Below are 111779 nucleotides of genomic sequence, written 5' to 3' on the forward strand. Positions count from 1 at the left end.
CAGGTCGCGCGTGGAAGCGAGGGCACTGCCGGTGTTGTTGAGCAGTTCGAGCACCTTCGATTCGTCGCGCAGGGCTTGCTCGACACGCTTGACCTGGTCGACGTCGGTGTTGGTGCCGAACCAGCGCACGACCTTGCCGTGGCGGTCGCGCACGGCATTCACGCGGGTCAGGAACCAGCGGTACTGGCCATCGGCGCCGCGGATCGGGTATTCCATCTCGAAAGGCGCGCCGCTCTCGATCGAGGCGCGCCAGTGTTCGCGCATGGCGGGCAGGGCATCGGGCTCGACCGTGTCTTGCCAGCCCCAGCCGGTAGCAAGCTCGGGCGTGGTGCCGGTGTACTCGTACCAGCGCTCGTTGAACCAGACGATGGCACCGTCGGCCTGGGCCATCCAGGCCAGCTGCGGGATGGTATTGGCCAGGGCGCGCAGGGTTTCCTCGCTCTGGCGCAGGCTGTCCTCGACGTTCTTGCGGCTGGAAATGTCCTGCACGACGCCGGTCATGCCGATGATGCTGTCGCGCTGCTGCGGGTCGGCATGGTTGGCGCGGCCCACCAGCGCGATCCAGCGCGCCTGGCCGCCGTCGGGCAGCAGGCGGCATTCGATGTTCAGGTCGGTATGGGCGGCAAAGGCATGCAGCACTTCGCGGCGCACCGATTCGCGGTCCTGTTCGTCCAGGCGCGCGCGCAGGGCCGGCCAGGAATGGGGAACTTCCGGCTCCAGCCCGAGGATGGCGGCGGCGCGCTCGCCCAGGATCAGGCGGTCGCTGGCCGCATCCCAGCGCCAGTCGCCGAGGCGGCCCGCGGCCAGGGCCACCTGCAGCCGGTTGTTGCTCTCGATGAGGGCCTGCTGGTCGGCGCGGCGGCGCGTGATGTCGTGGAAATACAGGGTCAGGCCATCGGGCGAGGGATACATGCGCGCCTCGATCCAGCAGGCCAGGCGCGGGTAGAAGAACTCGCGGCTGCCGGTCTGGCGCGAGGCCATCGCCCGTTCCAGTTCGGTGGCGAGATTGCTGCCGCGCAGCTCCTCGAACTCTTCCCACAGGTTATTGCCGAGGAGGCCAGCGCGGGTCTTGCCCAGCGGCGCCAGCAGTTCCAGCGCGCGGCCGTTGATGTAGGTGATGCGCCAGTCGAAGTCGACCGCGCAGAAGGCATCGGTCAGGCTCTCGAGCATGTTTTCCATGCGCTCGTTGGCCTGGCGCAGGGCTTCCTTGGCGGCCATGAGCTCGGCCTCGGCATTGCGGCGTGCCGCCGGGGCGTGGCTCGCGTTGCGCACTGCGGCCGCGCATCAGTTCGAGTTCGTCGGGCTTGTCACTCATGCCAGGCCCTCCACGGTCGCGGCGCACGCAGCGCAAGCCGGTCCGGCGTGGACCGGCACGGTGGCGGAAGGCGCAGCGGATGCGGTTGGGCGAAGGTCATGATGGTCAAGCTGTCGGCAACGCGCAAGGACGCCGCGTGCCCTGGCTCCCGGCCATTCTAGCCCAGCGGCCGGGCGCTGTCGCACACGCTGGTGCAGCACTCAGGCGCCCGTCCGCAATTGGTCGGCCACCTTGTGCAGGGCGTCCTGCAACTGGTCGAGCTCGTATGGTTTCTGCAGTGACTGGTAAGGGAAGTCCAGGTGGCGCAGCAACATGTCGCCGTAGCCGGAGGCGAAGATGACCTTCAGGTGCGGATGGCGCACCAGGGCTTCGCGCGCCAGGTCGACACCGGACATGCCGGGCAGGCTGACGTCGGTGAAGAGCACGTGGTAGCGGCGCGCGCCCATGCGCTGCAGGGCGTCTTCCGGGTGCGCCGTGCCTTCGACCTCGTAGCCGAAAGCCTTGAGCATTTCGCACACCGGTATTGCGAGTCGAGGTTGTCCTCGACCACCGGGATCGACAGGGTGCCGGAATCGGCGGCCGGTTCCGCGGAGGCCGCACGCGTTGCCGGGGCCAGCGCGCAGGCGATGCCGCCCACGGTGGCGCCCTCGGTAAACAGCGGCGTGAAATACAGGTCGTAGCGCTCGGACGCGCCGCCGAAGCCGACGGCCGCTCCCGCTACCAGTGCCGCCTCGCCGCGCCAGGCGCGCGCGGCGCCTTCCTGCGCGGCGGCGAGCGGCGGCGGCAGCACCGGCGGCACCGAGCCGCCCGGCACGTGGCCAAACGCGGGCCCGGCCACGGCTCCGTAGGCCTCGTTGCACAGGACCGCCGACTGCGGCCCCCATTGCAGCAGCATCGGCAGCGGCGTATTGAACATCAGGTCGGCCGCTACCCGCAGCGGCTGCGGCCAGCCGGCCGGATCGCCGAGCGAGGTGGCGCTCCAGTCATAGGCGGAAACACTGCGGGCAGACATACCGGAAGAAAGCATGGGAAACGGCCTGTTAAATATTCGAAAACATGGTCGAATCGTACACTAAATGCGCAGCGGTTGGCGACGCGTCCGTGCGTCGCGGCCGGCGCGCGGCATCAGGGCAGGCCATGGCCGGCGCCGGCACAGGCAATTGCCTCCTCCAGCCTGTCGTTCCCCCAGAACATCTCGTCGCCGGTGAAGAAGGTCGGCGCGCCGAAGATGCCGCGTGCGGCGGCGGCCTCGGTGCGCTCGCGCAGACGCAGTTTCGCCTCCGGGGCCTGGGCAGCGTCGAGGAGCGCCTGCGCATCGGGCACCAGGCCGTCCGGGGCATCCAGCACGGCCTGCGCGTCGTCGATCTCGCGGTCCTCCACCCAGTTCTGCAACATGACACGGCGGCAGAAGGCACCCATCCGGGGCTCGTGCACCGCCGGGGACGCCACCCTCATCGGCAGCAAGGCGCGGCGGGGAAAGGCCGAGGGCTTGCACCATGGCAGGCCGAGGCGCGCACACTGGCGTTCCATGTCGCGCCACATATAGCGGCCTTTCGCTTCCTGCAGCACGAAAGGCGAGGTGTTCCAGCCGAGTTCGCGGAAGATCGGGCCGAGCAGGAAGGGGCGCCATGCGACGGCGACCCCGGCGGCGCGCGCCAGGTCCTCGATGCGCATGACGGACAGGTAGCTGTAGGTGCTGCCGAACTCGAACCAGCATTCGATGGCCACGGGGCCGGTCGCGGTGTCGCGGGATGGCAAGGCCGTCTCCTGTGGCGCCCGGGCGTGGGCATCGAGCAATGATAGCAGCAGCCCGAGGCGGCACGGCGGCAGGGCGCCAGGGCCAGGGGCAAAAAAAAGCCCGCTGCGGGAGCGGGCTGAATCTATTTCCGAGGAGGAATATAGAGGAGACAGGAAGGATTATGCTGCTGCGCAATAATTATTTCCAATTTATATTCGCAATGACTGTCATTGACGATTCATATGGCTCGTGAGAGGGCCGCACGGGAGCGCATTTGCTTGGTGCATCGCAGAAAATGTTTTACCATGGCAAATATGTCACGACAGTGTAGTTCGCCTGCCGCAGCCCGGCTGCCCCTATCGCCACATTCGTCAAGGGTAGGCGGGCCTGGCCGCGACCCGGCGCGCGCGCGCGGCGCCGGGCCGCGGCCAACGGAGCTGCTGCAAGCGGCCATGGCGCGATATCATGAGCTCGATGTGCAAGCCGCCGCGCCATGGCCGGGACGGCCCGCGACGATGCACACGTTCCAGCAACCGAACCTCGGCCGATGATTCGACACCGTCTCTCTTCTTTCTTGCCCGGGCGCCGTGCCCCGGGCATGCGCCTGGCCGGCTGGCTGCTCGCGTGCGCCGCGGCCGCGTGCGCGGCGGCCGCCGTGGTGCCGATACCGGTGCTGGCCCAGAGCGCCGGCAGCCTGGCGCTGGAACGCCGCGTCAAGGCCGCCTTCCTCTACAAATTCCGGGCTATGCCGAGTTTCCGGCGGGTGCCTTTGCCGACCGGGGGCGCGCCGGTGACGATCGGTGTCGTCGGCTCCGACGAGATGGCGGCCGAACTGACCCGCGTCGTCGCCGGGCGCCAGGTCGGCGGACGCGCCCTCGTGGTGCGCTCGCTGCGCGAAGGCGAGCTGGCCGCGCCGGTGCACCTGCTCTTCGTGGCCGGCAACGACAGCGCGCGCACCGGCCGCATCCTGCGCGCCGCCCCCGGCGCACTGCTTCCCGTCACCGAGTGCGATCTCGGCCTGCAGCAGGGCAGCGTGATCAATTTCAGGATAGTCGACGAGCGCGTACGTTTTGACGTGTCGCTCGATTCGGCGGAAAAGAACAATGTCAAACTCAGTTCGCGGCTGCTGACCGTGGCCAACCGCGTGGTAAAAGGAAATAGTTGATGAATGCACGCGATAGCGGCACCGTCCGTAGCAAGCTGATCAAGATGGCGGTGTTCACGACCCTGGCCGCACTGCTGTCGGCCTCGATCGCCATGCTGTTGCTCGATTTGCGCACCTTCCAGCGCTATTGGGTCGACGACCTGGGCACCCAGGCCGACATCATGGCCAGCGTTACCGCGCCGGCGCTCGCCTTCAACGATGCGGCCGCCGCTACCCAGCAGCTGGCCGTGCTGCGCGCGCGTCCGCAAATCCTGGCCGGCGCCGTTTACACGAATACCGGCGTGCGCTTCGCCACCTATGCCAAGGCCGGTACCGAGCAGACCCTTCCCGCGCGGCCGCAGACGAACAGCTACCGCATCGACCACGGCGAACTGGAAGTCTGGCGCGCCATCGTCGAGAACGGCGAAGCGGTCGGCACCCTCTACCTGCGCTCGCGCTATGGGCTGGTCGACCGCCTGCTCAACTACGGTGCCATCCTCGGCGGCGTGATGCTGGGCGCGCTGGTGGTGGCGGCGCTGGTGGCTTCGCGCCTGCAGGCGGCGATCACGCGCCCGCTCGAAGCCGTGACGAACGTCGCACGCCGGGTAATGCAGCGGCGCGATTTCACCCTGCGCGTACCGGGCAACAACAGCGGCGAGATCGGCGTGCTGGTCGATGCCTTCAATGACATGCTGGCCGAGATCGGCCGCCGCGCCGAGGCCCTGCAGACGGCCAACCGCACGCTCGAACGCGAGATGGACGTGCGCCAGAAGGCCGAGCAGGCGCTGATCGTGGCCGACCGGCGCAAGGACGAATTCCTCGCCACCCCGGCGCACGAGCTGCGCAATCCGCTGGCGCCGATTCGCACGGGCCTGGACATCCTGCGCATCCGCAGCGGCGACGCCCAGGCCACCCAGCGCGCCACCGACATCATGGAACGCCAGCTGCGCCAGATGGTGCGCCTGGTGGACGACCTGCTCGACGTCTCGCGCATCAATACCGGCAAGTTCGCCATCAAGATGGGCCGCGTGGAACTCAAGGCGGTCGTGAACGACGCGCTGGAAGTGGTGCGTTCCTACATCGAACTGCACGGCCACGAGCTGGCCATCGACCTGCCGGACCGGCCTGTGTTCCTGCACGGCGACGCCACGCGTCTGGCCCAGATCCTGTCGAACCTGCTCAACAACGCGGCCAAGTACACCAACCGCGGCGGACGCGTCAGCTTGTCCGCCCACGTCGAGGACAGGACCCTGGTACTGGACGTGGCGGACACCGGCATCGGCATCGCGCCGGACATGCTCGACTCGGTGTTCGAGATGTTCGTCCAGGTCGATTCGACCCTGGAGCGCACGAATGCCGGCCTGGGCGTGGGCCTGTCTCTGGCGCGCAAGCTCGTCGAGCTGCACGGCGGCAGCATCGCCGCCCACAGCGAGGGGCCTGGGCCGCGGCAGCCGCTTCACGGTGCGCCTGCCGATCGTGGTCGAGCCGGAACTGCCGGCCAAGCCGACCCCGGCGGCCTTCATCAGCACCGAGACCTACCGCATCCTGCTGGCCGACGACAACGTCGACTTCGTCAACAGCATCGGCGCACTGCTGACCGCCATGGGCCACAGCGTGGTGATCACCCATAACGGGCCCGACGCGCTGGCCGCCGCGGCGCGCTTCTGTCCGGACTATGCGTTCCTCGACATCGGCCTGCCGCAGATGTCGGGCTACGACCTGGCGCGCGGCATCCGCAAGCTGTCCTGCGGGGCCATGACCACCATGATCGCCGTCACTGGCTGGGGCCAGGAAAAGGACCGCCAGCTGGCCTTCGAGGCCGGTTTCGACCACCACATGGTCAAGCCGGTGCGCTTCGAGCAGATCGAGGAAATTCTCGGCAACCGCAGCATCATCAAGAAGCTGCGTACCTGAGCCTGCCCCGGCAGGCGCCGGGCGGCAGGGAAGGAATGAACGACGGGGATGCAGGGCACCCCCGTCGTTCCGCCAGCGGTCAACCCGGAGGGTCAGCCGCGCCTGGCTTTGCGGCGCCGTGCCAGCAGACCCAGCACGCCCAGGCCACCCAGCATCATGCCGTAGGCTTCGGGTTCGGGAACCGGTGCGAGCATCATGGCGCCGCCAAAGGAAGCGCCATCGTCCGACACCATATTTCCGTTCACCCGGATGGTGTAGTCGCCGGCAGCCAGGTTGCCCCCGGCCACGGTCCAGACATCGGTCGCCCCGGTACTCATCGAGGTACCCTGGCTGATCAGCGTGTCGTTGCCGTCGTACAGCCACAGGCCGGTGATGTCGAGCCCGACGTCGGCGGAGCGGCTGACCGAAGCGACGATCGCATCGAGGTTCATGCCGACGGTACCGTCGACGGTGAACGTGAAGCGGTCGGCGAAGGTGCTGCCGCTGTTGCCTTCCTCAAAGCTGTCGCCGAAATAAGCGCTCATGTCGACCAGGTCGAGCGCCTGGGGCGAGTTGCCGATGACTTGCGCGAGCACCGGCGCCGAGCCGAAGGACGCGCTCGCCAACACGATTGCAGCAATCAAAGATTTTTTCATATCAACCTCACGAAAGAATCCAGTCGCGTCATGCGGCTGGGTTGTAGCAATCGGGGGACTTCATGCTAGCAAACGCAGGGAGGCGCGCGCGACGATTGCAAGAGGTGTGACTGTGCGGCGACAGTTGCTGCGTAAAAGAAATATTCAACGGTGATGCCCATGTACCCGTCGGTTTCATAGGAGAGCAGTGCCGGATCAATTGTTGAGTAGAAAATGCGATCGCATTGCTGTGATGCTGTCAGCCTATGCCTACATAAAGAGAGGGGGGAATCCTTGGCAGAGCTAAGCCAGATTTAAGACTGGCGTATGTTTGCTCAGCAAAAGACGGGTGTGCCGGGTAGAAGCTGGGGAGTGACAGAAGAAACAGACGGGAGAAAAGAAAAATGGCCCAGAATCGCTTCTGAGCCATTTTCTTGAAACTGATGGTGCGGCTGGCAGGAATCGAACCCACGACCCCTTGGTTCGTAGCCAAGTACTCTATCCAGCTGAGCTACAGCCGCCCGAGGCACGCATTATAGCGGCACCTGGCGGAAATGGGAAGAGGCCTGGGGCAGGCGGCTTTGCCCTGGCAGGAACATCGGGTTGGCATCGATGCCGCCTGCGCGTCCAGCCACCCTGCGATTCAGCGTGCCCTCTGCAGTCGAAAGAACAGGAGGTCCGTCGAAACTGCCCCGGCCGCCGCGACGCGACAACGAAAAAAGGCCAGATCTTGCGATCTGGCCTTCGTATTCGTGGTGCGGCTGGCAGGAATCGAACCCACGACCCCTTGGTTCGTAGCCAAGTACTCTATCCAGCTGAGCTACAGCCGCCCGAGGCACGCATTATAGCGAAGTGTGCCGCGCTTGGGAAGCGCTTATTGCATGTCGGAAAATCGCATGGGAAGCGCCGTAAGTCGCGACATGGAAAGGGGCGCGACAAACGAAAAAGGCCAGATCTTGCGATCTGGCCTTCGTATTCGTGGTGCGGCTGGCAGGAATCGAACCCACGACCCCTTGGTTCGTAGCCAAGTACTCTATCCAGCTGAGCTACAGCCGCCCGAAGCACGCATTATAGCGGGGCAGTGCGCAATTGCCAAGCTTTCCATCAGGGCGTGTCCGAAAGGGGCCGGGAAGGCGGCAGGCGGGCACCCCGGATGCGATGAAAAGCGGGCAGGTTCCCGTGCAGACGGGCCGGAAATGAAAAAGGCCAGATCCTGAGATCTGGCCTTTGTATTGGTTGGTGCGGCTGGCAGGAATCGAACCCACGACCCCTTGGTTCGTAGCCAAGTACTCTATCCAGCTGAGCTACAGCCGCCCCGTGAGACGCATTATAGCAGTGGCATGTTATTTGAGGAAGTCTTAATTTATTACAACTCGCAGGCCGGCTCTGGTAGATTGAAGCACTCTGTATTCGATCCAAGAAGACTATGTTGGGGTTCATGAAGCGCGTCCTGTCCCTGCGGGCGCGCCTGTTGCCGGCGGCGGGCCTGGCCGTCCTGTTCGCGGTGTTTGCCAACGACGCGCTTGCCGTGGCGCGCAACCTGCGTTTCGAACGGGTGTCGATCGAAGACGGCCTGTCGCAGGAATCGGTCATGAACATCCTGCAGGACCGCCAGGGCTTCATGTGGTTCGGCACCCAGGCGGGGCTGAACCGCTACGACGGTTACCGCATGACCGTCTACCGCAGCGACCCGCGCGATCCGTCCTCCCTGCCCGACGGCTATGTCAACGCGTCCTTCGAGGACGCCGAGGGCCGCCTCTGGTTCGGCACCAAGGGCGGCCTGGCGCGCTTCGACCCCGCGAGCGGCAAGTTCGTGCGCTACGCGCTGCGCGACGCGCTCGCGCCCCAGGACGGCAACCGCAGCGTCAACGCCATTGCCGCCGACCGCCGGGGCGCACTCTGGCTCGGCACCAGCGAGGGCCTGAAACGTTTCGACCCTGCCACTGGTGCCTTCAGCACACTGCACCGGCTCGATGGCGGCAGCGACGATGTCGTCAGGGCACTCGCCTTCGATGCCCGGGGCACCCTGTGGATCGGCGGCGCCGGCGGGATCGGGCGCCTGGCGCCGGGCGCCACCCGCATCGCATACCTGCCGGCGCCAAGCGACCCGCGCCGCTCCCGCATCCTGGCCCTGTCGATGGGGCCGCGCGATACGCTCTGGGTCGGCAGCGAAGCCGGGCTCGAAGCATGGAACGTCGCCACGCCCCAGCCGGAGCGCCGCGCCGTCACCGCCGCCGAGGGCCTGGGCGAGGTGCGCGTGCTGGCGCTCTACCACGATCCTGGGGGCACGCTCTGGGTTGGCACCGATTTCGACGGCCTCAAGTGGCGCGACCCTGCCAGCGGCCATTTCGTTTCCTACCGCAGCCAGCCGCTCGACCGCACCACGCTGTCGGACAACCAGATCGTGGCGGTGCGCATTGACCGTACCGGCACGCTCTGGGCCGGTACCCGCTTCGGCGGCGTGAACCGCACCGACCTGGCCAGCGGCGGCTTCTCCCACTACAGCTTCCGGCCGGAGAGCGGTTTTCGCAGCGGCTACGAGAAGGCGCGCGACGTCGCCGTGCGCGCCGACGGCAAGCTCTGGCTGGCCACCACCGGCGGCGGCCTGGTGCTGGTCGACCCGGCCAGCGAACGCACCGAACAGCTGCGCCACGTCCCCGGACGCGCCGACAGCCTTCCGGACGACGTCATCCACAGCCTGAGCGTCGCCGAGGGCCGGCTCTGGGTCGGCAGCGCCGGCGCCCTGGCCTGGTCCGGGCTGGCCGGGGGCGCTTCCGCCGGGTCGAGCTGCCCGGGCTGGGCACGGCCACGGTGCAGGGCGTGGTGCGCACGCGCGACGGCGCGCACTGGGTGCTCACGCGGGCCGGGCTGTACCTGCTGGGGCCCGACCTGCGCGTGCGCCGGCACTGGCAGCACGACCCGCGCGACCCGCGCAGCCTGGGCGACAACACCGTGTTCGCGCTGGCCGAAGACCGCGCCGGCATCCTCTGGCTCGGCACCGACAATGGGCTCGACCGTTTCGACCGCGGCGAAGGCGTGTTCACCCATTTCCGCCACGATGAAGCGGACCCGGACAGCATGCGCAACAGCCGCGTCTACGACCTGCTGTACTCCAGCCGCGGCGAACTCTGGCTCGGCACGGCAAGCGGCCTGCACCGCATGGAGGGCGGCGCCAGGCCGGCCTTCCGCTTCATGCCGGTATCGAACGCGCGCGTGGCCACGCCGATCGGCGCGATCCCGGAAGACCTGCAGGGACGCGTATGGGTCAGCACCACCGACGGCATCAGCCGGCTGGAGCCGGGCAGTGGCGTCTTCAAGCACTACACCGCCAAGGACGGGCTGCCGGGCGGCAGCTATTTCGTCGGCTCGGCCGCACGCGGGCCCGATGGCCAGCTGCACTTCGGCGGCGTCAACGGCTTGAGTTCCTTCCTGCCGGATGGCATCCGCGACAACCCTTATCCGCCGCTGGTGCGCATCACCGATTTCCTGGTGGCGAACAAGCCCCACCCGCTGCCCGGCCCGGTCGGCAGCATCGGCCAGATCACGCTGTCGCACCGCGAATCGGCGTTCTCGCTGGAGTTCGCCGGCCTGCATTACGCCGCCCCGGCCAGCAACCGGTATTCCTACCGGCTCGAGGGCTTCGACGAAGCCTGGGTCGACACCGATGCCACCAAGCGCTTCGCCAGCTATACCAACCTCGACCCCGGCAACTACGTGTTCCGTGTCCGTGCCAGCAACAAGGACGGGGTCTGGAGCGAGGCCCCGGCGGCGCTGACGATCACAGTGACGCCGCCCTGGTGGAAGACCTGGTGGTTCCGCCTGCTGGCCACGGCGCTGCTGGCCAGCCTCGGCGTGGCCGCCTACCGGCTGCGCGTGCGCGCGCTGGTGCAGCAGAAGGGCATGCTCGAGCGCCAGGTCGGCGCCCGCACCGCCGAGCTGGTACTGCAGAAGGACGCGGCCGAACGGCGCAAGCGCGAAGCCGAGCAGCTGGGCGAGGCGGCCGACCGGGGACGGCGCAACATCGCCCTGCTGTCCGATATCGGCCGGCGCCTGACCGCCAACCTCGATACCGAGGCCATCATGACCACGCTCTACGAGCACGTCCGGTGCTGATGGACGCTCCGGTATTCGCGGTGGCGGTGGCGCGGCCCGACGGCGAACAGTTCGATTTTCCCTATGCCGTCATCGAGGGCCGCCGCTGCAGCGGTGGCGCGCGCGAACGGCGCGACCCGCGCCAGCTCGCTGGCTGGTGCCTCGACCAGGCACGCGAAGTCTTCATCAACGACCTGGCGCGCGAGTCGGCACGCTACCTGCCGGCGGCCGAGCCGGATGCGGTGGCGGCGGCGACGCTGCCCTGCGACGGCGAACCGTCCCGGCCGGACGCGCTGCCGCGTGCGCTGATGTACGTGCCGGTGACGGTTGGCCAGCGGGTGCTGGGCGTGCTCTGCGTGCAGAGCTTCCGGCCCGCCGCCTACCAGCGCATGCACCTCGACATGCTGCGCACGCTGGCCGCCTATGTCGGCGTGGCGCTGGACAACGCCCAGGCCTATCGCCAGCTGAAGGATGCCCAGGCCCAGCTGGCGGCCCAGGAAAAACTCGCTTCGCTCGGCTCGCTGGTGGCCGGCGTGGCGCACGAACTGAATACCCCGATCGGCAACAGCCTGCTCATGGCCAGCACCCTGCAGGAAAAGACCTGCCACGTGAAGGCAGCTTTCGAGGCCGCCACGCTGCGCCGTTCGGAACTGGCCGGCTACATTGGCGCGGCCGAGGAGGCGTCGGCGCTGATCGTGCGCAGCCTGCATGGCGCCGCCGAGCTGGTGGGAAGCTTCCGCCGGTGTCGGTCGACCAGGCCAGCGCCGCGCGGCGCCGCTTCGACCTGGCCCAGGCCAGCGGCGAAATCACGGCCACCGTCATGAACAAGGTGCGCCTGGGCGGCCACAGCCTGGTGCTCGCGGTGCCCGAGGGGATCGTGATGGACAGCTATCCCGGCCCCCTCGGCCAGGTCATCATCAACTTCGTCAACAACGCGCTGCTGCACGCTTTCGACGAGCCGGGCGGCAGCATGCGCCTTTCGGCCGATCCGATCGACGAGGCCTGGGTGCGCATCGTCTTCGAGGACGACGGCCGCGGCATCGCGCCCGCGCACCTGGCCCGGGTCTTCGATCCCTTCTTCACGACGCGCATGGGGCAGGGCGGGACGGGCCTGGGCCTGAACATCGCCCATACGATTGCCACCACGCTGCTGGGCGGCAGCATCCGTGTCGAAAGCACGCTCGGCGAGGGCACGCGCTTCATCCTGACGCTGCCGCTGGTGGCGGCCGAGGCGCGGCCGGTGGAAGAAGAAGGGCGCCTGCCGGCCCAGCCCGGCTCTTCCTGCCGGCGCCGCGAAACGGCGGCGCCGGTGTTGCACCGATGCCGCGCCGGCCGCCGTCGCGATCGGGTCGGCGCTAAATATTATTGTTAGGAAATTATGGATGTGTCAGCATCCCGTTTTGTTCTTTTGAGAAACGGTGGAACAGGGCATGTCTGAACAGCTTTTGGAAACGAACCCGGGATCCGGGATGCATCCCTTCGGTGAGGCGATCGAGAACACCTCCGGCATGGGCAAGTTCCATGCGTTGCCCGACGGTGTCGCACGGTGGTCGTGGGGCGGTTTCGTCTTCAGCTGGATCTGGGCCGTCTGCAACGGCAACTGGATCGGCCTGCTTGCCTTGTTCCCGGGCATCGGCTTCGTCATGCGCATCGTGCTGGGCGTGAACGGGCGCAAATGGGCATGGCAGAACCGCCGCTGGGACAGCGTCGCGCATTTCAACCGCGTCCAGCGGCGCTGGAGCATCGCGGCCCTCGTCTTCGGCCTTGCCATCCCGGGGATCGGCATCGTGGCGGCGGTTGCCATTCCGATGTACCAGGACAGCCAGTACCGGGCGCCGCTGGCGGCGGCCCATGGCTATGCGAACGAGGCTGCGCAGGCCGTGGGGCGCCATATCGCCGCACACCGCGCCCTGCCGCGCGACCTGGACGAAGCCGGCTTCCGGGCGCCGCTGCCGGCCAGCGTCGACCACCTGGCGATCGACCCGCGCAGTGGGCAGCTGCTGGTGACGGTCAACGTCGGCCGCCTGCGCGGCAAGACCTTTTCCCTGGCCCCGACGCTGGAAGCCGATGGCAGCATCAGCTGGCGCTGCCTGTACGGCGAGATCCCGCGCCGGCAACTGCCGAAGGCGTGCAGTTACAACGTGGCCGATCCGTTCGCCCTGTAAAAAAAACTACCCGACCAGGTTGATCGCCCGCCCGGCCTCCCAGGCCTCGATGTTATCGACCAGCATGTCCGCCAGCGTCTGCATTGCGCCGCCGCTGGCCCAGGCGACGTGTGGGGTGAGGATGAAGTTCGGCAGGCGCAGGCCGAGCAGGGGATTGCCAGGGGCGGGCGGTTCGAGGCTGAGCACATCGAAGCCCGCACCGCCGACGCTGCCCGCCATCAGCGCCGCCGCCAGGGCCGCTTCGTCGACCAGTCCCCCGCGCGCGGTATTGATCAGGAGGGCAGTGCGCTTCATGAGGCCCAGTTCGCGTGCTCCGATGAAGCCCCGCGTTTGCTCGTTCAGGGGCAGGTGCAGGCTCACCACGTCGGCGCTGGCCAGCAGTTCGTCCAGAGGCACCTGCGCGACGCCATCGACATCGATCGGCGAACGCGTCGCGGTACAGACCTCCATGCCGAAGGCCTGGGCGATGCGCGCCACGCGCCGGCCGAGGGCGCCGAAGCCGACGATGCCCAGGCGGCTGCCGGCCAGGTCGCCGATCGGATGGTCCAGCAGGCAGAAGCGGTTCGAATGCTCCCAGCGCCCGGCCTCGACGTCGGCGACATAGGCGCGCAGGTTGCGCCGCAGCGCCAGCATCAGGGTGAAGCAGTGCTCGGGCACGGACGCGAGGGAATAATTGCGGATGTTGACGACCTGGACGCCGCGTTCGCGGCAGGCGGCCAGGTCGACATTGTCGGTACCGGTGGCGGCAATGGCCACCAGGCGCAGGTCGGGCAGGCGCGCCAGCACCTCGGCACGCAGGGGCACCTTGTTGGTGACGGCGATGCTGGCCCCCTGCAGGCGTTCGCGCACCTGGTCGGGGGCGGTGGCCGGGTAATCGCGCCATGCGTGCGCGAAGGCCGGGCGGCGCAAGCGGGCGTTCAGGCTGTCGCGGTCGAGGAAGACGATGCTGTGCATGGCGCGTGAAGTCAGGTTGGATGGCCGATTGTAGGCCATGGCTGGCCAGGACGAAAAAAAGACAGGGCGAACCCTGTCTTCCGGTGCTCGGGGCTTGAGCGGTGGGTCTTATTTGCTTGCTGCGGCGGTGGTGTCCGCCTTGTGTTCCGCGCTGTCGGCCTTGTGTTCGGCCTTGTGTTCCGCGGCGTCGGCCTTGGCTTCGGCCTTTTTCTTGGTGGCTTTCTTCTCTGCCTTGGCCTTGGTCTTCGCGGCGTCCGCTTTCGCGTCGGCGACGTCGGCTTTCGCCTCGGCCTGGGCCTTTTGTACCTTCGCATCCGCCTTCGCAACATCCTTGGCTTCCTGGGCTTCGGCCTTGGCCGCCGGAGTAGTCGCCTGGGTCGCGGCGGTCTGTGCGAATGCCGAGGTGGCGAACAGGCCGGCGATCAGGGTAGCGACGATTTTGCTCATGGTGATCTTTCCTTCAGTAGTGGAAAAAGGGTGGTTCCCCGGGTGAACGCCTGGGCGGGCCGTCCGGTGCTACTGTGCCCTTAACGTGGGCCGCTTCGAAGGCGTTGACGTGCTTTTACATCCGGTTACAAACGGCCCCTCACGCCACCCGGGCCCGACGGTTAGCTGCCGTACAGTCGCGCCGCGCCGTGCGTCCTAGACTGGCCGCACCAGGATTCGCAGGAGCCAGCCATGACCGACGCCCTCAAGCTGTACAAAGAAAAGCGCGACTTCACGATCACCTCGGAGCCCGCGGAGGGCGGCGAGCCGGGCCGCGAGGCGCTGACCTTCGTCATCCAGAAGCACTGGGCCAGCCGCCTGCATTACGACTTCCGCCTCGAACTCGACGGCACCATGAAGAGCTGGGCGGTGCCGAAGGGCCCCAGTTACGACACCCAGGACAAGCGCATGGCCGTACACGTCGAGGACCACCCGATCTCCTACGCCGACTTCGAGGGCACGATCCCCGAAAAGCAGTATGGCGCCGGCAAGGTCATCATCTGGGACAAGGGCACCTGGACGCCGGAAGGGGACCCGCACGAGGGCTACCGCAAGGGCAACCTGAAGTTCGAGCTGAAGGGCCACAAGATGCACGGGCGCTGGGTGCTGGTGCGCATGAAGGGGCATGGCGACGAAAAACAGGAGCCGTGGCTCCTGATCAAGGAAAAGGACGACTATGCGCGTCCGGCCGAGGAATACTCGGTGGTCGAGGAAATGCCGGACAGCGTGAAGTCGTTGCCGATGCCGGGCAGCAGCGAAAAAGTCCCGGCCAAGGCGCGTGCCAGCAAGGCGGGCAGGGCGACGAAGGCAAAAGCCGACGCGGCCGCGGAAGAAGCGGTGGCGGAAGGCGTGGCCGACGAGACCGGCGGTAAAGGCACGAAAGCGGCCAGGAAATCCGCTTCGAAGCCGGCCGCCAAGGCTGCGGCCAGGCGCGGCGCGAAGCCGGCATCGGCCGCGGCGCTTCCCGCCGGCGTCGTCGAGGGCCACGCTGCCCGAGGAATTTGCCCCCGAACTGGCCACCCTGGTCGACAGCCCGCCGGCCAACCCCGAGGAATGGGTGTTCGAGGTCAAGTTCGACGGCTACCGCATGCTCACGCGGATCGAGAACGGCGCCGTGCGCCTGATCACCCGCAACAACAACGACTGGACCGACAAGCTGCGCCCGTTGCAGGAAGAGATCGCGCGCATGGGCATGCCGGACGGCTGGTATGACGGCGAGATCGTCGTCCACGATGCCAACGGCCGCCCGAATTTCGGCATGCTGCAGCTGGCCTTCGACGGCAGCCACGGCGCCGACATCATGTACTTCCTGTTCGACGCGCCCTACCTGGGCGGCTACGACCTGCGCAACGCCGCCCTGGTCGACCGCCGTGCGCTGCTGGAAGCGGCCCTGAAAGGCGCGAAGCGCTCTGAAAAAGTGCGCTTTTCCGACGAATTCGGCACCGATCCGGAAGGCTTGGTAGTCGCCGCCTGCAAGATCGGCCTGGAGGGCGTGATCGGCAAGCGGCGCGATTCGCGCTACGTATCGCGCCGCTCGCCCGAGTGGATCAAACTGAAGTGCGGACTGCGCCAGGAATTCGTCATCTGCGGCTACACCGACCCCAAGGGCTCGCGCACCGGCGTCGGCTCGCTCCTGCTCGGCACCTACGACCAGGAGGGGGTGCTGCGCTATGCCGGCAATGTCGGCAGCGGCTTCAATGCGGAGAGCCTGCGCGAAGTGACCGCGAAGCTGAAAGCGCTCGACACCGACGTCAGCCCTTTCCCTCCGCGCTCGGTCCCGGGCCGCAAGCACCACTGGGTCAAGCCCGAGCTGGTGGCCGAAGTGAGTTTCTCGGAGTGGACCAATACCGGCTCGGTGCGCCACCCGGTATTCCAGGGCCTGCGCAAGGACAAGCCGGCAAAAGGCATCACGCGCGAAGTCGCCAAACCCGTGGAGGAAGTCGAGATGCAGGACAATGCGCAGAACGCGGCCGCGCCCGCGAAAAAAGCCGGCAAAAAGAAAGCAGCACCAGCTGAAGCTGCCGTAGCGGCGCCGGCGGGCAAAGGCGACGAGACCGTCGCCGGGTTGCCCGCCACCCTGAAGGTCACCCACGGCGAGCGCGTCGTCGACGCCAAAAGCGGCGCCACCAAGATGGACCTGGTGCGCTTCTATGCCCAGGTGGGCGCGCTGATGATGCCGCACCTGAAACGGCGCCCGGTGTCCCTGGTGCGAGCGCCCGCCGGCATTGCGGGCGACCTGGTCTTCCAGAAGCACGCCGACATCAAGAAGCTGCCCGGCATGAAGCAGATGGACACGGCGCTCGACCCGGACCATCCGCCGATGCTGGAAGTGGACAACATTGCCGGCATCCTGGCCGCGGCGCAGTGGAACGCGATCGAGTTCCACACCCAGAACGCCACCAGCAAAGCCTACGAGACGCCCGACCGTTTCGTCTTCGACCTCGACCCGGGCGAAAGCGTCGAATGGGCGGCCATGCAGGAAGCCGCGCAGCTGATGCGCGCTTTTCTGGAGGAGCTGGGCCTGCCGGCCTTTCTGAAAACCAGCGGCGGCAAGGGCCTGCACGTGGTGGTGCCGGTCAAGGGCGGGCTCGACTGGGACACCGTGAAGGGCTTTTCCCAGGCGGTGGTGAAGCACCTGTCCTCGACGCTGCCGGACCGCTTCGCCTTCAAGAGCGGCGCCAAGAACCGGGTGGGAAAAATCTTCATTGACTACCTGAGGAACGGCCAGGGCGCCACCACCGTCTGCGCCTGGTCGGTGCGGGCACGGCCCGGCCTGGGTGTGTCGGTGCCGCTGGCATGGGATGAACTGGCCGACCTGAGATCGAGCGACCAGTGGAACGTGATGAACATCGGCGAGCGGATTGAAGTCGGCAACGCGCCCTGGGACGGCTACGACAAGGCGGCCCGGACGCTGACGGCGGCAATGAAGAAGCTGGGCTACAAGCCCTAAGAGCCTATCCCAGTAGTCCGGGGAAAGCTGGTGGCGATGCATGGCAAGCGCGGGCAAGGCGCGAGGAGGCCGCATGGCTGGCCATGCAACGACGAGCAACGCAGCACGCGTTTGTCAGGCGCGCCAGCAGCGACTCCGGACTATCGGGATAGGCTCTAAGTACTCACCCAAAAATAAATGTGTTTTTGGCTTCCAGAACCGGCGCGTTGCTGCGTCGGCTCGCGTCCGCTTGCGGGGCAGTGCTCGCACTGCGGCGCACTCGCCGCCTTGCACCGCATCCGAACCGGCACGTCCGGTTCTGTTTGCCAAAACTCACATTTATTTCCGGTTGAGTACTTAGCTACCGAGCCTCGCGCGCCCCGCAACTGCGCCCGGGGACATCCTCATCGATACTGCCGGGGCGAGCCGCCAGGACAATCCGCTGGCGCGGGCTCAGCGCTGCTTGTTGATGAACCCCGCCACCCGTGTCAGCGCAGCCGGTGCGATGGTCTCGTCGATCGTGGCATATTCGGCGGTGCCACCCGTCTTCGCGGTCTGGAACAGGTGGTTCAGGCCGGGGAGGATGGCGCTGTCCGCGCGGCGGTTGCCGCCTGCGCGCAGGGCCGCCGCAATGCCGGCGATGTTTTCCGTGGCCGGTACCGGTGGTCGAGGCTGCCATTGAGCGCCAGCACCGGCGCGCGCACGGCGCGCCATTCGCGGCCCGGATCGGCACTCAGGACCGTGCGCAGCCGGGGATTGCGTGCTTCCTCCAGGCGCAGCGAACCATGGTGCATGTTGTATTTCTTGAGCAGCGCCTGCGCTTCGGGCTGCGCTTCCTGCAGGCCCTTCAAGACCGCCATGCGCGCATCGGCATCGGCTTCGTCGACGACGATGCGGTAGTAGCTGGCGGCATAGGCGACGATGCGCGCTCGGCTTCTTCAGGCGTGGCGCCGGCGTCGCGGCTCTCGATGCGGTCCTGCAGCAGCATGTTCTGCAGGCCGGGCAGGCCGACGCCCGCCATCGAGACGACGAAACCGACTTCGCGCGGAGCGCGCGCCGCAACCGTGGCGGACAAGCTCGAGCCTTCGGAAAGGCCAATCAGGCCCACTTTCGAGAACTGACCCCTGGCGCGCAGCGCACGTACGGCGGCATGGGCGTCGTCGGCCAGCTTGTCCCGGGTCAGGGTGTTGAAGTCGCCGCTCGAGCGGCCGTTGCCGCGCTTGTCGTAACGCAGCACCGCAATGCCGTGGCGCGCCAGGTAGTCGGCCAGCACACGGAAGTGCTGGTGCTCGGCGATGTCGGCGTCGCGCGTGGACGGGCCGCTGCCATGCACCAGCACCACGGCCGGCGGACGCTTGGCCTTCGCCGGCAGCGACAGCGTCGCGCCCAGCATGACGCCATCGCCGCCGGGAATGGCCGGGGTTTCGTCGCGGTAGGGGAAGGGGGCCTGGGGCGTCTGCGGGCGCGCCTTGCGCGGGAACTCGGCGACCTGGCGCAGCGTCAGGGGAAACTCAGCGCCGCCCTGCTTCCAGGTGCCCTTGAAATGGTCGCCTTCCCAGGTCATGGCCAGGGTGCCGAAGCCCAGCACCAGGTCCACATTGGCGCCGTCTTCCTTGACGCTCTTGAGCGGGATATCGTACTGCCCCTGGTCGGGACTGGCCATCGAGGCCCAGGCCGCCCCGTCGGCGGGTGAAGACGTCGGCACCGAGACGCAGGGTAGGGCCGTCCGGGATCGTGATCGCTCCCATCCAGCGGCCGGGGTGATCGGCCAGGACGCCGGCCTGGGCTGCCGCCTGCGCGGCCAGGAGTGCGGCGAATGCCACTGGCTTGAGGATTGCCGTCTTCATGTCTCTGCTTCCCTTCATTGTCGTGATGACGCCTATTCTAGGTGACAAAATTTCCTCCAGGTAAATTAATCGATATGCATGTGATAACGCGGCGGCGAGGGGGAGCGCGCAGCCCGACAAGAAAGCGCTGTGGGATGCGCACTGTGTAATTTCGACAGTCTGTTCTGACCAGAAGAGCAATAGCGCAGTCGCCAAACCGAGGGGTCGAATGGCAGCGGAATGTTCGCGATGAACGCTTTGCTTCGCGCCGATGCTCATGAAGCAGCTGGAGAAAATGTACGCCGACTTGCCGGAAATTATCGAAAAGGAAGATCTGGCACAGCACTCGAAGGAGGAATTCGGGCTTGTATGCTCGAACTTCCCGGCCATACTCGAGCAGGAGCGGTGGGATTTTGAAAAATATCACGCGCACGAGCTGGCCACGGTCCGCCGGGGACCCCCTCGGTAAGCCGTTAGCGCCTGCACATCCAAGGATAATCGTCTGCTCGCCGGTGCTCTTGAAGCCGGCCTCGACAGGTGGCCGCGCTTCCCGATTCCCGCGATCTTTTTAGCGAAATTGGCTAGCTCTGCCAGCGTTTCCGAGGCGCCTGGGCGCCCGGCTCACTGCGGTTTCACCGGCCACGCCGGACGTCGGTAACAAGCACCGGCAGGGACCACCCGCCGCCCATGTCGATTCCGCGGCACATGCCCGTCGTGCCTTTTTCGGTCTGGATGAAGCGCTTGCCGTCCCAGGTCCATTCGTCGATGTGCATGCAGTCGTAGCCTCCGCCCGATCCCGAGGCGCTGATCTTCCCATCCGCATAGTCCGTGCCCATGGTCGAGACGAGCCTCGGCGCGAAGGGTGGACGCTCGTTGACCGTCCAGTAGGCTTCTCCGGTACCGGCCGCCCCCATCCAGCAGGTGGCCGATGCCAGGAGCGTTCCCTGCGACAGGCGCTGCAGGCTCACGGAATCGGGCTCGCCGCCCGCCTCGGCCATGGCGGGACAATTGTCCCCGACGGAAGCGGCCAGGGCTTTGCGGAGCGATGCCAGGTTTGACGCGGACAAATCGACGGGCTGGTCGACGGGCGCGACCTTGCCCGCGACGACGACCGGCGCCGGCACGGCTGGCAGCACCGTGCGCTCGTCCTTGCTGCCCTTGCGCACGAGCGCACCCGGCGTGCCGAGGCGGCCCCGGAACTCGTCCATCTTCAGCAGGACCGCGGCAGCACCCTTGTCGGACAGCCGCCAGGTCCGGCGACCCTCCGTCCATTCGATCGTGCTGCGGCGAAGCAGGGCCGGCAGCAATGCGGCCGTTTGCGCGGGTGCGAGCGCCGTGAACCACTTACCTTGCGGAAGCACGACCTGTCCGGCCGGCTTGCCGTCGATCCGCATGTTCAGGGAGCGCCCGGGCGGAACCTCCGCGTCGTCTTCCCCGTAGTGGCCGACATGGATCTCGCTCGAGACGGGCTGGTCCGGCCCGGCTTTCCGGGTCAGCAGGACCGACACCGGCAGCGTCTTGCCGGGCGCGGCGTCGTCGCCACTGTCATCGTCCGCGATGCTCTGGTAGCCGGCGGCGCGGCAGGTACGTGTGTTGTCGCAGGCGAGCTCCCAATCCTCATGGGTGAAAGCAATGCCGCGGGGTGCGTTCGCCAGCGCGGGATGCGCGAACGCCAGCGCGGCGACGAGCGCGTAAATGCCCCTGACCGGGGCCGTGCGGGGTGTGACGATGTCCATATCTTTCCGGGGTTCAGGGCCTGACGCCATAGCGGTCGATGAAGCGGTTCACGCCGCCCGGGTCGCGCGCCAGCCAGGCTTGCAGTGCCGGGCGGTAGGCTCCGCGGTACATCAACAATAGCAGGGCCGGCTCGAGCTGGCCATCCTTTGCCATGGCCTGCAGCCGGCGCAGTGCCGGGTCGCGCGTTTGCTTGTCGGGTGTACTGCCGAGATCATCCAACACCTGCAGGGCGCGGCGCCAGGCATGCAGCTCGACCTCGAAAGCCGAAGCCTGCTTGTCCTTTACGGCGCGCGCTTCGATTTCGCCCAGCGCCAGGGCCAGGCGGAAGCTGCCTTCCGGACCGTCGCTGCGGCCGACGACATCCTGGTCGAGCACGACCCTGTCCTTGCCGTCCTTGTCCTTCGACACGCTCACCCCGCGCCGGAAGCGCAGCGGACTCAAGGGCAGGCCCATGGCGTCGCGCAGTGCGGCCAGCTTGCCCCAGCTCGGCTGCTGGGACGGATCGGCCGCGATGGCGGCAAGCAGGGCCTTGTCGGCGGATTCCCGTTTGCCCTGGGCGACGAGGGAGTCGGCGAGGAAGCGCCAGGCCTGTGGATTATGCGGCTCGATCTCGGTTGCGCGGCGAAACAGCGGCTCGGCCTGGGCATACTGTTTCTGGAAGAAGTAGCAGTCGCCGGCGCCGACCCAGGGTGTGGAGGCCTGCGGGTCGAGCGCCATGGCTTGCTGGTATTTCGCCAGCGCCTCGGGATACTTGTGTTCGGAAAAGAAAACCTCGGCTTCGTCCAGCGCCGTCCGCGCAGCGGCGTTGGGCTGGTGCACAGGCGAGGGAGTGTCCTCGTCGAGCTTGCGCAGTGCCTCATGGGCCAGCACGTCGTCCGGATCGAGTTCGAGGGCGCGCTGAGCGAGGCCGCGCGCATTCTTGCGCAGGCTGTCGGCCTGTTCGGGCGCCGCCGACTTCGACAAGTCCTGCAGCAGTCCCGCCGCAACCGACAGCGGCAGGGACGACTGCGGGGCGCCGGCACGGGCAGCCTCGAAACTGGCGAATGCTCCCTTGTACTTGCCCTTGGCGACCAGCGCATGGCCGTCGTCAATGCGCTTCAGGCAGGCGTCGTCGCAGGTGGTGGTGGCCCAAGCCGCGGGAAGAAGGCCGCCAGGGTGGCGGCCAGGAGTGGTTGACGTAGCATCGCGGTCCTCGAAGTGAAGCCGTATGCTAACCCGGCAGGCGCTGCCGGTGTCTATCGAATTATCACGAATGCAACCCACCGGCCGGGGAGCCGGCCGGTGGGCCGCCGCAGGCGCAGGCGCCCGCTTCCCAGGCACGATTCAATAGCGGCGCGTGGTGGTGCCGTTATAGGTCTGCTTGAATGCCCTGGACTGGATTTTCTTCCAGATGAACGTTGCAATTGCCATCATGATCATCTTGCGCATACTGCCTCCTTGTCGAATGGCGACGCCAACGCCGCCGGTGTGAATGTGCTCCTTGCCGCGGGCGAACAAAAACCGTCAGCCCGGCGACTCGTTCTTGAAAATGCCCCGGATGTTCATCGCCATCAGCGCCACCTGTAGCGAAATCAGGGCCCATGCTTCGTCGTGCACGCCCCAGATGATCCACAGGACGTTACTGAGGATGAACATCCAGAAGCCGAAAATCCGCTTCCCGGCTTTTTTCGAGCCGATCATGAAGGCGGCGTAGAGGCTCACCGCCATGGCGGGCCATTGCAGCAGGTCGATCCAGTCACCCATCCCTCAGGCCGCCTTCCTGCGCCGTGCCGGTGCCTTCTCGGCGACGGCCTTCGCGGCAGGCTTTTTCGCCGCCGCTTTCCCGGCAACCGGCTTCTTCGCGGCCGGCCTGGCGCGTGCGGCTACCGCTTCCTCTTCCTCCGCGTGGGTAGCAGCCTTGCGTTTGCCCGGGGCCGGTGCGTCGTCATCGCCTTTGCGCGCGGCAGGCTTCGGCGCGCGCTTCGGCGGTGGCGGCTCGTCGTCGTCCTCGTCGTCGACCGCCGCCGCTTTTCCCGGCTTCTTGCCGAGGCTGGCCTGCAGCAGCGAGACCAGGTCGATGACATTGGTCGCCCTGGCCGGCCTTTCTTCCGGATCGGGCATGGTGATGGTCTTGGTCTGCCTGGCCTTGATCTTCTTCTCGATCATGGCCAGCACGTCCTCGCGGTAGGTGTCGTGGTACTGCTCCGGCTCCCAATCCTCGGCCATGCCCTGCACGAGGGCCATCGCCATCTTGAGTTCCTTGTCGGTGACGGCCGCATTCTTCGTGTCCTTCGTCGGGATCTTCAGTTCGCCCGGGTCGCGGATCTCGTCGGCATAGCGCAGCGTGTTCATGACGATGGTGTCGCCCACGCAGACCAGGGCCGCGAGGTGCTGCTTGACGCGGATGACGACGTGGGCGATGCCGATCTTGCCGACGCGCTTGAGCACGTCGCGCAGCAGCGCATATACCTTGTCGCCGCCCTTGCCGGGCGCGAGGTAGTAGGGCTGGTCGTAGTAGAGGAGCGGAACATCCTCCGCGTCGACGAAGGCGAGGATGTCGATGGTCTGGGTCGCTTCCGGATTGGCGCGGCGCAGGTCCTCGTCGGAGAGCACCACGTATTCGCCGTCCGCGTATTCGTAGCCCTTGATGATGTCGTCCCAGGACACTTCCGCATTCGTGTTCTTGTTGTAGCGCTTGAACCCGATGGGCGAAAAGTCGCGGCGATCCAGCATGTGCAGGTCGAGCCCCTTGTCGCTCACCGCCGGGTACATCTCTACCGGAATATGCACCAGCCCGAAGCTGATGGCGCCTTTCCACATGCTGCGTGCCATGGGTTCTCCTCGTACTATTCTTATTCGCCGACGCTGCCGGTGACCGGCAGCACGATGCCCGTAATGTAGCTCGAGCAGGCGTTCGAGGCCAGGAACACGTAGGCCGGCGACAGTTCCTCCGGCTGGGCGGCGCGGCCATAGGTGGTGCTCTCGCCGAAATGGACGATCTTGTCCGGCGACTGGTCGGCCGGGTTGAGCGGGGTCCAGACCGGGCCGGGCGCCACGCAGTTGACGCGGATGCCCTTGTCCAGCAGGTTGGCCGCCAGCGACATCGTGAAGGCGTGAATCGCGCCCTTCGTCGACGAATAGTCGAGCAGCATCTTCGAGCCCTTGATGCCGGTGACCGAGCCGGTGTTGACGATCGCCGCGCCGCGCTTCATGTAGGGCAGGGCAGCCTTGGCCATGTGGAAGTAGCCGTAGATGTTCGTGCGGAAGGTCTCGTCGAAGCGTTCTTCGGTGATGTCCGCGAGCGAACTGGCGTGCATCTGGAAGGCGGCGTTATTGACCAGCACGTCCAGCCGCCCCCATTCGGCCACCACCGCGTCGACCGCCTGCTGGCAGAACTGCATGTCCTTGACGTCGCCGGCAATCGTCACGCAGCGGCGGCCTTCGGCTTCGACGCAGCGCTGGGTTTCGGCCGCGTCCTCGTGTTCGTTCAGGTAGAGGATGGCGACGTCGGCGCCTTCGCGCGCGAACAGCACCGCCACGGCGCGGCCGATGCCGGAGTCGCCGCCGGTGACGATCGCGACCTGGCCTTCCAGCTTGCCGCTGCCCTTGTAGCTTTCGGCCATGAAGCGCGGCTTGACCTCCATCTGCGCTTCCAGTCCGGGTTTGGCCAGGTGCTGGGAAGGCATCGGCGGCACCGGCTGCTGGGCGCCGATCTGCACCGGCTTCTCGCCTTCCTGCTGGCCGGCGCTGGCGTCAAGCTGGTCCTGGCGGTTCTGGATCGCCTTCTGGTGGTTCGCTACATCGTCCTGGTTTGCCATCGCACTTCCTTTCCTCTACTCGTGTCGGGACCGCGCCAGTATCGGCCGCCCGCCGGCGCGCGACGGTGCGGTTCCCACACAGCGCGGCACTTCGCCGCTCCCGGCCGCCTTCCGCCCCGGATGCTGCGGGTTTATGTCAAAATTGCCACTGCCCCGCATGCAAATGCGTATCAAGGAGAAAACATGTCCGACCAGGCTGCCATCGGCTTGCTGCTCAGCCAAACCGAAGAGCGTCGCGCCGAGCTGGAGGCTGCCTGCGCGGGCGGGTTCGCGCGCCTGCTGTCGGCCGGCGACGCCGCGGCAGTGCGCGCGCGGCTGGCAAGCGAACGGGTCGACCTGCTCGTGATCGACCTCGAGGGCTTCGATCCGCTGCTCGACCGCGAGGCGCTTGCCGGCCTGGTGGCGGCGCGCGCCGGTGCACCTGCTTTTGTCCTGTGTCCGTTTGCCAATGCGCGCTGGCTGCCGCTCCTGATGGCTGCCGGCCCGATCGGCTATGCGATCACGCCGCTGGCGCCGGCAGAAGTACCAGTAGCGCTTGCCGCCTGCCTGGCCGGCCGCGCGCCCGCGGCACCCGGGCTGTCCCCGCAACTGGCGGCGCTGCGCGCGCTGGTGCGAGCGGCACTCGCGCCGGAGCAGGACCCCGCGACACTCGGCGAGCGCCTGTGCGCGGCCCCGGGCGCATGGCCGGGCGTGGTCCATGCCGGCCTGTTCGAGCGCGAGCCCGGCGGCGAACTGCGCCTGGGCGCCCAGCGCGGCGAACCCGCACTGGACCTGGCGCGTGTGCTCGGCCGCGGCGAGCGCCTGCTGGGGTCGCCGCTACGTGCCGTCTTTCCCGGCCTGGTGGCGGCCGCCGCCGACGCGGTCGTGCTGCTCGATGTTGTGGCGAAGGCAGGCGATCCGTCCATGGCCGCGGCCCTGCGCGCGCACGGCGTCGACTGCGTGCTGGCACTTCCGGTTCCCGGCAGTAGCGCGGGCGAACCGCGCGGTGCGCTCTGCCTGTCGTTCAAGGCGGCGCCGCCCTTCACGCACGAGGAATTCGCGCTCTTGCTGGAACTGGCGGAGCTCGCCGGCATCGGGCTGCGCCTGGCGGACTTGCAGGGCGAGCGCGCCGGCATGCTGGCGCGCATCGCCCAGCTGTCGACGATCGACGCGCTCACCGGCGTGGCCAACCGCCGCCATGGGGAATCGCTACTGGAGGCCGAGGTCAAGCGCGCGCGCCGCTACGGCCTGCCGCTGGCGGTGATCGCCTTCGACATCGACCGCTTCAGCGAGGTCAACGCCCGTTTCGGCCACCCGGTCGGCGACCTGGCCCTGCGCGCCGTGGCCGAGGCGACGCAGAAGATGCTGCGCGGCAGCGACATCCCTGGTGCGTGCCGGCGACGAGGAATTCATCGTCATCGCGCCGCACGCGAGCGCTGCCGATGGCCTGAAGGTGGCCGAGAAGCTGCGCGGCGCGATTGCCGCTACCGTCATCCCCGGCGTCGACGGCGTCACTGTCAGCCTGGGCGTGGCGGCGCTGGGCGAACAGGAGAGCGCCGACTCGCTTGCCCGTACGGGTCAACGCCGCCCGGCACGCGCCAAGCGGGCGGGTCGCAACGGCGTCGAACTGGCACTGCAATAGCGTACGTGGCGCGCCGGATGGGGCGCTGCCGAGGGTAAGCCCGGCCCCGTGTTACCCTTGCGCTTTTGAAACGGACGAGCAATGCTGCACTGGTTGAGGCACTACCGGCGCGCGCTGCTGCCCGGCGATATCAGCGCCGGCGTGGTGGTGGCGATGATGATGATCCCGCAGGGCATGGCCTATGCGCTCGTCGCCGGCTTGCCCCCCGTGGCGGGCATCTATGCCAGCATCCTCCCGCCCGTCCTGTACGCGATCTTTGGCAGCAGCAATACACAGTCGGTCGGCCCGATGGCCATCATCTCGCTGATGACGGCGTCGAGCCTGGCGCCGCTAGCGGCCCCCGGCACCCCCTTGTACGGCATGCTGGCCGCGCAGCTGGCCCTGCTTTCCGGTGTGGTTCTGCTGGCCTGCGGCCTGCTGCGCATCGGTTTCATCGCCAATTTTTTCTCGCGCCCGGTGATGAGCGGTTTCACCATCGGTTCGGCCATCGTGATCGCGCTCGGCCAATTGCCGGTACTGCTGGGCGCACCGCTGTCGTCCCCGGGGGCGCGGCCGGCGAGCTGGCTGCTCGGCCTCGGTTCGCTGGCGGTGCTGCTGCTGGCACGCAGCCATCTCGCGCCGCTTCTCCGCCGCTGCGGGGTGCCGGCCAGTGGCGCGGACATCGGGTGAAACTCGTGCCGATGGCCGTGGTGCTGGGTGCGACCGCGCTGGTACCGCTGCTGGGGCTGGACGCGCTCGGCGTGAAAACGGTCGGCGCGGTGCCGGGCGGGCTGCCCGTGCTGAACCTTGGCGTATCGCGCGAGCACTGGCAGCCGCTCTTGCAGCCGGCGCTGCTGATCGGCTTCATGGTCTTCCTCATCAGCATGTCGGGCGCCCAGGCGCTGGCGCTGAAACGCGCCGAAAAATTGCACAGCAACTACGAACTGCTCGGCCTGGGCGCAGCCAACCTGGGCAGCGCGCTCAGCGGCGGGTTTCCTGTCACCGGCAGCATCTCGCGCTCGGCGGTGAATTTCGCCGCCGGCGCCAACACCCAGCTGGCCAGCCTGATCACGGCCGGCTTGCTGGCCCTCGCCCGGTGGGCCCCACCGGCTGGCTCGCGTCGTTGCCGCTGCCGACGCTGGCCGCGACGATCATCGTCGCCGTGCTCGGCATGCTCGACACCGGTACACTGCGCACCGCCTGGCGCTACGACCGCGCCGACGCCGCCGCCCTGCTGGCCACTGCCGCCGGCGTGCTGCTGCTGGGCGTGGAAGCCGGCGTCGTGATCGGGGTAGCGCTGTCGATGGGCGCCCTGATCTGGCGCGCCAGCCGGCCCCACATTGCCGTGCTCGGCCGCATTCCCGGCACCGAGCACTTTCGCAACATCGAGCGCTACGCCGCCGACACCACGCCCGGCTTGCTGTTGCTGAGGGTGGATGCGGGCCTGTTCTTCGGCAATGTCGAGGCCGTGAACGAACGTATCGAGGACGAACTGGCCGCCCATCCCGGCACGCGCCACCTGGTGCTGGTGCTGTCGGCCGTGAATGCCATCGACACCTCGGCGCTGTTCGCGCTCGACGAACTGAACACCATGCTGGGCACGCGCGGCGTCGCGCTGCACCTGGCCGAGGTAAAGGGGCCGGTGATGGACCGGTTGCGGCACAGCGCGCTGCTGGGGGCGCTCAGCGGCGAGCTGTTCCTGAGCACGGCGATGGCCTGGGACGCATTGTCGGGCGAGGGCGGCTGAGGGCGCGGCCAGGCAAGCATCGGATTCGGCTGGAACTAGGGGGAAGTCGAGGAAGCCGGATGATGGATGAGCGGCGTGCGGAGGCCGGCGCCTGAAGGGCAGCGCTCCGCTTCGTACCAGTCCTCGTCATGACCGGATGTCATCGGTATCCGCCTCTCCACACCATGTTGATAATTTTCTGACATTATCTCTGATGATGGCCGGGTTGGCGGCACATGCTGGCTGTTCGCCGGTAGGCTGCAATCCTGCTCGCGCCTTGCCTGCCCGCTTCGGCCAGCTGCCGGTCGAGTGGCGGGTGTCAGGCGGTGGCACTGGCAGGTGATTCCATTTCGGTGCATGCTTCTTGAGATGCACCACATCGGTGCATGGTCAGCCCGCGAACCGGCTGCGTGCGGCCGGAAAAACTGGCACGATTCCTGCTGCGCTTGAAGCAAAGGAGAATGACATGCAGATTCGAATGCTCGATGCCACGGCCGTGGCGACCCATGCGCTGCAGTTGCGCGGGCTGTTGCAGGATGCGGTCGCCCATGGGGCCTCGGTCGGCTTCGTCACGCCGCTGAGCGACACACTGGCAGACGCATATTGGCGCGAGGTGCGCGAGGCCGTGGCGGCGGGCGGCCGCATCCTGCTGGTGGGCTGGCGCGACCATGTGCTGGTTGGCACGGTCCAGCTCGACCTGTGCACCAAGCCGAACGGCAGCAACCGGGCCGAGGTGCAGAAACTGCTGGTGCACAGCGGCGCGCGCCGGGGCGGGGTGGCAACGGCGCTGATGGAGGCAGTGGAAGTGCAGGCGCTGGCCTTGCGCCGCGGCCTGCTGTATCTCGATACCGAAGCAGGTTCGGGCGCCGAAGCGCTGTATGGACGGATGGGTTACACGAAGGTGGGCGAACTGCCCGAATACTGTGCGACCCCGGCAGGCGCCTGGCGTGCCACCGCCATCTATTACAAGACCCTGTTCGTGCGCGAGCGCCAGGGATCGCTGCAGGGGTGAGAAGACAGTGCGCCGTGCACCGGCGAACGCGCTGCCCTTGCAGCCCGCCGGACCTGGCCGGCCTCTCAGGAACTGCTCTTGCGGCGTTCCGGGCCCGTATGGGGCGGCGCGAGCTGGATCGGTGCCGCGTTGCCCGGGTACAGCGCCGTGACGTCCTTGTAGACGGCGGCGATCGCGGCCATGTCGGCATCCTGGTCGCCCGTGAGGCGCAGGTGATCGATCAGGCACAGTTCCTTCTTGCGATAGTCGAGGTAGACCAGCATCAGCGGCACGTTCGCTGCGCTTGCAAGGTGGTAGAAGCCGCTCTTCCAGTGTGGGCGATAGCCGCGCGTGCCTTCCGGCGTGATCCCGACCCAGCACCATTTCTCCGCCAGCATCTGCTCGGCCAGCTTGCGCGTTGCGCCCATCGGTGCGCGGCGGTCGACCGCGATGCCTCCCCAGTAGCGCATCAAGGGGCCCGTGGGGCCGCGGAATAGCGAATCCTTGGCCAGCCAGCGAAATGGCAAGTCCAGCGCCCATTTGCCGAGCAGGCCGATCAAAAAGTCCCAGTTCGAGGTGTGCGGGTACACGACAGCGATGCCGTGCGGACCAGGCAGGGGCCGGAAGCGCATTTTCCAGCCAAGCAGCGTCAGCATGCGCAGCGCGGCGCGCTGGCTCCAGGTGGGCAATGCCGCGGGATGCAGCTGGTAATCACTCATGTTTTCTCCGTCGGCCCCTTGTCTAGCCGCCATCTGGTCGATCGGTTATCTTCTGCACAAGAAAATTTTCTTACCTTGTGGAAAACGAAGCGGAGGATTCTATAGCGGAGAAGGGAGGGCGACAAGCAAAAAAACGGGTCTTGCGTGGAGCGGGACCGTGTCGTCCCGCTTCCTGTTTCAAGCTTGCCATCCCTTTTCAGCCGGATACACGATGGATATCGCCATCCATCATAGGCTGCGCTGCAGTATTCCGCGCAAGGCACGCGATGCGTTCGGCGCCGCAAGTCGCTATTCGCGCCGCAAGTCGCGCTTCGCGCGTGGCCGGCCAGGTGGCGGCAGTGCCGGCGCGCGAGGAAAAGGGATGCATGCTGGCGATCGCGGGGGATGCGCCTGCGCGAGGCGGTGCGAAGCAGGGAAAGCCTGACTGGCGGGCTGGGACTGGGCGGCCGGAATGTCGTCGACGACGCGTCGATCGATGCCGTGCTGGCACATCCAATCCTGCTGGACCGCCCATTCCTGTCATCGCCGAAGGACCTGCGCCTGTGGCGCCCGTTGGCTAGTTCTGGTGCTGGAAAGCGCCGATGTCCACGCCCCCGGTCTTGCCATGCGCCTTGCCCAAAAGGGCCTGGCCAGGCTGGTCGAGGGAGATGCCCTTGCCGATTGCGGGCGAGCGCGCGCTGAGGCGGAAGTCGGGCGTTCCGGTGCGGCTGTACTCGACGAAGGCGGGTTCGGCCGCGATGGTGCCGACGTGCTCGCGCCCTGGCGGCAGGCGCCAGTCGGCCACCGCGTTCTGGAACACCAGGTTGTGGCGGTACTGGTTGTTATCGCCCGTGACGCCCTGTTCGAGGATGCCATGCTTGTTGTCGAAGACGATGTTGTTGGCAACGAGCGTGTGGTCGTTCGGCCCTTTCGCGTAATAGAAGTCGCCGCCGCCCACGACGATGCCCGAGCCCGAGGTGGACACCGTGTTGCCGGTGATTTCGACGCGCTGGGCGTCATGCCACAGGTGGATGCCGGCGCCCGAGACCCGATAGACCAGGTTGTTGCGGATGCGCGCCTGGGTGCTGACGTAGATACCGTGGTGGAAGCGGCACTCGAGCGGCCCGATGTCGTGCACGTTGTTGCCGATGACGTCTGCGTGCTTGCCCTTGTAGTAGCTGTCCACGCCGATGCCGGAGCCGCCGGCACTCTCGCAGGGCACGTCGAGGCCGACATGGTGCACGTGGTTGTCGCGGATGCTGTTGTGCGAGCCGCCGTTGTAGATGCCGCTGAGCCACTTGCTGCCGCTCTGGTACTGGTTGCCGTCGATCTCGAAGCCGACGATGTCGACATAGCTGCCGCGGTTGTCCCAGGCACTGGTGGTGCGCGAATCGAGCGGCGGCACGATCTTCGCTCCCCAGCGCTCGGACGACTGGAAGATGATGCGCGCTTCCATGCTGCCGCTGGTATTGGTGCGAAAGCCCCCCGTGTACTGGCCGGGTGCCACGTAGACAGTCGTGCCCGCGGTCACTACCTGGGCCGCGCGGCCAATGGTGCGGAAGGGCTCGGCCTGGGTGCCGGGGTTGGCGTCCGATCCGTTGGGGGCGACGTACAGGTTGGTGCGCACGACTTCCGGGACCACCAGCTGCTCGGACGAGCCGTCGCGCAGACGGCAGCCGTCGAGTCCGAGCAGGAGCGCGCAAAACAGGACCGCGTGCCAGGCATTGGCGGGATTGCCATGGGCGCGGGAAGAGGGCGTGGAGCGGGGGGCTGGACGTGGCATGGCGTTCTCGTGGACGGCGGACACCGCCCAAGTGTCGCCCGGCAGGCACGTCTCCCGGCCCGGTTTCCTCAAGTTTGCCTTTGAGCGCACGCAAGATGTGGTACCCGACCCCATGCATGCAACGCGGGGGGGCGGCGTCGCCGCGAGGCCGAGCCCGGGGCGGCGCCCGATGCGGCAGGGCGCGGCCGAGCCGGCCGCAGGCGGGGACGCCATGCCCGTGCGGCGCGCCCGCGCAAACGCAGGGCAGGCAGCACTGCGCCGCAGGGGCACGGTACTCCGGCAGGGCCACGGGCAGCCGCGTGCAGCTCCCCGCCCGCGTTCAGGCTGCGGGCACCACTCGCGGCATGTATGCCTCGATAAATTCGGGCGGCATGCGGCGCGGGCGGCCGCCACTGATGTCGATGCAGACCAGTTCCCAGCGTCCACGCAGGACCGTGGCGCCGTCGCTGTCGCGCACCAGCTGGAAGCGGCGCTCCATCGACAGCTTGCCGTCGCCGCCCACCAGCCAGGTGGCCAGGGTCAGGGCCTCGCCGAGCACGGTCGGCAGCAGGTAGTCGTATTCGCCGCGCCGGATCGCCATGGCCCGGTCGAGGCGCCGATAGTCGGCAATGGACAGTCCCAGCGCTTCGGAATGGGCCCAGCCGGCCTGTTCGCACCAGCGCACGTAGACCGCGTTGTTGGTGTGATTCAGGCCATCGATGTCGCCGGACTGCGGCGCCAGGGCGAGCGTAAACGGTTGCGGATAATCCCAGTCCAAGTGCTTTCCTTTCGTGTCGGACTGCCGGCCCCGCGGTCGGACGCGAGGACAGGCAGGCCCGCCATTCTAGCGGCTGGGAACGCATGACGCCCGCCCTCAGTCGAATTCGAGCAGCAAGCCCTGGTGGTCCGAGCCGGTGCGGGCCTCGTCCACTGCCATGCGCCGCACCCGCGGCGCCAGGTCGCTGCTCACGAAAGCGAAGTCGAAGGTGAAGGGCGTGCCGGCGCCCGGATTGCTGTCGCGCAGCCCGACCGTGGGCGCATGGGCGCGGCCGGGATGGACCAGGTGCCAGGCATCGCGCAGGGCGGGTGTGCCATCGGTAAAGGGCGCCAGCAGCAGGGCATGCTCGCTCGAGTCGGGCAGCATGTTGAAGTCGCCTGCGAACACGGCCGGGACCGGCCGCGCCGTCGCCGCGAATGCGCCGGCATCCCCTTGCCCGGGCGCGGGTGCAGGGCGTGCAATACGGCTTCGCGCTGCAGCGTGCGAAGTTGCGCGACCTGGGCCATGCGCTGGAGCGGCGAAAAATACTCGAGGTGGCAGGACAGCACGCGCAACAGGCCGCGCGGCGTCTGCAGCGTGAGCTCGAGTGCGCAGCGCGGCATGCTCATCACGCCGGGGTCGCTTGGCCAGGGCAGCGAATGGCGCAGTACCTGCAGGACGGGATAGCGCGAGAACACCATGCTGCCCAGGCGTTGGCGGCTGCCGTCGGGCGCCAGCGTATCGACGGCGACGCAGGCCATGGGCGTATAACCAGGAAAGCGTGCAGTCAGTTCGGCAAACTGGTCGCCGCCGGGGCTGCCGTCGCGGGCGGGAAATCCGCTGGCCACTTCCTGCAGGCAGAGTATGTCGAAATCGGAGAAGCGGTCGAGCGCAGCGGGGACCTGGCCGACGTCGGCGCCGCCTTCCGGAGTGCGGGCGGACTGGATATTCCAGGTGATGAGCTTGGGCATGTTGGTCCTCCTTGATATGGTCCAAGTCTAGGCCGCGCGCGACGTCCGGATCTGATTTCGCTCAGCCGTGCGCACCGAACCGTTGCGACGGCGGGAGGATCAAACGAACGTGCAAAAGGCAAAACGGACGCGCCCGAGTGGTAACGCCTGACGCGTGACGCAGGGCGGGAAGGAATGCCAGGAAGTCCATGAGCAATGCAAGGCGCGCTGTGCCGGAAGGGAGGGCCGGGTGTTTACGATTGTTCTGCTGCTGTACCTGCAACAGCAAACCGAGGTCACGCTTGCCGGCAGCAGCCTGCGCGGCGTGTACGGTACGCGCGCGGAATGCGAAGCGGCCGCCGTGCGCTCGCGCGGTCCCCTGCCGACACCGCGCGGCTACGCGGCCGCATGGCACGATGCCCAGTGCCTGCCGATCAACCGCGAGGTACGCGTCGATGAACTGGCTGCCCAGGATATCGGCAAGCTGTTGCAGGGACAGGTGCCGCGCGACTGCGGTGCCAGTGGTGCGTGGCGGCGCATGTCCGAGCTGTGCGAGGCGGCGACCGGTGGCGTGCGGGGGGGGCGGCGCGCTGCCGCGCACGCGCTAAGCGTGCACTGGAGCGACCGGTCTCGCCTGCAGCGCGCCTGGCGGTCAGCCGGCGCTGTGTGAGCCGAGGGGCAGGTGCGCGTCAGTCCGCGCGGGCGCGCAGGCGTGCTGGTTGATGGACGCGCCCAGCTGGCGCTGCCCGGTTTCGTGGTGGTCGAGTTCAGCTGGCGGTGTTCGGGTTGGCGGTGGCCGGGGCCCGGGCAGCACTGCCCAGTCCCGTGGTGGCGGGCCCAGCCGACGCCGCGAGGGGCTCGTAACAGACAAGCCCAGCTGGCGCGGCGAGGGGCTCGTCATGGACAAGCCCAGCTGACCTTGCAAGGGCTCCTGGTGAGCAGGCCCGGCCGACGCCGGACCGGCTTCTCACAGCCTGGTCCAGCTGACGCCGACAGGGCAGTCCGCCATGACCCCTGCGGAGCGGCCGTCCGCCGGCCCCAGGCCGCCGACGCTGCCGCTACGATAGCAGCGCACGCGGCTGCCGACGGTCTTGCGGTAGATCGTCACGCCATCCGGCGCGGTGTACCTGGCAAGCGTGACGGCGCCGCCGGGTTCGGCATGAGCGCCCGCGACGGCCTCGGCAAAGCGCTGCCATTTACGGTCGGGCTCGGCGGTGATGGGGCTGCCGCCCTTGCGCAGCTCGCGGTCGATGCGGCCGGCCATGCGCCGCGAGCTGGCGAGCAGGTCGCCCGGCAAGCGTGTCGATAGCGTTGACGCGGAGGGGGCTGTGCTGTCGGACGTGTTTGCCGTTGGTCCGCCTAGGTCGAGCGTGACGGCCGTGTCGCTGGCGGCGGCATTCGCCTGTGCGGTCTCCATGCCCGGCGCTGCGGCAGCGTCGGCCTGCTCCGGCAGGTCGGCTGGCGGCGGGACAAACACCGGCTCGGTCCGCGCGGCGTCGGTCTGCCGGGATGGACCCTGCTGGGGCGCGCGCTGAGGCGTGCGCACAGCCGCGGCGCGCGGTGCGTCCACGGGAGCGAGCAAGAGGAAAGTCGAGGCCGGCTCGCGCGCGGCCGGACGAAGGGCTGGGCGACCCGCCCCCCATAGCCAGGCCAGCACCAGCAACAGGTGCAACCCGACCGTGAGCGCCAGCGGTCCCCAGGGAGGGCGCCTGGCGACCGTAGGCTGCGCCACATCCGGCGCCGTCTCCGCGCACGCCGTCCGGCAGCACGCCGTCCAGCAGCACGCCGTCCAGCAGCACGCCGCCCCCTGCACAACGTCCCCGGCGCTCCGTCCTGCAGCACGCCGTGTTACTGCGTCGCCGTCAGTGCCTGGCGGATGCGCACACAGCGCTCGTCCTCCTGGCGCGCGTCGAGCAGGGCGCGGCGCGTACCCGCGGACAGCTCCTTCATCAGCTCGGCGGCCTCATTCAGGCGCTTCACGCTGGCCGGGGTGCAGGCGGTCGGAATCAGGGTGCCGGCATACGAGCGCATGTAGACGGGGCCGGCTGCCTTGTCGATCGCCGGCAGCTGCGCCAGGCGGGCAACGGCGGTCTGCTCGGCCAGGGCCTTCTGCTCCGTCGGGTAGAGCGAGTACATGGCAGTGCGGATCTTCGAGAATGGCAGCGTCGTCTGCAGGTTCTGCACCGTGCCGAGCCACTCGGTCTTGGTCGCCGGGTCGGGACGCACGACGGTGGCAGCGAGTGCCGCGGCCTGGCCGCTGTCGGACTTGTCGCGTGCTGCTTCCGCCTCCACCAGCGCGGCGGCGCCCGGATGGTTGTAGCGGTTCAGGCGGGCGATGATGGCCCAGCGCAGGTCCTGGTCGACATTCAAGCCTTCGACCGTCGTGCCGCCGGCAAGGACGTCGGCCAGGCGGCCGAGCGCCGCCGGCGTGCTCGACAGGGTCAGGTAGCTGTTGAACCAGCGGCGCTGGAAGTTGCTGTTGCCCTTGTTGGCGACTACACCGTTCCAGGCCATCTCTTCGAGTTGCACCCGGGTCTGCTGCGCCCAGCGGGTCTGCAGGCCCATCGCGTCGAGGTAGCCTTTCGATGCGCCCACCTTGCCCAGCACATCGCCCAGCAGCGTGTAATCCTTCTCCAGCGGCGCGTTCACGAGCGCGGTCTTGATGAATTCGTTCAGCGGCAGTTTGCCGTCGCGCACGCCATCCCACAGGCTTTGCCAGAGCATCGTGCGCAGCAGCGGTTCCTCCACCTGTGCCAGGTGTTCGCGCGCGGTGGCAAACGAGCGCCCGTCGAGCTGCACCTTCACGAAACCCCAGTCCTGGTAGTTCGGGTAGACCAGGTCCGGGCAGGCGCTGCCCACCAGGCCAGGCACGCGGGTCGATGCGCCCGAATAGGTCACGGCCGCGGTCTGCGCCGGGACCAGCTTGCCGCCGGCGAGGGTGAAAGTGGCGACCTGGACGCGCTGTTCGCGCAGCGTCGGGAATTGCCGGCTGGGCGCCGTTTGCGCCAGCGTGAAGGCGCTGATCTTGCCGGCCTTGCAGCTGAAGCTGGCGGCGATGGTATTCACGCCCGGTTCGTACAGCCACTGGCGCGTCCAGCCGGACAGGTCGCGTCCCGCCGCCTCGCCCAGGCTGCGGATGAAATCGTCCAGCTTCGCGTTGCTGTAGGCGTACTTGGCCAGGTAGTTGTGCACGCCTTTGCGGAAGGTTTCCGCGCCCAGCAGGTGACGCAGCTGCATCAGGGTCGAGGCGCCCTTCGAATAGGTGATGGCGTCGATATTGTCGAATGCGTTCGCCGTCGACGGCACCGGCACCTCGATCGGGTGGGTGGTCGTCTTCTGGTCCTGCTCGTAGGCGGCCTGCTTGCCCGACGAGTAAAAACTCTGCCAGGCGTCCTTGAACTCGGTGGCCTCGCTTGTCGCCAGCGTGCCCATGAAGGACGCGAAGCTTTCGTTCAGCCACAGGCCGTTCCACCACTGCATGGTGACGAGATCGCCAAACCACTGGTGCGCCATCTCGTGCATGATCACCGAAGCCAGCGACTGGCGCTGGGCGTCGGTCATTTTCGCCTTGTGCAGGAAGCGGCCCTCGGCAAAGGTGATCGCACCGGCATTTTCCATGGCACCGTAGAGGAAGTCCGGCACCAGCAGCTGGTCGTATTTTTCGAACTGGTAAGGGATGCCGAAGTAGTTGTCGAAGAAGGCCAGGCCGTCCTTCGTATAGCGGAACCAGTCTTCCGGCGTCACCTGGGCGGCCACCGACTGGCGTGCCAGCAGGCGCATCGGGTACTTGCCGCTCTTGTCTTCCCACACTTTATAGGGGCCGGCGTGCAGCGAGAAGTTATATGGACTCAGCTTTTTCGATGCCGGGAAAGTCCAGCGGCGCATGCCGTCCAGTTCCTCGATCTTCGTTTCTCGCGTGGTCGAGACCACCTGCCAGTCGGCCGGCGCCGTGGCGGTGACCTGGTAGGTCGCCTTCAGGTCGGGCTGGTCGAAGACGGGGAACATCTGGTGGGCGGCGGCCGGCTCGAAGTGCGAATAGGTATAGACGCGCTTGTCGACCGGGTCGACCATGCGGTGCAGGCCTTCGCCGTTGGTGCTGTGCAGGCGCTCGTAGGCGATCACGACCTGGTTGCGGCCCTTGACCAAGTCGGCGGCGGCGATGGTGATGAACCAGTTGTTGTACTTCGCATCGACTGTCTTGCCGTTGACGCTGACCGATTTCACCGTCGCCTTGTCGAGGTCGATCGTCAGCGGTGCCGTCGCGTCAGCCAGGTCGAAGCTGGCGCGCGTCACGCCACTGAAGCTTTCCTTGCCGGTGAGCGTGAACTCGAGCGCGTAGTCGACGTTCGACACGCGCGCCGAACGCGCGGCGGCGTCGACCTGCGACAGGAAGGCGTTGTCGGCACGCGCTGCCGGGGCTGCCGGGGCTGCCTGTGCACCGTGAACGGCGCAGGCGGAGGCGACCGCCAGGGCGAGGATGCGTGGGGCAAGGAAGCGTGCGATGGGGCGTGATGCGAAAGTGTTCAAGGGCAGTCCTGGTGAGCGCGCGCCGCCGACCGGCGCGCCTTGCGAATCGCGCAAGAATACCACGCAAGGCAGGGCGGCTCCAGTGGCAGTGCACGACGGGTTCGCGCTGTATTGACGGGCGCGGCGGCGCGCGCACGGTGCCCGTGGCCGGGAAAGCCGGTGCTATACTTGCGCCCATTTTTCTTCACCGCGGGCAAGTCCCGCATCGAGCGCGACGGAGTCGGGATGAGCTGGATTTACCTGGTGGTGGCAGGCTTGCTGGAAGTGGCCTGGGCGGTGGGCCTGAAGTACACCGAGGGCTTCACGCGGCTGTGGCCGTCGGTGTTCACGCTGGTGGCGATGGCGGCCAGTGTCGGCATGCTCGGCCTGGCACTGCGGCACCTGCCGCTGGGGACGGCCTACGCGGTCTGGACCGGCATCGGCACGATCGGCACGGCCGTGTTCGGGATGGCGATGCTGGGCGAGCCGGCCGGGGCGCTGCGCATCGGCTCGATCGGCCTGATCGCGCTGGGCATCGCGGGCCTGAAACTGCTGACGCCGGGATAAGAAAAAGGCCGCCCGGCATCCTCGCGAACGAGGCGCCCGGGCGACCGGTTGGTCACACTCGGCGAAACGCGGCAAGCATCAACAGGAATCAGCGATAAAACGCTTCGACCTTGCCCTTGAGCTTGATCAGCATCGGCTTGCCCTTGCGGTCGAGGACCTTGCCGGCAGCGACCTTGATCCAGCCTTCGCTGATGCAATATTCTTCGACGTCGTGGCGGTCCTTGTCGTTGAAGCGGATGCCGATTTCCTGCTGGAACACATCGCGGTTGTGGAAAGGGCTGCTCGGGTCGATCGAGAGCCGGTCTGGGAGTGGGGGGAGGGTAGCGGTATCGTTCATGGTGGCGAATTATCCACCAGAACCGCGCCGCGTACAACGCTGGCGCGTGCGCAGGCGCGCCGCCGCTCCCGATCCGGGCGGCCACTAGGCTGCCTTGATCCCCGCCAGTAGCTGGTTCAGGCTGTCCAGGTCGATCGGTTTCGTCATGTGGTGGTCGAACCCGACCTCGCGCGAGCGTTTGCGGTCTTCCTGCGCACCCCAGCCCGTCACCGCCGCCAGCACCGTGCCCTCGAGGTCCGGCAGCTGGCGCAGGGCACGCGCCACTTCGTAGCCGGTCATGCCGGGCATGCCGATATCGAGCAGGGCCAGGTCCGGCGGCAGCGCGCGCGCCGCCGCCAGCGCCGCCGTGCCGTCGTGCACCGTGCTGACCTGGTGGCCCCGGGATTGCAGCAGCTGGGCCAGCAGGTCGGCGGCATCCTGGTTGTCGTCGGCAACGAGGATGCGCAGCGGCCCGCGCTCGCCCTGCGACTGCGCGTCAGGCGTGGCGCCCTGGGGTGCCTGCGGCTGGTCCGGCGCCAGCGGCAGGCGCAGGGTGAAGGTGCTGCCCCGGTTCGGGCCCTCGCTCACCACGCTCACGGTGCCGCCATGCTTCTGGGTCAGGCGCTTGACCAGGTTCAGGCCGATGCCCAGGCCCCCTTGCGCATAATCCATGCCGTGGCGGCCCTGGTTGAACATCTCGAACAGGGTCGGCAAGGCCTCGGGGGGGATGCCGATGCCGTTGTCGCTGACGCTGACGACGGCGCTGCCATCCTCGCTGCGCACGGAAAGCGCGATGCTGCCCCCGCCCGGCGTGTATTTCGCCGCATTGGTCAGCAGGTTGCCCACCACCTGGGCCAGCCGGTTGGCGTCGGCGTCGAGTTCGACCGGCGTCTCGGGCATGTCCAGCGTGAAGCGATGCCGCTTTTCGTCGATCAGCGGCACGGCGGTCTCGACCGCTGCCCGGATCACGTCCTGCAGGGCCACGCGCGTCTTCTTCAGTTCGACCTTGCCGCTCTGCACGCGCGCCAGGTCGAGCAGGTCGTTCACCAGGTGGACCAGGTGATTGGTCTGGCGCTCCATCATGTCGCGCACCTTCGCTACCGCCGCCACATTGTCGGGACGGAGGCGCATCAGGTCCAGCCCGGTCCTGATCGGCGCCAGCGGGTTGCGCAGCTCGTGCGCCAGGGTCGCCAGGAATTCGTTCTGGCGCTGGTTCGCTTTCGACAGGTCGGCCGCCAGCGTGCGCAGTTCTTCCTCGGCGCGCCTTTGCTCGGTGATGTCGCGAAACAGCACCGCGACCTTGTCGCGCGAGGTTTCGTCGGCACGGGCAATGAACACGTCGAACCAGCGGCCCGGGGCCGCGGCCTGCTGCACCATGCGCTGCGGCTCGCCGCTGGCCGCTACCGGGCGGACACGGCGTTCCAGTGCTGCTCGATACTCGGCGCCATGTCGCGCGCACTCTTGCCGACGGGGTCGAGCAAGCCGGTATGCCGCTCGAAGGCGGGATTGGCCTCGAGGAAACGGTGGTCGACCACGGTCCCGTCCGCGCCATGGACCAGCTCGACGACGCAGAAGCCCTCGTCCATCGAGGTCAGCAGCGTGCGGTAACGCTCTTCGCGCAGGCGCAGCTTCTCGTCCATCTCCTTGCGTTCGGTAACGTCGAGGACGGTGCCGACCATGCGCCGCGGCCTGCCCCTGTCGTCGCAGTGCAGGGCGCCAGTGAACTCGAACCAGCGCAGAGCGTGGTCCGACGCCCGGTAGAAACGGCCCTCGTAGCGGAAGGGCTCGCCGGTTGCCAGCGTGCGGACCATGGCCGCCTGGTAGGGGCGCGATATCGTCCGGGTGCACCAGTTCGGTCAGCAGGCGCACGGTGTCGACCGGGGCGCCGTCCCGGGGAATGCCGACCATGTCGTAGAGACGCTCGTTTTCCCAGGTCGGGTTCTCGTCGTCGGCACCCCAGCTCCAGATGCCGAGGCTGGCGGCATCGGTCGCCAGGCGCAGGCGCTCGGCATTCGCGCGCAGCGAGATCTCGGCGCGGCGCCGCGCGGTGATGTCGATCACGATCGCCGGGGATGCTGGTGGGCCGCGTCGCCCCGGCTCGACGATGGGCGCGACCATCTTCGCGGCCCACACCTCGGTGCCGTCCGGCCGCAGGTAGCGGTTCTCGACCTCGAAGGGCGTGCCGCTGGCCAGCATGCGCTCGATCAGGGCGGTGTTTTCGCGCCGGTCGTCGGGGTGGATCAGGCCGTCGAGCGGATGGCCGACGACCTCGTCCAGCGGACGGCCGACGATCGCGCAGAACTTCTCGTTGGCGCGCACGACGCGGAAATCCAGGCCGGTTTCCGCAATGCCGGCGGCGGTCTGGCCGAACAGCGACCGCAGGTGCGCTTCGCTGCGGCGCAGCTCGATGGTGGCGGCCTCGACGCGTTCTTCCAGGGTATGGTTCAGGCGCCGCACATCCTGCTCGGCCTGCACCCGGCTGGTGGTTTCGATCACGGTGCTGCTCATGCCGGCGATGGCGCCCGTGTCGTCCCGCAGGGGCGAATAGAAGAAGCTGAACCAGGCCGGATCGCAGCGCCCGCCGCGCTCGATCGGCAGCTCGATGTCTTCGCGGTGGAAGGCTTCGCCGGCGTACGCGCGCTCGACCAGGGGCCCTACGCGCGACCAGACTTCCGGCCAGACCTGCTCGACCGGCCGGCCCAGCGCCCAGGGATGTTTTTCGCCCAGCAGGCGGGTATAGGCTTCGTTATAGATGAGGACGCGCTCGGGGCCCCAGGCAATGGCCATTGGAACGAGGCTGTCGAGCATCATGCCCGTGTTGGCGCGCAGCGAGGACGGCCAGCCGGCGATTTCTCCGAGCGGAGTACCGGCCCAGTCGGTCCGGTTCAGCAGGGAATGAAATGCGGAGACCTCAGGAAAGCTGCTTTGATGCACGTGTGGATCCATTGTTCACCGGTGTTCTCTTGCGGCACGTGATGATCATGGATCATACCGCTAAACGGGGCATGCCTCCATTCGTGCCGGGTGGGCGCGTGCATGACCGCGTTGCCGCATGCCTGCCGTTGCCAGCGGTTCAGCTACGTCCGAACTGCGGGTTCGGACGGGTCAGGTAATACCATTCCGAATTGGCGCGCGCCCTGGCATCGGGGAACAGGATGCGGCCGCTGAACTCGGCCAGGACCGGGGTGCCGTCGGCACGGGTACCGATCTGCTCGCCTTCCTCGACGGGATCGAAACTGGCCCAGGGCTTCACGAAGGCGTCGTCGGCATGCAGCTTGTCGTGCACGACGACCATCTGCAGCGCTTCCATCTCGTCGAAAGGCAGCGGCTCCGGGTCGGGCGCGTCGATCAGCTTCAGGTGGGCCAGCGTGTTCATGATCGCGCGGTAGGCCACCTCGGGCGCCTGCGGATCGAGGTGCTGGCCGCACTCGAGCGTGAGCGCGTAGCCGCCGGTGGTGCGCATGTATTCGGTGGTGCCGACGCCATAGCGCAGCACGGTTTCCAGTTCCGCCGCGTCGCCGCGGGTACGGCGGCGCTGCACGCCGCCGCCGTAGGCCGCCATCCAGCCCGTCACGAAGCGGCGCACGCCCAGGCGCCGCGCCAGTGCGCGTTCCTTCTCGGCATGGGCGAAGGGCTCGAGCGGACCGTCGTTGTTCAGCGGCCCGACCATGACGAAAGGCTCGCCCTTGGCGGCATTAAAGGAGTGCAGGTCGAGCAGCACGTCGTGCTGGGCCAGCAGCGGGCACAGCCAGTTGGCGATGCGGTCCTCGAAATCCTGCGGCGCGTCTTTCGGGAACAGGTTGCGGTTCAGGTTACGGTCGCCGTTGCGCTCGTTCCTGGCATAGGCCAGCGGATTGACGATCGGCACGAAGGTAAGGCTGCCGGCGACGATGCGCAGCTCGCCGCTGTCGAGCTGGGCCATCACGCGGCGGATCGCTTCCACGCCGCAGATCTCGTTGCCGTGGGTGGCGCCCATGATGATGACGCTCGGGCCTTCGCCCAGGCCGGTATAGTTGACAAACTTGAACTGCAGATTCGGTTCGGAGCGCATGTAATGGTGACCCGGGGAAATATCAGTGTCGACATTTTATGCCGAAACCCTGGCAGGCGTCGGACACGCATGGCATCATCCGCGACTCCTATTTTGCTTCCTGTAATCATGTCCAGCGCCAGCGCCCCGCGCGCAACCACCCCCAGCACGCGCCTTCCGGGCCTGGATACGCTGCGTGCGCTCGCCGTCACCCTGGTCGTGCTGCACCATTACACGCTGTTCGTCTCGAACGATGACTACACCTTCGGCTGGGTCGGGCGGATCGGCTGGATCGGCGTCGACCTGTTCTTTGCCCTGTCCGGCTACCTGATCGGCAACCAGATCTTCGCCGGCTTGAGGAGCGAGGCCGGGCTGTCGCTGCCGCGCTTCTACGCGCGCCGGCTGCTGCGCACGCTGCCGAACTACCTGGTCGTGCTGCTGGTGTATGTGCTCTCGCGCGCCGTGCGCGAGGAGGCGCCGCTGCTGCCTTTGTTTCGTTACCTCAGCTTCACCCAGAACCTGGGCCTGGCGCCGGGTACGGCCTTCTCGCACAGCTGGTCGCTGGCGATCGAAGAGCAGTTCTACCTGGTCCTGCCCGCGCTGGCGACCCTGGGACTGTGGTGGGGACGAGGGAAGGGCATGCGCCTGGCCTGGACGGCACTGGCGCTGGTGGTCCTCGGCGGCATGCTGCTGCGCGCCCAGCTGTGGCTCGCTCACGTGGATGCGCACAAGTATGGGATTTACTTCTACTACAAGCTCATCTATTACTCGAGCTTCTGCCGGCTCGACGAACTGGTTGCCGGCGTGGGCCTGGCGCTGCTGAAGAATGCCCACCCCCCGATGTGGACGCGGCTGCGCGGGCACGGCAACCGGATGCTGGCGGCCGCGCTGCTGGTGCTGGCGCCGACGGCCTGGCTGTTGCTGGGCGACCGCTACGGTTTCGCGGCTACCGTGTTCGGCTACCCGCTACTGGCGCTGGGCTTCGGACTCCTGATCCTGGCCGCGCTGTCCGGGCGTTCCTGGCTCGGACGCCTGCGCATTCCCGGCGCCGCCAGCCTGGCCCTGTGGTGGTCGTATGCGCTCTACCTGGTCCACCGCGGCGTCGGCGCGCTCGCCGCGCCGTTTCTTTTTCCCGCCCGGGCTTTGGCCCCAGACCCCGCTCGCGATCGCCCTGATCCTGCTGCTGTCGGTGCTGGCCGGCTGGCTGCTCTACCGGCTGGTCGAGACGCCCTTCATGCGCCTGCGCGAGCGCCATGTCCCAGGCAACCTCAAAACGCCAGAACTCAGTCCCGCGCCTCGATGACGTCGAAGGCCGCCGGCATGGCGCCCAGGTAGGCGAGGGTCGCATGCACGCGCTCGCGCATGTCCTGGCCAGCACTCGCTTCGATGGCGGCGCGCAGGCCCGGCCGCGCTTCCCGCGTGTGCGGGCTGGCGTAGGCTTCGACCAGTAGCGCGACCAGGTTGGTGGGGGCGCCGCAGCTGCGGCGCAGGCTGGTATCGATCACGCCCAGCAGCGTGCGCTGCATGGCCGGGGTCGGGTTCTGGATGTGGGCGAACACGCTCGGCGTGTTGGCGATGGCCTCGCACATGGTCCGTTCGATGGCTTCGGGCTTCAGGTCCGAGGCGATGTCGAAGTAGCGCCGGTCCCAGCGCGTACGCGCGTAGGGATGGCCGGCGGGGAAACGGTCGATGGTCTCCAGGCCGAGCCGGTGGCTGGCGCGCGAGAGCAGGTCGAGCAGGACGGGCATCAGGGGCATGGCGTGTGGCGGAAAGGTCGCATGGCGCAAGTGTAGCGCATGCCGGGGTGGGTCATCCGGGCTACACTGGTGGCGTGATTCCGGACGATGCCAAAGGAGGCCCGATGTCCACCCGACTAGCATCCTGCAGCTGCGGCCAACTGACGGCGAGGGTCAGCGGCGAACCGGTACGCGTCTCGGTCTGTCACTGCCTGGCCTGCCAGAAGCGCAGCGGCAGCGTGTTCGCCGCGCAGGCGCGCTTTCCGCGCGAAAACGTGGCTGTCAGCGGCCAGGCGACGCAGTTCGAAAGGGTGGGCGACGCAGGTTCGCGCGCCACCTTCCGCTTCTGCCCGCACTGCGGCGCCACCGTGTATTGGGACGCGCAAGGCCTGGAAGCGTTTCTCACGATTCCCGTCGGCGCCTTTGCCGACCCCGGCTTTCCGGCGCCGAACGTGTCGGTGTACGAGGAGCGCATGCACCCCTGGGTGGTGCCGCCCCCGCATGCCGAACATCATCCTTAAGCGCCGAAACGCCCGGCGCGGAAATCCTCGACCGCCTGGTGCAGCTCGGCCTGGGTATTCATCACGAAGGGGCCGTACTGGGCGATCGGCTCGCCCAGCGGCCGGCCGGCGATCAGCAACAAGCGCGTCGGCGCGCCGTTCTGCGCCGCCTTGACGACGACGCCGTCGCTGCCGGCGGCATTGTCGAGAATGGCCATGCGCGTCTGGCCGATACCCTTGCCGCCGACGATGGCTTCGCCGCGGAACACATACAGGAAAGCGTGATGCCCGGCCGGCAGGCGCTGCTCGAAACTGGCGCCGGGCGGCAGTGCGATGTCGAGATAGACCGGCTCGGTGCCTTCGCGCTGGACGGCGCCCGCCACCCCATGGCTGCTGCCGGCGATGACCTGCACCGTCGCGCCCGATGCCAGCGTGAAGCGCGGCACCTCGCCGTTCGGGATGTCGCGGTACCAGGGCGCGCGCAGCTTGTCTTTCGCCGGCAGGTTCAGCCACAGCTGGAAGCCTTCCATCAGGCCTTCGCTTTGCTCGGGCATTTCGGAGTGGACCACACCGCGGCCAGCTGTCATCCACTGCACGCCACCGTCCGTGACCAGGCCTTCGTTGCCGGCGCTGTCGCGGTGGCGCATGCGCCCGTGCAGCATGTAGGTGACGGTCTCGAAGCCGCGGTGCGGATGCTCGGGAAAGCCGGCGATGTAGTCGCCGGCCTTTTCGCTGCCGAAGGCATCGAGCATCAGGAAAGGGTCGAGGCGGCGCTGCAGGGTCTGTGTGAGGACGCGGTTGATCTTCACGCCGGCGCCGTCCATCACGTATTGGCCGGCGACGATGCGTTCGACGCCGCGCGATACGGCGACGCGTTCGTGGTTTGCTGCCTGGGTCATCGTCTTCTCCTTTTTTGCTTGCGCCGCCGTGCGGCTTACGCCAGGGCGGCTTCGATGGCCGCGTCGGCCTCGGCCCGGCCCTTCGCCGCGGCGTCCGGGCCCATCGCCTGGCCGGCCGAGTACACGAAAGTATGGTCGGTCATGCCCAGGAAGTTCAGCAGCATGCGCACGAACGGCACTTGCGGGTCGGCGTCAGCCGGGTAGATGCCGCCGCGGGAGGTCGCGACGAAGACTTGCTTGCCCTTCAAGAGGCCTTCCGGGCCGGACTCGGTGTAGCGGAAGGTGACACCGGCGCGGGCGATGGCATCGAACCAGCTCTTCAGTTGCACCGGAATGCCGAAGTTGTACATCGGTGCGCCGATCACGACCACGTCCGCTGCCTGCACCTGGGCGATCAGGGCGTCGTCCAGGGCCACGCGCGCGGCCTGCTCGGGGCTACGCTGTTCAGCCGGGGTGAACAGGGCACCCAGCGCGGCTTCGTCCAGTTGCGGGTGCGGATTGCGCGCCAGGTCGCGGCTGACGACGGCCGCGTCCGGGTTGGCGGCGGTCAGCCTGGAGACGATGCTCGCGGCGACACGGTTCGATTCGGATTCGGCACCGCGCAGGCTGGAGGTGATGTGCAGGATATTCATGTTCGGTCTTCCTCTTGGATGATTGATGTGTCGATGGGTCCACTTTATCAATTCCAAAAACGTGTCGGAAGACCTTAGAATGGATAACATTATTCAACCAATGGAACAATCGCCATGGAAGTGGAACCGAATGACTTGTTGCTGTTCGCCCGCATCGTCGAGGCCGGCTCGTTCAGCGCGGCGGCACTGCGGGTAGGGCAGCCGAAGTCGACGGTGTCGCGCCGCATCGCCCAATTGGAAAGTACGCTCGGCGAACGGCTCCTGCAGCGCACCACACGCAAATTGATGGTGACGGAATTCGGCGCCAGCCTGCTCGAACACGCGCGCAAGGTGGCCGACGAAGCCGAGGCTGCCGGGGCGCTGGCCCAGCATCGCCAGGCTGCGCCCAGCGGGCGCTTGCGCATCTCGCTGCCGGCCGATTTCGCCAACCTCGGCATGAGCGCGATGATCGGGCGCTTCCTCGATCGCTATCCGGCCGTGAACGTCGAACTCGACCTGTCGCCGCGCCGGGTCGACCTGGTGGCGGAGAACTTCGACATCGCCATCCGCATGGGCGACCTGCCGGACGATTCCTCGCTGAACGCGCGCCGCGTCACCCTGCAGCGCTTCGGCCTGTACGCCTCGCCCTGCTACACGGCGCTGCGCGGCCTGCCCGAGCATCCGGACGACCTGCTGGGCCACGACCTGCTGTGCCTGCTCAGCCGCAGCGGCGGCGCCGTGCCCTGGGTGCTCCAGCGCGGCAAGGTGCGCTGGGGGCGCGCGTGCCGCCGGCGCGGCTGACGGCGAACTCGCCCGACCTGCTGGCGCGCATCGCCTGCAGCGGTGCCGGCATTGCCGCCAGCTCGGAACTGTTCGCCCAGCCATTGGTAAAAAAGGGGGAGTTGGTGCGGGTACTGCCGGAGTGGGACTTGCCGGCGGCAACCGGCTGGGCGGTCTTCCCGGGCCGGCGCCTGATGCCGGCCAAGACCCGCGCTTTTCTCGACATGATGGACGAGATGTTTTGCGGCGAAGTGGCCAGGTCCGGCTGAGGAGCTGACCCCTTGAAGGGAAACGATGGCGCGCGCGGCGCCATCGGGTCTCCAGGCTGGGCGCCTGGATTACTGGGACGGATCGTTCGATGCGTCCAGCGCGAGCAGCTTGCCGTCTTCGAAGACGTCGCCGTCCTTCAGTTCGGCCGTGGACATGCCGCCCATCTTCGGCAGTTCCAGGGCGATGCGGTCGCCGCGCTGGGTGTAGCGGCCTTGCGGCGCGCAGGTGCCGAATTCCGGCGTCGTCTTCACGTCGCTGCCGTCGATGAGCAGGAAGAAGAACAGGGTTTCGCAGCTGTTGCCGCGTCCGCCGCTGCTGGCCATCAGGATCGCTTCGCGTCCCTGCGACAGGGTGAAGCTGCGCACCGGGAATTGCCAGGGCGCGTCGTTGCCGTCGAAGAGGGCCTTGCCGTTGAGCGTTACGCGTCGCTCGTCGAACTCGCCGCTGCGGACCAGTGGACCGGCCGAGGTGGCCAGCGCCGTCGGCAGCGAATCGGCGTTGCTGTCGATGTTGCCGCTGTCGCTGACTTGCGCTGCCTGGGCAGGCGCGGCGGCCGCGGCGGCGGGTGCCTCGGGGCGGCCGGCTCGGCGTTGGCGGCGATCGCATCCTCCAGCGAGACCTCGGCCGCGGCCTGCTGGGCGCGGTTCTTGTATGCGACATACGAGGGGATGGCGACCGCTGCCAGGATGCTCAGTCCAAGGATGCCGACGATCAGGCCGACGCCCCAGCGCGACCAGCTTTTCTGGACCCGGTTGAAATGCTCCAGGCTTTGCCAGTGGCCGTTCTTCCAGGCCATCTCGCGTCCCTTGATGCCGAGCCAGATCGCGACACCGAAGCCGACGTAGGGCACCAGGGCCAGGAGGCCGATCCAGGTGCGGTTGCCGATCGCCCAGATCCAGTTGAGGAGGAAGGCGCCCCAGCTCCAGCCCGCGACCCCGTCCGGTACGGCCGGCTGGGCCATCGGGTAAAGGCTGCGCAGGCGGCGGCACCTGTGCGGGCGCGGGGGCCGGCTTGTCGAGGCGAGGCAGCGGGGGCGGCAGGTCCGATGGCGGGGTGCCTGCGCCCGGCGGGTTCACGGGGGGGCGTTGCCGGCGCTGCGGCAGGGTCCAGCGGCTTGCCGCAGCGTTGACAGAAGGCGCTGCCCTCGACAGCCTGGGTGCCACAAGAAGTACAGAACATGTTCATTTCCTTAGGTAAAAGCGCGGCATCCGACCGCATCGATACGCGCATGGCGCTGCGTGTGCGGGCAGGCGGATGCCTGAAAAAAAAGGGGTGGCGAGTGCCGCGGTCTCGTGCGAACGGCTTCAGTCGACGAAGTTGCCGATGAGGGCCAGCAGGGCAATGACCGAGAGGATGACGGCGGCAATCGCCATCTTCTTGCCGGCCTCCTGGTTGCGCATGCTGACGATGCCGAACACGAGGCCGATGACGCTGAAGAGGAAGATGCCGGTGGCGGTATCGTGGTCCAGCGGCGCGTCGTCGAGCAGGGCCATCGCGCTCAGGAGACCGCAGATCAGTCCGCCGATCGGCAGCCACAGTCCGGGCTCGCCCGGCCTGGCCACCGCGGCAGGCGCGGCGTGCTGCAAGCCGCCGCACTGGGGGCAGGCGGGCGCCGATTCGTGGATCTCCTTGCCGCAGCATCGGCAAAACATCATTCCCGGTAACTTCATGCCCCAATGTCTCCAGTCGTTTCATGGACGCGCGCAAGCTGCGCGAGTTGCGCCATTTTAACGGGTGTTGCCTATCGGAAAACTATTGAATTGTCACAGGGCGGTGAGGGGACACATGCGGAGGGTGAGGCGGGGGTGCCTGCCGGTGTGGAAGATCGAGAACGCGCGGCAGGCACGCGGATGAGGGCCGCGCGCCAACGACCAAGCGCCAGGCAGCTTGGCGCCCGTTCCTGCGCTGGCCGGCGAGTGTCGGCCGACCAGGCCGATCAGGCCGGCCGGTTGCCCATCATCTCGCCCAGGCGCACCTTGCGCTCCGGCGCCCAGTCCGGATTGAAGGCGATCGTCTTTTCCTTGAACAGCATCACGACCGTCGAGCCCAGCAGGAAGCGGCCCATCTCTTCGCCCTTTTTCAGGACGACCGGCTGCGAATCGTAGGTCCACTCCGAGATGCGGCCGTTGCGCTGCGGGTTGACGACGCCATGCCAGGGCGTGGCCATGCTGCCGACGATGGTCGCGCCGACCAGCACCATCACGAAGGTGCCGAACTGTTCGGACTCGAACACGCACACCACGCGCTCGTTGCGCGCGAACAGGCCCGGCACGCCGCGCGCCGTGGTCGGGTTCACCGAGAACAGCGCGCCCGGCACGTAGATCATGCGCGTCAGGCGCCCGTCGCAGGGCATGTGCAGGCGGTGGTAATCCTTCGGGCTCAGGTACAGGTTGGCGAAGCTGCCGTGCTGGAAGTGCGCCGCGAGCGTGGCATCGCCGCCGACGAGCTGGGTGGTGGTGAACTTGTGGCCCTTGGCCTGCAGGATATGGTGGTCGTCGATCGCGCCGAACTGGCTGATCGCACCGTCGACCGGGCAGACGAAGTCGGCCTGCGCCAGCGGGCGCACGCCATCCTTCAACGGGCGGGTGAAGAACTCGTTGAAGCTCGGGTAGCTGGCGATGTCCGAATTGGCCGCCTCGTCCATGTTGACGCCGTACTTGGCGACGAACCAGCGGATCAGGCGGGTCGTCATCCGGCCCCCGCGATGGCCGGCGACGCGCCCGGCGAACGAGGTCAGGGCCTGCTTGGGCAGGACATATTGCGGCAGAACTTTGAAGCGGTCGGACACGGTGGCAACCCTGATAACGAGTGACGATGGCGAATTATAAATAACGGACGTGCTGATGCATATCACTGTTTGCACCCGTCCATTCACCGCAGTGTAGCGCATCGGGCCGGGCGCGCAGGCGCGGCTTGCCCCGGAGGGCAGGTGCTGTTGGCGCATGCATATCGAAAATAAGTGCCCGGAAGCATCGCAAGCTTCCCGAACTCATGGACAATACCGGCTCGTTACCTTGTTCGATTGATATGCATATTCTTTCTCCGCTCCGCCTGACTTTCATGGCTGCCACCCTCGGCGCCGCCTTTCCCGCCCTTGCCCAGGACACGGCCGCCGCCGCCAAACCCGACACCACGACATCCGCGCCCGCCCAGCCCATCCAGAAGGTCGAAGTGCGCGGCGGCGCCGACAGCTATGACCCGCGCCGCGACGATACCGCCAGCAAGGTCGTCATCGGCCAGGAAGAAATCGCGAAGTATGGCGACACCAGCGTCGTCGACGTATTGAAGCGCGTGCCCGGCATCACAGTCAGCAGCCCGAACGGACGCGGCGGCGAAATCCGCATGCGCGGCCTCGGCGCCGGCTATACCCAGATCCTGCTCAACGGCGAACGCGCCCCGGCAGGCTTTTCCATCGACCAGCTCTCGCCCGACGTCATCGAGCGCATCGAGGTACTGCGCGCGGCCAGCGCCGAATATTCGACCCAGTCGGTGGCCGGCACCATCAACATCGTGCTGAAAAAAGCGATCCGCAGCGGCCAGCGCGAATTCAAGATCGGGGCGCGCGCCGGCCAGTTCCGCGGCCCGACGGCCAACATGCAGCTCTCCGACAAAGCCGGCAGGATGTCGTATTCGATCGCCGGCAGCGTGATGCACGAAACTTTCGACCGCAGCGCCGTCAGCGACGAGGCGGCCTTCGGCCCGGACGGCAACCCGATCCTCGTCCAGCACACCGACGGCGTCGAGGACGGGCGGCTGAACCTGTTCAACCTGGCGCCGCGCCTGAACTGGACGCTCGAGAACGGCGACACCGTCACCTCGCAGAGCTTCGTCAACGTGGCGCGCTTTCGCAACCACGGCGTCGACACGACGGCCAGTGTGCTCGGACCTGTCGCGCCATACCCCGTGCTGGACGAGGCCATGCGTTCGGACAACGACGTGCTGCGCACGGAGCTGAACTGGATCCACAAGATGGCCGATGGCGCCAAGCTCGACGTCAAGGCGGGCCTGGTCGGCGGCCGGAACACCACCATCATGCGGCGCTGGGCCGCCGTGCGCCCGCTCGACAACGTGGTGCGTTCCGACAGCGAGGAGCTTGGCGCCACCACGGTCGGCAAGTACAGCAAGACGGTGGCAAAGGGCCACGCGTTCGCCACGGGCTGGGATGCCGGCTGGTCGGTGCGCGAGGACGAGCGCCGCGAAAGCGAGACGGGGCGTCCCGTTTACCCGGAACTGCCTGGCGGCGAACAGTTCGAGGCGGAAGTGTCGCGCCTGGCCGTGTATGCCCAGGACGAATGGAGCTTGACCCCGCGCTGGTCGGTCTACCTGGGCGCGCGCTGGGAAGGCATCCGCACGCGCACGACCGGCAATACCTTCGATACCGGGCGTTCCAGTTCGAACGTGTGGAGCCCGGTGCTGCAGACGCTGTGGAAGATCCCGGAAACCAAGGGCGACCAGCTGCGCTTTGCCCTCACGCGCACCTACAAGGCGCCGCCGCTCACCAGCCTGATCCCGCGCCGCCAGACGGCGGTCGACAACCGCTCGACCGATCCCGATTACGCCGGCAACCCGGACCTGAAGCCCGAACTGGCGCTGGGCCTGGACGCCTCCTGGGAACACTACTGGGCCGAGGGCGCGCTGCTGTCGGTCAGCGGCTCGGTGCGCCGCATCGACGACTACACGCGCTGGCTGGTCGCCTTCGACGGCGCGCGCTGGGTGGCGATGCCATCGAACGCCGGGCGCGCCATCACGCGCGGCCTGGAAGTGGAAACGAAGTTCCCGCTGAAAGCGCTCCTGAAGGATGCGCCGGCAATCGACCTGCGTGCCAGCGTGGCGGCCAACTGGTCGCGCGTCGATGGCGTACCGGGACCGGACAACCGCCTCGACGGCCAGAATCCGCTGTCGGCCAACCTCGGCATCGATTACAAGCGCGGCGACCTGACGACGGGCGCCAGCTTCGCCTGGAAGGGAGGCGCAAACCTGCGCCTGTCGGAGCGCCAGACCAGCATCCTCGAGAGACGGCGCGACCTGGAAGCGTATGCCCTGTACAAGTTCAATCCGAAGCAGCAGCTGCGCGTGGCCCTGTCGAACATCCTGGGCGAGGACTTCGTCAACCGCGGCAGCTTCCTGGAAGAGGGGCGCGGCCTGGTGCAACGGAACGCGCGCATCGAGGGCGCACCCAGCCTGCGCGCCACGCTGGAACTGAAATTCTGACGGGAGGCGGGGCACGCGCCCGGCCTGCGGCCGAATGAAAAAGCCGCCTTTCGGCGGCTTTTTTTTCCTGCTTGCTCGCGACAGGCCCGGGCGCTTGAGCGCCGGGCTGCCATGATCAGCGTACGCGACGGCGACGAACCGCGGCCACGCCGAGCAGGGCGACGCCGAACAGCGCGACCGAACCTGGCTCCGGCACTTCGCTGGCGATCTTGAACTGGCCGTTGCCGCCGATGAAGAAGTGGTCGCCGGCGACGTTCTTGTAGCTGCCCTTGCCGCAGCCGGGACCCTTGAAGCCGGCCAGGCCGCAGGCCACTTCGCTGACCAGGCGGCTGCCTGGACGCGAGGTGGTGCTGGCGTTGGTGAAGGCGAAGGCGTCGACCGCGAAGCGCGACAGGTCGTTGCCCCGGCGGTCGAAGAAGTAACCCGCTGCCAGCATGCCCGGCTGCGCCGAGGCGAAGACGCTGACCTGGCCGTTGCTGAGCGGGCTGCCCTTGGCGTCGACGTTGCCGCCGCCGCCCATCAGGACGTCGAACGAGGCGATCAGGTTGCCCAGGTTGGCACCGTAGTAGCCCGCGGTCGAGCCATACTGGCCGGTCACCGGGTTCTGGTACATGCGGATGGTGCCGCCGGTGAACGTGAAGTCCTTGCCGTACGTGCCGGTGCCATAGGCGACCAGCACGGCGCTGATGTTACCGCCGGTGTAGTTCAGCGGGAACAGCTTGCCGTTGCTGTCGGCCTGCGACAGGTTGAACACGGCGTGTTCGGTGAACGTGAACGAGGTGGCGCTGGTGGCCTTCAGCTGGATGAAGCCGCTGCCGTTGATGTCGAGGTACTCGCCGATATCCTGGCCTTTATGGTACCCGCCACCATTCGGATTGAATACCCAGTCGTTCAGGATCGGCGCTGCCTGCGCGGCGCTGACGGACACTGCGAGGGCTGCGGCGCAGCCGAGTTTTTTAAGGAAGGTCATTGTCGTGTTCTCTGTGTGTGGAAATCCCGCGTCTTTACATGCAAGTAGCATGCCAGCAGGAAATTTCCCAACAGAATCAGCTACTTGCGGTTACAGCCACCACCCTCAACTTGCCCGCTGTAAAGTTTGCCGACACGAAACTAGCCGCCAGTTTCACCCTGCCACTCGTCCGCAAATGCGTTGCGAAACGATACCAGCATGGCCACGCGCTCCCCGGCCAGCGCCCGGCCCGCCGCAGTCTGCATCGTTGCCGGCAAGCCTGCAAGCTTGCAGGAGATATGGTCGAGCGCATAGGCACGGTCGTCCAGGCTGCGTGCGGCGGCCAGCGGATCGTCCGGGTGGGCGAGGGCGCTGCCGATCCAAACCGGCGATATAGAACATGCGCGCCAGGCCCACCGCCCCCGGGGCGTCGAGGCGGTCGGCATCTGGACGATCCGCGCCTCGATACTGCACGGGGCAATCGCGGCCGAAAAGCTGTGCGCTTCGATGGCGTGGGCGGTGGCGTCGAGCCGCCCCGCTGGATATCCGAGCGCAGCCAGGCGTTCGCGTGCCAGGGCGGCCGAGCGGCGCGAGGCCATGCGGCGCTCCGGATCGTCCTTGGGCAGGTTGACCAGGTCGTGCAGGTAGCAGGCTGCCAGCACGACCAGGGCGTCGGCGTCGGGATGATGGTCGAGCAGCAGGCGCGCGTTGCGCCAGACCCGCGCAAGTGGCTCGCGTCGTGGGCGCCGTCCGGCCCTGTCGAGCCGGCGTCGGCCGCCAGCGCTGCCAGGCGGACCCGCCATGCGCCGAGCTCAGGCGTGGACATCGTCTTCCAGGCTGCCCGCGCGCTGCGCGAGGGCGTCGGCTTGCGCGTTACGGTGGCGCGGTATCCAGCGCAGGGTGACCCCGGCAGGCGCGCCAGCAAGGCATGCACGCGCAGCCGGTAGGCACGCAGGGCGCCCGCGCCGGCGTCCTGCGGGCCATTGACGTCATCGATCACGACCTGGCTGTCGCCGAATACGGTGAGCCCGGTGGCGCCGTGGGCGAGCGCCGCTTCCAGCACGGCAATCAGCGCCAGGTACTCGGCTTCGCTGCTGTTGCCGTGGCCGGCTGCGCGCGACAGTTCGACCAGCTCGCCATCCGGGCCGCGCAGCAGGGCGCCGATGGCGCAGCGCCCGGGATTCGGCCTGGCCGAACCGTCGAACCAGGCACGCCAGCCGGTGGACGCGCCCCGGTGGCGCGCCCGCCGCTCGGCAGCTGCCTGCGCGCGCGTGTTGTGGCGCGCCTCCAGCCTGGCCGCTTCCTGCGCGCGCAGGGCGTCGCGCCTGGCAAGCAGCCCTGGCAGGCTGTCCGCGCCGGCGCTCGCCGTCAGCGTGGCGTGCAAGGCCTGCGCCAGCGGCATGCCGCTCTGCCGGGCCAGCCGCCGGCTGATGGCAAGTTCCTTCCTGTTGGCCGCCGCTTGCAGCCGCTCGAGTTCGTTCATGGCGGCAGCATACCCGATCCGCGGCGACCGGAGGACTGCCTCCCCGCCCATACAAGAGAGGACGGGGCAGGCCGGTGCGCACGCTCAGCGGCGGCGGGGATTGTCCGGGCTGCCGTCGCGGCCGTTGCGGATGCCGTCGCCGTCACGGTCGTGGTCGTACTTGTTGGGTACGCCGTCGTTGTCGCGATCGCGGTCGTACTGGTTCGGGATGCCGTCGCGGTCGGAATCGCCGCCATGGCGCTCGTAGCGATCCGGCATGCCGTCATGGTCGCGGTCGCGGCCCCGGTACTCGTGCGGGCGGCCGTCACGGTCGTACCAGACGTCGCGGCGGTAGCCGTCGCGGTAGCCGTCGCGGTAGCCGTCGTGGCCGCCATAGGCGCGGGCCTGGGCATACGGGTTCCAGCGGCCTTCCTGGATGAACCAGCGGCCCCCGCGCTGCTGCCATGCCGGCGGCGCGTAGACGTAACCGGGGCGTTCGACGATGTAGCTGCCTTGCACCCAGTGGTGACGGTGGCCGTTCCATGCCCAGTACCCCGGCGACCAGACATAGCCACGGCGCGCCACGGGCGGGCGTTCATACAGCGGTGCAGGCGGCGCCGAGCCGATGTACACCTGGAAGTCGGTCTGTGCCATCGATGGCAGCGGTGCGTAGGCGGCGGCGCCAATGGCGATCAGGGTAGCGAGAGTCAGGCTGCGTTTCATGTTCGTTCTCCAAGTCCAAAGCGGATGATTCACTATATCAACCACATCGGCGGCATGGGGCGTTTGAAGCATGTTCTTACATCTGAAACAGATTTGGCGAACGGATGCGGCAACGCGGGAACGGGCGGGAAACGGAGGCGGGACAGGAGGGAATGCAAGAGAAGAGGCCGGGCCGCGTCGAAGGGCCCGGCGTCCATCGGCCACGCGACGCGCGGCTCAGCTGCGGCTGGCACCCTTGCCGCGATCGGCAAGCAGGGTACGCCCTTGTTCGGCGGCGGCCGGGCGCTTGCCCTTCACGACCACGACGGCCATCCGGGTTTCGCTGGCGATGCTCGAATCCTGGATGACGGCGGGACGGGCCTGGGCTTCGGGCACGGCATCGGCGATATAGCTGGCCGAGCCGATAGCGGCGATGGCGACGACGAAAACGGCTTCCATGTGCTTGGCGATGTTCACAGTGTTTCTCCTTGCGGGTGGGGTGGCGATGTGTGCACTCTAGCCAGAGCGCCCCGCCGGCGTAAGCGGATTGCGACAAGCCGCATGAAAAGCGGGATGACCTGCACAAAACCGCACCTGACGGGGGCTAACCGGCCTTGAACGCCGCTCAAATGACGCTAACGCGAGCATAAGCTGCGCCACAGGCCTGTCCGGCGCCTTTCCGCTCCCCCCGCTAGCCGCAGGCGGGCGCGGCCCTTGCGCCGCCGCGAGGAGAACACATGCAGGGAATGATCGCCACCGCCGTCGCAAGCCTGGCCGCCAATCGCCGGGCCTGGCGGCGCGCGCGCAATGTGCGGGCTGGAAGCCGGAACGCGGCGCCTGGCAGGACGCGCGCGGTAGCGGCCACGGACCGGCAAGGCGCCGGCGCGCCGGCCTGGTGGAGCGCCCTCGGCGCACTGCTGCTCGTCGCCGGTGGCGCGGCCGTGATCGCACTCCACGCGCGCGCGCTCGGCGGCGCCGTCCTGCCCGCCGCGGGCGGCGGCGTGCACACGCTGGCCGCCTTCCAGGGCGCCTTGCCCGGCCTGGCCTTCAGCGTGCCGCGCGAGCCGGGCGTGAGCCTGACGCAGCATCCGGGCGGCGCCTTGCTGGTGGTGGCGGACATGCGCGCTGCGCGCCCGGTCGTCGTCGACCTGTGCCAGCAGATGCTCGATCGCGACAGCGGCCGCCTGGCGCCGCTGCGCGTCGGTGCCCGCTTCGGCGACGTGGCCCGCTGGGTGGCGCACAAGGACGGCGCGGCCAGCCCGGTCCTGCTGCGCAACGTGGTGCTGGCATCCGACGCGATGCCGCTGCTGGACATAACAGGCAGGGGCGCGCGGCGGGGCGCCCTTGCAGCTGCGCTGGCGTGGCCCGCCCGCAGTCAGCTGGGTCGGCGAGGGCGGCGCCGTCGTGCGCGGCGACAGCGGCAACGCCACGCTCGGGCGCGAAGGCTGGCTGGTCTGGGGCGGGCAGGGCGCACTGCGGGTGGCGCGGCGCGCAAGCGGCAGCTGCCCCGCAGCCGGGGAACTGGTGCTGACGCGCTACCATGCCGTGGGGTCGGCCGGCCCGGCACTGGTGGCGGCTTTTCCGCAACAGGGCCCCGTCCGCAGCGCGGTGCTGGCGCCAGGCGACTACCGGGTGCCGGCCGCGCCGCCCGCCGCGCTGGAAGACGCTGCGCTGTTCGACAGCCTGCTCGCGCGCGGCCTCCTGCGCCTGGCGCCGGGCGGACTCGTCGAGGTGGCGCCGCGCGACCTGGCCCTGTGGCGCATGGCCGGCGCCGACCTGCGCGCGGCCGACCTGCATCGCTGGGATGGCGTACGGCTCGACGCGGAGGGCCTGCGCCTGCTCGCCCGCCTGCACGGCCGCGCCGACGGTGCCTTCGTACGCGAGCAGGTACGCATTTTCAATGCCGAGCGGCGCCTGCTGGCCTGGCGCCTGCGTCCTGGCGGCCTGCCCGCGGGGAGCTGGCAAGCCAGCGTCGGCGGCGTGGCGGTGAGTGCCAGGGCGGCCATGCCGCCGGCAAGCAGCCGGCTCTTCGCGAGCCTGCCCGCGGGCTGGGCACCGTGGCAGCGCGTGGACGATTGGCCAGCGGGAGCCGGCGCTGCCGCGCCTGTGCGCCTGGTGCTGCGGCTGGGGCAGCCGGCCCGCGGCGGCGAACGCTTCGACCTGATGCTGGCGGGACGCCTGCGCGCGCTCGAGGGAGCCGCGCTGACCGGAGACCAGGCACTCTGCCAGGGGCGGGCCTGCCGCGATGCCGGCGAGGTGCGCGCGCTGACACTCCAGCTGCTTCCCGGGGCGCGCCAGGTGCTGCTGGAGGCGGCGCCGCTCGACCTGGCGGCCATGGGTACTTACGACGGTGCCTATCGCCACCTGACCCTGAGCGGCGGGCACCTTGCGTGGAAGGCCTTGCCGCCGCCCACGGCAAGCGGCACGACCGCTACTACCGAGGCGAGGATCAGCGACCGCCACGGCACCCCTTGTGGCAGGACGGCGCCACGACTGCCGCGGCCCGGGGCGCCGGCCTGTCGACCCTGCTTGGCCTGCATCCCGGCCACGCCGGCAGCATCGCCGGCATGCTGGGGCGCTTGCCCGCGTCCAATGGCGAGGCGCACGCCGCCCGCCTGACGCTCGACCTGGCCCTGCAGCGCGCAGCGCAGGGCGTGCTCGACTGCGTCGGCCTGCGCCGGGGCAGCTGGGACGGTGCACGCTGCCAGGGCGGCGGCGCCGTCCCAAGCGGACGCCAGGCCGGCCTGGTGCTGCTCGACACCGGCAGTGGCGACATCCTGGCCGCCGCCAGCGCGGGCGCGGCCGATACCTCGGCGTCCGCGTGGGAGGAAGTGCGCGATTTCGATCGCGCCGACCCCGCGCGCAGCCCGCTGCGCCAGGCGGCGCTGCAGCACGACGGCGGCGCCGAGCGCAGTCCGGGTCGACCTTCAAGATCGTCACCGCGCTCGGCCTGGAACTGGCGGCGCAGCGCGATCCGCGCCTGGACGCGCTGCTCAGCGGGATGGCGCTGCCCGGCATCAACCGCCTCGCCGCCGGCCGCGGCTTCGCTTTCCGCACCGACGCCGCGACCTATCCGAGCGCGGGCAGCAGCGCCCATATCACGAATTTCCGCGACCAGCAGCTCGACAGGCGTGCGAAGGACGGCAAGCTCGGACTGGCCGAGGCGCTGGGCTACAGCCTCAATACCTGGTTCGCCTGGACCGCGGAACTGAGCGACGCCAGCCTGTTCGGCCGTCCGGCGGGCGGGGCGCCCAGCCTGCGCGCGCTCGACCCCGAGGCGCTGGCCGGCGTGCGCCCGGTGGCGGACATGGCACGCAGGATCGGCTTCGAGCGCAGCCTGCGCCTGGACGGCGGCCTGCTGCCGCCCGACTACGGCTGGCGCCCCCGGGACGCGCTGGAGGCAAGCGTCGCCGCGTTCGACCCGATCGGCTCGCGCCACGAACTGCGGCAGATGGCGATCGGCCTGCGCATGCAGGCCACGCCCCTGCACATGGCGCTGGCGGCGGGCGCGGTGGGCGAAGGGCGGGCGATCGTCCCGCGCATGTTGCGGGAACTGGACGGGCGGCGCGCCGTCGATGCCGCTGGCGCGCCGCTGGGCGTGCGCCTGGACCGCATCCGTGCCGGCCTGCATGGCGTCGTCACCGAGGGTACGGCGGCGGGGGGGCCTTTCGCGATCCCGCTTTCGCCGGGCTGCGCGCCGGCCTGTATGGCAAGACGGGCACCGCGCCGGTCGGCCAGGACGGGCTGGCGACCGTCTGGTTCACCGGCTGGCTGGAACCGGGCAGCCTGCCGGGGCAAAGCCGGCGCCTTGCCTTTGCCGCGTTCGTCAGCCGTTCCGGCGAAACCGGCGGGGCGCATGCGGCACCGGTGGTGGCCGCGCTGCTGCGCACGATGGCAATGCAGCGGCCCGAGCCGGAGCACAACTGATCCGCTCCAGCGCGCCGTATTTCCGTGGTTCTATGGCATGATTGACAAAGTCCGTTATTCCACGGACATGCCCATGATCCGGAAGGAAGAGACAGGTATGCGTTTGCCGGGAACCCGGTACCAGGAGCCAGGCTGGGAGCAGGTGCGCAAGCTGCTGGGCGCCTGTTCGCTGGACGCTTTCGCGCGCGCCGGCCTGGCCACGCTGCTCGAATCGCCGCCACCGCAATCCCCGGACGACTACATGGACGCGCTGGCCGCCAGCCTGCACGGGGCGCGCCGTTCCAGCCGCGCACTGGCCCCCGGCAACAGCTACGGCGAGACTGTGTTCGAACTGGCCTTGACGCTGGCCTGGGAGCTGGCAGCGCGCCCGGCCGACTGGGAAGCCTTCCGCACCGCGATCGCCGCCGAGCATGCGCGGCTGCCGTCCTTCTGGGAGCGGCCTGGGGGCGAAGCGCTGCTGCGCAAGAAGGTCAACGATATGTACGCCGTCCTGCGCGACAAGGTCGACGCCGACAATTACCAGGCGGCCTGCGGCCGGCCCTGCAGCCCGAACCGGATCTACGCCTACCGCATGCTCGACACGGCCTACGGCGAGATCGCGCGCCTGTTCGACGCCTGGCGCGAGCACCGGGCGCAGGTGGGCGCGATCCTCGGCCGGCCCCTGGACGCCGCCGCGCCCATCGAAGTGCGCCAGCTGCGCTCGATCGGCGACTGCCGTCCCGAATGGATCCTGCGCTGGAGCGAAAGCCTGGAGCGCTTCACGGGTGCGGCGGGACCCCTGCACACGCGTTCCAAACGCTTCGACAGCCTGAAGGACAATGCCGGCAAGATCGGCGAGATGCTGCGCGAGATCGGCGAGTACGACACCCTCTCGAGCAACCGCGACCTCGACTGGCTGCACGAGCGCGGGCTTGCTGCCGACTGGATGGAGGACTACTGGCGCGTGCTCGGGGAGTCCGAGGCGGCTACCACGCCGGGGCCGGACCTGATCCCGGAGGCGCGCCAGGATGCGCTCGATGCGCCGGCCGGCGTGCCCGAAGACGCCGCTCCGCCGCTTGCGGACGAGGCCCTCGATGCGGCATCGGCCGCGGCGCGCGCGCTGGCCGTTTCACTTCCCCCGGCTATCTGGTAGCGGCACGCGCCGCCGAGGATGCGGGCAGCCTGACCGCACAGGTGCTGGCGTCCGATACGCTGCCGGTCCGGCTGGCGGTGTACCTGAAACTCCTGGGCGCCGGCGACGACAGCTATCCGCAGGCCTGGCGCGATCCGGCCAGCGGCGCACTGCCGACGATGGCGCAGCTGGCCGGCCTGGATGGCGTATCGCTGCCGACGCTGCGCAAGCGGCGCGACGCGGCGATTGCCCGGCTGACGGCCGCGATGGCGCAGGCACCACGAACAGGGAGACCCGAATGACTGCAAGTAGCGATATCGAAGGCAAACTGCGCGAGCAACTGCTGGTGGGACGGCGGGTGGAGGGCGACCGCCTGCTGCTGGGCGACGCCGTGCTGCGCGCCGCGCTCGACGGCAGCCGTCCGCTCACGGCCGGCGAGCGCGCCGCGTTGCAAGCCTCCCCATTGACCATGCGCCGCCTGCGCACGCTCGCCCTGGAGCGGCGGGCCGCCGCCATCGATGCGTGGCAGGGCAGCGGCGGCATGCTGCGCGCCGCCGACAGCGGCGCCGGATTGACGCAGCTGGCCACCGACGACGGCTGCTTCCGCCTGCACTTCGCCGGCAGCGGCGCCGCCTGCCGGGTCATCCTGCAGCTGCTGCCGGAGGCGCCATTCGCCGCGCGCCTCCTGCGCGAGGCGGTGCTGCTGCGCGTGCTCGATGGCGCCGGCACTGAAATACTGCAGGGGCGCCTCGATGCCGACGGCGAATGCGAGTGCGCCTGGCCCCTTTCCCGATGCGCCCGCAGAGCACTTCCAGCGCCGGGGTGCGCGCTTCAGCGTGCAGGCCACCTGAGGCCACGGAAAACGCCCATGTTCGAGCTCTTCAAGCGCGTCCCGAAACCCGCTCCTTTCGACGGCGCCGGGCTGGGGACGGCCATTGTGGCGCGCCAGATCGGCGGCGGCTGCGCGCTGCCGGCCGGCACGACCGGGGTGGCGGTCGACCGCGCCGGGCGGACGCGACGCATCGCTTGCAGCGGACGGGTTGCCCTGCTGGACGGCGAAAGCGGGTGGTGCTTCCATCCCGGCCCCTACGGGTGCGACCTGGTGCCGTTCGCCGCGAGCCCCGAGATCGGACTGCGCACCGGCTTCGTGATCGACAGCCCCGACCCGCGCGTGACCCAGCAGCGTTTCGACTTATTCCTCGCCAGCGAAGCCGAGGGCGAGCTGACCCTCGCCGGCCTGGTGGCGGCCATCGAAGCGGCCCTGCAGCGCGAGCTGGCCCGGGGAATCTGCTGCTGCCGCCATGCACGACGCTCGAGGAATGGAACGCGTTCCGGGCCGGTTTCAACCAGCTGCTCTACACCCGCTTCGGGCTGACGGTCGACGATTGCGTGCCGGTGGACCTGGCGGGCCGGGTCGAGTATGCGCAGATGCTGCGTGCCCGGACGGACGCAGCCACGGCGGCCGCGGCGGCGCCGCCCCTGACGCGCCCGCCACCGCGAGCGTCCCGCCGGGCTCGAGGGCCGTACCCGACCCGGCGCACGAGGATGCGCGTGCCTTGCGCCGCCTGTTCCTCGAGCTGCCCTGCGTGCTGTGCGGCCTGCGCATGGCGGCGCTGCCCACGGGCCAGGCGCTGTTCCGCCAGCAGCAGGCGCTGTTGACGCGGCTCGACCTTGCCAGCCTGGCCGCGAGCACGATGCCGGCGCTGGAGCTGGCGGCGCCCGGCCAGCCGCTGGCGCTTGACGCCCGGCTGCGCCGCCTGCGCCAGCCGCCGCCGCGCGGCCGCGGCGCTCGACGAGGCCTGGGCCCTGCTGGCGCGGCTGGAGCGCGCCGGCGACGCGGAGCTGGCTGCGCTCTTCGGCGATCTCGAACGCATCGTGGCCAACCTCGAGGAGGCGCTGGCCGCACGCAAACGCGTCGGGCCCGCGGAGGACGACGAATGAACATGCCATCGAAAACCGCAGACCGTGTGGACGTGCGCAGCCTGCTCGCCGACGGCGGCGAGGTGGTGGTGACGGCCACGCGCCGCCCGCGCGACGGCCGCGCCGACATCAAGTGCAGCGTGCCCGGCGCGCCGCAGCTGGCCCTGCGCATGCAGGCGGTGGCCCGGCTGGCGCGCCACACCGAGGCCAGCTACGACAGCCGCGACCAGGTCGTGATCAGCCTGGACCGCGCACCCGCGCCGGAGGAGCGCGACTGGGAACTGGCCGTGGTGCTGGCCGACCGCATGGTGCGCGGCCTGCTGCCGCCGCGCGCGCGCTGCTGGCCAACGGCTGGTCCGGTGCCTGGCAGCTGGGACGGGTCGAAGGACATGACGTGACGGGTGCGCCCGCGGGCGCGCTGCTCGGCGGCCCCGACCACCTGGGGCATCTGGGCACCCTCAGCGGCCAGCCCGACGTGGCCGCGGCCGTGTCGTCGGCACGTGCCTGGTTCCCGCTGCACAGCGGCGGCATCAACGACAGCCTGTGCTGGGTGGAGGTCAGTGTCTATCCGCTGGCGGCAGGCGCCGACGAGGAAGCGATCGCCGCGCCCGGCCTCGACGGGCCGCGCCAGGCGGCCTTGCGCCAGGTGCTGGCGGGGGCGCGCCATTTCGATGGAGCCAGGGCCGCACGCTGGCGCACCACCGTGCGGTTCGGCGAGGGAGGGCTTCCAGGGCGAATCATACGAACTGGCGCTGGTGCTGGCCGACCGCCTGGCGCGCGGACGCGAATTCGTGCCGCGCGGGCGCATCATCGCCAGCGGCTGTTCGCGCGCCTGGCATGCGGGAGCAATCGACCCGGTCGAGGGCCTGGGGCCGAAATGCGCGCTGATTGCGCGCGAAGCGGCAGCGGGCGACCGCGTGCTGCTGCCGCGCGCCTGGGAGCGCGACCTGCCCGCAGGCTTGCGCGAGGCGCTGGCGGCAAAGGGCGCGAGCCTGGCCTGCATCGAGCGGATCGGCATCATATGACGGGCGGCACAGGGCGGCGTGCGGCGCAGGGAAAGCCGCATCTGGCTGATAGAATCGGCGTAGAGCGCCTAACAAAACCTTCATAGCCGCGTTGCGGCTCCTCGCCGTACAGTCGTACTGTCTTCGTCGCCGCGCCTTGCTCTGAAGGTTTTGTAAGACGCTCTTGGCAAGAGGATGGCGGCCTTATCGAGGTTGAAGTCACGAAGATGGAGTCGGATCATGTTCCAGATGTTCGGTTTTGGCGGCACCCGCTGCCCGCGTTGTGAGCACAAGAGCGCCGGCGGCGACCACTATTGCGCGGCCTGCGGCATGACGCTGGGGGCGCCGCGCAGCGCGCCGCTGCTGCGCGAAAACCGCTGGATCGCCGGCCCCGACGAACTGGCCGTCTTCTTCGGCGTGCGCGAACTCTCCGGCCTGTTCGTGAAAACCCTGCGCGTGCCCGCCACCGCCCGCGCCTACATCCTCCAGGGCGAGCGTGCCACCGAGGTGCCGCAGGGCGAATACGAGATCGAAGGCTTTTTCACGCGCCTGAACCACCTGCTGCGCGATGGCCATGCCGAGATCCTGGTCACGCGCACGAACGCCTTGCCGGTGGAGTTCAGTCTTGAAGTCGAGACGGCCGAACACCTGGTGGTGGAGGCGCGTTTCACCGTCGACCTGCGCATCGAGAACGTGCCGGCTTTTGCGCGCCACTTCATGACCATGCCCGGCACCGTGACGGTGGCCCAGCTGCACGAACTACTGGCGCCCGGCGTGCGCCAGCTTGCCGCCGAATTCATCGGCAGCCAGTCGCTGCGCGAGATGGCGGCCAACCGCGCATTGCGGCAGCAGTTCGACGAACGCCTGCAGGGGGCGCGCTGCGCCTGCAGCTGGCCGGCTATGGCCTCGGCGTGGCGGCCGTGCAGACCCTGGCCCTGCGCCACGACAAGTTCGATGCCAACCGTGCCCGCATCGGGACCCTGTGGCTGGCCGCCGACGAACGCCGCGTCCAGATGGAGCATGCGCGCCAGCTCGAGGAACTCTACGACGAAGGGGAGTGGCACAAGATCCGGCGCGAAGAAGGGGAAGCGCGCCTGCGCCTGCGCCGCCGCCGGAAGCGCGCCAGGCCGAGACGCTCGAACGGGGCGAGACGACGCTGGCCAATTCCGAACGCTACCTGGCCCTGCGCACGCGCGAGATCGAACTGTACGGGCGCATTGCCGAAGCGCGCTCGCGGCGCGAAGCCATCGACCGGGGCGCCGGCGAAACCCTGGCCGAGCTGGAACACGCGCTGGCGCGGAAACGCGGCGTCCGCGCCGGCGAGGCGGCCGAGTGGGCGCAAGTGCAGGCGCTGGCGCGGATCCGCATGCGCGGCGCGCTCGAACTGGCGCAGCAGGAAACGCTGCAGGCACGCCGGCTGGCGCAGCAGCGCTTTTTCGCAGCAGCTGCTGGTGCAGCAGATCCGCAACAAGGTCGAGCAGGCCGCGGCCATCGAGGACGCCACGCGCCGCCGCGCCGAGCTGGCGCGACTGGCGGCAAGCGAAGCGCAGGCGGCCCAGCAGGCCTGCGAACTCGACGAGGAAGAGCACAAGGCGCAGTTCGACCTGGTACGGCTGGCCAATGCCGCGCGCCGCCGCGCCGCCGAGCGCGAGGAAGAATGGCTGGAATCGCAGCAGGCGGGACGCCTGCGTGCGCTGCAACACAGCCAGGACCTGGAAGCGGAAGGCCTGCGCCAGCAGATCGAGGCCTTGCGCCGCGCCGGAGGGCAGGAGGATGCGATCGCCCAGCACGAGAAGCTCCTGCGCACGATCGATGCCGAAGCGCGCCAGGCACGGGCGGCGAAGGAAGTCGAGCTGCTGGCCCAGGAGCGCCAGGCCGCCCATGAACTGGCCCGCGCCGAAGCGCTCGACCGGGTTGACGACACGACCAAGCTGGCGGTGGCCGCGGCCCCCAACGCCGCCGTGCTGGCCGACTACCTGAAGACGCGCGTGCACGCGGGGATGGACGCCGGCCAGCTGGCGGCGCTGGCCGGCGTGGTCGCCGCCGGCGGCGCGGTAGGCGCGCTCGATGCCGCGCGCCTGGTGGAGGAAGCGGCCGAACGCGAACGGGCGCGCCGCGACCTCGAGGTCGACAAGGACCGCGCCCACCAGCTGGCCTTGCTGGCGCTGCAGAACGAGGTCAACAAGGCGGCGCTGGGCGCGCAGGCGCAGGTGGCCGGCGGCGTCGGCGCCGCCCTCGTGTCCGCAAGCGCCGGCGCCCGCTGCGCGAATGGCCACGCGCTGGCGGCGGGCGAGCGCTGCTGCGCCGCCTGCGGTGCGGCGCGCACTGGCTGAGCGCAAGCGATGCCGACAGCCCTCGACAGGATCCGCGACCTGCGCGCGCTGCACGCGGACGGCTTGCTGAGCGACGCGGAGTTCGCGCAGCGCCGCGACGCGCTCCTCGACGCTGTGCCGGCCGCGCCGGCAGGGCCTGCGCGCGGCACCGAGCTGGGACTGATGCAGGGCCAGCACGTGGGCCCCGCCGGCCGCCGCTACCGTCTGGAGCGCCTGATTGCGCTTGGGGGCATGGGCCAGGTATGGCAGGCCACCGACCTCGCCACCCATGCGGAGCTCGGCCATAGTGCCCAGGTGGCGCTGAAGATCCTGGCGCCCGAACTGACCAGCGCAAGCGGGCCCGCCCGGCTGCTGATGCAGGAAGCGACGCGCGCGCGCCGCCTCGCCCATGAACACATCGTGCGTGTCTATGACTGGGCCCAGGACCCGGCCACGGCCAGCTTTTTCCTCATCATGGAGTGCCTCGAAGGCGAGGACCTCGAGCGGCTGCTCGCGCGCACCGGGCCGCTGCCGCTGGCGCGCGTGCTGGCGCTGCTGCAGCCGCTTGCCGCGGCGCTCGACTATGCCTGGGCAAAGCACGGGCTGGTGCACCGCGACATCAAGCCGGCCAACGTGTTCGTCACCGGGAAGGCCGAAGTCAAGCTGCTCGACTTCGGCATCGCCGCGCGGGCCCGGGCTGGCGGGCATCGCGGCGGGACGCCCGCCTTCGATGCGCCGGGCGCATCCGGCACGCCCGGCTACCGCGCGCCGGAAGCCGGCACGCCCGGCCTGGTCCCGGCGCGCAGTCTCGACGTTTACGCGGTGGCACGCATGATCGGGCAGATGCTGACCGGGGCGCTCCCTGCGGGGCCAGGGCACGAGCCGCCTCCTGCCGCTGGCCTGGCCCCAGCCGCGTGGGAGCTGCTGCGCGCCGGCTGGGCCGATGATCCGGCACGGCGGCCCGAGAGCGTCAGCGCGTTGCTGGCGCGGTTGGCCGCGGCTGCCGCGCCGGCGCCGATCGGCTGGGCAGCGCTGCCGCGGCGCGAAAAAACGCGCTGGCGGATGGGCCGGCTGCCGGCCCGGTCCCGGACGCCGGCGATGGGCCGGACGAGATCCGGGACGAGACTCGGGACGAGACTCGGGACGAGACCCCGGACGAGATCCGGGACGAGAAGCCGGACGAGACGCCGGACGAAACGCCGGACGAGAAGGCGGACGCGGGAACGCCGCAGCCGATTCCGCCGCCACCGCCAGTCGAGAGCCCGCGCCTGGCGCCGCTGCCCATCGTGCAGATAGGCCACGCCACTGCCGTGCAGGCCGAAGCCGGACGCGCGCTGCGCGAGCAGGCACGGCGCGCGCGCGACGAGGCCGATGCGGCCCGGCGCAGCCGGCGCGAAGCCCTGCGCGAACAGCTGGCGGCGCGCCGCGCCGAAGACGCGGCCAGGGCGCGCGAAGCCCGGGAAGCGCTGCAGCGCCAGGCATTGCAGGCAAAAGCGGCCGCAGCCTACCTGGCCGAGCAGGAACGCGAACGCAGGCAGGTGCCTGCGCACCCGGACGCGGCGTCCTCGCCCATGCCACCGGCGGCGGCAGTGCCGACGCTGCGCGACCGCTTCCTCGCCGGCGACGCTGGCGGTCCGGAGATGGTGCTGCTGCGCGCCGGCCGCTTCCAGATGGGCTCACCCGAACACGAGCGCGCGCTTGCGCTGGCCGAGGGCGCGAGAAAGCACTGGCTCGCACGCGAAACGCCGCAGCGCTGGGTCGGCATCGAGCGCCCCTTCGCACTCGGACGCTATCCGGTGACGGTCGGCGAGTGGCGTCGATTCGTGGAGGACTCCTCCTGGCGCGGCAGCGGCGACGTGGACTGGGCTTCGCCCGGCTTTCCCCAGTCCGACCTGCACCCGGTGGTGGGCGTCAGCTGGCATGACGCCGGGCGCTACCTTGCCTGGTTGAGCGAATGTACCGGCTGCCGCTACCGCCTGCCCAGCGAAGCCGAATGGGAATATGCCTGCCGCGCCGCGACCAGGTCGGCCTTCAGCTTCGGCGAGCGCATCGACACCGGGCTGGCCAACTACGACGGCAACTTCACCGGAATGGCGGCGAGCGCGGCGCCTGCGTGGCCGGCACGACGGCGGTGACGCGCTTCCCCCGAATCCCGGGGTCTTCACGACCTGCACGGCAACGTCTGGGAATGGGTACAGGACAGCCTGCAGGAGAGCGATCAAGGCGCGCCGCGCGACGGCAGCGCCCGGGAAGAGGGCAAGGAGAACGGGGCCGGCCGCGACCGCCGCGTCCTGCGCGGCGGCGCCTGGCGCTCGCCTCCGCGCGACCTGCGCTCGGCCCTGCGCAACGGTTTCTCCAGCACGCTGTCGAGCAATATCGTGGGCTTCAGGGTGGCGCGCGAGCTGTCCGACGCCGAGTGCCTGCCGCTGCAGTTGCTGGCGTGAACGCCCACCCGCGGACGACCGCGCCCGCGCCCGATTCCTGACGGCTAGCGTGCGCAAGGCGGCAATCGCAAGGAGTAGGCTGTGGCCTGTCGAATGGTCCATCCACCGCACTCGAAAGGAAGCGCCATGAACATCCCGGAGCACCTGCGGATTCCGTTGATCGTGTTCGGGCTGCAGGCCGCCTTGCTGGCGGGCTGTGCGCTCATCTTCATCGTGATGTTGCCGCAAGGGCACTGAGCGTACCCGGACCCGGGCGCGGCCCTAGAGGCTCAGCGCAAAACCGTGGTCGTGCGCCGCAGGGGACGGCAGGGACAGGCGCAGCTCGGGATACGGATCGGTGCGAAAGCGCCCGTCCGCGGGCCAGCCGCTCAAGCCGCTGGTCGCCGCCGTCGGGCTGAGCGCGGTCTCCACGCCCGTGCCCGGATCGAGATGCCAGAAGCCGCCGTCGCGGTGGAACAGCAGCGGCAGGCCGGGCGCGCCCTGGCCCGGATGGCTGCCCGGATGGCGCTCGGGGTCGAGCAGCCAGATGGCCTCGTGCGCCGCGCCGGCGTCCGTCCGCTGCAGGACGATGCCGTTCGGCAGCACGGCCGCCACCTCGAGCACGACCACGCCGGGAATGCTGGCGGTGAACGCCAGGCGCATCCCGGGACGCAGGGGCAGCGCCATGTGCTTGCCGGGCCAGGCGCCATCGACCAGCAGGCCATAGCGCGAAACGTCTTCGATTTCGTAGCCCGCGCGGCCGCGCCGGATCAGCGCATGCCGGGCCGAGATGCGCCGCGTCAAGCCTTCGTGTGCGATGCCCTGGCCGTCGTGGTGGGCGAGCAGCACATCGGCCATGGCATCGGGCTCCAGGCGCCCCAGTACGCATTCGTCCAGCGCGAACAGGCGCAGGTAGCGCGCCTGGCCTGCTTGCGTTGCCGGGCCGGCGATACAGGCCGCGCTGGCGGGGCAGGCATGGGCGGGGGCGCGCGCCGGCGGGTCGGTCTCGAGCAAGTCCTCGTCCCAGGCGATGCTGGAAAAGCCGAGGTCGATCTTGCCGCCGCCGGCATCGAGGTCGAGATGGGCGATGCCGGCATTGTAGGCGCTGACGTCGATGTCGAGCCGGCCGCCGCCATCGAGCTGCCCGCGCACGCGGGCAATCGAGCCGTCGTCGGCGCTTACGCGGACGTTCTTGTGGGTGGCAAGGAAGGTCTGGTGGATTTCGTGCAGGCTGGCGTCCAGCCGCGGCGCCAGGATGAGCAGGGTCGCCACCCAGGTGCGCGCAGGCAGGCCAAGGGCTGGACGGCTGCGCAGTTCAAGCGCGATGCGGTATTGGCCGTGTTCGAGGTCGCGCGAGGAAAATTCGAGAAAGACCGGCAGCCATTCGCCGCGCAGGGTGCGGGTGAAGGCGTGGCGCGCACCGCCGTCGAGGCGCAGGCGCGAACTGGCGAGCAGGGTGACTTCGCGCGCGCAATCGGCCGGCATGCCGCGCAGTTCCAGCTTCAGCAGCTGGCGCCCGCCGGCCGCGCGCGGGTCGAAACCGCTCACATGCAGGTGGGGACGGACCGGACTTGCGGCGCAGCGGACCGGGCCGCTCGGCAGGATGGCCGCTGCCTGGACGACCGCGGCGGCAGCGGCGATGTCCCTGGCTTCGCTATCGACCGTGCCGATCTGGCGCGCCGCTGCCGCTGCGGGCGCCGGCTGCGCGTGGCCGTGCGCGCAAGCGCCGTCCCCGGGCATGACCCAGAGGGTGCAGTGCGGATGATCGGGATTGCTGCAACGGTTCATGGTCGGCGAGGTCGTGGGAGTAGCGTCTGCCTGGCCGAGCATACGCCGATCCGCCCAGCCGTGGCGCCCGCCTGGGCTCGCCGCACCGTGTTTTCCTGACAGGGGAATCAGGCGGAGGGCAGCGCAGTCTCGTCGCGGTGGGGGCCCCGCGTGCGCAGTACGATGGCGGTCAGGTTGTCCGGCTGCAGGCCCACCGGCGGGCGCAGCGCGATCTCGGCGAACAGGGCCTCCACGCAGGCGGCCGCACCCGCGCCGGCGAACAGCCGCGGCCAGCGCGCGACGAACTCGGCCGGATCGAGGCAGGACCAGAAGCCGTCGCTGGCGAGCAGGTAGCAGGCGTGCGGCCGCAGCGTCACGGCGCGCCGGTCCGGCAGCGCGCGCAGCCAGGGTGGCAGGATGTCGGGCGTGAGGGCGAACAGGGCGTCGTCGAGGCGGGTCGGATCGACGAAGGTATTGCCGAGGATGAAAGCCTGGGCGATCTGGGGCGCATGCGCGCCATGCACGGCGCGCCGCCATTCGTCTTCGTCGACGAGGCCGGCCAGGGCCAGCACCGTGGCCGGTACGTGGTCGATCGTCAGTGTCCGCAGGTCGTCGGCATCGATTTCGTAGAGGCGCGAGTCGCCGGCGTGCCAGAGCAGCGCATCGGCGCCGGGCGGCAGTTCGAGCAGCGTCAGTGTCGTGCCGGGACGCGGTCCGGCCAGCGGCGCGAACTGCCGCTGCAACTGGCCGTGCAGGGCGTCGAGGTGGGCGGACAGGGTAGGGATGTCGCTGCAGGCCGGGAGGCCTAGCAAACCCCTGGGCGAGCGCCTCGGCCGCTTCGCGACCATGGCCGTGGCCGCCCATGCCGTCGAGCACGGCCAGGCGCACCTGGCCGGGCGGCCAGCCGGGAACGCGGCGCCGCTGTGGCCTGCCCTCGACCAGGCAGGCGGCGTTGCCGGCGGCGTCGATGAGCACGCAGTTGTCCTGGTTTTCGGCGCGCTGCAACTCGCCGACGCCGAGCGCGCTGCGCGCCGCAACGTCCAGGTGGGGACCGAAGTCCAGGCTGTCGAACATGCGCCTCGCTGCCTCCTGTGATGGGTGCGGTGGATGGGGAAAGCCTGCCGGGGCTGGCCGGGCCAAGGCCCCTATGGTATGTTAAGGTTTTGGAAACGCCAAGCACCCATGCTGATTCGTCCCTTCGAAGCTGCCGACCTGACTGCCGTGGCCCGCCTGTTGCGCGCCAGTGCCAGCGAATTCATCGTGCACGAGTCCTCCCCGGAGGGCGCGGCCACCTTCCTGCGCGAAAACGACGAGGACGGACTGCGCGGCTATCTCGCGCAAGGCTACGCCTACCACGTGGCTTGCGATGGAGACGCGCTGGCCGGTTTCGTCGCGATGCGCGGCAACGACCACCTGTTCCACCTGTTCGTCGACAAGCGCTGGCATGGGCAAGGCCTGGCGCGGCGCCTGTGGCTGGCGGCGCGCGACGCGGCGCTCGCGCGGGGCGGCAGCGGCAGCTTCACCGTCAATGCCTCGAATTTCGCGATGCCGGTCTACGAGCGCTTCGGTTTCGTGCGCACCGCGCCCACCCAGTGCGTGAAAGGCCTGTACTTCAACCCGATGCGCTTGACGCAGGATTGACCCTGCCTCAGCGCCGCCCTTCGTCGGCGCGGCGTAGCCACAGGCTGCTGGCCCAGCCAGCGAGCGGCACGCCATCGACCTCCGTGCTTACCTGCCACCAGTCGCCATCGCGGCGGCCCGTCGTCTCGACTTTCGATCCGGCTGGCAGCACCACCACCCGTGGCGAACCCGTGCCGCCGGCGGCGCGCAGGTTCAGCGGCGCGGCGACGCGGTAGCTGCGTCCCGGCCGGGGCGCTTCGATCTGGCGGTGGCCGGCGCCGCCGGCGGGTCGGACCGGTGCGGCGCCAGCCACCACAGCGCGCTGCCGATGGCCGCCGTGCCCCCGACCAGCACCAGCAAGGCGCGTGCATTCGGGCGGCGCCACCAGGCGCGCGGCGTCGCATGCGCGGCCAGGACCAGGGTCGCGGCCAGGCTTGCTGCGCCACAGGCCAGGGCGAGCGGCAGCGCTTCCATGCTCACGCTTCCACGCGCAGCACGTAGTGGCCGGCGACGATGTGGTGGCCGACCGGCACCGGTAGGCCTCCTCGCCCGCCGCCGTGTCGATGGCGGCGACGAAACCGAGCCGTTCGTCGAGGTGGTAAAGCGCCTGCGTGGCCGCCAGGCGGGTGACGTGGCAGCCTTCCAGCCCGGCCTCGAAGCGGAAGGCCGTGCGCGACAGGCCAAGCCGATCGGCGCCGCCGGCATGGAGTCCGTCGGCCCCGCGCAGGCAGGTGGCGGCGTCGAGCACGCGCAGCGGGAGCCAGGGCCGTCGTTCCGCGTCCGAAGGTGAGGGGCGCGCCGTGCTCGACCGCGAGCGCCGGCGCCTGCGGCAAGCGCACGAGGGCGCTGTAGCGGTCCGCCATTGCCGGCGCCGGTGCCAGGACCTGGATGTCGACGCCGTCGAGCGGGGCGAAGCGGCTCGGGACGGCGATGCGCTGGCGTCCGTCCGCGCCCAGCACGTGGACCTCGTCCGCTGCGTCGACGGCGAAGCCGATCAGGGTATCGCTACCCAGCGGGCCGGCGCCGAGCTGGCGGTCGAACCCGAATTCGACGGCGGCTGCGCCGGTGTCGCGGTAGCGCGAGAGGCGCGGCAGGGCCAGGGCGGCGAGGGCAATGCGCGCCCGTGCCACTGGGGCGTAGGTGGCTTCCAGTGCCGCGGGGCGGGCGCGCTCGCCGCCCGCTGCAGCGCCGGCACGGCCGTGAGCTCGGCATCGTCCGGGGCCCGCGTGCGCGACTTCCACACCGCCGGCGCGCGCGCCGGGGCAGCAGCGGCAGGCGCCTGCTCGGGCACGAGCAGGCGGCGTGGCGAGCGCCGGCGCGGCGGCGCTGCGCGTCACTTTCAATAGCAGCCGCGCCGTGCCGGCGGTTCCGTCGGGCTGGCGCGCGCGGACCGTGTAGTAGCCGGCGAGCGCATCGAAGCTGCAGTCGAAGGCGTCCTTTGGCCGCACCTGCACTTCCAGCGGGGCATCCGGTCCGTCGTTGATCAGGAGGATGGCCCCATCCTGGGCGAAGGGCCAGCCCGGCACCGCGTGGGTACAGCTGGCCGCGTCATGGCCGAGCACCGTCAGGCGTCCGTTCGGGTACACCGGGCAGACCGGCTGCCAGATGGCGCTGTCGCGCGAAACGCTGACCGTGTAGAGCACCGCCTCGTCCGGCGCCGGCAGGTAGACCGCATGGCCGAACTTCACCTCGACCTGGCCAGGTTCCACCGCGTCGGAGCCCAGCACGTGGTAGCGCACCTCGTCAAGCCCGAGCAGGTCGCCAAAGTCCTTCTGGTGCAGTGCCTGCAGCGATTGCGCCAGGTCGCGCACGCGGGCGCCGCGCGTCAGGTGGCGGTCGTCGTCGACCTCGTCCTGCGGCAGCATCAGGGTGACGTGCGAGAAGCAGCGGGTGGCGGCGCGGCCGCGCTGTTCGCGCGGGGCGCGTTCGAGCAGGTCGCGCAGCAGGGGACGGCGCGCGAACAGCGCCAGGCCCGGTGCCTGCCACAGCGCTTCGGCATTGAAGACGTCGCTGACGCGGTTCAGGGTTTCGTGTTGGACGTAGACCGGCATGATGTCAATTCTCCTCTAAGGTGGACTCGCCTGCGGCAGCCACGGCTAGCAGGGGGAAGATGAAAAACAGGAGGTGCGAGCCGCCGGCGGAGAGAAAACTCATCGGCTGGCCCATGACGGGAAAAAAGGCGAGGTTGGTGCCCCAGGAGAGCAGGAAGTGGCCGAGCACGAAGGCGCCGCCGCCGCACAGCAGGAAACAGCGGAAGCGGCCGCGCCAGGCCTCGTGGTAGTTGCGCGCCGCCGCACCCGCGCGCCAGGCGCGCAGCGCCGCATGGAGCAGGGCGCACAGGAACAGGGCCTGCAGCGTCCACAAGCCCAGGCCGGCGAGCAGGCCATGGCGCTGCAGCAGGAAGGAAGGCGCGAAGTCGTCCTGCACCGCCGGGATCGCCAGCGCCGCGGCCGCGCCCTGGCCGAGTGCGGACAGGCCGAAGGCGCTGTCGATGCCGCTCCAGCCGCCGGCGCCGATCGCCTGCGCGCCCAGCAGCAGCTGGGCACCGGTATGCGGATGGGCGGCCGGGTCGAGCCAGACGCCGAAGCGCTCGCCGTAGAAGCGCCAGCCTTCCGCTTCCAGCGGGCTGGCCGCGCGCAGCAGCACCGGGGCAGCCGCGCCGGCGCACAGCAGTCCGGCGACGGCCAGCGCCGCACCGCGCCGGCGCGCCGCGCACGACCAGGCCAGCAGCATCGCCGCGGCCCAGACCAGCAGCAGGATCAGCGGCGAGTAATCGTCGACCTGCACCGGGGCCACCGCCAGCAGCGCGGCGAACAGCAGCGCGGGCGCGACCAGGCGCAGCCAGGGGGGCAGCGAGCGAGAGCGCGCGTCGCCGCTGCCGAGTCCCAGCGCGATGCAGTGCGCGCACAGGGCCGTCAGGGCGAGTTTGGCAAATTCCACCGGCTGCAGGTCGAACACGCCGGTCTCGTCGCCCCAGCCGACCTGCACCAGCAGTGCGCCGACCGCGACAAAGGCCAGGGCAAGGAGCGCCGCCTCCACCCGCGCCGGCGCCGGCTGTGCGCCACGCGGCCATGCGGTCCAGACGCCGAGCAGGCCCGTGCCGAGCGTGACCGCCGCCGCCGTCTTCTGGAAGTGGCGCAGCCAGGCGCTGTCGGGCGCGCCCGTGCCCAGTTCCAGCTGCAGCAGCAGGCCGGCCGCGAGCAGCACCACGGCGCAGGCGATCACCCCGCCGCCCCGGCACCAGGCCAGGACGCAGGCCAGCGCAGCGCAGGCGGCCAGCAGCGACCATGCGGCACCCGGCGCGGCGCCCAGGCGCCCGGCCAGCAGCAGCCCGAGCCCGAGGATGGCCAGCAGGACGCCGGCGCCGAAGCCCAGCGCCTGGGCCGGGTTCTTGCGGCCTTGTCCGCGCCGGGCGAGCAGGGCGGCGAGCACGCCGCCGGCAGCGGCCAGGCCTGCCCACCAGGAGGCCTGCGCGGGCACGGCCCGGGGATCGCGGCGCGTCCACTGCCAGGACACGCCAGCGGGGAGTTCGGCGCGCGGGGCTGTCCGCAGGACGAGCTTGCCGGCGGGTTCGAGGTGCAGCCGGTCGCCAAGCACGGCTACGCTCAGGCGGGTGCGCCCGACCCTGAGCGCGGTGACGCCGGCCAGCGGGAAGTCGACGAGCGCGAGTTCGCGCGGCAGGCCCGCCGCGTCCACCAGCAGCGGCAGGCGGGCCGCGCCGGCCAGCAGGACCGGGTCGCCATCCTCGAGGACGATGGCCGCGCCGCCGGTATCGACGTCGGGGTTGCCGATGCGATTGCCGCAATCGAGGCTGCCGCCAAACGTCACCGGCCGCGCAGGCGCCAGCGCGGAAGGCGCGATACGGCGCCAGACCGAGAAAAAGGCGTGCGCCCGCACCTGCATCGGGACAAGGCGGAAGTGCCGCGCCGTCTCGCTGCAGCAGGACGCCGTCATAGCGCCAGGTATGGGCCGCGTCGCTCAATAGCAGGTGGCCGGTGCCCGCTTCGCGCACGCGGTAGGCGCGCGCGCCGAGCTGGAAGCGCATGCCTGTCCCTAGCGCGACCGCGCCGCTGCGCGTGCGCACCGGGCCCCGCTCGATGCCGATCGGTGGCGCCCCTGCCATCCCGGCCGCCCACCAGGCGCCGGCGTCGTCGCGGCGCAGGCTCAGGCCCCGCCGGGGGCGCCGGCCGCGGCCAGTTCGTTTCCGCCGAGTTGGAGCGCGCCTCCCGCGGCCAGGGTCACGTCGACGCGGGTGGGCAGCCAGGCCGGCGGCATGCGCACCAGCGCCGCCGCCATCAGGGCGCACAGCAGGACAAGGAGCGCGGCGGCCGTCATCCTGCCGATGCGCGCGGCGCTCATGCGACGCTCCGCCATGGCTGCGCCGCCCCGGCCGCCGCCGCGATGAGGCGGCTGATCTCGAGCGCATGGCGCGGCCGGTCTTCGCGCCGCGCCGCCAGCAGGGAGCGCAGCAGGGGCCGATGGTGCCGGGTCGGCCCCTCCGCGCGCGGCGCAGGCGGCGAAGTGCGCTGCTTCGTCCTCGGCCAGGATGGCGGGCAGGGCGCCGTCCCAGCGTTCGCGCAGGTGGGCCGCGGCGGCGTGGCCGTGCTCGCGCCAGGCGGCTGCGCAACTGCCGCAGTAGCGCAGGGTCGCGCCGCTTGTCACGAGATAGTAGAAGACCGCGCCGAGCGCGAAGTAGTCGGTGCGGGCGTCGGTCAGGTAGCCGGCACCTTGCGGAAAGAACTGTTCCGGCGCCTGCCAGCTGGCGGTGCCGGTGTAGGAATGGGCGGCGGTATCGAGCAGGCTGCGGTTGGTGCCGAAGTCGGCCAGTTTCAGGGTGGCGCTCCTCCGGTCGAGCAGCAGGTTGCCCGGTTTCAGGTCGAGGTAGCGCCAGCCGTGCGCATGCACCTTGGCCAGCGCGCCGTTGATCTGTCCCAGCCAGGCGAGCGCCTGGGGCAGCGCGATGCGCTCGCCCCCGCCGCGCCCAGCGCCCTCATGTGGGCACCGAGGTCGCCGTCGAGCAGTTCCAGCGCCATCGCGGGAAGGCCCTCGTGGCTGCCCTGGTCGAGCAGGCGGACGATGTGGCGCCCGTCCCGGGCGACAACCCGCCGAGGAAGGCGATTTCGCGCTGGGCGCATTCGCTCCAGCGCTGGCGCAGCGTGGGCGCGGCGCCTGCCATCTGCTCGCGGTTGACGAGTTTGAGTGCGACGTCCCTGAAGCCGTCGCGCCGGGCGCGCCAGAGCAGGCCGTAGGCCGAGCCGCCCAGCTGCTCGCACAGGCGGTAGTGGCCCCCGCCCAGTGCCACGATGTCGCCGCTTCCTGCCATGTGTTCCCCCTGAGTGCGGCACGGCGCCGCCGCAGGGGCCTAGCCGAGGGGAGGGAAATGGCCGGAACGCGGCGGGGGGGGGAAGGGCGAAAAAAAGCCGCGTCGGCTGACGCGGCTCGTCCGGTATGTCCGTGGAAGGGATCAGCGGCGATAGCCGTCGCGGTCCCAGCCGCGGTCGTGGCCACGGTCCCAATCGCGGCCGCGGCGATCGTCGCGGTCCCAGCCACGATTGTGGTGGCGGTGGCGCGGCTCGACGTAGACGACGGTCGACCCGCGGTAATAACGCGGCTGCTCGTAATACACCGGGCGTGGCTGCTCGTAGTAGACCGGCTGCGGCTGGACGTACACCGGGGCCGGCTGGTAATAATCGACCGAAGCATAGCCGCGGCCGCCGTAGCGGCGGTCATCGTGGCCGCCGATCGAGTTGCCCACCGCAGCGCCGAGCACGCCGCCGACGACGGCGCCGCCGCTGCCGCCGGCGCTATGGCCGATGGCTGCGCCCAGCACCGCGCCGACCGCCGTATTGACGCCGCGATCGCCGGCGAATGCCGAGGGCGAGACGGCAGCCGCGGCCAGGATCACCGCACCAAAGCATTTTTTGTTCAACATGGCTTTTCCTTTTGCCGGGGCGGGGATCGGAATGATCGCGACAACGTCCGGGCATGGATGAACTATAGCGAGACCCATCCGCAAGGCCACGTCCTTATACAGATTATTACAAGTGGTACGGACGCAGTAACATTATTCGGGCGCTCGTCGCGGACCGCCCCTTGCAGACCGCCGTGCCCGCCCCATCTAGGCATGAGAACAACTTTTCCCGAGCGTACATGTCAGCCTTGCGCAATCTTGCCGTCGTCCTCGTCCTGCTGGTTCTCCTGCATGTCTATATTGGTGTGCGCCTGATGCCTGACATGGGCCTGGGCGCGGCGGGCATGGCCGGCGGCGCCATGTTGCTGCTGCTGTCGACGCTGCTGGTGCCCGTGGGCCTGCTGTCCTCGTCGCTGCGCAGGCGGCGCTGGTCGGAGGGGCTGGCCTGGTTCGGCCTGCTGGCAATGGGGATGTTTTCGTCGCTGCTGGTATCGACCCTCCTGCGCGACATCGTGCTGCTGCTGGCGCGCATCGCCGGTCTCGGGAACCCCGGCCTCACTTACTGGAGCGCCCTGGCGGTACCCCTGCTGGCCTTGCTGGTGACCTTCCTCGGCTTCGTCAATGCACGCCGGGTGGCGCAGGTGAAGCAGGTCGACGTACCGATCGCGGGCCTGCCGGAAGCACTGCACGGCTATTCCATCGCCCAGATTTCCGACATCCACGTGGGCCCGACCATCAAGCGTCCCTACCTCAACGCGATCGTCAACCGGGTCAACGCCCTGCGTCCGGACGCCATTGCCGTCACCGGCGACCTGGTCGACGGCAGCGTCGGGCGCCTGGCCCTGCATACCGCGCCGCTGGCACGCCTGTCTGCACCGGACGGCGCGTTCTTCGTCACCGGTAACCACGAATATTATTCGGGCGCGGACGAGTGGATCGCCGAGGTGCGCCGGCTCGGCCTGACGGTGCTGCTGAACCAGCACGTGGTGCGCCGCCGCGGCGGCGCCGCGCTGATGATCGCGGGTGTGGCCGACTATTCCGCCCACCATTTCAACCCGGCGCACCGCAGCGACCCCCAACTGGCCGCCGCCGGCGCGCCCGGCGACGTCGCTGTCAGGGATCCTGCTCGCGCACCAGCCGCGCAGCGCGCCTGCTGCGGCCGAAGCCGGCTTCGACCTGCAATTGTCGGGCCACACCCACGGCGGGCAATTCTTCCCGTGGAACCTGTTCGTGCCGCTTCAGCAGCCTTTCGTCGCCGGACTGCACCGCGTGCGCAAGCTCTGGGTCTACACGAGCCGTGGCACCGGCTATTGGGGACCGCCCAAACGCTTTGGCGCACCGTCGGAAATCACGCTGGTGCGCCTGGTCGCCGCGTAGCGCGGGCGTACGCCCGCGGTCAGGCTGAGGCTGTGTAGCGGTCTTCGCCTGCGCTTCGGCCGGGACTGCGTAGCGTGGCCTCCGCCTGCGGTTCCGCCGAGCTGCGCATCGTGGCCTTCGCCCACGGCTCGGCTGGGGCTGCGTATCGGTCGTCGCGCGCAGTTTGGGTGCAGCTGCATGCGTGGCCTTCGCCCCGGGTACCCCAACGGCTGCCTGCTTGCGACCGCCGGACAGGGCTGAGCAAGCCTGTCCCGGCAGCTTGTCGCGAGGCATGTAAAGACAGCCAAACGTTGCCAAATGCGCTATCGTGCCCCTTCCTGCCATCTTCGAAGGACCGTCCGCATGAATCGCATCAAGACCCCCATCCTCGGCCTGCTGGCCGCCTCCCTGTTCGCCTCCGTCGCCCAGGCGGCCAGTCCCGGCAACGACCCGGCGGCCCTGGTGCGGATCCGCGATACCGCGATGCAGAGCAATTACGCACGGGAACGGATGGCGGACATGACCGACCTGATCGGGCCGCGTCTCTCCGGCTCGGCCGGGGCGGCGGCTGCCGTCACCCAGGTGGCCGAGGCCATGCGCGCGCTGGGCGCGAAGGTGACGCTGCAGCCGGTCAAGGTGCCGCACTGGGTGCGTGGGCTCGAGACGGGCGAGCTGGTCGACTACCGCGGCCGCCCGGCCGGCATCAGCCAGCGGGTCGTGCTGACCGCGCTGGGCGGATCGGGCGCGACGCCGGAGGCCGGCCTGCGCGCCGAGGTGATCGTGGTATCGAGTTTCGAGGAGCTCAAGGCGCGCGCAAGCGAAGTGAATGGCCGCATCGTGCTCTTCGACGTGCCCTTCGACCAGGCGATGGCCGACGTCGGCCTGGCGGGCCAGGCCTATCGCCGTGGCTCGAACTACCGCGTCAATGGCCCGCGCATCGCCGCCGAGATGGGCGCGGCCGCGGCGCTGGTGCGCTCGGTGGGCGGCGCCATTATCGCCTGCCGCACACCGGCAACTCCGGCCTGCAGGACGGCGCGCGCATTCCGGCGGCAGCCGTCACGGTCGAGGACGCAATGCTGATGAGCCGCCTGGCCAGGCGCGGCCCGCTCGTCATGCGCCTGGTGCTGACGCCGAAAATCCTGCCCGACGCCGATAGCTACAACGTCATCGCCGACTGGCCGGGGTCCGACAAGGCTGGCGAGATTGTCGTCGTGTCGGGCCACCTCGATTCCTGGGACCTGGCCACCGGCGCCCATGACGACGCCGCCGGCGTTGCCAGCGCGATGGCGGTATTCGAGACGCTGAAGAAACTCGACTACCGGCCGCGCCGCACGATTCGCATGATTGCCTGGATGAACGAGGAGAACGGTACCCGCGGCGCACGCGCCTACCTCGACAGTGTCGCCGCGAATCCGGCCAGCCACGTGGGTGCCATCGAAAGTGACAGTGGGGCTGGCCGCCCCTTCGGTCTGCACGCCAGCGTGCCGGCCGCGTCCACGCCCCTGTTCGCGCCGCTGCAGGCGGCCTTGCAGCCGATCGGCGCCGGCGTCTTCCAGCGCCAGGATGCGCTCGCGACCGGCGATTTGTCGGGTCTGGAGCGCGCGGGCGTGCCAAGCTTCGCGCCGCTGATCGACAACTCGACCTATTTCAACTACCACCATACCGCCGCCGACACGCTCGACAAGGTGGATCCGGATAACCTGCGCCGCCACGTCGCAGTGATGACGGCGACGGCGTGGTTCCTCGCCAACATCGAGGAACCGGTCGGGCGCGCGGTGGTGCCGGCCTCGTTTTCCCGCTGACTGCCCGGCTGCGGCGGCACGCCTCATGTGGCGCAGGCAGCGCCACCAGGCGGTGTTGATGCCTGCGCGAACGCTGCCGACCCGTACGCGGCCCTATCCGCCGTTGGGGTAGACTCCCCGCACACATCTCAACGGAGGAAACCATGACTGGACGGAAGAAACTGGTTGGACAGCGTATCGCCGTGCTCGCCGCGGACGGCTTCGAGAAAGTGGAACTGACGGCGCCGGTCGCGGCGCTGCGCACGGCCGGCGCCGAGGTCGATATCATCTCCCTTCGCTCGGGCAAGATCCGCGGCATGAACCTGCACCAGCCTGCCGACCTGATCCCGGTCGACTTCACGGTCGACGAGGTCAGCGCCCGCGACTACGACGGTCTCCTGATTCCGGGAGGCTTCATGAACCCCGACATGCTGCGCCAGTCCGCCGAGGCGCGGGACTTCGTGCGCGCCTTCGATCTGCTGGGCAAACCCATCGCAACGCTCTGCCATGGCCCCTGGGTGCTGGCATCGAGCGGCTTGCTGTCGGGCCGCACGCTCACCTCATGGCCGGGCGTACGCGACGACATGATCCATGCGGGCGCGATCTGGCTCGACCAGGAAGTCGTTCGCGACGGCAACCTGGTGACCAGCCGCGGACCGCAGGACATGCTGCCTTTTGTCCGCGAAATGATCGCTTTGTATGCGGGCAACGCGGGCAGCAAGGCGGCGCTGCGCCAACGCCACCATTCGGATCCGCAGCGCGAGGAGCCGAGCGTCGTGACGAGCGCTGCCATGCGCTGGATGCCGCGCCCATCGCTGGGCACGGTGCTCGGCCTGGCCCCTCCCGGGTGTGGGCGTGATGGCGGCACGGTCGAGCGGCGAGCGCATGTCCGCCGCCGAGGCACGGTCGGCCTCCGTATAAGGCTTGCCTGCGAGACCGGCGGAGGGAGGGCGGCGCTGCGTGGCGTGCCGCTGCCCCGTCTGCCCAGGCCGAGATGCCGTTTCCGCATAGCGAGCCGGCGCAGGGGCGGGCTCGGTACCGCACACCCGTCAACGCCAGCGTGCTTGCGCGTGCGACTCCGTGCGACTGCATGCGACTGCATGCGACTGCATGCGACTGACATAGCGGCGCGCCGACGCCGATCCGCTCGCGCGTCGTCGGCAAGTAGCTGGTGGCCTGCGCCTCGACCATTGCTTCCGCTCGCGTTGCCAAGCCTGCGCCTGCTGGAGGCGCGGCCTGTCGAGGCGTCAAGCACCGGGGCGCGCACACCTTGTGACCCAGCCTGTGCAGGCATGCAGCCGCGCAGCACCCGCATCGCCCAGGCCCTGCATGGCTCGAGCCGCGAAATCGCCCGGCCCGCCAGTTGGGCAAGCGTCGGGCTGGCTCGGCGCCCACCCGGGCGGCGCTACGCCAGGCCAGCTGCACTCCCGGTGCTGTCAGTCGTGCAAGCACAGGCCTGGACTGGCGTGCATCGGCGTTCACACACAGAGGCCACGGCTCGTGACCCATGACGCAGCATGGGAAGCGGTACCGCCGCTGCATGCGCCGCGGCGGCCTCCCTATTCGATTGCTACCCGTCTGACCGCCCGTGCGTGGCCACGGAAGGGTCGGCCATAGACGGTCTGGATGCCGCTGGCGAAATTCTCCCCCCAGACCAGCTGGGAACGGGTTTCGTGCGGTTCGGCAGACCAATACCATTCGCGCGCGAACTCTTCGCGCAGGTTCGCGAACAGCAGCGAGAGTTCGCGCCGGTTCGGTAATTCGCCACCCTGGCTGCCTGCCCAGTCAAGCGCACCGGGCCAACTGACATCGGCGGCGTCGCCGGGCAGGAGAATCAGGTGGTGGTCGGGCGCGCCATCCTTACCAAGGATGACACCGGCATACAGTTCGCCTTCCTTCAGTGTTTCTCGTAATTGCATATAAATGCCCATCGTTGTCCTCGCGCGTCCGTGACTGGTTATTCGTATGACACCGGGCTCTTCGTTTTAGTTGCCGCCGTTGGCGCTCCAGACACGACATGGATCATGGAAGTGTTCGATTTCACAGGAATAAACTGTTTTGATTCTTTATTACTCCAAGAAAATTTATTCGCAAAAAGATTGAACTAAGGAAGTTTCCTACCCTCAAAGGTTACGTATTCACTTTTTACGCTAGGAAATTTCCTCATGAAAAAGCAAGCCCTCTTCGCCGCCATCGCCATCGCTTTCAGCGCCACCGCCGCCTCGGCAGCCACCGTCACCCTGACCGGTTACGACAGCCTGACCGCCACCCCCGGCGGTACCGTGAACGCCACCATCCCGGCCACGACCTATAACTATTATGTGTCGCCGACCGGCTCGGATACCGCAGCAGGCAGCAAGGCCGCGCCATTCAAGACCCTGGCCCGCGCCGCCAAGGCCGCCATCAAGCCGGGCACGACCGTGTTCGTCGCTCCCGGCACCTATGCCGGCGGCTTCAAGACCACCGGCAACGGCACCGCGACGGCCCGTATCTACTGGGTGTCGACGACGAAGTGGGGCGCGAAGATCGTGCCGCCGGCAAGCTCGGTCAACAAGAACGCTTGGGACAACCGCGGCAACTACGTCAGCATCGTCGGCTTCGAAGTCGACGGTTCGAAGATCCAGAGCGGTACCAAGTGGACCCTGGGTATCTACACGGGCGGTTCGTACAACGTCATCGAAGGCAACCACGTGCACCACACCGCCACCACGATTCCTTGCTCGAGCGCAGGCGGTTCGGCCATCGGCGTCGACAGCTACTACAAGGGCGTGATGGGTGATGTCATCGGTAACGTCGTGCACGACATTGGCCCTGCCGGCTGCACCTATGTCCAGGGCATTTATCACAGCACCTCGGGCTCGATCAAGAACAACGTCGTCTACCGCGTCGGTTCGGCAGCGATCCACCTGTGGCACGATGCGACGAACGTGAAGATCATCAACAACACGGTGAGCTCCTCGGTGTTCGGCATCATCGTCGGCGGCGGCGACTATTACTTCACGACCGCTGGTGCCAACAACGTCCACGTCCACAACAACATCGTCTACGACAACAAGTACGGCATCTCGGAGCAGGGCAAGACCGGCAGCGCCAACACCTACAAGAACAACCTGGTCTACAAGAACACGACCTACAACTGGCAGCTGCGCAATGGTCTGCAGCACACCGGCACCCTGACCACCGAGCCGCTGCTGGCTGGCTACTCGCGTACCGCCGCCATGCCGAACTTCAAGCCGAGCACCAGCTCGCCTGTGATCGGCCGTGGTCTCAGCACCTACGCGCCGACCACCGACATCGATGGCCGTGCGCGTAACGCGAGCACCGGCTTCGACATCGGTGCCTACCAGCATTAAGCAAAGCACCAGGCAGCCCGGTACAGCACCGAGTACCTGAATAGCACCAGCACTCACTGCGGCACCGAGCTGCCCGCATCCTTCCGCCGCCTGAGCAGTCTACTGACTGCCCCGGGCACGGTTTACACCCGCGTCGCCGCCAGGCCCGCGGGTTTTTTTTCGTCTGTCGATGCCGGCGACCGCGCGCAGGGATGACGCCGCGATGGCCGTTGGCGGCCATCGAACGCACCTGCGCGGGTGATTTCTACTCGGAAACTACATTTGTGGCCATGATAATCCGCGGAAATATTTCCAAGAAACCTTTGAACTTAGGAAGTTTCTGCACCTCAAAGATTACGCATTCACTCAATACGTCAGGAAAATTTGCATGAAAAAGCACCTCACCGCAGTAAGCTCGTTCCGCCTCAATCCGGTCACCCGTGCCACCGCTGCCGCCATGCTCAGCTTGTGCGCCGCCACGGCCACGCAGGCTGCCGATCGTTACCCGACGGACGGCGAGGGCACAGCCTCCGCCGGCTACTCCGCTGCCTACCGGTCCCCAGCTGCACGCCAGGTTGTCGATGCTTACCGCACCTTGCTGCACCGTATGCCAGACAGTGCCAGCCTGGCCTACTGGACCAGGCTGATGGGCCGCGGGATGACGATCGCGCAGGTCGAAGCCCGCCTCAAGCAAACCGACGAATACCGCAAGCGCGTATCGCCGCCACCGGTCGCTCCCAAACCGACGCCCACGCCACCGCCCGCGCCAGCTCCGACGCCAGCCCCGCCGCCTGCGCCGACCCCGACGCCGCCGGCGCCAGGCCCGACGCCCATCGCACCCGGCGCACCGCTCGCCACGCCGAGCACCACCTACCATTATTATGTGTCGCCGACCGGCTCCGATACCGCTGCCGGCACCAGGACAGCCCCGTTCAAGACCCTGGCACGTGCGGCCAAGGCGGCGCTAAAGCCAAGCACGACCGTGTTCGTGGCACCCGGTACCTACGACGGTGGTTTCAAGACCACGGCCAACGGTACGGCCAATGCGCGTATTTACTGGGTGTCGACCACGAAGTGGGGCGCGAAGATCGTCCCGCCGGCAAATTCGGCCAACAAGACCGCCTGGGATAACCGCGGTAACTACGTCAGCATCGTGGGCTTCGAAGTCGACGGTTCGAAGATCCGTAGCGGTACCAAGTGGACGCTGGGCATCTATACCGGCGGTTCGTACAACGTCATCGAAGGCAACCATGTGCACCATACCGCCACCACCATCGCCTGCAGCAGCGCGGGCGGTTCGGCGATCGGCGTCGACAGCTACTACAAGGGCGTGAAGAGCGATGTCATCGGTAACGTCGTGCACGACATCGGCCCGGCCGGCTGCACCTATGTCCAGGGCATCTATCACAGCACGTCCGGCACCATCATGAACAACGTGGTCTACCGCGTGGGTTCCGCAGCGATCCACCTCTGGCACGATGCAAACAACGTCAAGATCGTCAATAATACGGTGAGCTCGTCGGTCTTTGGCATCATCGTCGGTGGCGGCGATTACTACTTCACCTCGGCAGGCGCGAACAATGTTGCTGTCTACAACAACATCGTCTACGACAACAAGTACGGCATCTCGGAGCAGGGCAAGACAGGCAGCGCCAACAGCTACAAGAACAACCTGGTCTACAAGAACACGACCTACGACTGGCAGCTGCGCAATGGCCTGAAGCATAGCGGTACGATTTCGTCGGATCCGCTGCTGGCCGGCTACTCGCGAACCGCCGCCTCGCCGAACTTCAAGCCGAGCACCAGTTCGCCAGTTATCGGACGCGGCATTGCAAGCTATGCACTGCCTGCCGACATCGACGGCCGCCCGCGTAACGCCTCGACGGGTTACGACATCGGCGCCTACCAGCACTAAGAGCCTATCCCGGTAGTCCGGAGTCGCTGCTGGCGCGCCTGACAAACGCGTGCTGCGTTGCTCGTCGTTGCATGGCCAGCCATGCGGCCTCCTCGCGCCTTGCCCGCGCTTGCCATGCATCGCCACCAGCTTTCCCCCGGACTACCGGGATAGGCTCTAAGCACGGCGACCGACCATCTCGGGCACTGCCCGCGCAGCCCATCGCTGCGCGGGCTTTTTTTCGCCTGGATCCGTGGGCGAGGCATTCAATGCGACACAGAACCGAGTCGTTTCCCGGAGCCATGGCCCGCTCTGCAGACACCGGCTGACCGCGCTGCGGTGGAGCGTTCCGGCATCGAGGGCGACGCCGCTTCGCCGTCGGATATCTCCCTGGATTTAACAATCGTCCAGAATCCCGATGTTCGGTATCCCACAGGAAATTTCCTTTAAGCCTTTGATACTCCTAGAAAATTTATTTGAGAAAAGATTGAACTAAGGAAGTTTCCTACCCTCAAAGGTTACGTATTCACTTTTTACGCTAGGAAATTTCCTCATGAAAAAGCAAGCCCTCTTCGCCGCCATCGCCATCGCTTTCAGCGCCACCGCCGCCTCGGCAGCCAGCGTCACCCTGACCGGTTACGACAGCCTGACCGCCACCCCTGGCGGTACCGTGAACGCCACCATCCCGGCCACGACCTATAACTATTATGTGTCGCCGACCGGCTCGGATACCGCAGCAGGCAGCAAGGCCGCGCCATTCAAGACCCTGGCCCGCGCCGCCAAGGCCGCCATCAAGCCGGGCACGACCGTGTTCGTCGCTCCGGGCACCTATGCCGGCGGCTTCAAGACCACCGGCAACGGCACCGCGACGGCCCGTATCTACTGGGTGTCGACGACGAAGTGGGGCGCGAAGATCGTGCCGCCGGCAAGCTCGGTCAACAAGAACGCCTGGGACAACCGCGGCAACTACGTCAGCATCGTCGGCTTCGAAGTCGACGGTTCGAAGATCCAGAGCGGTACCAAGTGGACCCTGGGTATCTACACGGGCGGTTCGTACAACGTCATCGAAGGCAACCACGTGCACCACACCGCCACCACGATTCCTTGCTCGAGCGCAGGCGGTTCGGCCATCGGCGTCGACAGCTACTACAAGGGCGTGATGGGTGATGTCATCGGTAACGTCGTGCACGACATCGGCCCTGCAGGCTGCACCTATGTCCAGGGCATTTATCACAGCACCTCGGGCTCGATCAAGAACAACGTCGTCTACCGCGTCGGTTCGGCAGCGATCCACCTGTGGCACGATGCGACGAACGTCAAGATCATCAACAACACGGTGAGCTCCTCGGTATTCGGCATCATCGTCGGCGGCGGCGACTATTACTTCACGACCGCTGGTGCCAACAACGTCCACGTGCACAACAACATCGTCTACGACAACAAGTACGGCATCTCGGAGCAGGGCAAGACCGGCAGCGCCAACACCTATAAAAACAACCTGGTCTACAAGAACACGACCTACAACTGGCAGCTGCGCAATGGCCTGCAGCACACCGGCACCCTGACCACCGAGCCGCTGCTGGCCGGCTACTCGCGTACCGCCGCCATGCCGAACTTCAAGCCGAGCACCAGCTCGCCTGTGATCGGCCGTGGTCTCAGCACCTACGCACCGACCACCGACATCGATGGCCGCGCACGTAACGCGAGCACCGGCTTCGACATCGGCGCTTACCAGCACTAAAGCGTAGTCCAGGGGCGGCGACCAGCACGGTCGCCGCCCCGGCGCCGGATGCCAGGCTTCGCGCCACATGAAACCCGTACAGTTTGCGCTGTGCGGGTTTTTTTCGCTCCGGATGCGCGCGGGCGCGGGCATTTTGGCCCGCAATGGCCGTGGTGTTGATCCCGCGCAGACCTGTGCCACAAATGCGTCTTGTAGAGCGAGGGGCTTCGTGTAGAATCAATTCTTTCAAGTCGCAGGTCGGGGCGGACGTCCCGGTGGCGCCGCGCTGCGGGCCGGCGCTCCTGAGGCGGATCGAACACGGTACCTGGCATGTCACGCAACCTGCAACACAAGTTCCTCGGTTTTACGTCCTTCGACGGCGCGGCGCTTGCCCGCGCCGTTGTCTTTTGCGGCCGCCCGCAGGGGCGCATGCGCAAGTCTCTCTCCGAGCATCTCGCCCGGCTTGCCTGAGCTCGGCCGACGAGCAATCGTCGCGCCCGAGCACGCCAGGCTACCAGCGGCCCGCAACGGCCAGCATCCACATTTTCCGCACTTTCGGGGACGCCCCATGGATATCGTAGAGATGAATATGAAACAAGATACGCAACAAGCACATGACACCGAAACTGGCCCGCTGCGTCCGCGCCGGCGTGTCGCCAAGCAAGTGCTCGAACGCGGCGAGCGCCTGCGCCAGCGCGCGGGCGTCATCATCGGTCTGTCGCTGGGACTGGTGGCGCTGCTGACGATCCTCGAGTAAGTCCCGCACCGGGGAACCTGGCCAAACCGGCGCCATCGCGGCAGTCCGCCGGCGCATGGCCTGCGGTTGTGCTCCCAGGCGCAGGTTTACTCCGGCATCGGTGTTGCCATTTGCGGGCTGTTCGCCCCCGCGCGGTTGACCTCGGGCGTCACCTTGAACCATTCGAAGGCATCGGGCGGCAGCGCAGCATTGCGGGCGAGTTCGAGGGCGCCTTCGGGCGGGAGTGCGGGATCGAGCCAGAGTGCAGCGTCCTGCGCGCTGAGCACCACCGGGCGGCGGTCGTGGATGTCGAGCATGCCTTCGCCGGCGGCGTCGGTGACCAGCACGAACCCGGCTTCGGCACGGTTTTCCTCATAGGGCCCGAAGTTGGCCAGCGCCAGCATGAACAGCGGCGCGCGGTCCTTGCGGTGGATATGCCAGGGCTGCTTCTTGCCTTTTTCGCCCGTCCATTCGTACCAGCCCTCGGCCGCCACGATTGCGCGCCCGTTCTTCAGCAGGCGGCTCCAGTAGCGGTTGGTGAGCTTGTCGAGCCGCGCATTGATCGAAATCGGCAGCTTGCCTTCCGCCCACTTGGCACGGTAGCTCCAGAAAACGTCGTCGATGCGGCGCTCGCCGTCCTGGATGTGCATCAAGGGGCGGTAGGTGCCTGGCGACACGTTATAGGCGGGCGCGGACTCGCTGTCGTACACGGCATCGGCCCAGCCGAAGACGTTGGCGTAGTATCGGGCCGTTTGGCTCTGGTCAAATCGTCCACACATGGGATCATGGTACTGCAAAACCCCCGAGCGCACGGCACGCGACGCGGCTGCGGAACGCCCCGCCTGCGCACCGGTGCTATCCTGAAGCCTGTTCCCAATGATGGGATCGAGATCGGGAAGAGAAGGAGTCGAGATGGCGCTACCCTGGCTGAAGGTATTGAAGTCCGTTCCCTGGAGCGATGTGATCGCGGCCGCGCCGCAGGTGGCCAACGGTGCGCGCAGGCTGTGGGACACTGTCGGGAGGAAGCCCGGCCCGGCGCCGCAGCCCGACCTCGGCGAGGCGATGGCCCACCTGCCGCCCGAGGAAGACATCGCGTTGCTGGCCGCGCGTATCGAGCAGCATGAGGCGACCATGGCCCAGCTGCATGGGCAGGTGCGCGACGCATCGCGCCTGATCACCGAACTGGCCGACCAGAACGCCCAGCTGATTGCGAAGATGGAAGCGGCACGCGAGCGCCTGAACCTGGTCGGTTTCGTGGCCGCCGCGGGGGTCGTCGTGTCCATCGTGGCGCTCGCACTGGCGCTGGCCCACACCTGAAACACCCTGCCACGCACGCCGGGGCGAACATGAAAGGCCACCGATGAAGTTTGTCCTGCTGCTGTTCCTCGGCTTCCTCTTCATTGCCATGCTGCTCAACGGCAGCCGCAAACGCGGCATGCTGAACGAGGATGCGAACAAGGCCGTCACCGGCCTGGCGACGGCGATGCGCTATTTCCTGTATGGCTTGCTGGTGCTCGGCGCGGCCGCGTGCGCGGTGCTGATCTACCAGGGCAGCTGAGGCCGCTGTCCCCATTGAAGCCGCCGTGCGCCCGGCCCTGCCGCGCGTTTACAGCGGCTCAGGCCGGCAAGTCCGCGCGCCGTCCTCCCTTGAATAGCAACACTTCCAGCACCAGCAGGATGGCGCCGGACAGCGCCAGCAGCGGCATCAGCGCGCACAGCCCGGCCGCGGTGAGCAGCGCCAGCGGCGAGGCCGCGCGCCAGGCGCGCCGGGCAGGAGCGCCGGCAGGCCGAGCCCGGCCGGGCGCATGCGCTTGAAATACATCACCCAGCCCGATACCAGCGAAAACAGCACGCCCAGGCCGAACAGCAATAGCAGCAACTGGTTCCACAGTCCGAACTCGCCGCGGTGGAAAGGGATGCCGAGCGCCGTTGCCTGGCCGAAGGCGGTGGCTTCGCTCCAGCCCGAGCGGTACAGCAGCGTGCCGCTGTAGGCGTCGAACAGCAGGTCGAAGCGCGCAAGTGGCCGGGCCGTGTCGCTGCTTGTCGCGTGCCAGACGCCGTGCGCACCTTCGGGTGGGCTGAGCTTGAGAGCAAGCGGCGCGCCGGGGGCGGCGAGCGACTGCGCGCGCCGCGATGCCGCTTCCCAGCCGAGGGGCGGCGCGCCTGTGGGGGTCGAATGCAGGTGGCGCGGCGCCTGGGGCGAGGCCTGGCCGGCGGCATCGCGCAACTTGCGCACCTGCACGCCCGCGTACTGGCTCCAGGTGATACCGGTGGCGACGATGACGAGGCTCAGCACGCCGAGTGCGACGCCGGAAACAGCATGCCACTGACGCCAGGCGGCCCGGCCTGTCTTGCCCGCACGCGGCAGGCCCGTTTGCCCCGGCCGCGGCCACCACAGCCAGGCGCCGGTGACGAGCATGACCAGCAGCCAGCTGGCGGCCAGTTCGATCATCCAGCGCCAGCCGTCTCCCTGCAGCAGGCGTGAATGCAGCCTGCGCGCCCCCTCGGCGAGGCGTGCGTCGGGTGCCTGGGTGCCCAGCACGCGCGCCGTGTACGGATCGACGAAGACGGTCAGCGGGCCCGACGGCGCTGCTGCCGGTGCGCCGCCGTGGTGTGCGTGCGCCGCACCCGCGCCCCCTGGCGCCATCAGCACCTCGAGCGCGCGCCCCGGACTTGCCGGGAGCAAGACCGAGCGCACCCGATACCCGTGGGGTGCGGCGGCCTCGGCTGCGGCCAAGGACAGCTCGAGGGCGCGCATCGGGCCGGCGGGCGTCACCCGCTCCAGCGACGCGTACAGGCGCGCCTCGAACTGGGGCGTGAAGATGTACAGCAGCCCCGTCAGGGTGGCGAGCAGGATGAAAGGCGAGGCGATCAGTGCCGCCCAGCCGTGCACGCGCAGGTAGAGGCTGCGGCGGCGTGCCCCGAGGGCAGGGGTGAAAGGCATCGCATTGGTCGTCATCGTGTCCTCGTCGAATGGCTGGCCGCGGCGCATTGGCGCACCGGCCAGGCGCCCACCATCGTAGCGCGCCATACGGATGAGCGGCGCCGCCGAGCCGCGGGCAGGGCTGCCATCGCCGTCGCGTGCCCGGACGCAGCAAGCGACGTGGAGTATCGCCAGGACCGCGACGGCGTCGTTTGCGCACACGCAGGGGTGCGCAAACGACGCCTGGCACGCGCGCCGCGCCGGTCCAGGCAAGCAGGCCGGCGCGGGAGGACTTCCCCTAGCGTGCCGGGCTGCGCCTGCGCAGGGCCGCGGCCAGCGCCGCCAGGCCCAGCCCGAGCAGACCCAGGCCGGCCGGTTCCGGCACGGCGACGGGCGCGGGCACGAGACGCGTCAGTCCATCGGGATAACCGCCTTCGCCGTCGATGAAATTCACCAGGCCGGGGTCGACCGCCGTCACGCGCGCGGTACCGCTAAAGCGCAGGGCCAGTGGCACCAGCTCTCCGGCCCACGGGTCGTTCGCGTACTCCGGATGCTCGCGCTGGGAGTAGCGCGCCGAAAAGCGGTACACGCCTGCGCTGCCGGTGGATTGGTAGTCGAGGGCGATGTTGTAGACATAGACCCGGCTCAGGCTGTCGAAGGCGGCGAAATTCGTCGGGCCGCCATCGCCGAACCGGGTAGTGGCGCCCGTAATGTTGTCTTCGCCATGTGCGGCGGCGAAGCGCGCATAGGCCCGTTCGGTGTCGATGAAGATCTGATAGAAGGCGATCGAATGGTCGTCGTCGTGCTGGACGACGTAGCCGGAGATGCCATTCCCGCTGAGGTCGTACTGGATATAGCCTGCGGATGCGTCGAGGGAAAACAGCGTGGTCGCTGCCAGTGCAATCAGTTTCTTGATCATGGCTGCCTGAGGGCGTGGGGAAAGACGGCTGTTTTCAAGCAACGGCCATGCCACCAGTCCGGAAACCATCGGTATCAAGGACTTAGCGGCGCCCGGGATGGCCCGGTGCACCGGGGTGTCAATATTTCCGACACCTGGACGCCCAGCCATTGCGCAGAGTGGGTTTGTCAGCCTGTCATGCCGCCCTTGCCACACTCCTTGTCAGGCGCGCATGACACAAGATTCACAGTGTTGCGCGGATGAAGCAGAGGCGAGAAAAAGCGATTTTCATCCTGCCATGAAAGCGCGGATTGGCTAGCGCGCCGTTCTAAAATTCGCTCAAGAAATTTGCCTCACGGAATTCTTTCTTTCTTTCTTCTCCTGCAGCGCTACCGCGCCTACCCCCACCACCATGAACACGACCGCACATCAGCGCATGCCGTACGCGTGGCTTGCCCTGTTATTTCTCGGCGCTCCCGCCTTCGCCACGGAAGCCGATACCCCCACGCCGACGACGGAAGTCGTCTCGCCCCTGTCGTTCAACACCACCATCGCCTCCCAGTACGTCTCGCGCGGCTTTCGCCAGACCTGGGGCAAGCCGGCGGCGCAGGCCGGGGTCGACTATGCGCACGCAAGCGGCTGGTCGGCCGGTGCCTGGGCCTCGAACGTCAGCCGCCGCTATGTCGAGGGCGCGAGGTTTGAGGTCGACCTGTACGGCGGCTACAGCGGCACCGCCGGTCCGCTCGGGGTCAGCCTGATGGCCTATTACTACGCCTACCCGGGCGCGCTGATCAAGGCGACCGGCACCCGCTTCAACTACGGCGAAGTGTCGGCCGGCCTGGCCTACAAGGCGCTCTACGCCAAGTACAACGTCACCTTCACGCGCGACTTCTTCGGCATCACGAATGCGCGCGGCACCGGCTACCTCGACAGTGGCGCGAACGTCGACCTCGGCCACGCCACCACGCTCAACCTGCATGCGGGCGAGGGCCGCGTCGCCGGCGCCGGCAACGATTACTGGAACTGGCGCGACGTCAAGATCGGCGTGACGCGCAAGTTCACGGGCGGCTGGAGCGGCGCCGCCGCCTTCACCCGTGCATTCGGCGCCACCCACGCCTACGACAGCTACACCACGGGCGTGCCGGACACGTCCGGGCACATTGCCTTTTCGAACCCGGCCAAGAATACCTTCGTCGTCAGCCTGACGCGGACCTTCTGAACGTCTCCCACCTTGATACGATCATGAACACCACAGCATCCAAGCCACGCCGCTTCGCCTTCCTTTCCACGCTGTCGCTGAACGCGCGCATCTGCGCCAGCGCCACCGCCCTCGGTATCCTCAGCCTGGTCCTGACTTCCAGCTTCATCGCCGTGAAGAACAGCGCGTCGGCCGAACGGACCGCGATGGAACTGGCGCGCACCTCGGCGCGCGAAGCGGCCGGCGCGTGCTGCAGGCGCGCATCGGCGCCAACTTCGCCGCGGTCGATACGCTCGCGAGCCAGCTCAGCACAACCCACGGCGCCGGTCACGCGCTGGCGCGCGAGCAGATCGGCGAAATGACCCGCTCGCTGGTGCTCGGTTCGCCCGACCTGATCGGTGCGGCCGTCACCTTCGAGCCGAATGCCTACGACGGCAAGGACGCCGAGTATGCGGGCAAGAAGCCGCACTACGACGACAGCGGCCGCTACATGCCTTACTACACGCGGGCTGCGAATGGCGGCATCGGCATCGAGCCGATCGTGTTCACGACCACGCCCGGCGCGAACGACTGGTATGACATCCCGAAGGCAAGCGGCAAGAAGCACTTCACCGAGCCCTACGTGTATCCGATCAACGGAAAGGACGTGCTGATGGCCTCGATGGTCGCGCCGGTCATCATGGACGGCGGCTTCAAGGGCACCGTCAGCGCCGACTTCCAGGTGGCGACCCTGGGCGCCATCCTGGGCGACATGAAGGTGATCGAGGGTGGCGTGCTGACCCTGGTCTCGAACGGCGGCCTGTACGCCAGCCACCCGGACGCGGCGCGCCTGGGCAAGAAGGCGGCCGACATCCCCGAAGCGGCACTGGAGAGCATTCGCCGGGCAAGCCCTATGAATTCGTCGACGCCACCAACACCGTGCGCCTGCTGCAGCCGCTGCGTGTCGGCCCCGGCATGGCACCCCGGGCGGTGGCGCTGAGCTTCCCGCATGCAGTCGCCACCGCATCGGCGCGCGAGCTGGCCACCTACGCAGCACTGGTCTCGGTCGCCTGCGCGCTGCTGGCAGCTTTCCTGCAGGTGACGCTGCTGAACCGCATGATGCGTCCCCTGCGCACGCTCGCCACGGCGATGTCGGGCCTGGCCGGCGGCAATGCCGACCTGAGCGCGCGCCTGGAAGTGCGCGGCAAGGACGAACTGGCCATCATTGCGGCCGGCTTCAATGGCTTCGTGGCCAAGATCCAGGGCGTACTCAGCCGCGTACGTACGAGTTCGGACAGCGTGGCCCTGGCCAGCGGCGAGATCCGCCGGGGAACGCCGACCTGTCGGCCCGCACCGAGCAGCAGGCCAGCGCGCTGGAGGAAACGGCGGCATCGATGGAAGAACTGACCTCGACCGTGCGCCAGAACGCCGACAACGCGCGCCAGGCCAACCAGATGGCCGAGTCCGCGTCCAGCGTTGCCCAGCGTGGCGGCGAGGTGGTCGGCCAGGTGGTCGAGACCATGGCCTCGATCGAGATGTCGTCGCGCAAGGTCGTCGACATCATTTCCGTCATCGACGGCATTGCCTTCCAGACCAATATCCTCGCCCTGAACGCGGCCGTGGAAGCGGCACGGGCGGGCGAGCAGGGCCGCGGCTTTGCCGTCGTCGCCAGCGAGGTGCGCAACCTGGCCCAGCGCAGCGCCGCTGCTGCCGGGGAAATCAAGGGCCTGATCGGCGACTCGGTCGACAAGGTCGGCGAGGGCTCGATGCTGGTCGCCGAAGCCGGCGAGACGATGCGCCAGGTGGTCGAGAGCGTGCGCCGCGTGAGCGACATCGTCAGCGAGATCAGCGCGACCAGCGTCGAGCAGAGCAACGGCATCGGCCAGGTCAACAGCGCCATCGGTCAGATGGACGACGTGACCCAGCAGAACGCGGCCTGGTCGAGCAGGCCTCGGCGGCCACGGAAAGCCTGCAGCAGCAGGCCGCGACCCCTGGTGGCGCTCGTTGGCGAGTTCCGCATCGACGCGGCGCAGCCGCCAGCGGGCAGGGCAGACCCGGCACCGCTGGCGCTGCCGGCGCGCTGAGGCGCGGCAGCCGGTACCATCGACGGGGCGCACGCGCCCCGTTTTTTTCGTCCGTCGCCCTCGCGCCGCCGGGCAATGTTGCACCTTTGATCCTGATTTCCCTGCGCCTGTGCTAGAATCGCGGCCGCTGCCCGGATGGTGAAACTGGTAGACACCCGGGACTTAAAATCCCGTGCCAGAAATGGCGTGCCGGTTCGATCCCGGCTCCGGGCACCAGCATGCCTGCGCCCCGCGCGCGGTGCGGTGCAGCACGGCAGTGGCCTCACACAAGCACAATCGCCCGCGTGCCCTCATGCCGTTTTCCGGCGGCGCGAACATCCAGCCAGGCCTGCAGCACCCAGGGCGAAGAGGGCCAGGCTCGCTGGCTCAGCAATAGCATGCTGCTTCGGCACAACGTGACGCAACAGGTCGTTGTAGCGCTCCCCATCCGTGTTTTCCAAGTACCAGTCGAGCATCGCAACCATGCCAGGATCCACCTCGCCACGGGTGACATACCCGGACGGGTAGCGCACGTTCGGCTGGAGCGTGTACCAAGGAAAAGGCGATCAGACTTGCTTGAATGAATAGTACGAAATGAAGCGGAACGTATCTGGCGAATTTGTCCCGGAGAAGTTAAACCAGATATGGTAAGACAAGCCTTCCGTGTCTTCGTCGCCGATCTCGAACAGCGACGGTCCGCGGTTGTTGTAGCGCGCACTGACCCGCTCGATATCCGAATAGCCGTTTGGTGAAAAATTATGCACGCTCTCATTGGCATTGCCGACAGTCAGGTCGAAGTAGGCTATCGACAAGTCTTCTTCGTTCTGGACGATATAACCGTACAGTTCGGGGCTGCTGACGTTCCATTGCACGTAGCTGGCTGATGCGTTGAGCGACAACAGGGCGGTGGCTGCAAAGGCGAAAAGTCTTTTGAGCATGATTGTTGTCCTTTGTGGTTGAGCCACGTCGTGGAGCAACCTTCGTGCCAACAGAAAATTAACTTTTAGTATCAATTATTTATGCGGCCGCGTCGTCGCCGGCGGTGTCCCGCTGTCAGTTTCGTCGACAGCGGGGCACGGCATTCGGCTACGGCCGAGCCAGCGAATGGTGTAGCATGCTCCCCGGCGCAAGCATCAGCAGGGCGCCACCGGAAGAAGTACAAGGAACGACATTGAACATCACCATCAACGACCAGCTGCGGGCCTTCGTGGACCCGCTGACCGACATCGAATACGCCGCGCTCGAGCGCAGCCTGCTGGCCGAGGGCTGCCGCGACGCCCTCGTGCTCTGGGGCGACACCCTGATCGACGGCCATAACCGCTACGACATCTGCCGCAGGCACGGCATCGAATTCCGCACCGTCCAGAACAACAACTTCGCGTCCATCGAGGACGTGATGCTGTGGATGATCGACAACCACCTGGCGCGGCGCAGCGTGTCGGACTTCCAGCGCGGTTTGCTGGCCCTGCGCAAGAAGGAAATCGTCAGCGCGCGCATGGCCCAGAAGCTGGCCGACGAACCGCCCGCACCAAACCCGGACGACATGGACAGCCGGCCGCCGCCGCCCTGGAACACGCGCGAGGAAGTCGCCAAGGCGGCGCGGGTGTCGAGCAACACCATCAGCCAGATCGAACGCATCCAGAAGGCGGCCACGCCCCAGCTGGTCGAGGCGGTGCGCAGCGGCACCATCTCGATCAACGCGGCGGCGAACGTTGCCCAGCTGCCGCAGGAAATGCAGATCGCCGCGGTGGCGGGCGGGCGCAAGGAGTTGCAGCAGGCCGCGCGCCAGGTGCGCGAGCAGAAGATGGCCAGCAAGCCGAAGAAGCTGGGGCCGGACGGCGAGCCGGTCGACGAAAAGCTGGCCCTGCGCGCCGAGATTGCCTCGCTCAAGGACCGGCTTGCCACCTTGCTGACCGAGAACGACATCCTCAAGCAGAAGCTGGCCGCCGCCGGGGCTTGACGCCAGGGGCCGGCCTCGAACGACAACAACAAAGGAGATCACGCATGTCGCTGTCCCGCTACCTGTCACCGGCGCTGTTCGGCGCCACCCTGGCCGCTTTCGTTCCCGCCTTCGCTCCATCCACCGCGCTGGCCGGGACCGCCCCGCTGGCAAAGCGGGAAGCGCCTGCCTCCGCCGACCTGGCCCGCTGGCGCAAGAGCGCGGCGCGCGTGACCATCCTGCGCGACAAATGGGGCATTCCCCACGTGTTCGGCAAGAAGGATGCCGATGCCGTCTTCGGGATGCTGTACGCCCAGGCCGAGGACGATTTCAACCGCGTCGAAATGAACTACATCAACGCGATGGGGCGCCTGGCCGAAGTCGAGGGCGAGCGCGAAATCTGGCGCGACCTGCGCATGAAGCTCTACATCACCCCAAGCGACCTGCAGGCCAAGTATGCCGCCAGCCCGGCCTGGCTGAAACAGCTGATGGTCGGTTTCGCCGACGGCCTGAACTTCTACCTGCACACCCATCCGGAAGTCAAACCGAAGCTGATCACGCGCTTCGAGCCCTGGATGGCGCTTGCTTTTTCCGAAGGCAGCATCGGCGGCGACATCGAAGAGATCGCGCTGAAAGACCTGGAAGCCTTCTACGGGGGGCGCGGCGAACCGAAGCTTGCCGACAACCGCAACGTGCACGACGAGGAGCCGCGCGGCTCGAATGGCTTCGCCATCGCGCCGAAGCTGAGCAAATCAGGCCACCCGCTGCTCCTGATCAATCCGCACACCTCCTTCTACTTCCGCCCTGAAATCCACATGGTGAGCGACGAGGGCCTGAATGCCTATGGCGCCGTTACCTGGGGCCAGTTCTTCATTTACCAGGGTTTCAACGAGCGCGCCGGCTGGATGCACACCTCAGGCGGCGGCGACGTCATCGACGAATACCTGGAAACCGTGACGGAGCGCGATGGCAAGGTCTTCTACAAGTACGGCGACGGGGAACGCGCGATGCGCGCCGTGCCGGTCACGCTACCCTACAAGCAGGCTGACGGAACAATGGCCAGCCGCACCGTCACGGCCTGGTTCAGCCACCACGGCCCCATCATCCGCAGCGAGAACGGCAAGTGGGTGGCCGTCAGAATGATGGACGAGCCGGTCAAGGCGCTGACCCAGTCCTACTCGCGCACCAAGGCGAAGAATTACGCCGCCTTCTACAAGGCGATGGAGCTGCGCACGAATTCCTCGAACAACACCGTGTATGCCGACGGCGACGGCAATATTGCCTACTTCCACGGCAACTTCATCCCGAAACGCGACCCGCGCTTCGACTGGACCAAACCCGTGGACGGCAGCAACCCCGCCACCGAATGGCAGGGCCTGCACGATATCAAGGACACGATCACGCTGTTCAATCCGGCCAGCGGCTACATCTCGAACACGAACAACTGGCCGTTCTCGTCCTCCGGCGCGAACAGCCCGAAACGCCAGGACTACCCGGCCTACATGTGGTCGCTGCCTGAGAACGCGCGCGGCGTCCACGCCGAACGCGTGCTGAAAGACGCGAAAGGGCTCACGCTCGACAGCCTGATCGCCACCGCCTACGACAGCTATCTCACGGCTTTCGAGCCGCTGGTGCCCCAGCTGGTGCGCGACTTCGAAGCCCTGCCGGCGAGCGACCCGCGCAAGGCGGCGCTGGCGCCGCAAGTGGCGGCCCTGCGCGGCTGGGACCTGCGCTTTGGCGCAGCATCCGTGCCGACCTCGCTCGCCGTCTACTGGGGCCAGGAGATGGTGGCCGCCGCGGACCCGCAGGCACGCGCGGCCGGCCTGCCGACCGTGGACTACATCACCACGCGCATTGGCGCCGGCGAACGCCTGGGCGCGCTGGAACGGGCGACGACGAAATTGACGGCCGACTTCGGCACCTGGCAAACGCCCTGGGGCGAGATCAACCGTTTCCAGCGCACCAGCGGCGCCATCGACCAGCAATACGACGACAGCAAACCGAGCTACCCGGTCGCCTTCACCTCGGCCACCTGGGGTTCGCTGGCGTCCTTCGGCATGGTGGCCAAACAGAAGACGAAACGGATTTATGGCGACCGCGGCAACAGTTTTGTCGCCGTCGTCGAGTTCGGCCCGAAGCTGCGCGCGAAAAGCATTCTCGCGGGCGGGCAGAGCGGCAACCCTGCCTCGAAGCATTTCGCCGACCAGGCGGAGATGTACAGCCGCGGCGAGTTCAAGGATGTGCTGTTCTACAAGCAGGACATCGAGAAGCAGCTCGAGCGCAAATACCACCCCGGCCAACGGGAGACGCGATGACGCGCAGCGAAAAGGACAAGATGGCAGCCGGCGAGCTCTACCACCCGAGCGCGCCCGAGCTGCAGGTCGAGCTGGAAGCCTGCGCGGCCTGGCTGGCGCGCTATAACGCGGCGATCGGCGAACCGGCCGCCGCCTGGCATGCGCTGGCAGCGGAGCGTCTCGGCGCGGTGGGCGAGGGCGCCATGCTGCGTCCGCCGTTCTACTGCGACTACGGCTTCAACATCCACCTCGGCACCGGCGTCTTCCTCAACTACAACTGCGTGATCCGGACACGGCGCGCGTGACCATCGGCGACGACACCCGTATCGGGCCGGCCGTGCAGATCTACACGGCCGACCACCCGCGCGAGCCCGATGTGCGCCGCAGCGGCCTGGAACGCGGCGTGCCCGTCACCATCGGCCGCAATGTCTGGATCGGCGGCGGCGCCATCGTCCTGCCGGGCGTGACGATCGGCGACGATGCCATCGTCGGCGCCGGCAGCGTCGTCACGCGCGACGTGCCGGCGGGCGCGACTGTCGTCGGCAATCCGGCGCGCGCCGTGGGCAAGAAGGACAACGGCTGAGCTGGCGCCGGTGATTGCCGCCGCGCTATAATTTCGCGATTCTCTTTCGGCGTGGGCAGGCAGTGGCAAAACTCTATTTCAGGTATTCGGCGATGAACGCCGGCAAGTCGACGGCGCTGCTGCAAGTGGCACACAATTATGAAGAGCAGGGCCAGCAGGTCAAGCTCTACACCGCCGCGATCGACAACCGCTACGGCGTCGGCCTGATCACCTCGCGTCTCGGCGCCCAGCGCGAGGTCGACACCTTCGACGCGCACACCGATTTCCTGGCCCAGGCCCCGGCCGTTGCCTGCGTGCTGGTCGACGAAGCCCAGTTCCTCACCACCGTCCAGGTCCAGCAATTGCACCAGCTGGCGCAAGTGCGCGGCGTGCCCGTGATCTGCTACGGCCTGCGCAGCGATTTTCGCGGCGAACCGTTCCCCGGCTCGGCTTACCTGCTGGCGCTGGCCGACGACATCGAGGAAATCAAGAACATCTGCACCTGCGGCAAGAAGGCGACGATGAACATCCGCGTCGACACGGCAGGGCGCCGCATCCGCGAGGGCGAGCAGGTCAGCATTGGCGGCAACGAGAGCTACCGCCAGGCTTGCGGCCGCTGCTTCTACGCTGGCTGAACATCTGAAATGAGCGCCTTGGCGGCCTGCACGGCCGTGCTGCCTGCGTTCCTGTGCAGCCATGGCGCAGCGCTGAGCGACATCCTGCTCTACCTGGTTCCGTCGGCCGCGCTCGCTTTCCTGTTCTGGATGCTCAGCAGTGCCCATCCGGCGTTCTTCCTGCTGACCGCACCCGGCACCCTGTGCCACGAGCTGGCGCATTTCGGCGTGGGCCTGCTCACCAATGCCGAACCGGTCGCCATCGACCTCTTCCCCAAGCGCAAGGGGAAGGTCTGGGAGCTCGGCTCGGTCAGCTTTGCCAACCTGCGCTGGTACAACGCGGCGCCGGCGGCGCTGGCACCCTTGCTCATCCTGCTGTTGCCGCTGGGCGTCGCCGCCTGGCGCACTCGCCCGGGCTGGCATTTCATGCCGCTCGACCTGCTGCTGGCCGTTTTGCTCGCGCCACAGTTCCTGTCGTTCTGGCCGTCCCCGGTGGATTGGCGCCTGGCGGCGCGTTCCTGGCCCTGGCTGCTGGTCGGCGCTGCCGTGGCCGGCCTGTACTGGGGACGCGGCGTTTTGCCGTTCCTGTAGCCGGCCGCGGCGCCGCAACGGCCTGGCCTGGGCGGGGCGCTCTTGACCGAGTGGCATCGACTCTATTTCCGTTCATAAAATTTTTCGCGGCGTGCCCTTAAGCCAGCCTTAATCCGGCGCCGCGCAAGCGTATCTTGCGGCTCTGCGCGCTTGCGTCATCCTGTAGAATGGGTTCGCTCGCCGTCGATACCACTGGTATCCGGCGCCGGTCCGGAGCGGCAGCAGGAAGTTGCCATCCGGATTTTGAGTGCCTGGCAGAGGTGTTGCCAGGTGCTCTCAGCCAAGATTCGCATTCACGTTCGGAGAACGCATACATGAAGAAGCAGATGTTGATGGTCGCCCTGGCATTGGCCGTGTCGACCCACGCGGTCACCGCCCAGCAGCCCGAGAAAGCCCCCTCGCTCCAGATGAAGCCGGTCGCGGCCCAGACCCAGGCCGCCCTGTGGGCTTCGCGCGTGCTCGGGCGCTATCACTACAAGGCGATGCCGCTCGACGACGCGATGTCGGAGAAGATCTTCGACAATTACTTCGAGACCCTCGACAGCGAAAAACTGTATTTCACCCAGGCCGACATCGACCGCTTCACGCCCATGCGCACCAAGCTCGACGATGCCATCAACAACGAGGACCTGACCGTCCCGTTCACGGTCTACAACCTCTACCAGCAGCGCTTCACCGACCGCATGAACTATGCGCGCAGCCTGCTCAAGACCAAACTCGACTTCACCGCCGACGAAACCCTGCAGCTCGACCGTGAAAAAGCGCCCTGGGCCAAAAGCGAAGACGAAGTGCGCGACCTGTGGAGGAAGCGCGTCAAGAACGACTGGCTGCGCCTGAAGCTGGCCGGCAAGAACGAGAAAGCCATCCGCAGCACGCTCGACAAGCGCTACGAGAACTACATCTCGCGCCTGAAAAAGCTGAACAACGAAGACGTGTTCCAGATGTTCATGAACGCGTATGCCACCGCCATCGAGCCGCACACCAATTACCTGGGTCCGCGCTCGGCGGACAATTTCGATATCGCCATGCGCCTCTCGCTCGAAGGCATCGGCGCCGTGCTGCAGTCGCGCGACGACTACACCGTGATCCGCGAAATCGTGCCGGGCAGCCCGGCCGACAAGTCCGGCAAGCTGAAAGTCGGCGACCGTATCGTCGGCGTCGCCCAGGGTGACAAGGCGTTCGTCGACGTGCTCGGCTGGCGCATCGACGATGTCGTGCAATTGATCCGCGGCGAGAAGGGCTCGACCGTGCGCCTGGACGTCATCCCCGGCGACGCCGGCGTCGATGCCAAGCACATGACGGTCTCGATGGTGCGCAAGAAAATCAGCATGGAAGAGCAGGCCGCGAAGAAGTCCATCATCCAGGTCAGGGAAGGCGGCGTGACGCGCCGCATCGGTGTGATCTCGCTGCCGACCTTCTACCAGGACTTCGAGGCGCGCCGCAAGGGCGACAAGGACTTCAAGAGCGCCACGCGCGACGTCGAGCGCATCCTCGGCGAACTCAAGAAAGACAAGGTCGACAACGTGCTGATCGACCTGCGCAACAACGGCGGCGGTTCGCTGGTCGAGGCGGTCGAACTGACGGGCCTCTTCATCGACAAGGGCCCGGTGGTGCAGCAGCGCAGCGCCGAGGGCCGTGTCGAAGTCGAATCCGACACCAAGGCGGGCCTGGCCTGGGACGGCCCGATGGGCGTGCTGATCAACCGCGGTTCGGCCTCGGCCTCGGAAATCTTTGCCGCCGCCATCCAGGACTACGGCCGCGGCCTCGTCATCGGCGAACCGAGCTTCGGCAAGGGCACGGTGCAGACCCTGATCGACCTCGACCGCTTCTCGCAGTCCGAGAAAGTGCGCTACGGCGAACTGAAGATGACGATCGCCCAGTTCTTCCGCATCAATGGCGGCACCACCCAGCTGCGCGGCGTCACGCCCGACATCAAGCTGCCCGTGACCACCGATCCGGAGGCCTTCGGCGAATCCTCGTTCGACAACGCGCTGCCGTGGGTGTCGATCAAGCCGGCCAACTACATGCCGGCCGGCGACCTGAAGGAACTGGTGGGGCCGCTGCAGAAACGCCACGAAGCCCGCATCTCGAAGGACAAGGAGTTCCAGGACCTGCGCGAAGACATCGCGGAAGTGCTGAAACTGCGCAAGGAGAATGCGATTTCGCTGAACGAAGCGGTGCGCCGCAAGGAACGCGACGCCCAGGATGCGCGTGCGCGCATGCGTGAAGCGCGCCTGGCGGCGGGCAAGGGCGAGAACACGGACGAGCCGGCGGCAGCGCCGGGCGGCAAGGAAGCCCGCAGCAAGGTGCCGGTGCCGACCAAGCCGGTCAAGGCCGTCGTCGCATCGCGCAACACGCCACAGCGCGACGACGGCCTGCAGGCCGACGAACGCGCCCTGTCGGCCGAGCTGGCGGCCGAGAAGGCCGCCAAGGATGCCAAGGATGTGCTGCTGCAGGAGGCCGCGCATATCCTGGCCGACGAAGTGGGCATGCTCAAGACCGATACCCGGATGGCCTCCCGCACCATGCCCTACATGGCGACCTCACGCCCGGAGTAATCCTGGCTGGCGGCGGTCGGGAAAGCAGTTTTCCCTAAAAGAAAGCTTCCTCTTGGAAGCTTTCTTTCATTTAAGAACAAGAATCAATCGAAACAGGCGCATATTGGCACCGTGTTAGCATGATATTGCTTTGTAAATACTTCCCGCTCTCAACAGCGGTATCCGAGCATTCATTGTCATCACAATAACAGGAGTCGCCCATGCAAGTTCGCCACATCGTTTTCGCCCTCGTCTGTGCCGCCGCCGGTACTGCCCAGGCCGATATCGTGCAGATCGCACGTCCCGATCGCATCGTGGAGCCGATGCCGGCACAGATCGCGCCGATCAATCCAGCCACCCCCGCCATCCCGGCAGTGCCGGCGACGCCAGCCGTGCCGAATGGCCCGGGCATCCCGGCGACGCCTGCGATTCCGGCCACCCCGGCCGTGCCCGCCGTGCCCGGTATCGTGACCTTGCCGGTTGCGCCCATTGCCGTCGAGGTGCCCGAACCGGCAAGCATCGCGCTGCTGCTCGCCGGTGTGGCCGGCATGGGCGTCCTGCGCCGCCGCCGCGCACGCTGAAGCGCGCGCTATGCAAGCGGCGCGACCCGGACGGGCGCGCCGCTTTTTTTCTCGTCCAGCGGTGGCGCAATGCAACGGCAGGGGCGGTCCGCTCCTGGCCGAGGACCCCTGGCGAACGCCCATCGGGTCTTTGACAACATCGCCCCCCTTTCCGGTACAATCCTTGTGAACGATCGTGCTTTTTTGGCGCGCAAACAAGGAGACGGAATGGACCTGAATTATTCGAACGAGGACCTGGCATTTCGCATTGAGGTGCGGGCCTTCCTGGATGCCGAGCTGCCTGCGGACCTGCAGCAGAAGGTGCGCAAGCACCTGCGCCTGTCCAAGGAAGACAGCGTCCGCTGGCACAAGATCCTCGCCGCCAAGGGCTGGGTCGCGCCCGGCTGGCCGGTCGAGTTCGGCGGTCCGGGCTGGACGGCCACCCAGCGCCACATCTTCGAAGAAGAATGCGCCCGCGCCGGCACGCCGCAGATCATGCCTTTCGGCGTGAACATGGTCGCGCCCGTGATCATGGCTTTCGGCAGCCAGGCCCAGAAGGACTACTACCTGCCGCGCATCCTGTCCTGCGAGGACTGGTGGTGCCAGGGCTATTCCGAGCCAGGCGCCGGCTCCGACCTCGCGTCGCTGAAAACGACGGCCGTGCGCCATGCCGACGCCGACGGCGACTACTACCTCGTCAACGGACAGAAGACCTGGACCACGCTGGCCCAGCATGCCGACATGATCTTCTGCCTGGTGCGCACCGACACGGGCGTACGCAAACAGGAGGGCATCTCCTTCCTGCTGATCGACATGCACAGCCCCGGCATCACGGTACGCCCGATCATCATGCTGGACGAAGACCACGAGGTGAACGAAGTGTTCTTCGACAACGTGCGCGTCCCGGCCAGTAATCTGGTGGGCCAGGAAAACCGCGGCTGGACCTATGCCAAGTACCTGCTCGGCCACGAGCGTACCGGCATCGCCGCGGTGGGCCGATCCAAGCGCGAGCTGGCCTTCGTGAAAACCCTGGCCGCGCGCGAAAACAAGAGCGGGCTGCCGCTGATCGAGGACCCGCTCTTCGCCGCGAAGCTGGCCAGCCTGGAAATCGAACTGATGGCGCTGGAAATGACGGTGCTGCGCGTGCTGGCCAGGCCGAACCAGGCGCCGGGACCGGAAGCGTCCGTACTGAAGGTGCGTGGCACCGAGATCCAGCAGGCGCTGTCCGAGCTGATGGTCGAAGCCGTGGGGCCGATGGCGCTGCCTTTCGACCCGGCCTACCTCGAGGGCGAACGCGAACACAGCCTGGTCGGCGACGACGAGGCCGCGCCGCTGCTGGCGCACTACTTCAATTATCGCAAGACCTCCATCTATGGCGGCTCGAACGAAATCCAACGCAACATCATCTCCCAGATGATCCTGGGCCTGTAAGGAGAGCACAGTGGACTTCAATTTCAATCCCGAGCAGCTCCAGTTCGCCGACGCGCTCAAGCGCTGGATCGGCCGCGACTACGGTTTCGAGGCGCGCCGCGCCATCATCCACTCCCAGGCCGGTGTCTCCGACGCGGCCTGGGCTACCCTGGCCGAACTGGGCATGACGGCGCTGCCTGTGGCGGAAGCGCATGGCGGCTTTTCAGGAAGCGCGGTCGACATGTTCGTCGTGATGCGCGAACTGGGCCGGGGCCTGGTGGTCGAGCCATATTTTGCCACCGTGCTGGGCGCCGAGTTCCTGCGCCTGGGTGCCCAAGCCGGCTTTGCTGCGGCCGAGCTTCTTGAACGCGTCGCCGGCGGCGAACTGAAACTGGCCTGCGCCCTGGGCGAACGCCAGTCGCGCCACGACCTGTTCGACATCGCCACCCGCGCACAAGCGAGTGGCGACGGCTGGACGATTAGCGGCGAAAAGAAGGTGGTGATTCACGGCTTTGAAGCGGGCGCGCTGATCGTCTCGGCGCGCGCAGGTGGCAGTGAAGGCGGCGGCCAGCGCGAGCACGGCGGCGTGCTGCTCTTCGTGCTGCCAGCCGATACCCCCGGCGTGACGGTCACCGGCTACCGCACCCTCGACGGCCAGCGCGCCGCCGACATCCGCTTCGACGGCGTGCAGCTCACGCGCGCGCAGCTGCTGGCCGACGAGGCGGCGGGTGCCGATATCCTCGACGCGACACTCGACTATGGCGCCGCGCTGCTGTGTGCCGAAGCGCTGGGCGCGATGGAAGCCCTGTTCGAAGCGACGCTGGACTACCTGAAGACGCGCCAGCAGTTCGGTGCACCCATCGGCAAGTTCCAGGCCCTGCAGCACCGCATGGCTGACATGTTCGTCCACCTCGAGCAGGCCCATTCGATGGCGCTGCTGGCGGCGGTGAAGATGGCGGCCACGGATCCGGTCGAACGCCGCCGCGCCGTCTCGGCCGCGAAGTACCGCGTCAACCAGGCGGCCCGCTTCGTCGGCCAGCAGGCGGTGCAGCTCCATGGCGGCATGGGCGTGACCGACGAACTGCCCGCCGCGCACTACTTCAAGCGCCTGGCCGCCATCGAACTGCAACTGGGCGACAGCGACCACCACCTGGCGCGCTTCATCGCCCAGCCGGGTTTTGCGACGGGTGTCGTCGAGGCGGAGGCCGCATGAGCGATCAATGGTATTTCGAGGACTTCGTCCCCGGCCAGGAAATCGAACTCGGCCAGCGCAGCGTGACGGAGGAAGAGATCATCGCGTTCGCCACCCAGTTCGATCCCCAGCCCTTCCACATCGACCGCGACGCGGCGGCGCAATCGATTTACAAGGGCGTGATCGCCAGCGGCTGGCATACCTGCGCGATGATGATGCGCATGGTGGTCGACGGCATGCGTTTCGAGGAAGCGAGCATGGGTTCGCCGGGGCTGGACGGCGTGCGCTGGCACCAGCCGGTGCGCGCCGGCGACACGCTGTCGCTGCGCTACATCACGAAGGAAGTCAAGGCCTCGAGCTCCAAGCCCGACCGCGGCGTGGTGTGGTCGACCTGGGTCGCCACCAACCAGCGTGGCGAGACCGTGTGCACGATCGAGGGGATGGCGATGATGCGGCGCCGGTCGACCGGGCAGGGCGGCTAGCCGGGAAAATCGTCGGCAAGCGCGCGCCCGCCGTCGTCAAGCGCGGGCCAGGTTCGGAATCGGCCGGCCCGCCAGCAACCGGAACTAGCGGTTGCGAAGGCCTCGAATCTGTTCGGCACAGCGGTCGCCTTCCCGGAGCAGCTCGACGACCTTCGATTGGATCTCGCGATATTCCTTGAGCAAGGGAATGCAGCAGGGTTGGTCGTCGAGCCGCTCGGTAACAAGAAACAGCGCGCGGTGGCTGCTGTATGGTTGCCGTGTGGAACTATCCTCATTATGCTTGCCTTCCGCTTGACAACCAATGTCGCTACCAGGTGTCGTCGCCAGGATGCGACAACTTGTCGATCTTGTCATGGCGGCCGCTGGCCGCACCATGCGTTGGTCCGCTGCGCTGGATGACGTGTGACATGGTTTGTCGTACCCATCTTTATGATTGGTGTTTCGGTCCGTGAAAACCGTGATCGCATTGCCGCGTCTGTCGACCGCAAGGGCAGGCAGCCATGGCGCACCTTGCTTGTGCACCGAGACGCAAATGATCAAACCAATCCACGCTACCTGGAACCCTATGTCACCGAACAATTCCCCGAGTGTCGTCCAGCCGGGCAGTAGCGATTTCCCGGAGATCTCTGCACTGTCACACCATGAACTCGACCTTCTGCTGGCGGAGGCCGAGCAGGCGCGGCTTGAGGAGATCGACAGGTATTGGACGCTGTGCCAGTCCGACCCGAAGCTTGCGCAGAGCGTCATCGATGACGCGGCACCAATCCTTGCCGATGTCTTTCACCTGGCCCACGACAGGTTCGACGCACCGAAGCCAGGCGCCCTGGCCTGCCTGTCGAAAGCGACAGCGCGACTGCTTCAGGTCGAACCGGTGCGCGCGGCCCTGGTGGACGTATTGCCGGTCTCGCCGCTAGCGGATCCGGTCGACACCTTGTGGGAAAACGGCCGGGTCGTCGCGCTCAAAAGGGTGGAAGGCAAGCGGGTGGTCGTTCTCCGGTATGACGGACAATTGTTCAATCCGGGAACCGTTCCCGAAGAGGTCCTGGTCGCAGACCAGGATTGTTTTATCGTCTGCGAATTGGCGCGTGACGACCATGAAAACGAATACGAGATCCTGACGGCTTATGTCATCGGATTACTGGCAGGGGGCAAGTGGAACGCCGTGCAGGTCGGCCTGCGCGCGAGGAGCGATCTGATGCGGGACCTCGAGGCCATGGAGACACTGGCGGAATGTGGAAGACTGAGCGGCGCACCATTCGATGCCAGGCCTTTCGCCGACTTCCCCACGGGTCGCGATGCTCTCATTGCACGGATCCGGGCCCGTAAGGCGCGGCTGCGGCTTGCCGATGCGATATCGCCTGCGCAGCAGTCGAATCCTGATATCGACGCCGACGCTTTGTAACCAGCCCATGTTCCATCCAGCGATACGACGCCGTGCTGCGCAATCGGCGCAGCCTGCCGTCATGACTTGCAGGCTGCGTCGCCGGGCAACGGGCGGCCGATCAGGAAGGCCGCGCTAGTGTGCACTCAAACGGCGTGCAGGGTGTAGCTATTGTCCTTGTCGAGCTCGAAGAACTGTTCGCCCCGGACGGGATCCGGGGTGTCGGTCCATAGCGTGACCCTGGACACCAGTTCCTCGACCAGCTGACGCAAAGCCCCGTTCTCTTCCATCGCGGCCATCAATTCGTGCCTGGCAATACCGGGCAGGAACAAGGGGGCCAGGGCAAGCCTGTCGCTCAGTGGGGGCGGGACGGCGCCGCCCAGCTTCCCATGCACCAGTTTCTGCAGGCGTTTGACGTCCGGATGATAACGGGCATCCGTTACCGGCAACTGGAACATGTTTGGCGGCCTGCTGCATTCCACCCGGCAGACGATGAATCCCTCGCGCGGCTGGCCGACGCCGGCGGCGCCGTCGAATGCCAGTTCAACCGTCGGGCTTGCATAGACGGCCTTGCGGCGCGAAGGCTTGTCGTCCGGACGGGTCAATTCCCACAGGTTGTCGACGAAATACGGGACATTGCCCGGCATGCGTGCCCCTGGATGGGGCCTGTGCTCGCGCGCTGGATCGAAAGTGGCGCGAGAAACTGCACGGTACATCTGCATTGGAAGCTCCTGATTTTTTGTTTGTTGGTTAAACGGGCGCGAACGGGACGGCAATGCCCTTGCACCGGTCATTGCTGACATGCTGGCTGGATCTGTTCGCGGGCCTGCCGCTAACGCGCACCTTGTTCGGCAGTAGGGAGCAGCTCAGGAATAGTTCGCAGCCATGCGCAGCGCAGTGTCCTTCAGCTCGGCACGCAGTGTCGCCGGGCTGTGCACCTGTACCGCTGCCCCGAACCCGGTGAGCCAATAGACGAGTGTACGCGTCGATGCCACGGTTGCGGTTACATGGACCGAGCCGTCCGGGCATGGCTCGAGCAACTGATCGGGGGCGAGCGGTGTTTCGAATAAATGCTCGGCGACCGCGCGCTGGAAGGTCGCGCGCAAGACAATGGGCGGCCCTGTCAGGAAACCGAATGCGCCCGAGGCGATGAAGGCATCCACATCGAAGCCAGGGTCTCTTTTCGCTTCTTCATACACGAGGCCCGCTTCCTGTACGCGGTGGAGCGCGAGCGTGCGAACGTCGTCATGGCCTGCAAACGTGCAGACCAGGTAAATGATCCCGCCGCGCTGCACGATGGCGAGGGGATGCACTGCCGGATACAGCGTGGCTTCCTTCGCGTCGCGTTTCTTGTAGCGCAGGGTCAGCTGCAGATCCTTCATCAAGGCCGTGTAGACGGTGCGTTGACAGTCTTCGTTCAAGGCAGGAGGCTGCAGCGGCTGCAGCGGGGCGATCGTCCGTATCTTGTTCAGCCAGGCCTTCGACGTCACCGTTTCATCCATCGCACCCAGCACCCGCGAGGCGGAGCGGAACTGGGGCTGCAGGGCATCGAGTGCGGTGGGCGGTAATTGGTTGCACAGATGTTGTTCGACCAGCGTCAGCGTGAGCGCGTCGGGAATGGACAGCCCAGGCAGATCGAAGCTCGACGCGTCGCGTTGCCAGCTCCAGCCATAGGGTTTTTCCCGGTCGTCCGATATCAGTGGAAACAGCGTGGACAGCTCGATCAGGTCACGCTGGATCGTGCGGGCGCTGACCCTGAAATCGGCGTCGCGTAGTTGCTGCTGCAAGTCTTTCACCGCGACTTTCGCAGGGGCGCGGGGGACCAGGCGCAGCATGGTCCATTGGCGAAGGACGGTCAGATTGGTAGGCACGGATGTTTACTGGTTGGCGCGAGCTGTTCTCCGAATCGGAGCGCTCGCGAAGTCATGGGTGTTCGAAGCGCGGCCCGCGTCAGAGCAGTCCCTCGTTCTTCAATGCGGCGATCAAGCTTTCGCCGTCCATCGGTTCGGAAAAATCAGCCTCCGTCAGCATCATGACTTCAAGGAGCAAACATGGATCAAGACCTTCGGCATGCCGGCGAATGTCGTCAACGCGTGCATGCGCTTCATTCAGGGTCTGGACAAGTTTTCTCATCTGTTCGAGGCGGGTACGCGAGAGGCGCGGCCGAATTCAAGGGGCAGGCAGCTCTCAGGTGAACAAGGCGATTTGACCTTGCGACCCGTGCGAACGCGCGCTCATCTGTTCGTAGCGATCGCGGACCATCTTCGGGTCGAGCGCGTGCGCGGCGGTCGCGATCTCCGCCAGGCCGACCCGAAGCACCTGGGTCAGGCGCGCTGCGGTGAGATAATCCAGGCCGATTTCGCCCGCTTCGATGCGGCTCACCTCGTCTGGCGGGAGTCCGGCGGTAATGGCGAGGTCCTGGGGAGACATCTTGCTACGCTCGCGCAAGACCTGCAGGCCGAGGGAAATTTGGAAGTTCGAGATCATGAGCATAGGTTACTGTAGGCATAGTCCTACGGCAATATGACGTCCAAAATTAGCTGTCTCGTAGCAACAGTAGTTAAACAAAGTGCACGAGTGGTCGCTGGCGGCTTTCGTGCCAGGCATC

106 protein-coding genes, 5 tRNA genes and 11 pseudogenes (1 of these 122 cut by a window edge) are annotated in these 111779 nt (G+C 67.9%); 59 read left to right on the top strand and 63 right to left on the bottom strand.

All coding sequences use genetic code 11. The features are described 5' to 3' along the window. The 4 genes from G4G31_RS26115 to G4G31_RS14060 all read right to left on the bottom strand — a co-directional run. On the bottom strand, window positions 1-1272 hold the 5' portion of the coding sequence (locus tag G4G31_RS26115; protein ID WP_229424971.1) for a PAS domain-containing protein. Its footprint begins 315 nt before the window's first position; 1272 of the gene's 1587 nt are visible here — the first part of the coding sequence; it begins with the start codon at window positions 1270-1272; the stop codon falls past the left edge of the window. 243 nt (window positions 1273-1515) lie between these two features. After that, entirely contained in the window at window positions 1516-1770 is a 255-nt protein-coding gene (locus G4G31_RS14055) for a response regulator (protein ID WP_229425604.1), read from the bottom strand. Continuing rightward, the gene (locus G4G31_RS26120) at window positions 1659-2342 is read right to left on the bottom strand and encodes a hypothetical protein (protein ID WP_229424972.1); all 684 of its coding nucleotides are present in this window, start codon (window positions 2340-2342) and stop codon (window positions 1659-1661) included. Before G4G31_RS26120 ends, G4G31_RS14055 begins: the two co-directional genes overlap by 112 nt. Before the next feature lie 98 nt (window positions 2343-2440). Beyond that, entirely contained in the window at window positions 2441-3073 is a 633-nt protein-coding gene (locus G4G31_RS14060) for a 2-hydroxychromene-2-carboxylate isomerase (protein WP_229424973.1), read from the bottom strand. Window positions 3074-3600: 527 nt separating this feature from the next. On the opposite strand from G4G31_RS14060, the gene G4G31_RS14065 reads away from it, so the two are divergent. From G4G31_RS14065 to G4G31_RS26125, 3 genes are read left to right on the top strand one after another with little or no spacing between them, the layout of a single operon-like run. Continuing rightward, window positions 3601-4218, top strand: coding sequence for a YfiR family protein (locus G4G31_RS14065; RefSeq protein WP_182988216.1), 618 nt, complete (start codon window positions 3601-3603; stop codon window positions 4216-4218). Next, complete coding sequence (locus tag G4G31_RS14070; RefSeq protein WP_182988217.1) at window positions 4218-5828, top strand: ATP-binding protein; 1611 nt, start codon at window positions 4218-4220, stop codon at window positions 5826-5828. Before G4G31_RS14065 ends, G4G31_RS14070 begins: the two co-directional genes overlap by 1 nt. Then, entirely contained in the window at window positions 5800-6111 is a 312-nt protein-coding gene (locus G4G31_RS26125) for a response regulator (RefSeq protein WP_229425605.1), read from the top strand. The genes G4G31_RS14070 and G4G31_RS26125 overlap by 29 nt, the downstream gene beginning before the upstream one ends. Before the next feature lie 92 nt (window positions 6112-6203). Here G4G31_RS26125 and G4G31_RS14075 read toward each other — a convergent pair whose 3' ends face one another. From G4G31_RS14075 to G4G31_RS14095, 5 genes are all read right to left on the bottom strand, one after another. After that, complete coding sequence (locus G4G31_RS14075; protein ID WP_182988218.1) at window positions 6204-6746, bottom strand: FxDxF family PEP-CTERM protein; 543 nt, start codon at window positions 6744-6746, stop codon at window positions 6204-6206. A gap of 423 nt (window positions 6747-7169) precedes the next feature. Continuing rightward, window positions 7170-7246: transfer RNA gene (locus tag G4G31_RS14080), tRNA-Arg, on the bottom strand. A 232-nt stretch (window positions 7247-7478) separates the two neighbouring features. Further along, a tRNA-Arg gene (locus tag G4G31_RS14085) sits at window positions 7479-7555 on the bottom strand. 149 nt (window positions 7556-7704) lie between these two features. After that, window positions 7705-7781: transfer RNA gene (locus tag G4G31_RS14090), tRNA-Arg, on the bottom strand. Between the two features lie 181 nt (window positions 7782-7962). Next, window positions 7963-8039, bottom strand: a tRNA-Arg gene (locus tag G4G31_RS14095). A 277-nt stretch (window positions 8040-8316) separates the two neighbouring features. Between G4G31_RS14095 and G4G31_RS26130 the strand changes: the two are divergent. The 5 genes and pseudogenes from G4G31_RS26130 to G4G31_RS14105 all read left to right on the top strand — a co-directional run. Then, a pseudogene (locus G4G31_RS26130) lies at window positions 8317-8469 on the top strand (two-component regulator propeller domain-containing protein); the annotation flags it as partial. Window positions 8470-9938: 1469 nt separating this feature from the next. Next, window positions 9939-10838, top strand: a complete 900-nt coding sequence (locus G4G31_RS26140; RefSeq protein ID WP_229425606.1) for a triple tyrosine motif-containing protein — start codon at window positions 9939-9941, stop codon at window positions 10836-10838. Next, window positions 10838-11641 carry a GAF domain-containing protein gene (locus tag G4G31_RS26145; RefSeq protein ID WP_229425607.1) on the top strand — a complete coding sequence of 268 codons (804 nt, stop codon included), beginning with the start codon at window positions 10838-10840 and terminating at the stop codon, window positions 11639-11641. The genes G4G31_RS26140 and G4G31_RS26145 overlap by 1 nt, the downstream gene beginning before the upstream one ends. After that, a complete protein-coding gene (locus tag G4G31_RS26150) occupies window positions 11560-12189 on the top strand; it encodes a sensor histidine kinase (protein ID WP_229424974.1) in 630 nt (209 codons plus the stop codon). The genes G4G31_RS26145 and G4G31_RS26150 overlap by 82 nt, the downstream gene beginning before the upstream one ends. A gap of 97 nt (window positions 12190-12286) precedes the next feature. Further along, window positions 12287-12982, top strand: coding sequence for a pilin (locus G4G31_RS14105; RefSeq protein ID WP_182988219.1), 696 nt, complete (start codon window positions 12287-12289; stop codon window positions 12980-12982). A gap of 6 nt (window positions 12983-12988) precedes the next feature. Here the strand turns inward: G4G31_RS14105 and G4G31_RS14110 are convergent, their stop codons facing one another. Both G4G31_RS14110 and G4G31_RS14115 read right to left on the bottom strand, forming a co-directional pair. Beyond that, on the bottom strand, window positions 12989-13936 hold the full coding sequence (locus tag G4G31_RS14110) for a D-2-hydroxyacid dehydrogenase (RefSeq protein WP_182988220.1): 948 nt from the start codon (window positions 13934-13936) through the stop codon (window positions 12989-12991). A gap of 108 nt (window positions 13937-14044) precedes the next feature. Beyond that, entirely contained in the window at window positions 14045-14383 is a 339-nt protein-coding gene (locus G4G31_RS14115) for a hypothetical protein (RefSeq protein WP_182988221.1), read from the bottom strand. A gap of 231 nt (window positions 14384-14614) precedes the next feature. Here G4G31_RS14115 and ligD point away from each other — a divergent pair. Then, window positions 14615-17372 (top strand): annotated as a pseudogene (gene ligD, locus G4G31_RS14120) (DNA ligase D). Window positions 17373-17920: 548 nt separating this feature from the next. Here ligD and G4G31_RS14125 read toward each other — a convergent pair. Both G4G31_RS14125 and G4G31_RS14130 read right to left on the bottom strand, forming a co-directional pair. Further along, window positions 17921-18211 carry a hypothetical protein gene (locus G4G31_RS14125; protein WP_182988222.1) on the bottom strand — a complete coding sequence of 97 codons (291 nt, stop codon included), beginning with the start codon at window positions 18209-18211 and terminating at the stop codon, window positions 17921-17923. Next, window positions 18199-19056, bottom strand: coding sequence for a S9 family peptidase (locus G4G31_RS14130; RefSeq protein ID WP_182988223.1), 858 nt, complete (start codon window positions 19054-19056; stop codon window positions 18199-18201). The genes G4G31_RS14125 and G4G31_RS14130 overlap by 13 nt, the downstream gene beginning before the upstream one ends. A gap of 398 nt (window positions 19057-19454) precedes the next feature. On the opposite strand from G4G31_RS14130, the gene G4G31_RS14135 reads away from it, so the two are divergent. After that, complete coding sequence (locus G4G31_RS14135) at window positions 19455-19646, top strand: hypothetical protein (protein ID WP_182988224.1); 192 nt, start codon at window positions 19455-19457, stop codon at window positions 19644-19646. 163 nt (window positions 19647-19809) lie between these two features. Here G4G31_RS14135 and G4G31_RS14140 read toward each other — a convergent pair whose 3' ends face one another. From G4G31_RS14140 to G4G31_RS14160, 5 genes are all read right to left on the bottom strand, one after another. Then, a complete protein-coding gene (locus G4G31_RS14140) occupies window positions 19810-20913 on the bottom strand; it encodes a DUF1176 domain-containing protein (RefSeq protein WP_182988225.1) in 1104 nt (367 codons plus the stop codon). A 13-nt stretch (window positions 20914-20926) separates the two neighbouring features. After that, a complete protein-coding gene (locus tag G4G31_RS14145) occupies window positions 20927-22177 on the bottom strand; it encodes a tetratricopeptide repeat protein (protein ID WP_182988226.1) in 1251 nt (416 codons plus the stop codon). A gap of 240 nt (window positions 22178-22417) precedes the next feature. Then, the gene (locus G4G31_RS14150; RefSeq protein ID WP_182988227.1) at window positions 22418-22657 is read right to left on the bottom strand and encodes a hypothetical protein; all 240 of its coding nucleotides are present in this window, start codon (window positions 22655-22657) and stop codon (window positions 22418-22420) included. Window positions 22658-22660: 3 nt separating this feature from the next. Next, window positions 22661-23725 carry a Ku protein gene (locus G4G31_RS14155; protein ID WP_182988228.1) on the bottom strand — a complete coding sequence of 355 codons (1065 nt, stop codon included), beginning with the start codon at window positions 23723-23725 and terminating at the stop codon, window positions 22661-22663. Window positions 23726-23745: 20 nt separating this feature from the next. Then, window positions 23746-24711, bottom strand: coding sequence for an SDR family oxidoreductase (locus G4G31_RS14160; RefSeq protein ID WP_182988229.1), 966 nt, complete (start codon window positions 24709-24711; stop codon window positions 23746-23748). Between the two features lie 1113 nt (window positions 24712-25824). Between G4G31_RS14160 and G4G31_RS29140 the strand changes: the two are divergent. The 4 genes and pseudogenes from G4G31_RS29140 to G4G31_RS14175 all read left to right on the top strand — a co-directional run. After that, a pseudogene (locus G4G31_RS29140) lies at window positions 25825-26013 on the top strand (diguanylate cyclase); the annotation flags it as partial. A gap of 64 nt (window positions 26014-26077) precedes the next feature. Beyond that, on the top strand, window positions 26078-26332 hold the full coding sequence (locus G4G31_RS29145) for a diguanylate cyclase (RefSeq protein ID WP_374011310.1): 255 nt from the start codon (window positions 26078-26080) through the stop codon (window positions 26330-26332). A gap of 81 nt (window positions 26333-26413) precedes the next feature. Further along, window positions 26414-28058, top strand: a pseudogene (locus tag G4G31_RS29150) (SulP family inorganic anion transporter). A 445-nt stretch (window positions 28059-28503) separates the two neighbouring features. Further along, window positions 28504-29049 (top strand): GNAT family N-acetyltransferase, encoded by a 546-nt coding sequence (locus G4G31_RS14175; RefSeq protein ID WP_182988230.1) that lies wholly within the window; start codon window positions 28504-28506, stop codon window positions 29047-29049. 65 nt (window positions 29050-29114) lie between these two features. Here the strand turns inward: G4G31_RS14175 and G4G31_RS14180 are convergent, their stop codons facing one another. The 4 genes from G4G31_RS14180 to G4G31_RS14195 form a co-directional block, all read right to left on the bottom strand. Further along, entirely contained in the window at window positions 29115-29747 is a 633-nt protein-coding gene (locus G4G31_RS14180) for a 1-acyl-sn-glycerol-3-phosphate acyltransferase (protein WP_182988231.1), read from the bottom strand. A 556-nt stretch (window positions 29748-30303) separates the two neighbouring features. After that, window positions 30304-31509, bottom strand: coding sequence for a right-handed parallel beta-helix repeat-containing protein (locus tag G4G31_RS14185; RefSeq protein WP_182988232.1), 1206 nt, complete (start codon window positions 31507-31509; stop codon window positions 30304-30306). Window positions 31510-31828: 319 nt separating this feature from the next. After that, window positions 31829-32266 (bottom strand): thioesterase family protein, encoded by a 438-nt coding sequence (locus G4G31_RS14190; protein ID WP_182988233.1) that lies wholly within the window; start codon window positions 32264-32266, stop codon window positions 31829-31831. 188 nt (window positions 32267-32454) lie between these two features. Continuing rightward, window positions 32455-33216, bottom strand: coding sequence for an endonuclease/exonuclease/phosphatase family protein (locus tag G4G31_RS14195; RefSeq protein WP_182988234.1), 762 nt, complete (start codon window positions 33214-33216; stop codon window positions 32455-32457). Between the two features lie 229 nt (window positions 33217-33445). Between G4G31_RS14195 and G4G31_RS14200 the strand changes: the two genes are divergently transcribed. Beyond that, the gene (locus tag G4G31_RS14200) at window positions 33446-33865 is read left to right on the top strand and encodes a hypothetical protein (RefSeq protein ID WP_182988235.1); all 420 of its coding nucleotides are present in this window, start codon (window positions 33446-33448) and stop codon (window positions 33863-33865) included. Between the two features lie 297 nt (window positions 33866-34162). Here G4G31_RS14200 and G4G31_RS14205 read toward each other — a convergent pair whose 3' ends face one another. Both G4G31_RS14205 and pepN read right to left on the bottom strand, forming a co-directional pair. Then, complete coding sequence (locus tag G4G31_RS14205) at window positions 34163-34927, bottom strand: hypothetical protein (RefSeq protein ID WP_182988236.1); 765 nt, start codon at window positions 34925-34927, stop codon at window positions 34163-34165. Window positions 34928-35043: 116 nt separating this feature from the next. Then, the gene (gene pepN / locus G4G31_RS14210; RefSeq protein WP_229424975.1) at window positions 35044-37722 is read right to left on the bottom strand and encodes an aminopeptidase N; all 2679 of its coding nucleotides are present in this window, start codon (window positions 37720-37722) and stop codon (window positions 35044-35046) included. Between the two features lie 225 nt (window positions 37723-37947). On the opposite strand from pepN, the gene sugE reads away from it, so the two are divergent. Next, complete coding sequence (sugE, locus tag G4G31_RS14215) at window positions 37948-38268, top strand: quaternary ammonium compound efflux SMR transporter SugE (RefSeq protein WP_182988237.1); 321 nt, start codon at window positions 37948-37950, stop codon at window positions 38266-38268. 88 nt (window positions 38269-38356) lie between these two features. On the opposite strand, the gene G4G31_RS14220 is transcribed toward sugE, so the two are convergent. The 5 genes and pseudogenes from G4G31_RS14220 to G4G31_RS14230 all read right to left on the bottom strand — a co-directional run bounded on the left by G4G31_RS14220 (window position 38357) and on the right by G4G31_RS14230 (window position 42635). After that, a complete protein-coding gene (locus G4G31_RS14220) occupies window positions 38357-38605 on the bottom strand; it encodes a DUF3297 family protein (protein WP_182988238.1) in 249 nt (82 codons plus the stop codon). 84 nt (window positions 38606-38689) lie between these two features. Beyond that, window positions 38690-39961, bottom strand: coding sequence for an ATP-binding protein (locus G4G31_RS29155; RefSeq protein ID WP_374011311.1), 1272 nt, complete (start codon window positions 39959-39961; stop codon window positions 38690-38692). A 23-nt stretch (window positions 39962-39984) separates the two neighbouring features. After that, window positions 39985-40395: a PAS domain-containing protein gene (locus G4G31_RS29160; protein ID WP_374011312.1), complete on the bottom strand. Its 411-nt coding sequence runs from the start codon at window positions 40393-40395 to the stop codon at window positions 39985-39987. A gap of 277 nt (window positions 40396-40672) precedes the next feature. Next, a pseudogene (locus tag G4G31_RS29165) lies at window positions 40673-41530 on the bottom strand (PAS domain-containing protein); the annotation flags it as partial. 127 nt (window positions 41531-41657) lie between these two features. After that, the gene (locus G4G31_RS14230) at window positions 41658-42635 is read right to left on the bottom strand and encodes a succinylglutamate desuccinylase/aspartoacylase family protein (protein ID WP_182988240.1); all 978 of its coding nucleotides are present in this window, start codon (window positions 42633-42635) and stop codon (window positions 41658-41660) included. A gap of 108 nt (window positions 42636-42743) precedes the next feature. On the opposite strand from G4G31_RS14230, the gene G4G31_RS14235 reads away from it, so the two are divergent. Further along, window positions 42744-43949, top strand: a complete 1206-nt coding sequence (locus G4G31_RS14235; protein WP_229424976.1) for an acyltransferase — start codon at window positions 42744-42746, stop codon at window positions 43947-43949. Here G4G31_RS14235 and G4G31_RS14240 read toward each other — a convergent pair. After that, window positions 43898-44371, bottom strand: a complete 474-nt coding sequence (locus G4G31_RS14240) for a hypothetical protein (protein ID WP_182988241.1) — start codon at window positions 44369-44371, stop codon at window positions 43898-43900. The genes G4G31_RS14235 and G4G31_RS14240 overlap by 52 nt on opposite strands. A 104-nt stretch (window positions 44372-44475) precedes the next feature. Here G4G31_RS14240 and G4G31_RS14245 point away from each other — a divergent pair, with 104 nt between their 5' ends. Next, window positions 44476-44871 (top strand): GFA family protein, encoded by a 396-nt coding sequence (locus G4G31_RS14245; RefSeq protein WP_182988242.1) that lies wholly within the window; start codon window positions 44476-44478, stop codon window positions 44869-44871. Here the strand turns inward: G4G31_RS14245 and G4G31_RS14250 are convergent. Further along, window positions 44868-45749, bottom strand: a complete 882-nt coding sequence (locus G4G31_RS14250) for a pirin family protein (RefSeq protein ID WP_182988243.1) — start codon at window positions 45747-45749, stop codon at window positions 44868-44870. The two genes, G4G31_RS14245 and G4G31_RS14250, sit on opposite strands and share 4 nt — an antisense overlap. A 35-nt stretch (window positions 45750-45784) precedes the next feature. Further along, the gene (locus tag G4G31_RS14255; RefSeq protein WP_182988244.1) at window positions 45785-46381 is read right to left on the bottom strand and encodes an FMN-dependent NADH-azoreductase; all 597 of its coding nucleotides are present in this window, start codon (window positions 46379-46381) and stop codon (window positions 45785-45787) included. A 114-nt stretch (window positions 46382-46495) separates the two neighbouring features. Between G4G31_RS14255 and G4G31_RS14260 the strand changes: the two genes are divergently transcribed. Both G4G31_RS14260 and G4G31_RS28420 read left to right on the top strand, forming a co-directional pair. Next, window positions 46496-47161, top strand: coding sequence for a LysR substrate-binding domain-containing protein (locus G4G31_RS14260; protein WP_308621493.1), 666 nt, complete (start codon window positions 46496-46498; stop codon window positions 47159-47161). Next, the gene (locus G4G31_RS28420) at window positions 47143-47409 is read left to right on the top strand and encodes a LysR substrate-binding domain-containing protein (protein ID WP_308621495.1); all 267 of its coding nucleotides are present in this window, start codon (window positions 47143-47145) and stop codon (window positions 47407-47409) included. Before G4G31_RS14260 ends, G4G31_RS28420 begins: the two co-directional genes overlap by 19 nt. A 69-nt stretch (window positions 47410-47478) precedes the next feature. Here G4G31_RS28420 and G4G31_RS14265 read toward each other — a convergent pair whose 3' ends face one another. The 5 genes and pseudogenes from G4G31_RS14265 to asd all read right to left on the bottom strand — a co-directional run bounded on the left by G4G31_RS14265 (window position 47479) and on the right by asd (window position 50198). After that, complete coding sequence (locus G4G31_RS14265; RefSeq protein WP_182988245.1) at window positions 47479-47775, bottom strand: hypothetical protein; 297 nt, start codon at window positions 47773-47775, stop codon at window positions 47479-47481. A 53-nt stretch (window positions 47776-47828) separates the two neighbouring features. After that, window positions 47829-48371, bottom strand: a complete 543-nt coding sequence (locus tag G4G31_RS14270) for a hypothetical protein (protein WP_229424977.1) — start codon at window positions 48369-48371, stop codon at window positions 47829-47831. A gap of 176 nt (window positions 48372-48547) precedes the next feature. Next, a pseudogene (locus G4G31_RS29170) lies at window positions 48548-48640 on the bottom strand (hypothetical protein); the annotation flags it as partial. A gap of 74 nt (window positions 48641-48714) precedes the next feature. After that, window positions 48715-49080: a DUF4190 domain-containing protein gene (locus G4G31_RS14280; protein ID WP_182988248.1), complete on the bottom strand. Its 366-nt coding sequence runs from the start codon at window positions 49078-49080 to the stop codon at window positions 48715-48717. 266 nt (window positions 49081-49346) lie between these two features. Then, the gene (asd, locus tag G4G31_RS14285) at window positions 49347-50198 is read right to left on the bottom strand and encodes an archaetidylserine decarboxylase (RefSeq protein ID WP_182988249.1); all 852 of its coding nucleotides are present in this window, start codon (window positions 50196-50198) and stop codon (window positions 49347-49349) included. A gap of 272 nt (window positions 50199-50470) precedes the next feature. Between asd and G4G31_RS14290 the strand changes: the two genes are divergently transcribed. Continuing rightward, the gene (locus G4G31_RS14290; RefSeq protein ID WP_229424978.1) at window positions 50471-52621 is read left to right on the top strand and encodes a TonB-dependent siderophore receptor; all 2151 of its coding nucleotides are present in this window, start codon (window positions 50471-50473) and stop codon (window positions 52619-52621) included. 115 nt (window positions 52622-52736) lie between these two features. Here the strand turns inward: G4G31_RS14290 and pepA are convergent, their stop codons facing one another. From pepA to G4G31_RS26165, 6 genes and pseudogenes are all read right to left on the bottom strand, one after another. After that, window positions 52737-53591 carry a flocculation-associated PEP-CTERM protein PepA gene (pepA, locus tag G4G31_RS14295; RefSeq protein WP_182988251.1) on the bottom strand — a complete coding sequence of 285 codons (855 nt, stop codon included), beginning with the start codon at window positions 53589-53591 and terminating at the stop codon, window positions 52737-52739. Between the two features lie 140 nt (window positions 53592-53731). Then, window positions 53732-54396: pseudogene (locus G4G31_RS14300) on the bottom strand (HD domain-containing protein). A gap of 177 nt (window positions 54397-54573) precedes the next feature. Further along, window positions 54574-55104: pseudogene (locus G4G31_RS26160) on the bottom strand (reverse transcriptase-like protein); the annotation flags it as partial. Between the two features lie 33 nt (window positions 55105-55137). After that, the gene (locus G4G31_RS14310; protein ID WP_182988252.1) at window positions 55138-55755 is read right to left on the bottom strand and encodes a YXWGXW repeat-containing protein; all 618 of its coding nucleotides are present in this window, start codon (window positions 55753-55755) and stop codon (window positions 55138-55140) included. Window positions 55756-55971: 216 nt separating this feature from the next. Then, on the bottom strand, window positions 55972-56211 hold the full coding sequence (locus G4G31_RS14315) for a hypothetical protein (RefSeq protein WP_182988253.1): 240 nt from the start codon (window positions 56209-56211) through the stop codon (window positions 55972-55974). A gap of 158 nt (window positions 56212-56369) precedes the next feature. After that, window positions 56370-56975 carry a hypothetical protein gene (locus G4G31_RS26165; protein ID WP_229424979.1) on the bottom strand — a complete coding sequence of 202 codons (606 nt, stop codon included), beginning with the start codon at window positions 56973-56975 and terminating at the stop codon, window positions 56370-56372. Window positions 56976-57078: 103 nt separating this feature from the next. On the opposite strand from G4G31_RS26165, the gene G4G31_RS26170 reads away from it, so the two are divergent. From G4G31_RS26170 to G4G31_RS26200, 7 genes are all read left to right on the top strand, one after another. Further along, window positions 57079-58353: a hypothetical protein gene (locus G4G31_RS26170; protein WP_229424980.1), complete on the top strand. Its 1275-nt coding sequence runs from the start codon at window positions 57079-57081 to the stop codon at window positions 58351-58353. Between the two features lie 202 nt (window positions 58354-58555). Beyond that, window positions 58556-60793: a hypothetical protein gene (locus G4G31_RS26175; RefSeq protein ID WP_229424981.1), complete on the top strand. Its 2238-nt coding sequence runs from the start codon at window positions 58556-58558 to the stop codon at window positions 60791-60793. A 41-nt stretch (window positions 60794-60834) separates the two neighbouring features. Continuing rightward, window positions 60835-61074, top strand: coding sequence for a hypothetical protein (locus tag G4G31_RS26180; RefSeq protein WP_229424982.1), 240 nt, complete (start codon window positions 60835-60837; stop codon window positions 61072-61074). Continuing rightward, entirely contained in the window at window positions 61071-62147 is a 1077-nt protein-coding gene (locus G4G31_RS26185; protein ID WP_229424983.1) for a hypothetical protein, read from the top strand. The genes G4G31_RS26180 and G4G31_RS26185 overlap by 4 nt, the downstream gene beginning before the upstream one ends. A gap of 296 nt (window positions 62148-62443) precedes the next feature. Further along, complete coding sequence (locus G4G31_RS26190; protein WP_229424984.1) at window positions 62444-62713, top strand: hypothetical protein; 270 nt, start codon at window positions 62444-62446, stop codon at window positions 62711-62713. After that, complete coding sequence (locus G4G31_RS26195; RefSeq protein WP_229424985.1) at window positions 62710-63090, top strand: hypothetical protein; 381 nt, start codon at window positions 62710-62712, stop codon at window positions 63088-63090. The genes G4G31_RS26190 and G4G31_RS26195 overlap by 4 nt, the downstream gene beginning before the upstream one ends. A gap of 357 nt (window positions 63091-63447) precedes the next feature. Further along, window positions 63448-63717: a hypothetical protein gene (locus tag G4G31_RS26200; RefSeq protein ID WP_229424986.1), complete on the top strand. Its 270-nt coding sequence runs from the start codon at window positions 63448-63450 to the stop codon at window positions 63715-63717. A 198-nt stretch (window positions 63718-63915) separates the two neighbouring features. Here the strand turns inward: G4G31_RS26200 and G4G31_RS26205 are convergent, their stop codons facing one another. After that, window positions 63916-64452 (bottom strand): hypothetical protein, encoded by a 537-nt coding sequence (locus G4G31_RS26205; protein WP_229424987.1) that lies wholly within the window; start codon window positions 64450-64452, stop codon window positions 63916-63918. A 155-nt stretch (window positions 64453-64607) separates the two neighbouring features. Here G4G31_RS26205 and G4G31_RS14345 point away from each other — a divergent pair, with 155 nt between their 5' ends. From G4G31_RS14345 to G4G31_RS26210, 3 genes and pseudogenes are all read left to right on the top strand, one after another. Further along, window positions 64608-66029, top strand: a complete 1422-nt coding sequence (locus tag G4G31_RS14345) for a hypothetical protein (RefSeq protein ID WP_229424988.1) — start codon at window positions 64608-64610, stop codon at window positions 66027-66029. 9 nt (window positions 66030-66038) lie between these two features. Next, on the top strand, window positions 66039-67304 hold the full coding sequence (locus tag G4G31_RS14350) for a serine/threonine-protein kinase (protein WP_182988254.1): 1266 nt from the start codon (window positions 66039-66041) through the stop codon (window positions 67302-67304). Between the two features lie 275 nt (window positions 67305-67579). After that, window positions 67580-68452: pseudogene (locus G4G31_RS26210) on the top strand (formylglycine-generating enzyme family protein). 261 nt (window positions 68453-68713) lie between these two features. Here the strand turns inward: G4G31_RS26210 and G4G31_RS14360 are convergent. Beyond that, the gene (locus tag G4G31_RS14360) at window positions 68714-70261 is read right to left on the bottom strand and encodes an FHA domain-containing protein (RefSeq protein ID WP_210283908.1); all 1548 of its coding nucleotides are present in this window, start codon (window positions 70259-70261) and stop codon (window positions 68714-68716) included. 65 nt (window positions 70262-70326) lie between these two features. Continuing rightward, on the bottom strand, window positions 70327-71010 hold the full coding sequence (locus G4G31_RS14365) for a PP2C family serine/threonine-protein phosphatase (protein ID WP_229424989.1): 684 nt from the start codon (window positions 71008-71010) through the stop codon (window positions 70327-70329). Here G4G31_RS14365 and G4G31_RS26215 point away from each other — a divergent pair. Beyond that, window positions 70982-71293 carry a hypothetical protein gene (locus G4G31_RS26215; protein ID WP_229424990.1) on the top strand — a complete coding sequence of 104 codons (312 nt, stop codon included), beginning with the start codon at window positions 70982-70984 and terminating at the stop codon, window positions 71291-71293. The two genes, G4G31_RS14365 and G4G31_RS26215, sit on opposite strands and share 29 nt — an antisense overlap. A gap of 87 nt (window positions 71294-71380) precedes the next feature. Continuing rightward, window positions 71381-71839 carry a GNAT family N-acetyltransferase gene (locus G4G31_RS14370; RefSeq protein WP_182988256.1) on the top strand — a complete coding sequence of 153 codons (459 nt, stop codon included), beginning with the start codon at window positions 71381-71383 and terminating at the stop codon, window positions 71837-71839. 7 nt (window positions 71840-71846) lie between these two features. Here G4G31_RS14370 and G4G31_RS26220 read toward each other — a convergent pair whose 3' ends face one another. The 7 genes from G4G31_RS26220 to G4G31_RS14395 all read right to left on the bottom strand — a co-directional run bounded on the left by G4G31_RS26220 (window position 71847) and on the right by G4G31_RS14395 (window position 77750). Beyond that, window positions 71847-72131 (bottom strand): SH3 domain-containing protein, encoded by a 285-nt coding sequence (locus G4G31_RS26220; protein WP_229424991.1) that lies wholly within the window; start codon window positions 72129-72131, stop codon window positions 71847-71849. Continuing rightward, a complete protein-coding gene (locus G4G31_RS26225) occupies window positions 72032-72292 on the bottom strand; it encodes a hypothetical protein (RefSeq protein ID WP_229424992.1) in 261 nt (86 codons plus the stop codon). The genes G4G31_RS26220 and G4G31_RS26225 overlap by 100 nt, the downstream gene beginning before the upstream one ends. Window positions 72293-72294: 2 nt before the next feature. Then, window positions 72295-73869: a hypothetical protein gene (locus G4G31_RS14380; RefSeq protein ID WP_229424993.1), complete on the bottom strand. Its 1575-nt coding sequence runs from the start codon at window positions 73867-73869 to the stop codon at window positions 72295-72297. 4 nt (window positions 73870-73873) lie between these two features. Continuing rightward, a complete protein-coding gene (locus G4G31_RS14385) occupies window positions 73874-75772 on the bottom strand; it encodes an FtsW/RodA/SpoVE family cell cycle protein (protein WP_229424994.1) in 1899 nt (632 codons plus the stop codon). A gap of 210 nt (window positions 75773-75982) precedes the next feature. After that, window positions 75983-76723: a hypothetical protein gene (locus G4G31_RS26230; protein WP_229424995.1), complete on the bottom strand. Its 741-nt coding sequence runs from the start codon at window positions 76721-76723 to the stop codon at window positions 75983-75985. An 85-nt stretch (window positions 76724-76808) separates the two neighbouring features. Further along, on the bottom strand, window positions 76809-77141 hold the full coding sequence (locus G4G31_RS26235; RefSeq protein WP_229424996.1) for a hypothetical protein: 333 nt from the start codon (window positions 77139-77141) through the stop codon (window positions 76809-76811). A gap of 141 nt (window positions 77142-77282) precedes the next feature. Next, the gene (locus G4G31_RS14395; RefSeq protein WP_182988257.1) at window positions 77283-77750 is read right to left on the bottom strand and encodes a glycine zipper domain-containing protein; all 468 of its coding nucleotides are present in this window, start codon (window positions 77748-77750) and stop codon (window positions 77283-77285) included. A 218-nt stretch (window positions 77751-77968) separates the two neighbouring features. On the opposite strand from G4G31_RS14395, the pseudogene G4G31_RS14400 reads away from it, so the two are divergent. The 4 genes and pseudogenes from G4G31_RS14400 to G4G31_RS14410 all read left to right on the top strand — a co-directional run bounded on the left by G4G31_RS14400 (window position 77969) and on the right by G4G31_RS14410 (window position 82377). Further along, window positions 77969-79106, top strand: a pseudogene (locus G4G31_RS14400) (metallophosphoesterase). Window positions 79107-79448: 342 nt separating this feature from the next. Continuing rightward, window positions 79449-80165, top strand: coding sequence for a hypothetical protein (locus G4G31_RS28425; protein WP_308621508.1), 717 nt, complete (start codon window positions 79449-79451; stop codon window positions 80163-80165). Next, on the top strand, window positions 80159-80887 hold the full coding sequence (locus G4G31_RS28430) for a M20/M25/M40 family metallo-hydrolase (protein ID WP_308621509.1): 729 nt from the start codon (window positions 80159-80161) through the stop codon (window positions 80885-80887). The genes G4G31_RS28425 and G4G31_RS28430 overlap by 7 nt, the downstream gene beginning before the upstream one ends. 143 nt (window positions 80888-81030) lie before the next feature. Then, window positions 81031-82377 carry a type 1 glutamine amidotransferase domain-containing protein gene (locus G4G31_RS14410; protein ID WP_182988258.1) on the top strand — a complete coding sequence of 449 codons (1347 nt, stop codon included), beginning with the start codon at window positions 81031-81033 and terminating at the stop codon, window positions 82375-82377. A 48-nt stretch (window positions 82378-82425) separates the two neighbouring features. On the opposite strand, the gene G4G31_RS14415 is transcribed toward G4G31_RS14410, so the two are convergent. Further along, window positions 82426-82785: a DUF1566 domain-containing protein gene (locus tag G4G31_RS14415; protein WP_229424997.1), complete on the bottom strand. Its 360-nt coding sequence runs from the start codon at window positions 82783-82785 to the stop codon at window positions 82426-82428. A 246-nt stretch (window positions 82786-83031) separates the two neighbouring features. Here G4G31_RS14415 and G4G31_RS14420 point away from each other — a divergent pair, with 246 nt between their 5' ends. The 5 genes from G4G31_RS14420 (at window position 83032) to G4G31_RS14440 (ending at window position 88569) form a co-directional block, all read left to right on the top strand. Continuing rightward, entirely contained in the window at window positions 83032-84219 is a 1188-nt protein-coding gene (locus G4G31_RS14420) for a right-handed parallel beta-helix repeat-containing protein (protein ID WP_182988260.1), read from the top strand. Between the two features lie 367 nt (window positions 84220-84586). After that, window positions 84587-86113 carry a right-handed parallel beta-helix repeat-containing protein gene (locus tag G4G31_RS14425; protein WP_182988261.1) on the top strand — a complete coding sequence of 509 codons (1527 nt, stop codon included), beginning with the start codon at window positions 84587-84589 and terminating at the stop codon, window positions 86111-86113. A 532-nt stretch (window positions 86114-86645) separates the two neighbouring features. Next, entirely contained in the window at window positions 86646-87833 is a 1188-nt protein-coding gene (locus G4G31_RS14430; RefSeq protein WP_182988262.1) for a right-handed parallel beta-helix repeat-containing protein, read from the top strand. A gap of 309 nt (window positions 87834-88142) precedes the next feature. Next, window positions 88143-88283, top strand: a complete 141-nt coding sequence (locus G4G31_RS14435) for a hypothetical protein (RefSeq protein ID WP_182988263.1) — start codon at window positions 88143-88145, stop codon at window positions 88281-88283. A gap of 112 nt (window positions 88284-88395) precedes the next feature. Continuing rightward, window positions 88396-88569 (top strand): hypothetical protein, encoded by a 174-nt coding sequence (locus G4G31_RS14440; RefSeq protein ID WP_210283909.1) that lies wholly within the window; start codon window positions 88396-88398, stop codon window positions 88567-88569. Between the two features lie 86 nt (window positions 88570-88655). Here the strand turns inward: G4G31_RS14440 and G4G31_RS14445 are convergent, their stop codons facing one another. Next, window positions 88656-89327, bottom strand: a complete 672-nt coding sequence (locus G4G31_RS14445) for an SOS response-associated peptidase (RefSeq protein ID WP_182988265.1) — start codon at window positions 89325-89327, stop codon at window positions 88656-88658. Window positions 89328-89460: 133 nt separating this feature from the next. Here G4G31_RS14445 and G4G31_RS14450 point away from each other — a divergent pair, with 133 nt between their 5' ends. Both G4G31_RS14450 and G4G31_RS14455 read left to right on the top strand, forming a co-directional pair. Then, on the top strand, window positions 89461-89865 hold the full coding sequence (locus tag G4G31_RS14450; RefSeq protein WP_182988266.1) for a hypothetical protein: 405 nt from the start codon (window positions 89461-89463) through the stop codon (window positions 89863-89865). Between the two features lie 43 nt (window positions 89866-89908). Continuing rightward, complete coding sequence (locus G4G31_RS14455) at window positions 89909-90106, top strand: hypothetical protein (protein WP_182988267.1); 198 nt, start codon at window positions 89909-89911, stop codon at window positions 90104-90106. Between the two features lie 147 nt (window positions 90107-90253). On the opposite strand, the gene G4G31_RS14460 is transcribed toward G4G31_RS14455, so the two are convergent. Next, on the bottom strand, window positions 90254-91579 hold the full coding sequence (locus G4G31_RS14460; RefSeq protein ID WP_229424998.1) for a PepSY domain-containing protein: 1326 nt from the start codon (window positions 91577-91579) through the stop codon (window positions 90254-90256). 190 nt (window positions 91580-91769) lie between these two features. Continuing rightward, the gene (locus G4G31_RS14465) at window positions 91770-92390 is read right to left on the bottom strand and encodes a PEP-CTERM sorting domain-containing protein (protein WP_182988268.1); all 621 of its coding nucleotides are present in this window, start codon (window positions 92388-92390) and stop codon (window positions 91770-91772) included. 391 nt (window positions 92391-92781) lie between these two features. On the opposite strand from G4G31_RS14465, the gene G4G31_RS14470 reads away from it, so the two are divergent. The 3 genes and pseudogenes from G4G31_RS14470 (at window position 92782) to G4G31_RS14495 (ending at window position 95846) form a co-directional block, all read left to right on the top strand. Continuing rightward, on the top strand, window positions 92782-93588 hold the full coding sequence (locus G4G31_RS14470; protein WP_229424999.1) for a TorF family putative porin: 807 nt from the start codon (window positions 92782-92784) through the stop codon (window positions 93586-93588). Window positions 93589-93611: 23 nt separating this feature from the next. Continuing rightward, window positions 93612-95630, top strand: a pseudogene (locus G4G31_RS27880) (methyl-accepting chemotaxis protein). A 129-nt stretch (window positions 95631-95759) separates the two neighbouring features. Then, window positions 95760-95846 (top strand) — tRNA-Leu (locus G4G31_RS14495). Between the two features lie 74 nt (window positions 95847-95920). Here the strand turns inward: G4G31_RS14495 and G4G31_RS14500 are convergent. Continuing rightward, window positions 95921-96094 (bottom strand): PEP-CTERM sorting domain-containing protein, encoded by a 174-nt coding sequence (locus G4G31_RS14500; protein ID WP_182988272.1) that lies wholly within the window; start codon window positions 96092-96094, stop codon window positions 95921-95923. An 81-nt stretch (window positions 96095-96175) separates the two neighbouring features. After that, window positions 96176-96547, bottom strand: coding sequence for a hypothetical protein (locus G4G31_RS14505; protein ID WP_182988273.1), 372 nt, complete (start codon window positions 96545-96547; stop codon window positions 96176-96178). Window positions 96548-96780: 233 nt separating this feature from the next. Here G4G31_RS14505 and G4G31_RS14510 point away from each other — a divergent pair, with 233 nt between their 5' ends. From G4G31_RS14510 to G4G31_RS14565, 12 genes are all read left to right on the top strand, one after another. After that, window positions 96781-97569 carry a hypothetical protein gene (locus tag G4G31_RS14510; RefSeq protein WP_182988274.1) on the top strand — a complete coding sequence of 263 codons (789 nt, stop codon included), beginning with the start codon at window positions 96781-96783 and terminating at the stop codon, window positions 97567-97569. A 44-nt stretch (window positions 97570-97613) separates the two neighbouring features. Further along, a complete protein-coding gene (locus G4G31_RS14515; protein ID WP_182988275.1) occupies window positions 97614-99863 on the top strand; it encodes a penicillin acylase family protein in 2250 nt (749 codons plus the stop codon). Further along, complete coding sequence (locus G4G31_RS28435; RefSeq protein ID WP_182988276.1) at window positions 99860-100147, top strand: maltose acetyltransferase domain-containing protein; 288 nt, start codon at window positions 99860-99862, stop codon at window positions 100145-100147. Before G4G31_RS14515 ends, G4G31_RS28435 begins: the two co-directional genes overlap by 4 nt. Then, window positions 100144-100425, top strand: a complete 282-nt coding sequence (locus tag G4G31_RS28440) for a DapH/DapD/GlmU-related protein (protein ID WP_308621514.1) — start codon at window positions 100144-100146, stop codon at window positions 100423-100425. Before G4G31_RS28435 ends, G4G31_RS28440 begins: the two co-directional genes overlap by 4 nt. 92 nt (window positions 100426-100517) lie before the next feature. Then, the gene (locus G4G31_RS14530) at window positions 100518-101039 is read left to right on the top strand and encodes a thymidine kinase (protein WP_374011313.1); all 522 of its coding nucleotides are present in this window, start codon (window positions 100518-100520) and stop codon (window positions 101037-101039) included. A gap of 9 nt (window positions 101040-101048) precedes the next feature. Continuing rightward, a complete protein-coding gene (locus G4G31_RS14535) occupies window positions 101049-101609 on the top strand; it encodes a hypothetical protein (RefSeq protein ID WP_182988278.1) in 561 nt (186 codons plus the stop codon). Between the two features lie 314 nt (window positions 101610-101923). Continuing rightward, window positions 101924-104167 (top strand): carboxy terminal-processing peptidase, encoded by a 2244-nt coding sequence (locus G4G31_RS14540; RefSeq protein WP_182988279.1) that lies wholly within the window; start codon window positions 101924-101926, stop codon window positions 104165-104167. Window positions 104168-104367: 200 nt separating this feature from the next. Next, window positions 104368-104727 carry a PEP-CTERM sorting domain-containing protein gene (locus tag G4G31_RS26245; RefSeq protein WP_229425000.1) on the top strand — a complete coding sequence of 120 codons (360 nt, stop codon included), beginning with the start codon at window positions 104368-104370 and terminating at the stop codon, window positions 104725-104727. A 207-nt stretch (window positions 104728-104934) separates the two neighbouring features. Beyond that, a complete protein-coding gene (locus tag G4G31_RS14550; protein WP_182988281.1) occupies window positions 104935-106137 on the top strand; it encodes an acyl-CoA dehydrogenase family protein in 1203 nt (400 codons plus the stop codon). Between the two features lie 10 nt (window positions 106138-106147). Further along, window positions 106148-107329, top strand: a complete 1182-nt coding sequence (locus G4G31_RS14555) for an acyl-CoA dehydrogenase family protein (protein WP_182988282.1) — start codon at window positions 106148-106150, stop codon at window positions 107327-107329. Continuing rightward, window positions 107326-107790, top strand: coding sequence for a MaoC family dehydratase (locus G4G31_RS14560; RefSeq protein ID WP_182988283.1), 465 nt, complete (start codon window positions 107326-107328; stop codon window positions 107788-107790). Before G4G31_RS14555 ends, G4G31_RS14560 begins: the two co-directional genes overlap by 4 nt. Window positions 107791-108322: 532 nt before the next feature. Then, window positions 108323-109192, top strand: a complete 870-nt coding sequence (locus G4G31_RS14565) for a hypothetical protein (RefSeq protein ID WP_182988284.1) — start codon at window positions 108323-108325, stop codon at window positions 109190-109192. Window positions 109193-109317: 125 nt separating this feature from the next. On the opposite strand, the gene G4G31_RS14570 is transcribed toward G4G31_RS14565, so the two are convergent. From G4G31_RS14570 to G4G31_RS14585, 4 genes are all read right to left on the bottom strand, one after another. Next, a complete protein-coding gene (locus G4G31_RS14570; protein WP_182988285.1) occupies window positions 109318-109818 on the bottom strand; it encodes a hypothetical protein in 501 nt (166 codons plus the stop codon). A 219-nt stretch (window positions 109819-110037) separates the two neighbouring features. After that, window positions 110038-111042 carry a YafY family protein gene (locus G4G31_RS14575; protein ID WP_182988286.1) on the bottom strand — a complete coding sequence of 335 codons (1005 nt, stop codon included), beginning with the start codon at window positions 111040-111042 and terminating at the stop codon, window positions 110038-110040. A 79-nt stretch (window positions 111043-111121) separates the two neighbouring features. Then, window positions 111122-111304, bottom strand: coding sequence for a hypothetical protein (locus G4G31_RS14580; RefSeq protein WP_182988287.1), 183 nt, complete (start codon window positions 111302-111304; stop codon window positions 111122-111124). Window positions 111305-111358: 54 nt separating this feature from the next. Continuing rightward, window positions 111359-111664, bottom strand: a complete 306-nt coding sequence (locus G4G31_RS14585) for a helix-turn-helix transcriptional regulator (RefSeq protein ID WP_182988288.1) — start codon at window positions 111662-111664, stop codon at window positions 111359-111361. Window positions 111665-111779 lie beyond the last annotated feature (115 nt).

The organism is Massilia sp. Se16.2.3 (genome assembly GCF_014171595.1).
Taxonomy (GTDB): domain Bacteria; phylum Pseudomonadota; class Gammaproteobacteria; order Burkholderiales; family Burkholderiaceae_D; genus Telluria.

Bases quoted from the DNA above. Each gene is read 5' to 3' on its own strand.
- G4G31_RS14180 (WP_182988231.1), bottom strand. From the start codon at position 29,747: ATGAGTGATTACCAGCTGCATCCCGCGGCATTGCCCACCTGGAGCCAG.
- G4G31_RS14540 (WP_182988279.1), top strand. From the start codon at position 101,924: ATGAAGAAGCAGATGTTGATGGTCGCCCTGGCATTGGCCGTGTCGACC.
- G4G31_RS14535 (WP_182988278.1), top strand. From the start codon at position 101,049: ATGAGCGCCTTGGCGGCCTGCACGGCCGTGCTGCCTGCGTTCCTGTGC.
- G4G31_RS14135 (WP_182988224.1), top strand. From the start codon at position 19,455: ATGAAGCAGCTGGAGAAAATGTACGCCGACTTGCCGGAAATTATCGAA.
- G4G31_RS14245 (WP_182988242.1), top strand. From the start codon at position 44,476: ATGTCCACCCGACTAGCATCCTGCAGCTGCGGCCAACTGACGGCGAGG.
- G4G31_RS14430 (WP_182988262.1), top strand. From the start codon at position 86,646: ATGAAAAAGCAAGCCCTCTTCGCCGCCATCGCCATCGCTTTCAGCGCC.
- G4G31_RS29160 (WP_374011312.1), bottom strand. From the start codon at position 40,395: ATGGTCCGCACGCTGGCAACCGGCGAGCCCTTCCGCTACGAGGGCCGT.
- G4G31_RS14465 (WP_182988268.1), bottom strand. From the start codon at position 92,390: ATGATCAAGAAACTGATTGCACTGGCAGCGACCACGCTGTTTTCCCTC.
- G4G31_RS14270 (WP_229424977.1), bottom strand. From the start codon at position 48,371: ATGGCCCAGCCGGCCGTACCGGACGGGGTCGCGGGCTGGAGCTGGGGC.
- G4G31_RS14450 (WP_182988266.1), top strand. From the start codon at position 89,461: ATGGCGCTACCCTGGCTGAAGGTATTGAAGTCCGTTCCCTGGAGCGAT.
- G4G31_RS14530 (WP_374011313.1), top strand. From the start codon at position 100,518: ATGAACGCCGGCAAGTCGACGGCGCTGCTGCAAGTGGCACACAATTAT.
- G4G31_RS14470 (WP_229424999.1), top strand. From the start codon at position 92,782: ATGAACACGACCGCACATCAGCGCATGCCGTACGCGTGGCTTGCCCTG.
- G4G31_RS14185 (WP_182988232.1), bottom strand. From the start codon at position 31,509: ATGCCACGTCCAGCCCCCCGCTCCACGCCCTCTTCCCGCGCCCATGGC.
- G4G31_RS14230 (WP_182988240.1), bottom strand. From the start codon at position 42,635: ATGCGCTCCGAACCGAATCTGCAGTTCAAGTTTGTCAACTATACCGGC.
- G4G31_RS14155 (WP_182988228.1), bottom strand. From the start codon at position 23,725: ATGGCACGCAGCATGTGGAAAGGCGCCATCAGCTTCGGGCTGGTGCAT.
- G4G31_RS26145 (WP_229425607.1), top strand. From the start codon at position 10,838: ATGGACGCTCCGGTATTCGCGGTGGCGGTGGCGCGGCCCGACGGCGAA.
- G4G31_RS26245 (WP_229425000.1), top strand. From the start codon at position 104,368: ATGCAAGTTCGCCACATCGTTTTCGCCCTCGTCTGTGCCGCCGCCGGT.
- G4G31_RS14370 (WP_182988256.1), top strand. From the start codon at position 71,381: ATGCTGATTCGTCCCTTCGAAGCTGCCGACCTGACTGCCGTGGCCCGC.
- G4G31_RS14415 (WP_229424997.1), bottom strand. From the start codon at position 82,785: ATGCAATTACGAGAAACACTGAAGGAAGGCGAACTGTATGCCGGTGTC.
- G4G31_RS14585 (WP_182988288.1), bottom strand. From the start codon at position 111,664: ATGCTCATGATCTCGAACTTCCAAATTTCCCTCGGCCTGCAGGTCTTG.
- G4G31_RS14075 (WP_182988218.1), bottom strand. From the start codon at position 6,746: ATGAAAAAATCTTTGATTGCTGCAATCGTGTTGGCGAGCGCGTCCTTC.
- G4G31_RS14350 (WP_182988254.1), top strand. From the start codon at position 66,039: ATGCCGACAGCCCTCGACAGGATCCGCGACCTGCGCGCGCTGCACGCG.
- G4G31_RS14505 (WP_182988273.1), bottom strand. From the start codon at position 96,547: ATGCTCAAAAGACTTTTCGCCTTTGCAGCCACCGCCCTGTTGTCGCTC.
- G4G31_RS28430 (WP_308621509.1), top strand. From the start codon at position 80,159: ATGCTGATGAGCCGCCTGGCCAGGCGCGGCCCGCTCGTCATGCGCCTG.
- G4G31_RS14140 (WP_182988225.1), bottom strand. From the start codon at position 20,913: ATGGACATCGTCACACCCCGCACGGCCCCGGTCAGGGGCATTTACGCG.
- sugE (WP_182988237.1), top strand. From the start codon at position 37,948: ATGAGCTGGATTTACCTGGTGGTGGCAGGCTTGCTGGAAGTGGCCTGG.
- G4G31_RS14455 (WP_182988267.1), top strand. From the start codon at position 89,909: ATGAAGTTTGTCCTGCTGCTGTTCCTCGGCTTCCTCTTCATTGCCATG.
- G4G31_RS14440 (WP_210283909.1), top strand. From the start codon at position 88,396: ATGAATATGAAACAAGATACGCAACAAGCACATGACACCGAAACTGGC.
- G4G31_RS14255 (WP_182988244.1), bottom strand. From the start codon at position 46,381: ATGAATATCCTGCACATCACCTCCAGCCTGCGCGGTGCCGAATCCGAA.
- G4G31_RS14460 (WP_229424998.1), bottom strand. From the start codon at position 91,579: ATGGCGCGCTACGATGGTGGGCGCCTGGCCGGTGCGCCAATGCGCCGC.
- G4G31_RS14435 (WP_182988263.1), top strand. From the start codon at position 88,143: ATGTCACGCAACCTGCAACACAAGTTCCTCGGTTTTACGTCCTTCGAC.
- G4G31_RS26120 (WP_229424972.1), bottom strand. From the start codon at position 2,342: ATGCTTTCTTCCGGTATGTCTGCCCGCAGTGTTTCCGCCTATGACTGG.
- G4G31_RS14280 (WP_182988248.1), bottom strand. From the start codon at position 49,080: ATGAAGTTACCGGGAATGATGTTTTGCCGATGCTGCGGCAAGGAGATC.
- G4G31_RS14115 (WP_182988221.1), bottom strand. From the start codon at position 14,383: ATGAGCAAAATCGTCGCTACCCTGATCGCCGGCCTGTTCGCCACCTCG.
- G4G31_RS28425 (WP_308621508.1), top strand. From the start codon at position 79,449: ATGAATCGCATCAAGACCCCCATCCTCGGCCTGCTGGCCGCCTCCCTG.
- G4G31_RS14175 (WP_182988230.1), top strand. From the start codon at position 28,504: ATGCAGATTCGAATGCTCGATGCCACGGCCGTGGCGACCCATGCGCTG.
- G4G31_RS14105 (WP_182988219.1), top strand. From the start codon at position 12,287: ATGCATCCCTTCGGTGAGGCGATCGAGAACACCTCCGGCATGGGCAAG.
- pepA (WP_182988251.1), bottom strand. From the start codon at position 53,591: ATGACCTTCCTTAAAAAACTCGGCTGCGCCGCAGCCCTCGCAGTGTCC.
- G4G31_RS14500 (WP_182988272.1), bottom strand. From the start codon at position 96,094: ATGGTTGCGATGCTCGACTGGTACTTGGAAAACACGGATGGGGAGCGC.
- G4G31_RS26235 (WP_229424996.1), bottom strand. From the start codon at position 77,141: ATGGCAGGAAGCGGCGACATCGTGGCACTGGGCGGGGGCCACTACCGC.
- G4G31_RS14235 (WP_229424976.1), top strand. From the start codon at position 42,744: ATGTCCAGCGCCAGCGCCCCGCGCGCAACCACCCCCAGCACGCGCCTT.
- G4G31_RS14065 (WP_182988216.1), top strand. From the start codon at position 3,601: ATGATTCGACACCGTCTCTCTTCTTTCTTGCCCGGGCGCCGTGCCCCG.
- G4G31_RS14110 (WP_182988220.1), bottom strand. From the start codon at position 13,936: ATGCACAGCATCGTCTTCCTCGACCGCGACAGCCTGAACGCCCGCTTG.
- G4G31_RS26185 (WP_229424983.1), top strand. From the start codon at position 61,071: ATGACTGCAAGTAGCGATATCGAAGGCAAACTGCGCGAGCAACTGCTG.
- G4G31_RS14310 (WP_182988252.1), bottom strand. From the start codon at position 55,755: ATGAAACGCAGCCTGACTCTCGCTACCCTGATCGCCATTGGCGCCGCC.
- G4G31_RS29155 (WP_374011311.1), bottom strand. From the start codon at position 39,961: ATGGTGCAGCAGGCCGCGGCCCCGGGCCGCTGGTTCGACGTGTTCATT.
- G4G31_RS28435 (WP_182988276.1), top strand. From the start codon at position 99,860: ATGACGCGCAGCGAAAAGGACAAGATGGCAGCCGGCGAGCTCTACCAC.
- G4G31_RS14420 (WP_182988260.1), top strand. From the start codon at position 83,032: ATGAAAAAGCAAGCCCTCTTCGCCGCCATCGCCATCGCTTTCAGCGCC.
- G4G31_RS14580 (WP_182988287.1), bottom strand. From the start codon at position 111,304: ATGAGAAAACTTGTCCAGACCCTGAATGAAGCGCATGCACGCGTTGAC.
- G4G31_RS26195 (WP_229424985.1), top strand. From the start codon at position 62,710: ATGAACATGCCATCGAAAACCGCAGACCGTGTGGACGTGCGCAGCCTG.
- G4G31_RS14260 (WP_308621493.1), top strand. From the start codon at position 46,496: ATGGAAGTGGAACCGAATGACTTGTTGCTGTTCGCCCGCATCGTCGAG.
- G4G31_RS14425 (WP_182988261.1), top strand. From the start codon at position 84,587: ATGAAAAAGCACCTCACCGCAGTAAGCTCGTTCCGCCTCAATCCGGTC.
- G4G31_RS14195 (WP_182988234.1), bottom strand. From the start codon at position 33,216: ATGCCCAAGCTCATCACCTGGAATATCCAGTCCGCCCGCACTCCGGAA.
- G4G31_RS14380 (WP_229424993.1), bottom strand. From the start codon at position 73,869: ATGCCGGTCTACGTCCAACACGAAACCCTGAACCGCGTCAGCGACGTC.
- G4G31_RS14290 (WP_229424978.1), top strand. From the start codon at position 50,471: ATGGCTGCCACCCTCGGCGCCGCCTTTCCCGCCCTTGCCCAGGACACG.
- G4G31_RS14560 (WP_182988283.1), top strand. From the start codon at position 107,326: ATGAGCGATCAATGGTATTTCGAGGACTTCGTCCCCGGCCAGGAAATC.
- G4G31_RS14445 (WP_182988265.1), bottom strand. From the start codon at position 89,327: ATGTGTGGACGATTTGACCAGAGCCAAACGGCCCGATACTACGCCAAC.
- G4G31_RS14150 (WP_182988227.1), bottom strand. From the start codon at position 22,657: ATGGGTGACTGGATCGACCTGCTGCAATGGCCCGCCATGGCGGTGAGC.
- G4G31_RS14515 (WP_182988275.1), top strand. From the start codon at position 97,614: ATGTCGCTGTCCCGCTACCTGTCACCGGCGCTGTTCGGCGCCACCCTG.
- G4G31_RS14395 (WP_182988257.1), bottom strand. From the start codon at position 77,750: ATGTTGAACAAAAAATGCTTTGGTGCGGTGATCCTGGCCGCGGCTGCC.
- G4G31_RS14565 (WP_182988284.1), top strand. From the start codon at position 108,323: ATGATCAAACCAATCCACGCTACCTGGAACCCTATGTCACCGAACAAT.
- G4G31_RS14240 (WP_182988241.1), bottom strand. From the start codon at position 44,371: ATGCCCCTGATGCCCGTCCTGCTCGACCTGCTCTCGCGCGCCAGCCAC.
- G4G31_RS26215 (WP_229424990.1), top strand. From the start codon at position 70,982: ATGTCGCTGCAGGCCGGGAGGCCTAGCAAACCCCTGGGCGAGCGCCTC.
- G4G31_RS14125 (WP_182988222.1), bottom strand. From the start codon at position 18,211: ATGGCGGTCTTGAAGGGCCTGCAGGAAGCGCAGCCCGAAGCGCAGGCG.
- G4G31_RS14570 (WP_182988285.1), bottom strand. From the start codon at position 109,818: ATGCCGGGCAATGTCCCGTATTTCGTCGACAACCTGTGGGAATTGACC.
- G4G31_RS14250 (WP_182988243.1), bottom strand. From the start codon at position 45,749: ATGACCCAGGCAGCAAACCACGAACGCGTCGCCGTATCGCGCGGCGTC.
- G4G31_RS14160 (WP_182988229.1), bottom strand. From the start codon at position 24,711: ATGGCAAACCAGGACGATGTAGCGAACCACCAGAAGGCGATCCAGAAC.
- G4G31_RS26225 (WP_229424992.1), bottom strand. From the start codon at position 72,292: ATGGAAGCGCTGCCGCTCGCCCTGGCCTGTGGCGCAGCAAGCCTGGCC.
- G4G31_RS14385 (WP_229424994.1), bottom strand. From the start codon at position 75,772: ATGACGGCGTCCTGCTGCAGCGAGACGGCGCGGCACTTCCGCCTTGTC.
- G4G31_RS14550 (WP_182988281.1), top strand. From the start codon at position 104,935: ATGGACCTGAATTATTCGAACGAGGACCTGGCATTTCGCATTGAGGTG.
- G4G31_RS14360 (WP_210283908.1), bottom strand. From the start codon at position 70,261: ATGCTCGGCCAGGCAGACGCTACTCCCACGACCTCGCCGACCATGAAC.
- G4G31_RS14410 (WP_182988258.1), top strand. From the start codon at position 81,031: ATGACTGGACGGAAGAAACTGGTTGGACAGCGTATCGCCGTGCTCGCC.
- G4G31_RS14220 (WP_182988238.1), bottom strand. From the start codon at position 38,605: ATGAACGATACCGCTACCCTCCCCCCACTCCCAGACCGGCTCTCGATC.
- G4G31_RS14070 (WP_182988217.1), top strand. From the start codon at position 4,218: ATGAATGCACGCGATAGCGGCACCGTCCGTAGCAAGCTGATCAAGATG.
- G4G31_RS26125 (WP_229425605.1), top strand. From the start codon at position 5,800: ATGGGCCACAGCGTGGTGATCACCCATAACGGGCCCGACGCGCTGGCC.